The sequence below is a fragment of the Gordonia sp. PS3 genome (assembly GCF_041950545.1).
In the GTDB taxonomy this organism is placed as follows: Bacteria; Actinomycetota; Actinomycetes; order Mycobacteriales; family Mycobacteriaceae; genus Gordonia; species Gordonia sihwensis.
Map to the genome: position 1 here is coordinate 973,151 of NZ_CP169524.1, position 111,854 is coordinate 1,085,004.

Annotated in this window: 108 protein-coding genes, 4 tRNA genes, 1 other RNA gene, 1 pseudogene and 1 riboswitch (2 of these 115 running past the window's edge); of the genes and pseudogenes, 70 read left to right on the forward strand and 44 right to left on the reverse strand. The window is 68.6% G+C overall.

Annotated features, from left to right (window positions below; translation table 11 throughout):
• On the forward strand, positions 1-1,485 hold the final stretch of the coding sequence (locus tag ACE11G_RS04425) for a UPF0182 family protein (RefSeq protein ID WP_156479471.1). Its footprint begins 1,506 nt before the window's first position; 1,485 of the gene's 2,991 nt are visible here — the last part of the coding sequence; the start codon falls outside the window, past its left edge; the stop codon is at positions 1,483-1,485.
• Positions 1,486-1,566: 81 nt separating this feature from the next.
• On the opposite strand, the gene ACE11G_RS04430 is transcribed toward ACE11G_RS04425, so the two are convergent.
• The gene (locus ACE11G_RS04430; protein ID WP_006895498.1) at positions 1,567-1,857 is read right to left on the reverse strand and encodes a hypothetical protein; all 291 of its coding nucleotides are present in this window, start codon (positions 1,855-1,857) and stop codon (positions 1,567-1,569) included.
• Positions 1,858-2,072: 215 nt separating this feature from the next.
• On the opposite strand from ACE11G_RS04430, the gene ACE11G_RS04435 reads away from it, so the two are divergent.
• The 4 genes from ACE11G_RS04435 (at position 2,073) to ACE11G_RS04450 (ending at position 4,418) form a co-directional block, all read left to right on the forward strand.
• On the forward strand, positions 2,073-3,320 hold the full coding sequence (locus tag ACE11G_RS04435) for an MCE family protein (RefSeq protein WP_375003801.1): 1,248 nt from the start codon (positions 2,073-2,075) through the stop codon (positions 3,318-3,320).
• An 86-nt stretch (positions 3,321-3,406) separates the two neighbouring features.
• Positions 3,407-3,480, forward strand: a tRNA-Met gene (locus ACE11G_RS04440).
• 218 nt (positions 3,481-3,698) lie between these two features.
• Positions 3,699-3,772 (forward strand) — tRNA-Met (locus tag ACE11G_RS04445).
• 70 nt (positions 3,773-3,842) lie between these two features.
• Complete coding sequence (locus ACE11G_RS04450; RefSeq protein WP_006895496.1) at positions 3,843-4,418, forward strand: TetR/AcrR family transcriptional regulator; 576 nt, start codon at positions 3,843-3,845, stop codon at positions 4,416-4,418.
• Positions 4,419-4,440: 22 nt separating this feature from the next.
• Here the strand turns inward: ACE11G_RS04450 and ACE11G_RS04455 are convergent, their stop codons facing one another.
• Together ACE11G_RS04455 and ACE11G_RS04460 are read right to left on the reverse strand one after the other, a co-directional pair.
• Positions 4,441-5,271, reverse strand: a complete 831-nt coding sequence (locus ACE11G_RS04455) for a cytochrome c biogenesis CcdA family protein (protein ID WP_222111172.1) — start codon at positions 5,269-5,271, stop codon at positions 4,441-4,443.
• A gap of 15 nt (positions 5,272-5,286) precedes the next feature.
• Positions 5,287-5,994, reverse strand: coding sequence for a DsbA family protein (locus ACE11G_RS04460; protein ID WP_045538995.1), 708 nt, complete (start codon positions 5,992-5,994; stop codon positions 5,287-5,289).
• 83 nt (positions 5,995-6,077) lie between these two features.
• On the opposite strand from ACE11G_RS04460, the gene ACE11G_RS04465 reads away from it, so the two are divergent.
• Positions 6,078-6,512, forward strand: coding sequence for a hypothetical protein (locus ACE11G_RS04465; protein WP_006895491.1), 435 nt, complete (start codon positions 6,078-6,080; stop codon positions 6,510-6,512).
• A gap of 37 nt (positions 6,513-6,549) precedes the next feature.
• On the opposite strand, the gene ACE11G_RS04470 is transcribed toward ACE11G_RS04465, so the two are convergent.
• Both ACE11G_RS04470 and ACE11G_RS04475 read right to left on the reverse strand, forming a co-directional pair.
• Positions 6,550-7,917: an MBL fold metallo-hydrolase RNA specificity domain-containing protein gene (locus tag ACE11G_RS04470; protein ID WP_045538993.1), complete on the reverse strand. Its 1,368-nt coding sequence runs from the start codon at positions 7,915-7,917 to the stop codon at positions 6,550-6,552.
• Positions 7,918-8,059: 142 nt separating this feature from the next.
• Positions 8,060-8,383 carry a transglycosylase family protein gene (locus tag ACE11G_RS04475; protein WP_006895487.1) on the reverse strand — a complete coding sequence of 108 codons (324 nt, stop codon included), beginning with the start codon at positions 8,381-8,383 and terminating at the stop codon, positions 8,060-8,062.
• 266 nt (positions 8,384-8,649) lie between these two features.
• On the opposite strand from ACE11G_RS04475, the gene ACE11G_RS04480 reads away from it, so the two are divergent.
• Complete coding sequence (locus ACE11G_RS04480; protein WP_375003805.1) at positions 8,650-10,527, forward strand: propionyl-CoA synthetase; 1,878 nt, start codon at positions 8,650-8,652, stop codon at positions 10,525-10,527.
• Here the strand turns inward: ACE11G_RS04480 and ACE11G_RS04485 are convergent, their stop codons facing one another.
• From ACE11G_RS04485 to ACE11G_RS04505, 5 genes are all read right to left on the reverse strand, one after another.
• A complete protein-coding gene (locus ACE11G_RS04485; RefSeq protein ID WP_222111169.1) occupies positions 10,528-12,246 on the reverse strand; it encodes a lipase family protein in 1,719 nt (572 codons plus the stop codon). It lies immediately after the preceding gene.
• A gap of 54 nt (positions 12,247-12,300) precedes the next feature.
• A complete protein-coding gene (locus tag ACE11G_RS04490) occupies positions 12,301-12,924 on the reverse strand; it encodes a TetR/AcrR family transcriptional regulator (protein ID WP_375003808.1) in 624 nt (207 codons plus the stop codon).
• A gap of 37 nt (positions 12,925-12,961) precedes the next feature.
• On the reverse strand, positions 12,962-14,359 hold the full coding sequence (locus ACE11G_RS04495; protein WP_375003810.1) for a lipase family protein: 1,398 nt from the start codon (positions 14,357-14,359) through the stop codon (positions 12,962-12,964).
• A gap of 404 nt (positions 14,360-14,763) precedes the next feature.
• Positions 14,764-15,984 carry an acyl-CoA dehydrogenase family protein gene (locus ACE11G_RS04500; RefSeq protein ID WP_006898279.1) on the reverse strand — a complete coding sequence of 407 codons (1,221 nt, stop codon included), beginning with the start codon at positions 15,982-15,984 and terminating at the stop codon, positions 14,764-14,766.
• Positions 15,985-16,013: 29 nt separating this feature from the next.
• Positions 16,014-17,381, reverse strand: coding sequence for an acyl-CoA dehydrogenase family protein (locus tag ACE11G_RS04505; protein WP_375003812.1), 1,368 nt, complete (start codon positions 17,379-17,381; stop codon positions 16,014-16,016).
• Positions 17,382-17,499: 118 nt separating this feature from the next.
• On the opposite strand from ACE11G_RS04505, the gene ACE11G_RS04510 reads away from it, so the two are divergent.
• Positions 17,500-18,159, forward strand: a complete 660-nt coding sequence (locus ACE11G_RS04510; RefSeq protein WP_375003814.1) for an MBL fold metallo-hydrolase — start codon at positions 17,500-17,502, stop codon at positions 18,157-18,159.
• Between the two features lie 32 nt (positions 18,160-18,191).
• Here the strand turns inward: ACE11G_RS04510 and ACE11G_RS04515 are convergent, their stop codons facing one another.
• Together ACE11G_RS04515 and hisN are read right to left on the reverse strand one after the other, a co-directional pair.
• Positions 18,192-18,545: a VOC family protein gene (locus ACE11G_RS04515; RefSeq protein ID WP_006898282.1), complete on the reverse strand. Its 354-nt coding sequence runs from the start codon at positions 18,543-18,545 to the stop codon at positions 18,192-18,194.
• 114 nt (positions 18,546-18,659) lie between these two features.
• Positions 18,660-19,460, reverse strand: a complete 801-nt coding sequence (gene hisN, locus ACE11G_RS04520; RefSeq protein ID WP_375003816.1) for a histidinol-phosphatase — start codon at positions 19,458-19,460, stop codon at positions 18,660-18,662.
• An 87-nt stretch (positions 19,461-19,547) separates the two neighbouring features.
• Between hisN and ACE11G_RS04525 the strand changes: the two genes are divergently transcribed.
• From ACE11G_RS04525 to ACE11G_RS04575, 11 genes are all read left to right on the forward strand, one after another.
• Positions 19,548-19,907 carry a hypothetical protein gene (locus ACE11G_RS04525; RefSeq protein ID WP_051999706.1) on the forward strand — a complete coding sequence of 120 codons (360 nt, stop codon included), beginning with the start codon at positions 19,548-19,550 and terminating at the stop codon, positions 19,905-19,907.
• Between the two features lie 42 nt (positions 19,908-19,949).
• Entirely contained in the window at positions 19,950-21,062 is a 1,113-nt protein-coding gene (prfB, locus tag ACE11G_RS04530) for a peptide chain release factor 2 (RefSeq protein WP_006898285.1), read from the forward strand.
• A 25-nt stretch (positions 21,063-21,087) separates the two neighbouring features.
• On the forward strand, positions 21,088-22,017 hold the full coding sequence (locus ACE11G_RS04535) for a mechanosensitive ion channel family protein (protein ID WP_045538593.1): 930 nt from the start codon (positions 21,088-21,090) through the stop codon (positions 22,015-22,017).
• Complete coding sequence (locus tag ACE11G_RS04540) at positions 22,007-22,510, forward strand: hypothetical protein (RefSeq protein ID WP_375003819.1); 504 nt, start codon at positions 22,007-22,009, stop codon at positions 22,508-22,510. The genes ACE11G_RS04535 and ACE11G_RS04540 overlap by 11 nt, the downstream gene beginning before the upstream one ends.
• Positions 22,511-22,538: 28 nt before the next feature.
• A complete protein-coding gene (gene ftsE / locus ACE11G_RS04545) occupies positions 22,539-23,225 on the forward strand; it encodes a cell division ATP-binding protein FtsE (protein ID WP_006898288.1) in 687 nt (228 codons plus the stop codon).
• A gap of 38 nt (positions 23,226-23,263) precedes the next feature.
• Positions 23,264-24,169 carry a permease-like cell division protein FtsX gene (ftsX, locus tag ACE11G_RS04550; RefSeq protein ID WP_006898289.1) on the forward strand — a complete coding sequence of 302 codons (906 nt, stop codon included), beginning with the start codon at positions 23,264-23,266 and terminating at the stop codon, positions 24,167-24,169.
• Positions 24,170-24,198: 29 nt separating this feature from the next.
• Positions 24,199-24,672, forward strand: coding sequence for an SsrA-binding protein SmpB (smpB, locus tag ACE11G_RS04555; RefSeq protein ID WP_006898290.1), 474 nt, complete (start codon positions 24,199-24,201; stop codon positions 24,670-24,672).
• A gap of 3 nt (positions 24,673-24,675) precedes the next feature.
• Positions 24,676-25,431 (forward strand): hypothetical protein, encoded by a 756-nt coding sequence (locus tag ACE11G_RS04560; protein WP_375003822.1) that lies wholly within the window; start codon positions 24,676-24,678, stop codon positions 25,429-25,431.
• 95 nt (positions 25,432-25,526) lie between these two features.
• Positions 25,527-25,899, forward strand: a transfer-messenger RNA (tmRNA) gene (gene ssrA, locus ACE11G_RS04565).
• Positions 25,900-26,185: 286 nt separating this feature from the next.
• Complete coding sequence (locus tag ACE11G_RS04570) at positions 26,186-26,503, forward strand: hypothetical protein (RefSeq protein WP_375003824.1); 318 nt, start codon at positions 26,186-26,188, stop codon at positions 26,501-26,503.
• Positions 26,504-26,609: 106 nt separating this feature from the next.
• Positions 26,610-28,346 carry a penicillin-binding transpeptidase domain-containing protein gene (locus tag ACE11G_RS04575; protein WP_375003826.1) on the forward strand — a complete coding sequence of 579 codons (1,737 nt, stop codon included), beginning with the start codon at positions 26,610-26,612 and terminating at the stop codon, positions 28,344-28,346.
• A 195-nt stretch (positions 28,347-28,541) separates the two neighbouring features.
• On the opposite strand, the gene ACE11G_RS04580 is transcribed toward ACE11G_RS04575, so the two are convergent.
• Together ACE11G_RS04580 and ACE11G_RS04585 are read right to left on the reverse strand one after the other, a co-directional pair.
• Positions 28,542-29,564 carry a S9 family peptidase gene (locus tag ACE11G_RS04580; RefSeq protein ID WP_101841539.1) on the reverse strand — a complete coding sequence of 341 codons (1,023 nt, stop codon included), beginning with the start codon at positions 29,562-29,564 and terminating at the stop codon, positions 28,542-28,544.
• Between the two features lie 95 nt (positions 29,565-29,659).
• Positions 29,660-31,306 (reverse strand): long-chain fatty acid--CoA ligase, encoded by a 1,647-nt coding sequence (locus tag ACE11G_RS04585; protein ID WP_006898295.1) that lies wholly within the window; start codon positions 31,304-31,306, stop codon positions 29,660-29,662.
• A gap of 148 nt (positions 31,307-31,454) precedes the next feature.
• Here ACE11G_RS04585 and ACE11G_RS04590 point away from each other — a divergent pair, with 148 nt between their 5' ends.
• Positions 31,455-32,033, forward strand: a complete 579-nt coding sequence (locus tag ACE11G_RS04590) for a QsdR family transcriptional regulator (RefSeq protein WP_006898296.1) — start codon at positions 31,455-31,457, stop codon at positions 32,031-32,033.
• 19 nt (positions 32,034-32,052) lie between these two features.
• Positions 32,053-32,820: an SDR family NAD(P)-dependent oxidoreductase gene (locus ACE11G_RS04595; protein ID WP_278124590.1), complete on the forward strand. Its 768-nt coding sequence runs from the start codon at positions 32,053-32,055 to the stop codon at positions 32,818-32,820.
• Between the two features lie 33 nt (positions 32,821-32,853).
• On the opposite strand, the gene ACE11G_RS04600 is transcribed toward ACE11G_RS04595, so the two are convergent.
• Both ACE11G_RS04600 and ACE11G_RS04605 read right to left on the reverse strand, forming a co-directional pair.
• Complete coding sequence (locus tag ACE11G_RS04600) at positions 32,854-33,210, reverse strand: DUF488 domain-containing protein (RefSeq protein ID WP_006898299.1); 357 nt, start codon at positions 33,208-33,210, stop codon at positions 32,854-32,856.
• A 33-nt stretch (positions 33,211-33,243) separates the two neighbouring features.
• Positions 33,244-33,903, reverse strand: coding sequence for an alpha/beta hydrolase (locus ACE11G_RS04605; RefSeq protein WP_278124586.1), 660 nt, complete (start codon positions 33,901-33,903; stop codon positions 33,244-33,246).
• 42 nt (positions 33,904-33,945) lie between these two features.
• Here ACE11G_RS04605 and pgm point away from each other — a divergent pair, with 42 nt between their 5' ends.
• The 4 genes from pgm (at position 33,946) to ACE11G_RS04625 (ending at position 37,452) form a co-directional block, all read left to right on the forward strand.
• A complete protein-coding gene (gene pgm / locus ACE11G_RS04610; protein WP_278124584.1) occupies positions 33,946-35,586 on the forward strand; it encodes a phosphoglucomutase (alpha-D-glucose-1,6-bisphosphate-dependent) in 1,641 nt (546 codons plus the stop codon).
• A 30-nt stretch (positions 35,587-35,616) separates the two neighbouring features.
• Positions 35,617-36,345 (forward strand): thioredoxin domain-containing protein, encoded by a 729-nt coding sequence (locus ACE11G_RS04615; RefSeq protein WP_278124582.1) that lies wholly within the window; start codon positions 35,617-35,619, stop codon positions 36,343-36,345.
• A gap of 110 nt (positions 36,346-36,455) precedes the next feature.
• A tRNA-Ala gene (locus ACE11G_RS04620) sits at positions 36,456-36,528 on the forward strand.
• Between the two features lie 561 nt (positions 36,529-37,089).
• On the forward strand, positions 37,090-37,452 hold the full coding sequence (locus ACE11G_RS04625; RefSeq protein ID WP_278124580.1) for a hypothetical protein: 363 nt from the start codon (positions 37,090-37,092) through the stop codon (positions 37,450-37,452).
• 569 nt (positions 37,453-38,021) lie between these two features.
• Here ACE11G_RS04625 and ACE11G_RS04630 read toward each other — a convergent pair.
• Positions 38,022-38,474: an anthrone oxygenase family protein gene (locus ACE11G_RS04630; protein WP_278124578.1), complete on the reverse strand. Its 453-nt coding sequence runs from the start codon at positions 38,472-38,474 to the stop codon at positions 38,022-38,024.
• Positions 38,475-38,560: 86 nt separating this feature from the next.
• On the opposite strand from ACE11G_RS04630, the gene ACE11G_RS04635 reads away from it, so the two are divergent.
• The 3 genes from ACE11G_RS04635 (at position 38,561) to ACE11G_RS04645 (ending at position 41,397) form a co-directional block, all read left to right on the forward strand.
• Complete coding sequence (locus tag ACE11G_RS04635) at positions 38,561-39,130, forward strand: TetR/AcrR family transcriptional regulator (protein ID WP_278124575.1); 570 nt, start codon at positions 38,561-38,563, stop codon at positions 39,128-39,130.
• A 26-nt stretch (positions 39,131-39,156) separates the two neighbouring features.
• Complete coding sequence (locus ACE11G_RS04640) at positions 39,157-40,443, forward strand: glutaminase (protein WP_006898275.1); 1,287 nt, start codon at positions 39,157-39,159, stop codon at positions 40,441-40,443.
• Positions 40,444-40,548: 105 nt separating this feature from the next.
• On the forward strand, positions 40,549-41,397 hold the full coding sequence (locus ACE11G_RS04645; protein WP_278124573.1) for a 3-hydroxybutyryl-CoA dehydrogenase: 849 nt from the start codon (positions 40,549-40,551) through the stop codon (positions 41,395-41,397).
• Between the two features lie 98 nt (positions 41,398-41,495).
• Here the strand turns inward: ACE11G_RS04645 and ACE11G_RS04650 are convergent, their stop codons facing one another.
• Positions 41,496-42,209: a TetR/AcrR family transcriptional regulator gene (locus ACE11G_RS04650; protein ID WP_278124571.1), complete on the reverse strand. Its 714-nt coding sequence runs from the start codon at positions 42,207-42,209 to the stop codon at positions 41,496-41,498.
• 90 nt (positions 42,210-42,299) lie between these two features.
• On the opposite strand from ACE11G_RS04650, the gene ACE11G_RS04655 reads away from it, so the two are divergent.
• On the forward strand, positions 42,300-43,769 hold the full coding sequence (locus tag ACE11G_RS04655) for an MFS transporter (RefSeq protein ID WP_062367795.1): 1,470 nt from the start codon (positions 42,300-42,302) through the stop codon (positions 43,767-43,769).
• 43 nt (positions 43,770-43,812) lie between these two features.
• The gene (locus ACE11G_RS04660) at positions 43,813-45,456 is read left to right on the forward strand and encodes an ABC-F family ATP-binding cassette domain-containing protein (RefSeq protein WP_222111158.1); all 1,644 of its coding nucleotides are present in this window, start codon (positions 43,813-43,815) and stop codon (positions 45,454-45,456) included.
• A gap of 89 nt (positions 45,457-45,545) precedes the next feature.
• Here the strand turns inward: ACE11G_RS04660 and ACE11G_RS04665 are convergent, their stop codons facing one another.
• On the reverse strand, positions 45,546-45,854 hold the full coding sequence (locus ACE11G_RS04665; RefSeq protein ID WP_006898265.1) for a thiamine-binding protein: 309 nt from the start codon (positions 45,852-45,854) through the stop codon (positions 45,546-45,548).
• Positions 45,855-45,939: 85 nt separating this feature from the next.
• On the opposite strand from ACE11G_RS04665, the gene ACE11G_RS04670 reads away from it, so the two are divergent.
• From ACE11G_RS04670 to ACE11G_RS04710, 9 genes are all read left to right on the forward strand, one after another.
• Entirely contained in the window at positions 45,940-46,287 is a 348-nt protein-coding gene (locus ACE11G_RS04670) for a hypothetical protein (RefSeq protein WP_006898264.1), read from the forward strand.
• Positions 46,288-46,329: 42 nt separating this feature from the next.
• Positions 46,330-46,932: a histidine phosphatase family protein gene (locus ACE11G_RS04675; protein ID WP_375003833.1), complete on the forward strand. Its 603-nt coding sequence runs from the start codon at positions 46,330-46,332 to the stop codon at positions 46,930-46,932.
• A gap of 121 nt (positions 46,933-47,053) precedes the next feature.
• On the forward strand, positions 47,054-48,610 hold the full coding sequence (locus ACE11G_RS04680) for a long-chain fatty acid--CoA ligase (protein WP_375003835.1): 1,557 nt from the start codon (positions 47,054-47,056) through the stop codon (positions 48,608-48,610).
• A gap of 103 nt (positions 48,611-48,713) precedes the next feature.
• A complete protein-coding gene (locus ACE11G_RS04685) occupies positions 48,714-49,757 on the forward strand; it encodes an NAD(P)/FAD-dependent oxidoreductase (RefSeq protein ID WP_375003837.1) in 1,044 nt (347 codons plus the stop codon).
• On the forward strand, positions 49,754-50,635 hold the full coding sequence (locus ACE11G_RS04690) for an RNA polymerase sigma-70 factor (protein WP_375004091.1): 882 nt from the start codon (positions 49,754-49,756) through the stop codon (positions 50,633-50,635). Before ACE11G_RS04685 ends, ACE11G_RS04690 begins: the two co-directional genes overlap by 4 nt.
• 45 nt (positions 50,636-50,680) lie before the next feature.
• Positions 50,681-51,499, forward strand: a complete 819-nt coding sequence (locus tag ACE11G_RS04695; RefSeq protein WP_375003839.1) for a DUF1542 domain-containing protein — start codon at positions 50,681-50,683, stop codon at positions 51,497-51,499.
• Between the two features lie 80 nt (positions 51,500-51,579).
• A complete protein-coding gene (locus ACE11G_RS04700) occupies positions 51,580-52,404 on the forward strand; it encodes a Cof-type HAD-IIB family hydrolase (protein ID WP_062367789.1) in 825 nt (274 codons plus the stop codon).
• Entirely contained in the window at positions 52,401-53,126 is a 726-nt protein-coding gene (locus ACE11G_RS04705; RefSeq protein WP_039868185.1) for a YoaK family protein, read from the forward strand. Before ACE11G_RS04700 ends, ACE11G_RS04705 begins: the two co-directional genes overlap by 4 nt.
• A gap of 10 nt (positions 53,127-53,136) precedes the next feature.
• On the forward strand, positions 53,137-54,072 hold the full coding sequence (locus tag ACE11G_RS04710; RefSeq protein WP_039868202.1) for a hypothetical protein: 936 nt from the start codon (positions 53,137-53,139) through the stop codon (positions 54,070-54,072).
• A gap of 14 nt (positions 54,073-54,086) precedes the next feature.
• Here the strand turns inward: ACE11G_RS04710 and ACE11G_RS04715 are convergent, their stop codons facing one another.
• From ACE11G_RS04715 to ACE11G_RS04730, 4 genes are all read right to left on the reverse strand, one after another.
• Positions 54,087-54,854 (reverse strand): amino acid ABC transporter ATP-binding protein, encoded by a 768-nt coding sequence (locus tag ACE11G_RS04715; protein ID WP_045538324.1) that lies wholly within the window; start codon positions 54,852-54,854, stop codon positions 54,087-54,089.
• Complete coding sequence (locus tag ACE11G_RS04720; RefSeq protein WP_222111724.1) at positions 54,851-56,596, reverse strand: ABC transporter substrate-binding protein/permease; 1,746 nt, start codon at positions 56,594-56,596, stop codon at positions 54,851-54,853. Before ACE11G_RS04720 ends, ACE11G_RS04715 begins: the two co-directional genes overlap by 4 nt.
• A 164-nt stretch (positions 56,597-56,760) precedes the next feature.
• Positions 56,761-57,096: an Lsr2 family protein gene (locus tag ACE11G_RS04725; protein ID WP_006898253.1), complete on the reverse strand. Its 336-nt coding sequence runs from the start codon at positions 57,094-57,096 to the stop codon at positions 56,761-56,763.
• Between the two features lie 87 nt (positions 57,097-57,183).
• Positions 57,184-57,951 carry a hypothetical protein gene (locus ACE11G_RS04730; RefSeq protein ID WP_006898252.1) on the reverse strand — a complete coding sequence of 256 codons (768 nt, stop codon included), beginning with the start codon at positions 57,949-57,951 and terminating at the stop codon, positions 57,184-57,186.
• 1 nt (position 57,952) lies between these two features.
• Here ACE11G_RS04730 and ACE11G_RS04735 point away from each other — a divergent pair, with 1 nt between their 5' ends.
• The 5 genes from ACE11G_RS04735 to ACE11G_RS04755 all read left to right on the forward strand — a co-directional run bounded on the left by ACE11G_RS04735 (position 57,953) and on the right by ACE11G_RS04755 (position 62,667).
• Complete coding sequence (locus tag ACE11G_RS04735) at positions 57,953-58,810, forward strand: rhodanese-related sulfurtransferase (protein ID WP_045538322.1); 858 nt, start codon at positions 57,953-57,955, stop codon at positions 58,808-58,810.
• Positions 58,807-59,883, forward strand: coding sequence for a CobW family GTP-binding protein (locus ACE11G_RS04740; protein WP_375003844.1), 1,077 nt, complete (start codon positions 58,807-58,809; stop codon positions 59,881-59,883). Before ACE11G_RS04735 ends, ACE11G_RS04740 begins: the two co-directional genes overlap by 4 nt.
• Positions 59,884-60,031: 148 nt before the next feature.
• Positions 60,032-61,111 carry an N-acetylmuramoyl-L-alanine amidase gene (locus ACE11G_RS04745; RefSeq protein WP_375003846.1) on the forward strand — a complete coding sequence of 360 codons (1,080 nt, stop codon included), beginning with the start codon at positions 60,032-60,034 and terminating at the stop codon, positions 61,109-61,111.
• Between the two features lie 21 nt (positions 61,112-61,132).
• The gene (locus tag ACE11G_RS04750; RefSeq protein WP_045538316.1) at positions 61,133-62,110 is read left to right on the forward strand and encodes an SDR family oxidoreductase; all 978 of its coding nucleotides are present in this window, start codon (positions 61,133-61,135) and stop codon (positions 62,108-62,110) included.
• Positions 62,107-62,667: a nucleosidase gene (locus ACE11G_RS04755; protein WP_006898247.1), complete on the forward strand. Its 561-nt coding sequence runs from the start codon at positions 62,107-62,109 to the stop codon at positions 62,665-62,667. Before ACE11G_RS04750 ends, ACE11G_RS04755 begins: the two co-directional genes overlap by 4 nt.
• A 37-nt stretch (positions 62,668-62,704) precedes the next feature.
• On the opposite strand, the gene ACE11G_RS04760 is transcribed toward ACE11G_RS04755, so the two are convergent.
• From ACE11G_RS04760 to ACE11G_RS04770, 3 genes are all read right to left on the reverse strand, one after another.
• Complete coding sequence (locus ACE11G_RS04760) at positions 62,705-63,835, reverse strand: DUF6542 domain-containing protein (RefSeq protein ID WP_375003849.1); 1,131 nt, start codon at positions 63,833-63,835, stop codon at positions 62,705-62,707.
• A 91-nt stretch (positions 63,836-63,926) separates the two neighbouring features.
• Positions 63,927-65,006 carry a DNA recombination protein RmuC gene (locus ACE11G_RS04765; protein WP_006895774.1) on the reverse strand — a complete coding sequence of 360 codons (1,080 nt, stop codon included), beginning with the start codon at positions 65,004-65,006 and terminating at the stop codon, positions 63,927-63,929.
• 121 nt (positions 65,007-65,127) lie between these two features.
• Positions 65,128-65,658 carry a methylated-DNA--[protein]-cysteine S-methyltransferase gene (locus ACE11G_RS04770; RefSeq protein ID WP_006895775.1) on the reverse strand — a complete coding sequence of 177 codons (531 nt, stop codon included), beginning with the start codon at positions 65,656-65,658 and terminating at the stop codon, positions 65,128-65,130.
• Positions 65,659-65,837: 179 nt separating this feature from the next.
• Between ACE11G_RS04770 and ACE11G_RS04775 the strand changes: the two genes are divergently transcribed.
• The 5 genes from ACE11G_RS04775 (at position 65,838) to ACE11G_RS04795 (ending at position 70,598) form a co-directional block, all read left to right on the forward strand.
• The gene (locus ACE11G_RS04775) at positions 65,838-67,124 is read left to right on the forward strand and encodes an AI-2E family transporter (protein WP_006895777.1); all 1,287 of its coding nucleotides are present in this window, start codon (positions 65,838-65,840) and stop codon (positions 67,122-67,124) included.
• 6 nt (positions 67,125-67,130) lie between these two features.
• On the forward strand, positions 67,131-68,210 hold the full coding sequence (gene ychF, locus ACE11G_RS04780; protein WP_006895779.1) for a redox-regulated ATPase YchF: 1,080 nt from the start codon (positions 67,131-67,133) through the stop codon (positions 68,208-68,210).
• Between the two features lie 225 nt (positions 68,211-68,435).
• Positions 68,436-69,437, forward strand: a complete 1,002-nt coding sequence (locus ACE11G_RS04785; RefSeq protein WP_375003852.1) for a zinc-binding alcohol dehydrogenase family protein — start codon at positions 68,436-68,438, stop codon at positions 69,435-69,437.
• A 65-nt stretch (positions 69,438-69,502) separates the two neighbouring features.
• Positions 69,503-69,781 carry a putative quinol monooxygenase gene (locus ACE11G_RS04790; RefSeq protein WP_006895782.1) on the forward strand — a complete coding sequence of 93 codons (279 nt, stop codon included), beginning with the start codon at positions 69,503-69,505 and terminating at the stop codon, positions 69,779-69,781.
• 94 nt (positions 69,782-69,875) lie between these two features.
• Positions 69,876-70,598 (forward strand): class I SAM-dependent methyltransferase, encoded by a 723-nt coding sequence (locus ACE11G_RS04795; RefSeq protein WP_375003854.1) that lies wholly within the window; start codon positions 69,876-69,878, stop codon positions 70,596-70,598.
• Between the two features lie 22 nt (positions 70,599-70,620).
• On the opposite strand, the gene arr is transcribed toward ACE11G_RS04795, so the two are convergent.
• Together arr and ACE11G_RS04805 are read right to left on the reverse strand one after the other, a co-directional pair.
• On the reverse strand, positions 70,621-71,031 hold the full coding sequence (arr, locus tag ACE11G_RS04800) for an NAD(+)--rifampin ADP-ribosyltransferase (RefSeq protein ID WP_006895785.1): 411 nt from the start codon (positions 71,029-71,031) through the stop codon (positions 70,621-70,623).
• Positions 71,032-71,098: 67 nt separating this feature from the next.
• Positions 71,099-71,878 carry an alpha/beta fold hydrolase gene (locus ACE11G_RS04805; RefSeq protein ID WP_006895786.1) on the reverse strand — a complete coding sequence of 260 codons (780 nt, stop codon included), beginning with the start codon at positions 71,876-71,878 and terminating at the stop codon, positions 71,099-71,101.
• Between the two features lie 51 nt (positions 71,879-71,929).
• On the opposite strand from ACE11G_RS04805, the gene ACE11G_RS04810 reads away from it, so the two are divergent.
• Complete coding sequence (locus ACE11G_RS04810; protein ID WP_375003857.1) at positions 71,930-73,678, forward strand: GNAT family N-acetyltransferase; 1,749 nt, start codon at positions 71,930-71,932, stop codon at positions 73,676-73,678.
• A 14-nt stretch (positions 73,679-73,692) separates the two neighbouring features.
• Here ACE11G_RS04810 and ACE11G_RS04815 read toward each other — a convergent pair whose 3' ends face one another.
• Positions 73,693-74,118 carry a VOC family protein gene (locus tag ACE11G_RS04815; protein ID WP_045539704.1) on the reverse strand — a complete coding sequence of 142 codons (426 nt, stop codon included), beginning with the start codon at positions 74,116-74,118 and terminating at the stop codon, positions 73,693-73,695.
• A 95-nt stretch (positions 74,119-74,213) separates the two neighbouring features.
• Here ACE11G_RS04815 and ACE11G_RS04820 point away from each other — a divergent pair, with 95 nt between their 5' ends.
• Together ACE11G_RS04820 and ACE11G_RS04825 are read left to right on the forward strand one after the other, a co-directional pair.
• Positions 74,214-75,182, forward strand: a complete 969-nt coding sequence (locus ACE11G_RS04820; protein WP_039867145.1) for an arabinofuranosidase — start codon at positions 74,214-74,216, stop codon at positions 75,180-75,182.
• 1 nt (position 75,183) lies between these two features.
• Entirely contained in the window at positions 75,184-76,023 is an 840-nt protein-coding gene (locus tag ACE11G_RS04825; protein WP_308128725.1) for an alpha/beta hydrolase, read from the forward strand.
• Positions 76,024-76,041: 18 nt separating this feature from the next.
• Here ACE11G_RS04825 and ACE11G_RS04830 read toward each other — a convergent pair whose 3' ends face one another.
• Positions 76,042-76,671, reverse strand: coding sequence for a DUF2461 domain-containing protein (locus ACE11G_RS04830; RefSeq protein WP_375003859.1), 630 nt, complete (start codon positions 76,669-76,671; stop codon positions 76,042-76,044).
• A gap of 104 nt (positions 76,672-76,775) precedes the next feature.
• Between ACE11G_RS04830 and ACE11G_RS04835 the strand changes: the two genes are divergently transcribed.
• From ACE11G_RS04835 to nrfD, 4 genes are read left to right on the forward strand one after another with little or no spacing between them, the layout of a single operon-like run.
• Positions 76,776-78,197, forward strand: a complete 1,422-nt coding sequence (locus ACE11G_RS04835) for an amino acid permease (protein ID WP_006895794.1) — start codon at positions 76,776-76,778, stop codon at positions 78,195-78,197.
• A gap of 60 nt (positions 78,198-78,257) precedes the next feature.
• Positions 78,258-81,422 (forward strand): formate dehydrogenase-N subunit alpha, encoded by a 3,165-nt coding sequence (fdnG, locus tag ACE11G_RS04840; protein WP_197462944.1) that lies wholly within the window; start codon positions 78,258-78,260, stop codon positions 81,420-81,422.
• Positions 81,422-82,444: a 4Fe-4S dicluster domain-containing protein gene (locus ACE11G_RS04845; RefSeq protein ID WP_222111734.1), complete on the forward strand. Its 1,023-nt coding sequence runs from the start codon at positions 81,422-81,424 to the stop codon at positions 82,442-82,444. Before fdnG ends, ACE11G_RS04845 begins: the two co-directional genes overlap by 1 nt.
• Positions 82,441-83,529, forward strand: a complete 1,089-nt coding sequence (gene nrfD / locus ACE11G_RS04850; protein ID WP_222111735.1) for an NrfD/PsrC family molybdoenzyme membrane anchor subunit — start codon at positions 82,441-82,443, stop codon at positions 83,527-83,529. The genes ACE11G_RS04845 and nrfD overlap by 4 nt, the downstream gene beginning before the upstream one ends.
• Here the strand turns inward: nrfD and selD are convergent.
• Complete coding sequence (selD, locus tag ACE11G_RS04855) at positions 83,516-84,505, reverse strand: selenide, water dikinase SelD (protein ID WP_222111736.1); 990 nt, start codon at positions 84,503-84,505, stop codon at positions 83,516-83,518. The genes nrfD and selD overlap by 14 nt on opposite strands.
• A gap of 32 nt (positions 84,506-84,537) precedes the next feature.
• Here selD and ACE11G_RS04860 point away from each other — a divergent pair.
• The 3 genes from ACE11G_RS04860 to selB all read left to right on the forward strand — a co-directional run bounded on the left by ACE11G_RS04860 (position 84,538) and on the right by selB (position 87,802).
• Positions 84,538-84,633 (forward strand) — tRNA-Sec (locus ACE11G_RS04860).
• A gap of 29 nt (positions 84,634-84,662) precedes the next feature.
• A complete protein-coding gene (gene selA, locus ACE11G_RS04865) occupies positions 84,663-85,979 on the forward strand; it encodes an L-seryl-tRNA(Sec) selenium transferase (protein ID WP_222111737.1) in 1,317 nt (438 codons plus the stop codon).
• 5 nt (positions 85,980-85,984) lie between these two features.
• Positions 85,985-87,802, forward strand: coding sequence for a selenocysteine-specific translation elongation factor (gene selB, locus ACE11G_RS04870; RefSeq protein ID WP_278124519.1), 1,818 nt, complete (start codon positions 85,985-85,987; stop codon positions 87,800-87,802).
• 93 nt (positions 87,803-87,895) lie between these two features.
• On the opposite strand, the gene ACE11G_RS04875 is transcribed toward selB, so the two are convergent.
• Both ACE11G_RS04875 and ACE11G_RS04880 read right to left on the reverse strand, forming a co-directional pair.
• Positions 87,896-88,696, reverse strand: a complete 801-nt coding sequence (locus tag ACE11G_RS04875) for an ABC transporter permease subunit (protein WP_006895802.1) — start codon at positions 88,694-88,696, stop codon at positions 87,896-87,898.
• The gene (locus ACE11G_RS04880; RefSeq protein ID WP_045538289.1) at positions 88,693-89,607 is read right to left on the reverse strand and encodes an ABC transporter ATP-binding protein; all 915 of its coding nucleotides are present in this window, start codon (positions 89,605-89,607) and stop codon (positions 88,693-88,695) included. The genes ACE11G_RS04875 and ACE11G_RS04880 overlap by 4 nt, the downstream gene beginning before the upstream one ends.
• A gap of 76 nt (positions 89,608-89,683) precedes the next feature.
• Here ACE11G_RS04880 and ACE11G_RS04885 point away from each other — a divergent pair.
• From ACE11G_RS04885 to ACE11G_RS04895, 3 genes and pseudogenes are all read left to right on the forward strand, one after another.
• Positions 89,684-90,899: pseudogene (locus ACE11G_RS04885) on the forward strand (sensor histidine kinase).
• Entirely contained in the window at positions 90,896-91,549 is a 654-nt protein-coding gene (locus ACE11G_RS04890; RefSeq protein WP_039867204.1) for a response regulator transcription factor, read from the forward strand. Before ACE11G_RS04885 ends, ACE11G_RS04890 begins: the two are co-directional and overlap by 4 nt.
• 24 nt (positions 91,550-91,573) lie before the next feature.
• Positions 91,574-92,032: a peroxiredoxin gene (locus ACE11G_RS04895; protein WP_062367766.1), complete on the forward strand. Its 459-nt coding sequence runs from the start codon at positions 91,574-91,576 to the stop codon at positions 92,030-92,032.
• A 13-nt stretch (positions 92,033-92,045) separates the two neighbouring features.
• Here the strand turns inward: ACE11G_RS04895 and ACE11G_RS04900 are convergent, their stop codons facing one another.
• Complete coding sequence (locus ACE11G_RS04900) at positions 92,046-92,438, reverse strand: DoxX family protein (RefSeq protein ID WP_372452519.1); 393 nt, start codon at positions 92,436-92,438, stop codon at positions 92,046-92,048.
• 50 nt (positions 92,439-92,488) lie between these two features.
• On the opposite strand from ACE11G_RS04900, the gene ACE11G_RS04905 reads away from it, so the two are divergent.
• Entirely contained in the window at positions 92,489-93,262 is a 774-nt protein-coding gene (locus ACE11G_RS04905; protein WP_052692412.1) for an enoyl-CoA hydratase, read from the forward strand.
• 13 nt (positions 93,263-93,275) lie between these two features.
• Here the strand turns inward: ACE11G_RS04905 and ACE11G_RS04910 are convergent, their stop codons facing one another.
• The gene (locus ACE11G_RS04910) at positions 93,276-93,836 is read right to left on the reverse strand and encodes a hypothetical protein (protein ID WP_045538293.1); all 561 of its coding nucleotides are present in this window, start codon (positions 93,834-93,836) and stop codon (positions 93,276-93,278) included.
• A gap of 111 nt (positions 93,837-93,947) precedes the next feature.
• Between ACE11G_RS04910 and ACE11G_RS04915 the strand changes: the two genes are divergently transcribed.
• The 3 genes from ACE11G_RS04915 to ACE11G_RS04925 all read left to right on the forward strand — a co-directional run bounded on the left by ACE11G_RS04915 (position 93,948) and on the right by ACE11G_RS04925 (position 97,261).
• On the forward strand, positions 93,948-95,066 hold the full coding sequence (locus tag ACE11G_RS04915) for a sensor histidine kinase (protein WP_375003866.1): 1,119 nt from the start codon (positions 93,948-93,950) through the stop codon (positions 95,064-95,066).
• Positions 95,027-95,704, forward strand: coding sequence for a response regulator transcription factor (locus tag ACE11G_RS04920; protein WP_062367764.1), 678 nt, complete (start codon positions 95,027-95,029; stop codon positions 95,702-95,704). The genes ACE11G_RS04915 and ACE11G_RS04920 overlap by 40 nt, the downstream gene beginning before the upstream one ends.
• Before the next feature lie 96 nt (positions 95,705-95,800).
• Positions 95,801-97,261: a DUF222 domain-containing protein gene (locus ACE11G_RS04925; RefSeq protein ID WP_375003868.1), complete on the forward strand. Its 1,461-nt coding sequence runs from the start codon at positions 95,801-95,803 to the stop codon at positions 97,259-97,261.
• A gap of 40 nt (positions 97,262-97,301) precedes the next feature.
• Here ACE11G_RS04925 and ACE11G_RS04930 read toward each other — a convergent pair whose 3' ends face one another.
• The 6 genes from ACE11G_RS04930 to ACE11G_RS04955 all read right to left on the reverse strand — a co-directional run bounded on the left by ACE11G_RS04930 (position 97,302) and on the right by ACE11G_RS04955 (position 104,426).
• A complete protein-coding gene (locus ACE11G_RS04930; RefSeq protein WP_045538303.1) occupies positions 97,302-97,616 on the reverse strand; it encodes a multidrug efflux SMR transporter in 315 nt (104 codons plus the stop codon).
• A 10-nt stretch (positions 97,617-97,626) separates the two neighbouring features.
• Positions 97,627-97,692, reverse strand: a riboswitch (guanidine-III (ykkC-III) riboswitch).
• Positions 97,693-97,790: 98 nt separating this feature from the next.
• Entirely contained in the window at positions 97,791-98,306 is a 516-nt protein-coding gene (locus tag ACE11G_RS04935; protein WP_006895814.1) for a MarR family transcriptional regulator, read from the reverse strand.
• Between the two features lie 37 nt (positions 98,307-98,343).
• Positions 98,344-99,213 (reverse strand): 3-hydroxyisobutyrate dehydrogenase, encoded by an 870-nt coding sequence (mmsB, locus tag ACE11G_RS04940; RefSeq protein WP_006895815.1) that lies wholly within the window; start codon positions 99,211-99,213, stop codon positions 98,344-98,346.
• A complete protein-coding gene (locus ACE11G_RS04945; RefSeq protein ID WP_006895816.1) occupies positions 99,210-100,385 on the reverse strand; it encodes an acyl-CoA dehydrogenase family protein in 1,176 nt (391 codons plus the stop codon). Before ACE11G_RS04945 ends, mmsB begins: the two co-directional genes overlap by 4 nt.
• Before the next feature lie 42 nt (positions 100,386-100,427).
• Positions 100,428-101,951, reverse strand: coding sequence for a CoA-acylating methylmalonate-semialdehyde dehydrogenase (locus ACE11G_RS04950; protein WP_006895817.1), 1,524 nt, complete (start codon positions 101,949-101,951; stop codon positions 100,428-100,430).
• A 114-nt stretch (positions 101,952-102,065) separates the two neighbouring features.
• Positions 102,066-104,426, reverse strand: a complete 2,361-nt coding sequence (locus tag ACE11G_RS04955; RefSeq protein ID WP_375004093.1) for an acetyl-CoA acetyltransferase — start codon at positions 104,424-104,426, stop codon at positions 102,066-102,068.
• 153 nt (positions 104,427-104,579) lie between these two features.
• On the opposite strand from ACE11G_RS04955, the gene ACE11G_RS04960 reads away from it, so the two are divergent.
• Both ACE11G_RS04960 and ACE11G_RS04965 read left to right on the forward strand, forming a co-directional pair.
• The gene (locus ACE11G_RS04960; protein WP_006895819.1) at positions 104,580-105,917 is read left to right on the forward strand and encodes a hypothetical protein; all 1,338 of its coding nucleotides are present in this window, start codon (positions 104,580-104,582) and stop codon (positions 105,915-105,917) included.
• A 9-nt stretch (positions 105,918-105,926) separates the two neighbouring features.
• Complete coding sequence (locus ACE11G_RS04965; RefSeq protein ID WP_039867151.1) at positions 105,927-107,300, forward strand: NAD-dependent succinate-semialdehyde dehydrogenase; 1,374 nt, start codon at positions 105,927-105,929, stop codon at positions 107,298-107,300.
• Between the two features lies 1 nt (position 107,301).
• On the opposite strand, the gene ACE11G_RS04970 is transcribed toward ACE11G_RS04965, so the two are convergent.
• Together ACE11G_RS04970 and ACE11G_RS04975 are read right to left on the reverse strand one after the other, a co-directional pair.
• Complete coding sequence (locus ACE11G_RS04970) at positions 107,302-108,228, reverse strand: hypothetical protein (RefSeq protein WP_045540711.1); 927 nt, start codon at positions 108,226-108,228, stop codon at positions 107,302-107,304.
• 21 nt (positions 108,229-108,249) lie between these two features.
• Positions 108,250-108,813 carry an HhH-GPD-type base excision DNA repair protein gene (locus ACE11G_RS04975; RefSeq protein WP_039867210.1) on the reverse strand — a complete coding sequence of 188 codons (564 nt, stop codon included), beginning with the start codon at positions 108,811-108,813 and terminating at the stop codon, positions 108,250-108,252.
• 124 nt (positions 108,814-108,937) lie between these two features.
• On the opposite strand from ACE11G_RS04975, the gene ACE11G_RS04980 reads away from it, so the two are divergent.
• Both ACE11G_RS04980 and ACE11G_RS04985 read left to right on the forward strand, forming a co-directional pair.
• Positions 108,938-109,471: a hypothetical protein gene (locus ACE11G_RS04980; protein ID WP_231875700.1), complete on the forward strand. Its 534-nt coding sequence runs from the start codon at positions 108,938-108,940 to the stop codon at positions 109,469-109,471.
• Positions 109,468-110,889 (forward strand): sugar porter family MFS transporter, encoded by a 1,422-nt coding sequence (locus ACE11G_RS04985; protein ID WP_375003873.1) that lies wholly within the window; start codon positions 109,468-109,470, stop codon positions 110,887-110,889. The genes ACE11G_RS04980 and ACE11G_RS04985 overlap by 4 nt, the downstream gene beginning before the upstream one ends.
• 1 nt (position 110,890) lies before the next feature.
• Here ACE11G_RS04985 and ACE11G_RS04990 read toward each other — a convergent pair whose 3' ends face one another.
• Positions 110,891-111,854, reverse strand: partial view of a S9 family peptidase gene (locus ACE11G_RS04990; protein ID WP_062367012.1) — the 3' portion only. Its footprint extends 194 nt past the window's final position; 964 of the gene's 1,158 nt are visible here — the last part of the coding sequence; its start codon lies beyond the right edge, outside the window; the stop codon is at positions 110,891-110,893.

Genomic DNA, 111,854 nt, shown 5'->3' on the forward strand with positions numbered 1-111,854 from the left:
GGCGAGATGATCGCGAAGGTGAACCCCGACTACGCCATCGTGGGTACGGGCGGCTCGGACGAGGGCCGCGAGTACGACGGAGACAACGAGAATTACCGCTACCGCGCCGATTCCGGCGTTCCCCTCAGCAACTGGGGTACGCGTCTGCTGTACGCGCTCAAGTACGGCGAGCGGAACTTCATCCTGTCCAGCGCGGTCGGCGACCAGTCGCGGATCCTGTACGACCGCGATCCGCGCGACCGGGTCAAGAAGGTGGCGCCGTGGCTGACCACCGACTCCAAGACCTACCCTGCGGTCATGGCCGACGGCTCGATCAAGTGGATCGTCGACGGCTACACGACCCTCGACAACTATCCCTACGCGCAGCGCATGGCCTTGCAGGCGGCGACGGCCGACTCCCGTCAGTCCGACGCCGGGCCGACCGGGCGCGCTCAGCCCGACCGCGAGGTCTCGTATGTGCGCAACTCGGTGAAGGCAACCGTCGACGCCTACACCGGCAAGGTCGAGCTGTACCAGTCCGATGACACCGATCCGGTGCTCAAGACATGGATGAAGGCGTTCCCCGGCACGGTCAAGCCCAAGTCGGAACTCGACAAGCGGCCCGACCTGCGCGCCCACCTCCGTTACCCGGAGGACATCTTCAAGCTGCAGCGCGAGCTGCTCACGAAGTACCACGTCAACGACGGCACCACGTTCTTCAAGTCGAGCAACTTCTGGACCGTTCCCGCGGACCCGACCGTCGACAAGAGCACCGCTCCGCAGCCGCCGTACTACTTCACCGCGTCGGCGCCGGGCAACGAGGCGCTCTCGCAGTTCCAGCTGACATCGGTGATGACCGCGCTCGCGCGGCCGAACCTCGCGGCGTACATGACGGCGGCATCCGACCCGGACGGATACGGCAAGATCACGGTCAAGACGTTGCCGACCACGACCCAGTCGGTGGGTCCGCAGCAGGCGACCGAGGCGATGAAGAACAGCCCGTCGAGCACCCGTGACCGTCAGCTCGTGGAGAACTCCAGCCTGGTGACCTACGGAAACCTGCTCGCACTGCCTGTCGGCGACAACGGAATCCTCTACGTGCAGCCGATGTACAACCAGGCCAAGACCGGGGACTCGGCGATCCCGAAGCTCTACCGCGTGCTCACGTACTACAACGCGGCGGCGGGCAAGGAGAAGGCGAACGCCGGCTATGCGCCGACCGTGGCCGAGGCACTCCGCCAGGTCGGCATCGATCCGAGTGCGGCGACGGAGCCGGAGATCGAGGGAGGGTCGAGCACGCCTGCGCCGCAGAAGCCCGCGCCGAACACCCAGCAGCCGTCGAGTAGCGGCGGCGACGACGCCGCGCGCGACGCGGTGGTGAAGGAGCTCGGCGAGGCGCTCGAGGAGATGCGCAAGGCGCAGTCGAGCGGCGACTTCAAGGCCTACGGCGACGCCCTCGACCGGCTCAACAAGGCCGTCAATCAGTACGAGGCCCTCGGCAACTGAGCCGCGCACATTCGCAAGAATGCCGGCCGATCGGGAATCCGATCGGCCGGCATTCTGCTCGGCAGGGCCCCGCGTCCAGGATCAGGGACGCACTTTGGCCAGATAGCGGGCGATCTCGTCGGGTGTGTTGTCGGGCATCACCGGCGAGTGATGCAGCCGCCTGACGAGGAAGGTGAAGATCATCGCGGAGAAGATCAGGCAGCCGAGTGCGAGCACTCCGTAGGTGATGTTGGTGGGCTTGTTGTCGGGGAGGTCGGCCAAGGTGATGACCCACAGTGCTGAGAAGGCGCCGCCGACCATCAACAGGACGAAGGCCACCAGGCCCATCCAGTGGTTTCCGTGGCCGCTCCTTCTGATCGAGTGATTCGCCATGACTGATCCTCCTAGCTCGTCTGATGATGAATGCCCTGGTAGAGCACCCTCTATCTACCCTCACCATAGCTCAGGAGGTGACAAATATCACATGAAGAATCTGGCTAGCTCGTTTGTCACATACGGTGTCCAGGAGTCGTCGTTGCAGGTGCAACCGACTTACGCTCGGCAGGTCGGATCGTCGGGATTCCGTCAGTCGTGTAGGAAGGTCGCGAATGCCACCCCTGAGCCGTCTGGTGAAACTGCAGCTGGTCGTCGTGATTCTGCTGGGTGTCGGTGCGTCGATCTTCGCGGGCATCCGGTTCGCGCGAATGGACCAGGCGCTCGGACTCAGCGGCTATCGCGTGGTGGTGCACATGCCCGACAGCGGTGGCATCTTCCCCGAAGCCGAGGTGACATATCGCGGGGTCCCCGCCGGTCGCGTCAGCGATATGCGCATCGTCCCCGGTGGCGTCGATGTGGAGCTGACCCTCGATTCCGGCCGGTCGTCGATTCCGGCGTCGTCGGTGGCGGTGGTCGCCAACCGGTCCGCGATCGGGGAGCAGTTCCTCGACCTCCAGCCGCCGTCGGGCGCCGGTCCGTATCTGCGCGACGGCTCGGAGATCTCTGAGGTCGAACTGCCTCCGGCGGTGCAGGACGTCGTCTCGTCGGCCATCGACCTCACCAAGACGATTCCGGTCGATTCGCTCCAATCCGTCGTCCGTGAACTCGGCAGGGCGTTCAACGGCAAGGGGGAGGATCTGTCGAGACTGGTCGATTCGCTGGACACCCTGTCGAAGGACGGACTCAAGAGTCTCGACGACACGATCGGCCTCATCAAGAACTCGAACGTCGTGCTCAAGACTCAGGACGAGCAGTCCGACGAGATCCTCGAATGGTCGCGCGGACTCGACAAGGTGTCGGCGCAGCTGGTCTCGTCCGATCCGGCTGTGCGGCGCATTCTGACCGACGGGCCCCGTGCGGCCTCTGCGCTGTCGGAGTTTCTCGACGAGAACGGGGCCGACACCACCAAGCTGATCGGGCAGCTCGGCGGCACGGTCCACGAGAGCGCGCCGGCGTCCTACGTCACCGGCATGACCTTCGCGATGCTGTCGAGCCTGTCGGCCAGCAGTCACGCCACATCCTCGCCCGACGGATCGATCCGTTTCGGCATCGTCCTGGAGACCGGCAACCCGCCGAGCTGTACTCGCGGCTACGAGTCGACGCAGGCGATGATCGCGCGGATCAAGCGTGAGAAGCCCGACTTCGACATCAACTACGACGACTTCCCGTTCAACACCGAGGTCGGGTGCACCGTGCCCGCCGGAAATCCGACCTCCGTGCGTGGCGCCGCGCGGGCACCGCTCGCGAATCCGAACATCGCGCAGCCGTGGGACGGCAACGCCAAGAAGGACCCCGACAAGCTCAATCTCAACCCGCTCGCCACCCAGCTGGCGGCGCTGATGGGCGTGCATCCGCGCTGAGCCGAGCCCTTCCGGTGGCGTGGATCACCTTGGGATTTCATCGATTTGCCTTCGCTGACGCGGCGTGTGTAACGTAGTCGATGCAACGCGGGGTGGAGCAGCTCGGTAGCTCGCTGGGCTCATAACCCAGAGGTCGTAGGTTCAAATCCTGCCCCCGCTACTAGAAGGAAGACCCGCACCGTCACGGTGCGGGTCTTCTTGCATCCCGGGTGCGGCCACGGTAGTCGGGCTTCAACCCTTCAGCCCCTTCAACCCCTCGACTCGACTCCGCCGCGGGGGCGGGTGGTCGAGGCGGTCTCGGGGATCGGGTACAGTGGACGAGTACGAGTTCGACGGCCAGGATTCAGCATCATCGTCCTGGAAATCGGATCTTACCGACGCGGGGTGGAGCAGCTCGGTAGCTCGCTGGGCTCATAACCCAGAGGTCGTAGGTTCAAATCCTGCCCCCGCTACCGAACCGAGGAGACCCGCACCGTGAAGGTGCGGGTCTCCTCGCATTTCACGCGGCATTAGGCTGGACGCATGCACAGTCTCGGTTCCACCCTTCCTCGCCGCGGTCTCAACGCGCGACAACTGGAGACGGTGGGAAGGCTTCTCGACGCGGGCCTGTCGCTGCTCGAGGAGTCGGCCTACGAGGATCTGACGCTTCGGCTCATCGCCGCCGGAGCGAATGTCTCGCCGGCGACCGCGTACACCTACTTCTCGTCGAAGGACCACCTGTTCGCGTCCCTGTTTTGGCGGCAGGTGGCGCAGGCCCCGGAGCCGGAGCTGTCGGGCGAGGCCGCCGACCGCCTGCACCAGACCGTCCGGTACATCGCCGACGTGGTCGGAGCGTCGCCCACGGTCGCCGAGGCGGCCACCAAGAGTCTGCTCGCCGTCGATCCGGACGTGGCGCGGATCCGCGTCGAGATCGGCACCCACTGGTACGGACTGTTCACGCGCGCCCTGGGCGAGGATGTGGACCCGGCGGTCTTGCGAACACTCATGTTCACCTTCTCCGGTGCTCTGCTGGAGGCGGGGATGGGCGTCATCACCTATGACGACCTGTTCGACCAATTGGATTCGGCGGTGACGGTGATCGCCCGCGGCAACGTCTGACCGCGGCCGCGACGCATGCGGTTCAGTCGGGTTGCCGCTGCCCCCGCCACCACCACACCACGACCGACGTCACGACGGCGATGATGAGCGCGATGTCGACGTCCGGGCGGGCGAGTGCCTCGGCGGCGGTCTGGAGCCGGTCGGCGACGCCGGAGCCGGCCTCGGGATCGGCCAGCCCGACGAAGCCGTCGGTGATCCAGTACGCGCAGCCCGCCGCGATGAGCAGCAGGCCGGTGAGCACCGAAGTGCTGTGCCACGACCGGCCGAGGAAGGTGAACTCGCGACCGCGCAGCAGCGCGCGGCCGCGTTCGCCGAACCGCTGCCACACGAGAGCGATCGTGAACATCGGCGCGACGATGCCGGCTCCGTAGACCGCCAACAGGACGCCGGCGCCCGCGATCGCCCCCTGAGCCGCGGCCAGCGTGAGGACGGCGCCGAGGATCGGGCCGGTGCAGAATCCGGCGGCACCGGAGGCCGCACCGAGAAGCAGGCTGCGGACCAGGCCGGTCCGGCGTTGCGCGGCACCCCGCAATCCCTCGATTCCGGGCACCCGGCCGGCGATGTCGAACCCCCGGCCGAACATCGCCAGCAGGCCGAACGCCACGAGCACCGCGGAGGTGAGGGCGACCACCGCCGAACGATGCTCGGCGAACAACCGACCCAGCGCACCGACGCCGATCCCGACGGGTACCAACGTCGCGACGAGGCCGAGGTAGAAGACCAGCGAATGGATCACCAGCCGCGGCCCGGAACCGGCGGTCGATGCGAAGAAGGCGGGCAGGAGCAGAGCACTGCACGGGCTCAGCAGACTGAGCGCGCCGCCGACGAAGGCGGCTGCGAGTCCCACATTCATGGCTGCACGGTCACCTCAGCGTCCGGCGGCGTCGAGTTCGCTCCGCAGCTTGTCGGTGAAGACCTTCGTCGGCTGCGCCCCGAGGATCGGCTGGCCGCCGAGGATGAAGGCGGGCGTGGAATAAGTGCCCGCGGTGAAGCCGTCACTCGCCTTGTTCCGTACCGCCGACAAGACGGTGCGCGACTCGTAGTCGGTGCGGAAGCGGCCGGTGTCGAGCCTCAACTCGCCGGCGAGGGCGAGCAGTGCGTCGTCGGAGAGCGCGCTCTTCGGGCGCGGCCGGCCGTCGGCGAACAGAGCGGCATGGAACTCGCGCAGATGCCCCTGGAGCGCCGCGGAGTAGGCGGCGCGGGCGGCGCGTTCGGACTCATCGCCGAAGATGTTCATGTCCCGGAGTTCGATGCGCAGATCGCCGGCGTCGGCATAGGGCAGGAGTGCCGGGAGCGTGTCGTGCGACCACTTCGCGCAGTACGGGCACTGGTAGTCGGTGAAGACCACGAGACCGACGGGTGCGTCGACCGGACCGAAGGTCATCGGATCGGTCGGATCACGGTCCTCCCATTCCGAGCGGACCGGCGTCGATGCGGCACTGCCTGCCCGGTCGGCGGAGCCGTCGACCCCGTGCGAGGAACGGATCACCACGAAGGCGATCGCGGCGATGCCCGCCAGCACCGCGACGATCGGCACCAGCCGCGACCGGCGGAGCGATGTGCGGTCAGGGGCCATGCGTGCACCATAGCAACGACGCGGGGGCTCGGCGCCGGGAGACGGGGCGCGGCCGGGCCCGGGCGATCTGCGAGACTTGTGCGATGAATCTGACTCTCACCGCTCAGGTGGCGCTGATCGCCGCGGGTGTCATCTTTCTGTGGGCGCTGTTGCTCGGCGTGTGGAAGTACGCCGCCATCATGCGGAGCGAGACCGGACAGGCACACGTGTACGTCGACATCGCTCACCGCGCCGCACTCATGTACTCCTTCGCCACCGCCTTGCTGGCTGCGTTCGCGCAGTTCAGCGCGTGGTCGACGGCGGTCAACATGGTCGCGCTGATCGTCGTCCTCGTCTTCTTCGTCGGTGCGATCGCGTCCTACTGCCTGCACGGACTGCGACGCGACACCACCAACCAGTTCCACCCGGCGTCGCCGTCGCTGACCGCGTCGATGGTCGCGCTGATCATCGGCGAGGTGGGCGGCAGCGCGGTGATTCTCGCGGGCTTCATCGTCGAGCAGGCCGGCACCTGGGGCTGAGTGTCCCGAGTGGCGTTCCGGTGCGATCGGCGGCGCGTCAGATCAGATCGAACGTCTGGTTCTGGTGTCCGACGGTGGTCCGCCAGCCGAGATCGTGGTCGATCCGATGCCGCATCGACTCCGTGGCGTTGGGTTCGCCGTGAACCAGGAACGTCCGGCGCGGCGCCTCGTCGAAGCCACGCATCCATCGGATGAGCTCGTCGGAGTCGGCGTGCGCCGAGAGCATGTGCAGGTTCTCCACCCGAGCGTGCACCGGCAGCCACTCGCCGTACAGCTTGAGGAAGCGTGCCCCGTCGGCCAGCGACCGCCCGCGGGTGCCGACCGCCTGATAGCCGACCAGGACCACCGTGTTCTGTGAGCCGCCGACGAATGCGGCCAGATGGTGCAGGACGCGGCCGCCGGTCGCCATCCCGCTCGCGGAGAGAATGACCTTCGGGCCGTGGTCGGCGGAGATCTGTTTGGAACGTTCGGGGTCGCGGACGTACTCGGCGATCGCGAACATCTCGTCGACGTGTGCCGCGTCGAGCCGATGCGCCGCCGGATGCGAGCGCATCAGTTCGCCTGCGTTGATCGCCATCGGGCTGTCGACGTAGACCGGCACCCGGGGCAGCAGCCCGTCCCGCTGCAGAGTCCAGAGGTGATAGAGGATCGTCTGCGTCCGACCGACCGCGAACGCGGGGATCACGACGGTGCCGCCGCGGTCGACTGTCTCGGTGATGATGCGCAGTAGTTCGGCGGCCGGGTCCGCGTGGTCTCGCACGCGATCGCCGTAGGTGGACTCGCACACGAGGTAGTCGGCCCGGGGTACCGGCTCGGGATTGAACATCAGGGGGTCGTCGTACCGGCCGAGGTCGCCGCTGAACGCGACGGTGACGCCGCCCCACTCCACCTCGACGGTGGCGGCGCCGAGGATGTGGCCGGCGCCGCGGAACAGCGCTCGGACCTCGCGGGTGGGGGAGAACGACTTGTCCGTGGCGCGCGTGTGGAACTGGGCTATGGTCTGTTCGACGTCGGTGACGTCGTAGAGCGGCCGTGCCGGGGAGTGCCGCGTGGCCCGGTGCTTGTTGGCCAGCATCGCGTCGCGTTCCTGCAGATGGGCGGAGTCGCGGAGGATGATGTCGGCCACGTCGCGCGTGGCGGGGGTCGAATAGATCGGACCGCGGAAGCCGTCGCGGATCAGGCGCGGCAGGTATCCCGTGTGGTCGAGATGAGCGTGGGTGACGATCACCGCATCGAGTGCCTGCGGATCCACCGGCAGCGAGCGCCAGTTGGTCTCGCGCAGGTTCTTGATGCCCTGGAAGAGCCCGCAGTCGACGAGGATCATCCTCCCGTCGCGCTCGAGGAGATGCTTGGAACCGGTGACGGTTCCCGCCGCTCCGAGGCTGGTGAACGAGAGCGTCGACATCCGGTGGCCTCCTCTGATCGCCTTCACCCGAGCCTAGGCCGTGCCGGCCGCGTGGGTCGGGCGACACCGCGAGGCCGGTCGCTGCGACAGCGACCGGCCTCGTCGGAGAGCGCGGTTCCCCGGTTGAGGGGTGCGGGCGTACTTAGAGGTACGCGCCGCAGACCGGCCAGGCGCCGGGGCCCTGGGTGGCGAGCACGTTCTCCGCGACGCGGATCTGCTCCTCGCGGGACGCGTTGTTCGCGCTGCCGGTGCCGCCGTTGGCCTCCCAGGTGGACTGCGAGAACTGCAGACCGCCGTAGTAGCCGTTGCCGGTGTTGATCGACCAGTCGCCGCCGCTCTCGCACTGAGCGACCGCGTCCCAGTTGTGGCCGGTGTCGGCCGAGGCGACGCCGGCGGCCAGGGTCAGCGGGGCGATGGTCAGGGCGCCGGCGATCGCGGCGCGGGTTGCGAGCTTGGTAAGGCTCATCAGGCATTCCTCCTTGGGCGCAGCCCTCGAAAACGGGCTGCGTTCGTGGACGGAAGAGACGCTACGTCGTGAAAAACGTGAGGTCACACCGCGAAGCTGTGGTCGGAGACACAATCCGCTTGCTCTTGCAAGCGTGTAATTCTCAGCAAGATCCCAGGTGGGAGCGAGGATTCCGCTGTTATCTTTCCGTGATAAATCCGAGACCAAGTGTGACCGAGTCCACGCTGCAGAAGTGACTCCGGTCACCGGATTGCTACCGTTGTCCAATGGCCACCTACGCAGAAGTCTTCGCCCGCAGCATCGACGATCCCGACGGATTCTGGCTCGACGCGGCGGCGGGCATCGACTGGATCAGTCCGCCGACCAAGGCTCTCGACGATTCCCAGCCGCCGATCTACCGATGGTTCCCCGATGCCACGCTCAATACCTCGGCGAACGCGCTCGACCGTCATGTCTCGGCGGGCCGCGGCGATCGTGACGCGCTCGTCTGGGACTCCGCAATGGTGGGCGAGAAGCGGACGTACACCTATGCCGAACTGCTCGCCGAGGTGTCCCGCTTCGCGGGAGTGCTCGCCGCGCAGGGCGTGGCCAAGGGCGATCGCGTCATCGTCTACATGCCGATGATCCCGGAGGCCGCGATCGCGATGCTCGCCTGCGCGCGGATCGGAGCCGTGCACTCAGTGGTGTTCGGCGGGTTCGCTGCACCGGAGTTGGCCACGCGCATCGACGACGCCGAACCGGTCGCGATCGTCACCGCGTCGGGTGGACTGGAGCCGGGCCGAACCGTCGAGTATCTGCCGATGGTGCGGGATGCGCTGGCGATCGCGGCGTCGGCGCCGGAGACGGTGATCGTGAAGGACCGGCCGCAGGTGGCCGGATCGGCGGGGGACTACGGGTGGCTCGACTGGGACCAGCAGATGGCGACCGCGCGCCCGGCCGACGCCGTCGAGGTGGCCGCGACCGACCCGCTCTACATCCTGTACACCTCGGGAACCACGGGGAAGCCCAAGGGCGTGGTGCGCGACAACGGCGGTCACGCGGTGGCGCTGCACTGGTCGATGCGCAACGTGTACGGGGTGTCGCCCGACGACGTGTGGTGGACGGCCTCCGACGTCGGCTGGGTGGTGGGCCACTCGTACATCGTCTACGGTCCGCTGCTGCTCGGAGCGACGACGGTGATGTATGAGGGCAAGCCGGTCGGGACACCTGACGCGGGGGCGTTCTGGCGCGTCATCTCCGAACACGGAGCGTCGGCGCTGTTCACCGCTCCGACGGCGATCCGCGCGATCCGCAAGGCCGATCCCGAGGCCGCTGAACTGGCCCAGTACGACATGTCGCGGTTCAAGACCCTCTTCGCGGCGGGCGAGCGACTCGATCCCGACACGTTCGAATGGGCCTCGGAGAAGCTCGGTGTCCCGGTGGTGGACCACTGGTGGCAGACCGAGACCGGCTGGGCGATAGTGGCCAATCTGCGTGGACTCGAACCCATGCCGCTCAAGCCCGGGACTGCCACGGTCCCGGTCCCCGGGTACGACGTGCAGGTCGTCGACGCCGATGGCCGCCGTCTCGGACCCAACGCCGAGGGCAACATCGTCGTGAAGCTGCCGATGCCGCCCGGCACGCTCGCGGGGCTGTGGGGCGACGAGGAGCGGTTCCGTTCCTCATACCTCAAGGCGTTCCCCGGCTACTACCTGACCGGCGACTCCGGCTACATCGATGAGAACGGGTACGTCTACGTGCTGGGACGATCGGATGACGTCATCAATGTCGCCGGGCACCGGCTCTCCACCGGGAGCATCGAAGCGGTGGTCGCCGCGCATCCGGCCGTCGCGGAGTGCGCGGTGGTCGGCATTCACGACGACCTCAAGGGACAGCGGCCGAGCGGATACGTGGTGCTCAAGGCCGGTGCCGACATCGACGAGGACCGTCTCCGCGCCGAACTGGTGCAGATGGTCCGCGACGAGATCGGCGCCGTCGCCACCTTCCGCGACGTCACGGTCGTCCAGGCCCTGCCGAAGACCCGGTCGGGCAAGATCCTGCGTAAGACCATGCGGCAGATCGTGGACGGTGAGGAGTACGCGGTGCCCTCGACCATCGAGGACCTCTCAGTGCTCGAGGCCCTGGTGGATCAACTCGGGCACTGATCACGCCGGATGCGGTGCCGGGCAGTTCGGTGTCGGCGCCGCACCCGCGAAACGGTCCTGCGTCCAGGCGATGAGCGACCCGACGGCGGGCGAGTCGTCGTCGATGAGCGTCATGTGCCCGAGCCCCGGGTAGGCGCGGTATTCGAGATCGCTGCCCGCGGCGCATTGGTCGGTGACGTACTCGTTCTGCGGCGCCGGAGCGATCACCTCGTCCGACAGTCCCTGGGCGATGAGCGTGGGCCGCGGCAGCCGCGCGCTCGGCGTGTTCTCGGCGAGTCGTGCGCCCAGCGGACCGGACGTCGGGGTGCGCGTGTAGAAGTCGTGGCCGAGAATGAGCGCCTCGGCGAGCGAGACGGGCATCGTGGGCGACCACAGACAGCGCGCCGCCATTCCGCGCATCGGGAGGCGGGCCTGCGTCTTGATGTAGTCGGCGTAGCGGACGTCCGGGTAGGTGCGGGTGTACGCGTCCATCACATAGGACGCCAGCAACGCGCCGCCCGCCATCGTCTCCAGCCCGGAGGCGAGAGCCCGCAGATTCGATGCCGGTGCGAGCGCCGCGGTGGCGATCACGCCGGCGTCGGGTGCGTACGACGGAGCCAGCAGTTCGGTCCACAGTGCAGCGTGTCCGCCCTGGGAATGGCCCCACACCACCGTCGACCGAGTCAATGACGCCCCGGGCAGAGCGCGGGCGGCCCGGATCGAGTCCAGTACCGAGCGCGCCTCACCCCGGCCGATCACATACGGCGACGGTCCCGGAGTGCCCATCCCGATGTAGTCGGCGGCCACCAGCGCCCAGCCCCGCCCGACCACTTCGTTCAGGCCCGGCAGGTGTGCCAGCGGTGTCGAGGTCATCGACGGGGCGCAGTTCTCGGCGACGCCGGACGTCCCGTGGGCCCACGCGATCAGCGAGTGCGGACCGGGACCGTCCGGAACGACGACGAGACCGCTCGCCAGTGCGGGCCGGTCGCCGCGCAGGGTGGAGTAGAGGATGCGCCACGCGTGAGCGCCCGGCGGGATGCCCGCGGCGGTCGGCTCCGACTTCAACAGGGTCCCCGGCCGCACGCCGGCGGGAAGCTCGGCTCGATAGAACGCGCCGGGTTCCTCAGCGGTGCCGCGGACGACGAATGTCGCGATCACCAGCGGCACGGCGACGATCGTCGCGACCGCTGCCGCGGCCGTCCGCAGCGCGATTCTCGCGGTCCGCTCCCGGCCGGGTTCGGCCGCGGCGGTCCGGCCGCGGATGCCGGCGAGCAGCTCGGCCGCACCGCGCCACACCAGCGCCAGCCCGACGGCCTCGACGACGATGAAGATGCTCACACCCGGCCACGACACGGCGAGCACAGCGGTGGCGATACCGGCTGCGCCGAACAGCACGTCGGCGAACCACGCGGGGCCGCGGCGCGCGGCGCGCACCCATCGGCCCACGCCCCACACCGCGAGTGCGATCGCCGCGGCCACCGCGATACCGAAGATCGACAGACTCCGCCAGATCAGCAGCACGGTACCGACCAGCGGCAGCAGGACTGCGACGGCGAGCCGGAGCGGTTCCCGGCGAGTCTGGGATTCGATGAGGTCGACGAGTCCGGCCACGATCAAGCCGATCGCCAGTGCGGCGGCGGTCCACGGCACGCTCGCGAACGGGCGGAGCACCAGCAGGACGCCGACGGCGATGGATGCCAGAGCGAGGAGCAGGCGCCCGGCTCTGGCGGCAGTGGTCATCTCATCAGCGTAGGAGGCACTGTGCGGCGCGGAGAGGTTTCGACGCGAGCCCGCTCAGCCCAGAACACCGGGTCGGAGCAGCGTGCGCATCACCCGGAGGGTGTCCTCGGTGGTCAGGTCGGCTGATCGCACCTGCTCGACGATCACGGCGTTCACCGCGCCGATGAAGCCGGTCCACAGCAGCGGGTCGGGCCTCGCGGTGAGCAATCCGCGCTCGGCGCCCGCCGCGCTGATCGCGTCGAGCGAGGCACCCCACCGGGTCCGGCGCTCGGCGCGGTGTTCCTCGAACTCCGCGCTCACACCCACTGCCTCGACGAAGCAGATTCGGGTGAGCCGAGGGGCCGCGCCGAAGAATTCGACGAATGCCCGGATCCCCGCGTCGAACACCGCCTCGATCTCCGCGGCGGTCTCGAGTGACCGTTCGACGGCTTCGATGACGGCCGTGCTCGCCGCGTCCTCGGTCTCGTCGTAGACCGTGCGGAGCAGATGCTCGCGGTCGCCGAACTCCTCGTAGAACTGTCGGGATGACAGAGCGGCGTGCCGACAGACCGCTGACACGGACGTCGCCGCGTAGCCGTCGGTGCCGAACAGCGCGATCGCCGAATCACAGAAGCGTCGACGCCGATCGCGGCGACGGTCGTGCATCGACTGGCCGCGATAGAGCCTGGGTTCGGTCACCGGTCCAGGCTAGCGGTCGAGCCCGGACCGGATGCCGCTAGCGCTCCGCGCCCAGAGGTTTGCCGAACAGTGCCGCCAGCCCGGCGCCCACCGCTGCCGAGAACGTCGGCCACCATCGCGGCCGCGACGTCATGGTGAGGTCGTCACTGGTCCGGCAACCCTTTGCGGCCGGCTTGCCGTCGAGCCGATCCTTCAGCCACAACAGTGCCAGCGGCGCACCGGAGACCTCGGCGATGAGATGTTCCGACAGGTGGTCGCGGGTGTAGGTCACCCGAGCACCCGGGCGGCGGCAGTACTGACCGACGAGCCGATCCACCTGGCCCACGGGGATGATCTCGTCGAGGGCGGAGTTCCACATGTACATGGGCATGTCGGGCAGGCTCTTGCCCATCCGGGTGTCGTCGAAGACCCGACGCACGGCGGGTGCCCGCAGCGCGCCGCCCGGTGCGCGGATGAACCCGATGTTGTTCAGGAACGGGAAGGTCGCCGCCTGATACTGCACGCAGAGGGGACCCTTGAGTGCCAGCACCGCCCGGCCGAGCGGGTCGAGGTGGGAGTTCATGAAGGTGCGGAAGTAGTCGTACTCGCGGGTGAGTCCGACCACCGCGCCGAGCACGAGGCCGCTGGTCACGTTGTTCTGCGCGGCTTTGAGGACCACCTCGAGATCCGCGGGGACTCCCCCTTCTGCGGCGCCCACGATGTTCAGTTCGGGGGCGTACGTCTTCTTGAGTTCAGCGGTGTGCCCGGTGACGATGGCGCCGCCGGAATAGCCGTACAGGCCGATGGGTGAGGCATCGGTGATCGACGACGGCGCGAATCGCTTGGCGGCACGGAGACTGTCGAGGGTGATGCGGGCACCGAGTGGACCGGCGCCGTAAGCGTGGTTGGGGCCTTCGTGGTCGGGAAGCACCACCGCGTACCCCTGGTTCAGAAAGCCCTGGGCGATGAGCAGTTCGGCGGGAGCGACCACCTGACCCAGAAGGGGACCGGCGTTGAGGTGCTGGACGGCGTACGACGTCGCGCAGTAGCTGGCGGTCGAATCCTCGGCGATCTGCATGGAGACGACCTTGCGCGGGCCGGTCGTGGTGCCGCGCGGCTTGAGGATCGTGGTGACCGCGGGGATCGCCCGGCCGCGGGTGTCGGTGGACCGGAAGGTGAGCTGCCACGCGTCCACGTTGATGGGAGCGACTCCGAAGTTCGCGGGGGTGATCCGCCGGGCACGCAAGATCTCACCCGGAGCGGCGGCGGCGACTTCCCGGGCCGGAGGTCGGTAGAAGGCGGGGTCGAGCTCTTGTGGCAGTGGAACGAGCGGCGCCTGCGTCACGGCCGGGTCGGCGTGGGCGGGCGCGACCGGTGTCACCGCCGCTGTCGCAACGACGGCCACGGCGCTCAGCGCAGCGGCGAGGAATGTGCGTGTTCTCAATTCGACCCCCATGTGAAACGTTCTTATTTCAAAAGTTTCGCTGAGAGTACACGGGGGTTGCCCAGATCACAATGGATCGTCGGGAAGTGGGAGGTCACCGGGGCGGGTGAGGGGGTCGGTGGGCGGTCTCGATGCGCGTCGTCACTTCGTTCCTCCGCTTACTCGACGGACCTGCAGGGTGGGGCTTACTCGACGGACCTGCAGGGTGGTGCTTACTCGACGAGCCGGCGGGGTGGTGCCTAGTCGAGGGGCCGGCGGGGTGGTGCCTAGTCGAGGGGCCGGCGAGGTCGCGGGGGCGGCCTGGGGACGGGTCAGGGGCGGGGGATTCGCTCGGAGCCCTCGATGAGGACGCCGCGGCGTGAATCCCCCGCCCCTGATCGTGCGACGGGAATGCAGAGCCTACGGGCTCGGCCTGATCACTTCAGTTCGGCACTGCTCTTCCCGAGAATGCGCCGGGCGATGATCAGCTGCTGAATCTGCTGCGTTCCCTCGAAGATGTCGAGGATCTTCGAGTCGCGCGCCCACTTCTCGAGCAGGGTGCGCTCGGAGTAGCCGTAGGTGGACGCGAGTTCGACGGCCTTGTTGGTGACGTCGGTGCCGGTGCGGCCCGCCTTGGCCTTCGACATCGACGCCTCCAGCGAGTTCGGCATCTTGTTGTCGGCCATCCACGCCGCCCGGATCGCGAGCAGGTATGCGGCCTCGTAGTCGGACTCCATGCGGATGAACTCCGCCACCGCGGCTGGCTGGTCGGCGGCCGGACGGTCGTAGTCGATTTCGAGGCCGGCCTCCTCGAGGAGCTTGCGGAGTTCCTCGAGTGCGGCGCGCGCGACGCCGACAGCCATCGCGGCGACCATCGGCCGCGTGTTGTCGAAGGTCTGCATGACCCCGCCGAAGCCCTTCTTGACGTCCACCTCCGGCGAACCGAGCAGGTTGGTGGCGGGGATCCGGCAGTCCTCGAAGCGGATCACGGCGGTGTCGGACGCGCGAATGCCGAGCTTGTGTTCGAGCCGGACGATGGTGACGCCCGGGTTGTCCCGAGGGACGACGAAGCTCTTGATGGCCGCGCGCCCAAGGCTGCGGTCCACCGAGGCCCACACCACGATGTGGGTGGCGCGCGAACCCGCGGTCACGAAGATCTTCTCGCCGTTGATGACGTACTCGTCGCCGTCGCGCGTCGCGGTGGTGGTCACCGCGGCCGAGTCGGAACCGAAGCTCGGCTCGGTGATGGCCATCGACGCCCAGACCTCGCCGCCGAAGCTCTCGATCTGTTCGTCGGTGGCGACAGCGGCGATGGCCGCGTTGCCCAGTCCCTGATACGGGATCGAGAGCATGAGCCCCACGTCGCCGTACGACGCCCACATGGCGTTGAGGACCGACTGCATGTTGCCGCCGTTGGCGTTGTAGCCCTCCGGTCGCTGCTTGTTGGCGTCGCCGCGACCACCCGCGGCGCCCGCACCGGCCTGGCCGGCGGCGGCGAGACCGTTGTAGAGGTTCGCCAGAGTGTCCAGCTCCACCGGGTACTCGTGCTCGGCGAGGTCGTACTTGCGCGAGATGGGCCGGAAGATCTCCAGCGCCGCATCGCGCGCCTGCTCCACCGTGGGCTGCAGCTTCTTGGGCAGTTCGAGATTGATTGCCATGATGTCGACTCCTGAAACTCGTCTCGCCGTCAGAGAACGACGATGCCCTCGCCGATGCCCGCACCGCGCAGGTCGCGGTACCACCGCTCCACCGGGTGCTCCTTGGTGAAGCCGTGGCCGCCGAGCAGCTGCACGCCGTCGAGGCCGATCTGAAGGCCCTTGTCGATGGTGAGCTTGCGCGCCAGCGCCGCCTCGCGGGCGAACGACAGGCCCTGCTCCGCACGCGAGGCGCCGCGGAGGGTCACCAGTCGCAGGCCGTCGAGTTCGGTCGCCATGTTCGCGACCATGAACGCCACCGCCTGGCGGTTCGAGATCGGCTCGCCGAAGGCCTCGCGCTCGTTGACGTAGGGGATCACGTAGTCGAGCATCGCCTTCGCGGTGCCTGCGGCCAGTGCCGACCAGCCCAGGCGCGACAGGCGCACCACGTCGCGGTACGCGGCCGCCGCGTCGTCTCCCTCGACCTCGCCGAGGAGAGCCGTGGCGGGAACGGCCACGTCGTCGAGCAGCAGCCGGCCCATTCCGGCTGCGCGCAGGCCCATGCCCGGATCGGCTTCGATCACCAGACCCTGGCTGTCGGACTCGACGATGAACAGGGCCGGACGGCCGTCGAGCTGCGCGCCGACGATGAACAGTTCCGCGCTGCCTGCCGCGGGGACGAACGACTTCACGCCGGAGAGGCGGAACCCGCTCGGCACGCGCTTGGCCTTGGTCTGCAGGTCGAAGGCGTCGAACAGCGGGCGCGGCTCGGCGATGACGACCGCGGACGACGGTACGTTCTCGCCCGCGAAGTCGGGAAGGTAGGTGCGCTGCTGGCCGTCGCTGCCGAAGTTGGTCAGGGTGGTCGCGACGCCGCTCGGCGCCAGAAGGGGGAGGGCCAGTCCCATGTCGCCGTACGCCATGGCCTCGGCGACGAGCGCGTTGGTGACCACACCGCGTTCGGTGGCGGCTCCGTCGAAGGCCTCCGGAACGTTGATCATCGTGATGCCGAGCTCCGCCGAGCGCTTCAGGATGTCCTCGGGAGTGGTGGCGGCGTTGTCGGAGTCGTATGCCGCCGGCCGCAGGATCTCGGTGGAGAAGTCGCGGACGGTCTCCGCGATCATCTCCTGCTCTTCGTCGGGGTTGAGGTTGAAGAATCCCTTCGACGAGGTGGCCGGACGCTCCGGCTTTCCGCTGCTCGCGACCTGGGTGAACGCGCGGTTGGCCGCTCCGAGGGTCTTGAATCCGGTCTTGGTGGCGTGGAAGGCCACCCGGTTGATCGGCTCGCGCAGGTGGTACTTCTCGGCGATGTCGGAGCCCGTGATGGTCGTGAGCAGGCGCATGGCCGCACCGATCGGAGTGCGCTTGTGCGGCTGCGCGCCGACGGACGAGGTGTCGCGGGGTTCGGTGTTCGTGGTCATTTCCTCACCAGATTCTCGAAGCGGATTGTCGCGATGGAGTTCTTACTCCGTAGTAAGGAGTTACCTTACTCCTCGGTAAGAAGGTTGTCACGCCTCCGGCACGACTATCGTCGGAGCCATGCGCATCACCCATTTCGGCCACTCCTGCGTACTGCTCGAGATCGATCGCACCCGGGTGCTCTTCGACCCCGGAAACCTCTCGTCGGGATTCGAGACGCTGACCGGGCTGGACGCGATTCTCATCACCCATCAGCACCCCGACCATGCGGATCCGGCGCGGCTGCCCGCGCTGGTCGACGCCAATCCGCAGGCGGTCCGTTACGCCGACCCGCAGACCGCGGCCCAACTGAACGAGAAGCGGGACGCCGGCCAGTGGTCGGTGATGGCGGCGGGGGAGCAGATGCGAATCGGTGCGCTGACCGTCCGCGGCACCGGCGGCAGACACGCAGTGATCCACCCGGATCTGCCGGTGGTCGACAACATCGCGTACGTGGTGGACGCCGCCGACCGTCCCGGCGCCTTCATGCACCCCGGCGACAGCCTGTACATCCCGTTCGAGCGGATCGACGTTCTGGCCCTGCCCGCGGCCGCGCCGTGGCTCAAGCTCAGCGAGCCCGTCGACTACCTGCGCGCGGTCGCGCCGCGGCGGGCCTTCCCGATCCACCAGGCCGTCCTGTCCGATGCCGGCCGTGCCATTCACAATGCGCGGATCGACGAGATGAGGCCGACGGGCACCGAGTTCTCCGTGCTGGAGTCCGGGGTGCCCGTCGAACTGTGACCGCCGCCGCGGTCTGAATCACCGCCGCGTGGTCACTGTTTCGGCAACGGACTGTAGAAGACCAGCCCGTTGCCCTTGTTGTCGTAGACCACCGCACGCCGCTCGTGCGCGTCGTTGTACGCCTGGGTGACGATGCCGCCGCCGCTCGCTTCGACGGCTTTCGCGGCCGCGTCGACGTCGTCGGTCTTGATGCCGACCACCACCTGACCGTGGATCGGGTGGTCGACGGCCGTCGCGAGTGCGACGGTGACTCCGCCGCCGTCGAGGGCGGCGAAGTGTGCGCCGTCGCGGAACTTCAGAGCCATTCCCAGCGTCTCGCTGTAGAACTTGATCGATTCGTCGAGATCGTCGGTCGACAGGACGATCATCTTCACTTCGTTGCTCATGGCGCCTCCGCATTCAGTTCTCGGAGCGGGATGTCGCTCCATCGCGGAGGCTACCGGCGACTTCCTTGTGCCGCAGGAGTATTCCGGCGCGAATGCGGAGTCACGCGCGGAGGATCACGTCCCCAGGGCTGCCAGAGTCTCCCGCTGCAGCAGACCGTTCGTGGCCACGGCGCTTCCGCCGCCCGGGCCGGGCCTGCCGCCCAGATCGGTGAACTCGCCGCCCGCCTCGCGTACCAGGACATCGAGTGCCGCGAGATCCCACAGGGAGACCTCCGGTTCGGCGGCGATGTCCACTGCGCCCTCGGCGACGAGGCAGTAGTTGAAGAAGTCGCCGTAGCCGCGCACGCGCCAGACGCTGTCGGTGAGCGCGATGAATCGGTCGCGGATGCCGCGGTCGGCCCAGCCGGACAGGCTGGAGAAGGCCAACGACGCCGAGCCGAGGTCGTCGACCTTCGACACCGAGATCGGCCTGGGCTCGCCGCCGTCGAGCGACGCGAAGGCGCCGCCGCCCGCCGCCGCCCACCAGCGCCGGTTCAACGCAGGCGCACTCACCACGCCGACCGACGGCACGCCGTCCACGAGCAGGGCGATGAGCGTGGCCCAGACGGGAACGCCGCGGACGAAGTTCTTGGTGCCGTCGATCGGATCCACCACCCATTGCCGCCCGGTGAGCAGCGGGTCGCCGCCGAACTCCTCGCCGAGCACGGCGTCGGCGGGTCGGGTCTGGGCGATGCGGTCGCGGATCATCCGTTCGCACGCGAGGTCGGCGTCCGACACCGGGGTGAGATCGGGCTTCGAGTCGACGTGCAGATCGAGGGCGCCGAAGCGGGAGAGCGTGAGGTCGTCGGCTGCATCGGCCAGATCGAGTGCCAGCTGAAGATCTGCGCCGTGACCGGCGTCCGAGAGGGTAGCCACGGCATCCGAGGCTAGCACCGGCGGCCGATGCGTCCGGCCGTGCGACATCCGTCTCTCCCCGATGCCGTCCGGCGGTACTCTCAGGCCATGCCTGTGTGGATCAGCGTCGTGTTCATCCTGATCGTCGCGACGTCGCTCGTCGCGATGCTGATGCAGCGCCGTGGGCGCCGGATGTTCGGAGGCGGCGTCGACGCGGCCTCCGGCTATGTGGAGGGCACGCTCACGGTGACCGGGCTCGGCAGGCAGAACGAGCCCGACAAGAACGGGAGCCGGTACTGCACCATCAGCGGCACCATCATCGGCCCGCAGATCGCTCCCACCGAGGTGTACGGCACTCAGGTGCTCGGCGCCGACGACGTCGCGCCGACGGTGGGCGCGTCGATGCCCGTGGTGTACCGGCCCGGCAAGGTCGACTCCACGTGGCGGTTCGGGGTGCTCGGCGACTGACCGCGGTCGGGCGTCCGCGGCCAGAGGGTAACCTGGTTCCTCGTGCACCCCGATGTCTCCGCTGATCTCGAATCGCTCGACGCCACCCTGACGACCGTCGAGAAGGTGATGGACCTCGACGAGCTCCGTCGCCGAATCGACGAGCTCGAGATGCAGGCTTCCGACCCCGACCTGTGGAACGACCAGGAGCACGCGCAGAGCGTCACCTCCGAGCTCTCGCACGCGCAGTCCGAACTCCGCCGGGTCAGCGAGCTCCGGTCGCGCCTCGACGATCTCCCGGTGCTGTACGAGCTCGCGGAGGCGGAGGAGGGCGACTCGGCCGTCGCGGCTCTCGAGGACGCGGAGACCGAGCGAGCGGACCTGCGCCGCGACATCGAGGCCATGGAGGTCAAGACCATGCTCGCGGGCGAGTACGACCCCCGCGAGGCGCTGGTGAACATCCGCTCCGGTGCGGGCGGAGTGGATGCGGCGGACTGGGCGCAGATGCTGATGCGCATGTACATCCGGTGGGCCGAGCAGCACGGGCATCCGGTCGAGGTGTACGACACCTCGTACGCGGAGGAAGCGGGCCTCAAGTCCGCGACCTTCGCCGTCAAGGCGCCGTACATGTACGGAACGCTGTCGGTGGAGCAGGGCACCCACCGCCTGGTGCGGATCAGTCCGTTCGACAACCAGGGCCGCAGGCAGACCTCGTTCGCCGAGGTCGAGGTGTTGCCGGTGGTCGAGACCACCGACCACATCGACATCGACGAGAACGACGTGCGGGTGGACGTGTACCGCTCGTCCGGCCCGGGCGGACAGTCGGTCAACACCACCGACTCCGCGGTGCGGCTGACGCACGTCCCGACGGGCATCGTCGTGACATGTCAGAATGAGAAGAGCCAACTGCAGAACAAGGTCGCCGCGATGCGCGTGCTGCAGGCCAAACTCCTCGAACGCAAGCGTCTGGAGGAGCGTGCGCAGATGGACGCGCTCAAGAGCGACACCGGCGCCAGCTGGGGCAATCAGATGCGCTCGTACGTGCTTCACCCCTACCAGATGGTGAAGGACCTGCGAACGAACGTGGAAAGCAACAACCCGTCTGCGGTGCTCGACGGTGATCTCGATCAGTTCATCGAAGCGGGCATCCGCTGGCGGATGAACGAAGGCGAGTGATCGTATCGATTCCGTTCCCACCTACCTGGTAGATCGGCTCGGGCTGCCGAGCTGGCTGCAGTCCTGGGAGAAGTGGCTCGCAGTCGACTTCGTCGGCATCCTGCTCTGGATCATCGGCGGGATCCTGGTCATCCGGTTCTTCCGATGGGGTGCTGGCCGGTACAGCAAGCGGGTGCTGCGGCAGTTCGAGTCCAGCGACGACATCGTGCAGTCCGAGGACATGAAGCACCGTCGGGCACTGGTGGACGTCGTGACCTGGACGTTGGTAGCGCTCACCGTTGCCGCGGTCACGATGCACATCCTGGGGATGTGGGTCGCGAAGAGCAGCCTCGTGGGGCTGAGCGCGGTGGTCGGTGCGGCGCTGGGCTTCGGCGCGCAGCGCGTGGTGCAGGATCTGCTGGCCGGCTTCTTCATCATCGCCGAGCATCAGTACGGCTACGGCGATGTCGTCAACCTCTCGGTGACCGGCGGCCTCGAAGCCGAGGGCACCGTCGAGGATGTGACGCTCCGCGTCACCCGACTCCGGAACACGGACGGCGAACTGCTCATCGTGCCGAACGGTCAGATGATCAAGGCCGCGAACCTGTCGAAGGACTGGGCACGGTCGGTGGTCGACGTGCCGGTGCCGCTCGACGCCGACATCAACGAGGTCAACACGGTCCTGCGCGAGGTGGGACAGACCTTCTACGACAACCCGCGGTGGAACCGGTTGCTGCTCGACGCGCCGACCCCGCTGGGCATCACCAACCTCGAACTCGACTCGGCGACCGTCCGGATGGTGGCGCGGACGCTTCCCGGCCAGCAGTTCGAGATCGGCCGCGCGCTGCGCGGCGACATCATCTACGGCCTCGCGCGCCACGGGATCTTCGTCCAATCGGTGCAGCAGCAGTCGGCGGTCAAGACCGCCGGGGACGAGGCCGCCCAGACCGGAGGCGGGGTGAGCGATGAGCACTGAGGAACGGACGGCCGACACCGCCGCTCACACGACCGTCGCCGAGGCCGCCGCAGCTCCCGAGCCGTCGGCGATCGTGAAACTCGCGCGGCGCATGCGGCACGTCTATCACACGCGCATTCGGACGACCACCGTCGTCCTGATCCTCGTATGGTTCGCGCTGCTCGGCTTCTACGGGTTCAGTTCCGAGCACTACGCCACCGAGCCGAGGGTCCCGCAGGGCACGCAGGTGCAACAGCCTGTCGAGCCGACGACGTCGCAGCCCAGCTACACCTCGCAGACCCCCACGTCCTCGACCGTCGAGTCGTCGACCGAACCGACGCAGACCGAGACTCCCACCACGGAGACCGGACGGGGCATCGAGGGCACCGGCCGTCAGACCGGGCGGGCCACGCCGAGCACGCCGGCCGGGGAGCAACAGCAGCAGCAACTGCCGCAGGCGCCGAATGGAACCGTGCAGCCGACCTCCCAGCCCGGAGCCAGTGCGGGCGAGTAGTCCTGACCGGTCAGTACACTTGGCTACCGTGATCAAGCTGACGAATGTGACGATGCAGTACGCAGCGTCTTCTCGCCCCGCGCTGGACGATCTGTCGCTGGAGGTCGAGAAGGGGGAATTCGCCTTCCTGATCGGTCCGTCGGGTTCCGGTAAGTCGACCTTCTTCCGGCTGCTGCTCAAGGAGGACAAGCCGACGTCCGGCGACGTGTACGTGGGGGATTTCCACGTGAACAAGCTCCGCAGCCGGGAGGTCCCGAAGCTCCGTCAGTCCATCGGCTGCGTCTTTCAGGACTTCCGCCTGCTGCAGCAGAAGACGGTGGCCGACAACGTGGCCTTCGCGCTCGAAGTGATCGGCAAGCCCGCGTCCACGATCCGGGAGGCGGTGCCCGAGACCCTGGAGTACGTGGGTCTGTCGGGCAAGTCGGACCGGATGCCGCACGAGCTGTCCGGTGGTGAGATGCAACGGGTGGCGATCGCGCGAGCCATCGTCAATCGTCCGGCCCTGCTCCTGGCCGACGAGCCCACCGGAAACCTCGACCCGGAGACCAGCGAGGAGATCGTCGAGGTTCTCGACCGTGTCAATCGCGGCGGCACCACCGTCGTCATGGCCACTCACGACCGCCACATCGTCGACGCGATGCGGCGCCGCGTGGTGGAGTTCGACAACGGGACCCTGGTGCGCAACGACGAGCACGGCGTCTACGGCATCGGCTGACACTTGACCTTCCACAGGCGGGAAACCAAAGGCATCACATGCGCTTGAACTTCATCTTCGGCGAGGTCTTCAACGGCTTCCGCCGCAACATCACCATGACCGTCGCGATGGTGCTCACCACGGCGATCACCCTCGGCATGCTCGGCGGCGGTCTGCTCGTGATCCAGATGGCCAACAAGAGCCAGAAGATCTTCCTCGACCGCGTCGAGATGCAGTTCTTCATCAACGACGCGGTCACCGCGAAGGATCCGAACTGCCTCGAGGCTCCGTGCACCACACTGCGCACCGACCTGGAGTCGGAGCCGGGAGTGGCGTCGGTGACGTTCATCAGCCAGGAGCAGGCGTACAAGACGGCCAAGGAGTCGTGGGAGAAGGACTCGCCCGAGCTGGCCGACTTCATCCGCAAGGAGGCGTACCAGGGAGCGCTGCGCGTGCGGATGGCCGATCCCGACCGCTTCGGCGCGGTGCTCGACAAGTACTCGCGGGCCGAAGGCGTCGACGGAGTCCTCGATCAACGTGACCTGGTCAAACGTATCTTCAGCGTGCTCGACGGGGCGCGCAACGCGGCCTTCGCCATCGCCGCGGTCCTGGCCGTCGCCGCGATCCTGCTGATCGTCAACACCGTGCAGATCGCGGCCTATACGAGACGGACGGAGGTGTCGATCATGCGGTTGGTCGGCGCCACCAGGTGGTACACCCAGCTGCCCTTCCTGCTGGAGGCGGTGATCGCCGCGGTGGTCGGAGCGCTGCTCGCCATCGGCGGGCTGTTCCTGGCGAAGATATTCTTCTTCGACAAAGCGCTCGAAGACCTCTACGGTGTGAACATCCTGGCGCGCATCACGTCGGCGGACGTGTGGTTCGTGTCGCCGTGGCTGCTGTTGTCGGGCATCGTGCTCGCCGGCGTCACCGCGTACGGCACCTTGCGCGTCTATGTCCGTGAATGACGACTACATGAAGAATTCGGAGGTCTGCCGTGCCCAGGGATAAGGGTAAGTCGGTGATCGCGACGAACCGGAAGGCTCGGCACAACTACACGATTCTCGAGACCTTCGAGGCGGGGATGGTTCTCCAGGGGACCGAGGTCAAGGCGCTGCGCGAGGGCAAGGCGTCACTGGTCGACGCCTTCGCGACGATCGACGACGGCGAGGTATGGCTCAACGCCGTGCACATCGCCGAATACGGCAGCGGCACCTGGACCAACCACGCCCCCCGGCGCAAGCGCAAATTGCTGATGCACCGCCGTGAGATCGACGGGCTCATCGGCAAGCTGCGCGACGGAAATCTGACGCTGGTCCCGCTGTCGATGTACTTCTCCGACGGTTACGCAAAGGTGGAGCTGGCGCTCGCCAAGGGCAAGCAGGCGCACGACAAGCGCCGCGACATCGCCGAGCGGACCGCCAAACGCGAGGTGGAGCGGACTCTCGGCCGGCGCGTCAAGGGAATGTAGCGGTTGGCGGTTCCGCGCAGACTCTCCGGCATCGCGCTGACGCTTGTGGTCGCGGCGCTCACGGCCGCGGGCTGCGCCGACCGGGCACCGCAGGCGCAAGCGGTTCCCGAGGTGGGCTGGCTCGTCGCCGACCATTCGTGCGCGCCCGATCGGGTGCGGGCTCAAGCCGACGCTGTGGTGCGCAGCGGTCTACGCGACGTGGGGTTCCGCGAGTTGTTCATCGATTGCAATGACGAGGACCGCGCCCGGATCGACGCCGACTCGGGCGTTCGCGCCGATCTGGCCTCGCTCGGACTGCACGTGCATCCGCTCCCGTCCGCGCAGCGACGCACGGCCGTCGACGCCGCGTCCGCTACTCCGTCCGGGCTCCGGACGGAGGTGACGCGGCGGGTGATGAGGGCCGAGCCCCTGGTGGTGACCGGAGACCTGCCCGCCGTGCCCCGTGGCACGGTCGAGATGCTCCGGAACCCGGAGATCGGTGAGTTGGTCCGCGATCGCCGTGCGGCACCGGGCGCCGAGGTGAACGGCGATCCCGAGACGTACTCGCGGGCGATCGGGGAGCGGGGACTGCTGGTGTCGTTCACCAACACCGGACCCGTCGGCCGCGACATGTCGATCCCGATCGCCGATCTCGGCCTGGCCGGCGACGACGTGGTTCCGGCGCGTGAGGTCTGGTCCGGACGCCGCATCAAGGCCGAGGACGGGGAACTCACCATTCGGGTAGGAGCGGGCGACGCGGCACTGCTGCGGATCGGCTGAGCGACCCGAATGACGTCGCGACGAATACCGGGATGATTCTGTCGTCTCCGTTGGTTATGATTAGGTGTCCGCCAAAATCTGGAGGGCACCCCCTCGGGGCCGATCGGTTTCGACTACGTGCATCGAGGTGGGGGAAGCGTGTCGGTGCAGGCTAGAGACCACCGTAAGCGTCGCAGCAACCAATTAAGCGCCGATTCCAATCAGCGCGACTACGCTCTCGCTGCCTGATCAGCGAGGCTAGTCTGTCGGCCCGGTTCTAAGTTCCCGGAACCGGATGCCGGCATCAGCTAGGGAACTCACTGTCGCCGCCGGTCGCGGGCGTCGGCAGGACATCCAACAGCGACTGGGATCGTCATCCCGGCTTGTTCGCGAGACCGGGAGATCCGAGTAGAGACACAGCGGACTGCACACGGAGAAGCCCCACTGAAGTGACGGAGGACCCGGGTTCAATTCCCGGCGGCTCCACGAGGTAAGGCCCCCGGTCGTCACCGACCGGGGGCCTTACTCATATCCGGCAGCTCATATCCGGCAGATCGCTAGGCTGCGTTGATGCAGATCACGAAGTGGATCGGGACCGCGAGCTGGTGGGTATTCGTCGTCGCTCGTCTCGTGGGAGAGATGGGAGAGCCGGTCGCGGGGACATCGCGCGATTTCGTCGGCTTCCCTGCGGGTCGGCGGTGGATGGACCGCGTACACGCCGCTCACCGATGCGATCGCGACGAGGAACGTCGACACCGCCGCACCGAATGCGCTGATGCTGATCTCGCTGATCGCACTGGCAGTCACGGTGGCTGCGGGAGTGGTGCAGGCCGTGCTCAGTCGCCGTCTGCTCGTCGGCGTGATCGCGGTCGCGGCGCCGGTCGTCGGAGGTGTACTGGTCCTGTGGGCTCTCTACCACCGGACTGGGGCCGCAGGCGCAGTGCAACTCTCGTCGCTGTCGGTATTCGCCCTGATACTGACCGCCGCGGCTGTTCGCGGTCTCGGTACACAGCTCGGCGGGTATGGGAATCGGACTGGGGCCGCGGCACCGGTCGGACGAGGAGCGGACTCGACCGGCGGAGGATCCGCCTGACGGGGACGTCGTGTTCTTGCAGGTCGGCGACGGTGTGGTCGAGAAGACAGTGCCGGTGGCTGCTCGTGAGTTGCTCTGCCGGGCCGTGTCTCGGTTGACTGGAGAGATGCGCAGAATCGCCGTGGGCGTCGTCCTCATCCTGCTCGTCGCGCTCGCCACAGCGTGCGGAAGTGACCCGTCGCCGGCTCAGCGGCTGGCGGACGCGCTGAACAGCCGCGACATGACCGCCGCCGCCTCGGTGACCGACGATCCGGCGTCGGCCGAGAAGGCGTTCACAGCCAGCTTCGACGGGATGGGCGAGGCCAAGGTCCACGTGAGTGTCGGCGGCGAGGACGACGACGAACTGAACTGGTCGTGGTCGCTGCCGCACGGCCGGACCGTCGACTACTCCACATCGGTCGCGGAGACGGGCGGCAAAGTCCGCTGGACGCCGCAGCTGATTCATCGAGACCTCAAGCCCGGCGCTCGTCTGCTCTACAGCGATGACAAGACCTACGACGTCCCGGTCGTCGACCGGTCCGGTCGCGACCTCCTCACCTGGCAGGAGGTCACGGTGGTCTCGCTCGCCCCGGATCGGTCCGGGTCTGCGGAGGCACTCGCCGCGCGACTGCGGCCGGTGGCGCCGACGGTCACCGCAGCATCCGTTCGCGCAGACGTCAAAGGAAAGAAGGAACCGACCACGATCGTGACACTGCGCGCCGCGGACGCGAAAAAGGCCGGGGACCTCGCTTCCATTCCCGGCGTCACAGTCCGCAAGGAGGGACGCCTGCTCACCGCTTCGAAGGACCTGCGCTCTCCCGCGGTCGCCGGCCTCGAGGAGCAGTGGCGGAAATCGATCGACGCGGCGGCCGGCGCCACCGTGGCGATCGCCGACGCCGAGGGGAACCCGATCGGGCGCGTGAAGACATTCGACGGCCGGACTCCCGAGCGGGTGGAGACCACTCTCGACGTCGCCCTCCAGCGTGCGGCGAATGCCGCGGTCGCCACTTCGCGTCGCCCGACGATGCTGGTCGCGATCCGGCCGTCGACCGGAGGGATCCTGGCGGTGGCGCAGAACGAGGGAGCCGACCGGCAGGGGCCGGTGGCGTTGAGCGGTCTGTACCCGCCGGGCTCCACGTTCAAGACGGTCACCACGCTGGCCGCACTCGATGCCGGCGTCACGAAGCCCGATGCGATACTGCCGTGTCCCGGAAAGAAGCGGATCGGCGATCGCGTCATTCCGAACGAGAACGAGTTCGATCTCGGTGCCGTGCCGCTGCACACCGCGTTCTCGCGCTCGTGCAATACGACGATGGCGGCGCTGTCGGCCGAGTTGTCCGATACCGCGCTCACCGACACCGCGCGCTCGCTCGGGCTCGGCGTCGACTACACGATCCCCGGGCTCACCACCGTGACAGGCGCGGTCCCCGCAGCGAAGACCACTGCGGCGAAGGTCGAGAACGGGATCGGGCAGGGCACGGTCACCGCCTCGCCGTTCGGCATGGCGCTCGCGGAAGCGAGCCTCGCCGCGCGTCACACCGTCACGCCCACGTTGATCCAGGGACGCGCCACCGGGGAGAGTGCGCGGCCGTCGGAGATCTCGGCGTCGGCGGCCGCCGCACTCCGGACGATGATGCGCGAAACCGTCAGTTCCGGCACGGCGACCGCCTTGCGCGACATTCCGGGGCTCGGAGGCAAGACGGGGACGGCCGAGTACGGCGACAACACCCACTCGCACGGCTGGTTCGCCGGCATCGACGGCGACCTCGCCTTCGCGACCCTCGTCGTCGGCGGTGACAGCTCGGCGCCCGCGGTGCAGGTGAGCGGCGAGTTCCTGCGGGCGGCGAAAGCGGATCTGCCCTGACCCGGAGAAGCGAAGTGCCCCGCCGTGGGCGGGGCACTTCGTCGAATCGGAGGGGCGCTTACTGAACGCCGGAGAAGACGGTCTTCAGAAGCTCGAACACGTGAGGATGCTCAACGATTGCCGTCCACAGTGCTGCGTCCATAGGTATCTCGCCTTTCTAAGGGGATTCGAGGCTTACATCCCCACTTTACGTGGTCATTGCGAATGCCGTTTCGCGAAGACGCGCAGCGCGTCCAAATAGCCCGGTGCGTACACCGAAGACGGCGCGAACCTGGTGCGTGCCGCGACACGGAAATCGTCTCGGTACTCGATTCCCTCCCGCGTGATGCTGTGAGTGGCGTCGTCGAACCGCTTCACGGTCAGCAGATCCGGCCGGACGGTGCGGCGGTAGACGGACTCGGTCTCGTCCACGTCGACGGTGCGGTCGTCGCCCCCGAGCACCAATAGGAGCGGAACTGCGATGCCCGGCAGGGACGCCGTCGCATCCGACCGGAGGTTGCGTTCGGCGAAGCCCCACTGCGCGGGGGTCATCGGCTCCGGATCGATCCCGGAACGCCGGTACGCGGCGTACCCGGCACCCTCTTCCAACAGGCGCACCCGCTGGGCCCGGCGTGCCAGTTCCGCCGACGCCTCCGGAGCCGGGGCGCCGTGTGCGGACAAGTCGGACCGCAGCGCGAACTCGTGCTGCCGGAGCCAGTTGACCGCCGGCCCCACCAGGACGGCGAATCGCACGTCATTGCGCGCCGCGAGCACCTCGGGCACCACCCATCCGGCCTGTCCGTCGCCCCAGACGCCGATGCGGGTGGTATCGATGTCGGGGCGCGTGTAGGCCCACGAGACAGCGGCCTCGACCTCCGTCTCACGGTCGTGCATCGATTGGTCGAGCCAGTCTCCGGGCGCGCCGCCGACCCCCGGTTTGTCCCACGACAGCGTTGCGAATCCGGCCTTCGCGTACGCGTCCCAGAGCGGCTTGTAGGTGTCGTCGCGACTGGCGTTCGCCGGCCCGTCACCGTGGACGAACACCACGAGCCCGTGCGGTCCCTCGCTGTTGACAGGCGTCGCGAGCACCGCGTGCAGTTCGCCGCGGGGACCTTCGATCGTGACCCGTTCCTCGTGGATCGCGAAATCGCCCGCCACCAGGATCCACACGGTACCGCCGAGGACGAGCGCTGCGATCGTGCCGAGCGCCGCCAACGCCAGCTTCTTCCTGCGGCTCACTCAGGCGAGTCTAGACGGAGGTCGCCGCGCACTCGAAGGCCCGACCGTCGCGTGGACGGTCGGGCCTTCGAGAGCGGGTGGCCTGCGGGCGGCGTCTACGCGTCGGGTTCGCCGAGCACCGTGTAGTCGCCGTCGGCGTAGTGCTGACGGACGCGCTTCTTGTCGAACTTGCCGACCGAGGTCTTGGGCACCTCGGTGACGAACGACCACCGCTCGGGGATCTGCCAGCGCGGGATGCGGTCCTCGAGGAACTTACGGTGCGCCTCCACGTCGGCGTCCGCCTCATCGCGGACCACCGCGAGCACGAACGGCCGCTCGTCCCACTTGGCGTCCGGGACGCCGATGACGGTCGCTTCCACGACCGCCGGATTCGACGCGATCACGTTCTCCAGTTCCACCGACGAGATCCACTCGCCTCCGGTCTTGATGATGTCCTTGGCGCGGTCGACGATCGTCATGTACCCGTCGGGTGTGATGGTCGCGACGTCGCCGGTGCGCAGCCAGCCGTCGTCGAACTTCGACGGATCGGCGACGTTGCCGTCGGGCTGGTAGTACGAGCCGGTGATCCACGGGCCGGACACCTCCAGTTCACCGCGAGCCTCGCCGTCCCAGGGCTGCTCCTGGCCGTCGTCGCCGACGATCCGTGCGGCGACCGGAGCGGGGAAGCGGCCCTGGGTGACCCGATAGGCGAAGGCGGCGTCCTCGTCCTCGACGCCGGCCGGGGGCCGGGAGATGGTCCCCAGCGGGGAGGTCTCGGTCATGCCCCAGGCGTGCACGATCTTGACGCCGTAACCGTCGAACTTGGTGATCATCGACGGCGGGACCGCCGCACCGCCGACGACCACCTCGCGCAGGTGGGTGATGTCCTGCGGCTTCGCATCGAGCAGTGCCGACACACCCTGCCAGATGGTCGGCACCGCGGCGGCGAGCGTCGGGCGGGTCTCGGCCATCATCGCCAGCAGCGGCTCCGGCTGCAGGAAGCGGTCGGGCATCACCAGGGTCGCGCCGGCCATCATCGCCGCGTACGGCAGCCCCCACGACATGACGTGGAACATCGGGACGATCGCGAGCATCGTGTCGTGATTCGACAGACCCATGCCGCTCGTCGACGTCCCGAGGAGCGAATGCAGGTAGATGCTGCGGTGCGAGTAGACGACTCCCTTCGGGTCGCCGGTGGTACCCGAGGTGTAACACATGACGGCGGCGTCGGTTTCGTCGAGCTTCGGCCAGTCGTAGGTCGTCGGCTCGCCGGCGATCAAATCGTCGTAGGCGTGCACGGTGACGCCTTCGGGTGCGGTCAGCGACTCGACGGGGCCGTTCGCCACGACGACGTGCTTCACATTGGGTGTGCCGGTCAGATACTGCGACAGCATCGGCGCGACGGACGCGTCGACGAAGATCACCTTGTCGTCGGCGTGATTGATGATGAATACGGCCTGCTCGGGCGAGAGTCGCAGGTTCAGGGTGTGCAGAACGGCGCCCATCGACGGCACGCCCGCGTACAGCGCCTGATGCTCGGTGTTGTTCCACATGAAGGTCGCGACCCGATCGCCCCTGGCGACGCCCAGCTTGGTCAGCGCGTTGGCGATCTGTGCGCCCTGGTCGCCGATGTCGGCGAACGAGGCCTCACGGGTGCCCTCTCCGGTCCAGGTGATCACCTTCGCCTCGGGGAACACTCGACGGCTGTACTCGACCAACCCCGAGATCAACAGATCTCCGTGCTGCATCGTCGTCTGGACCATGTGCTGTCTCCTTCACGCTGTTCGCACGCGCAGTGCCACCGGAATGTCGATGATGTGAATCGGTTCACTCTCGTGATCGATTGTTCCCCGAACTACAGTCAAATTATGCATCATTTCGTTCGAATGATGCAGAGGCGGGAGATTGACGGTGATCGATCCGGAGGTCGTCCTCGACGCGGCGCGTGAGGTCTTCATCGCGGACGGCGGGATCGAGGTCGGGGAACTGGCTCAGACGGTGGGTGTGAACCGGACCACACTCTACCGTCGATGGGGTGGGCGCGACGGCTTGTTGGCCGAGGTCATCTGGTCGATCACCGAGCCGACGATCGCCGCCGCCGCGCGGCGAGCACCTGGCCGCGGAGCGGAGAAGATCGCGAGAACGATGGGGGAGTTCGCCGCCATCGTCAACGGCTCGGTGCATTTCGGAACGTTTCTGCGACGTGAGCCCGAGCGGGCGCTCCGACTGATGACCACGCACGCCGGTGGCGTCCAGCCGCGCATCGTCGGCAAGATCCGCGAACTGGTGCAGGCGGAGATCGATGCGGGGGAGATGTCCTCGCCGCTGCCGATCGACGATCTGGCACTCATCCTCGTCCGCATCACCGAGACGTTCGTCTACACCAACCTCATCACCGGTCGCGAGCCGGACGCGGCGAAGGCGTCGCAGGCCTGTGCCGCCATTCTCGGCGTCGGGCTGCTATCCGACGACCCGAACGAAATCACCTGAGAGCAAGGAGATCACAGCCATGTCGACAATCCTCGACACCTTCCGTCTCGACGGCAGGGTCGCCCTCGTGACCGGCGCGTCCAGCGGACTCGGCGTAGGCTTCGCGAAGGCGCTCGCCGACGTCGGCGCCGACGTGGTCCTGGCCGCGCGGCGCGCGGACCGCCTCGCCGACACCGGGGCCGCGATCGAGGGCATGGGACGGCGTGCGCTCGCCGTCACCACCGACGTCTCCGACCCCGAGCAGTGCACCGCCGCGGTCGACGCGGCGATGGCCGAGTTCGGGCGCGTCGATGTGCTCGTCAACAATGCCGGCGTCGGCTGGTCCGCGCCGGCGCTGCGCGAGAAGCCCGAGGACTTCCGCCGGGTGATGGAGATCAACGTCAACGGCTCGTACTGGATGGCCCAGGCGTGTGCCCGGGTGATGCGGCCGGGCAGTTCGATCGTCAACCTCGCGAGCGTGCTGGGACTCACCTCGGTTCTGATGCCGCAGGCCGCGTACTCGGCCAGCAAGTCCGCGGTCATCGGTCTCACCCGGGACCTCGCGCAACAGTGGACTCCCCGCAAGGGCATCCGGGTGAACGCGCTGGCGCCGGGCTACTTCGAGTCGGAGATGACCGGCGAGTTCGCCGAGGGCGTCCTGGACGAGTACGTGGTTCCGCGCACGCTGTTCGGCCGGATCGGGAATCCGGGGGAACTCGACTCCGCGCTGGTCTTCCTCGCGTCGGACGCCAGCAGTTACATCTCGGGTCTCACGCTGCCCGTGGACGGTGGGATGCTGACGAACTGACGATCCGGGCCGACTCGGCGGGCCAGCGCTCGCTCAGCGGACGCCGTGGTCGGCGAGCGCCGCGACGATCGTCGGGACGTGACTGGTGGACGGGTCCTTGGTGGCCGTCGCGAGCTCCAGGTCGCCGTCGGTTCCGAGGCGCACCAGTTCGGCGAGCGCGTCGGCCTGCGGTCCCGGCTCGTCCAATTCCGCTCGATAGCGTGCGGAGAACGCGTCGTACTCGTCGGGGTGCGCGTGATACCACTTGCGCAGATCGTTCGACGGGGCCACCTCTTTGAGCCAGCGGCCGATGCGAGGGTCGTCCTTGTGCACTCCGCGCGGCCACAGTCGGTCGACGAAGACGCGGTGGTCGTCGGGGTCGTCGTAGACGCGGGCGATGGAGACGGTCACGTGGGTGTCCTTTCGCCGGTGGTGATTCCGACGTTACGCCGTCGTGCCCGCGACCGAGCGACGGTCGGCGGCCAGTGCGTCGGCGACGAACCGCAGGGCGCTGCCCTGCCAGAGCCCGATGTGGTCGAGCATCGGATGGCCGCCGTCCGGCACCGCGAGGTATTCGGCGTCGAGTCCGCGGGCCGCGAGCTCGGCGATGCCTTTCGCGGTGCGCCGGGCCCGCGTGACGGTGTCGGCCTCGCCGTGCACGGCGCGAACCCGTGCGCCGGGCTGGATCTGCCGCCAGTCGGCGAACTGCCACCACGGCGCGAGGGCGAGGATGTCGGTGACCCGCTCGTCGTCGCCCAACTGCGCGGCGATCCGGCCGCCCATCGAATGGCCGATGACGGCGATCGGGACGCCCGGGTAGTCGGCCGCGAGACGGTCGAGAGCGGCCCGGGCGTGGGGCATCGGGCTGGCCTGTCCGCCATTCCAGCCGTAGACCCGGTACTGCACCTGACGGACGCGGACCCGCGTGCCGAAGCGCATCTGGATCGACGCGGTGAACGGGTACATCCGCAGAGCCGAGCCCTGAACTCGGGAGAAGGGCCGGTAGCTGAAATCGGTTCCGCCGGGGAGCACGAGAACGGCCAGTTCCGGATCGCGGACGGCGGCGCGCACCGGTGTCAACAGCATGTTCGCCAACTGCAGCATTCGCCCAGACTATCCGGAGAAACCGGTGGCAGAATCGACGGCATGGCACACCCGAGAGCAGGAACGCCCGCGACCGCAGACGACCTCATCGACGTGGCAGCCGTCGAACGCGCCTACTACGACATCACCCCCGATCCCGCGAACCCCGACCAGCGAGTGGTCTTCGGCACGTCCGGGCATCGCGGATCGAGTCTGGACGGCGCGTTCAACGAGGCGCACGTGCTGGCGATGACGCAGGCCATCGTCGAACACCGGCGGAAGGCGGGTGTCACGGGGCCGGTGTTCATCGGCTTCGACACGCACGCGCTGTCGATGCCCGCGTGGCGGTCGGCGCTGGAGGTGCTCGTCGGCAACGAGGTCACCGTGTTCACCGCCGACGGTGACGAGTTCACGCCGACGCCCGCGGTGTCGCGCGCCATCCTGCGGTTCAACTCGGAGGAACTCGGGGCGGTGGCCGACGGGATCGTCGTCACGCCGTCGCACAACCCGCCCGCCGACGGCGGATTCAAGTACAACCCGCCCAGCGGCGGACCGGCCGACACCGACATCACCTCGGCGATCGCGGCCCGGGCGAACGAACTGCTGGCGGACGGGCTGTCGGGCGTCCGGCGGGTGCCCTTCGAGCGAGCGCGGCGGTCGGAGCGGGTGATCGACTACCCCTTCCTGGGCGAGTACGTCACGGCGCTTGACGAGGTGGTCGACATGGACGCGATCCGCGCCGCCGACGTCCGGATCGGCGCCGACCCACTCGGTGGGGCATCGGTGGCCTACTGGGGCGAGATCAAGGACTACTACCGTCTCGACTCGATGACCGTGGTGAACCCGAAGACCGACCCGGCGTTCGGTTTCATGACGCTCGACACCGACGGAAAGATCCGGATGGACTGCAGCTCGCCCAATGCGATGGCCTCGCTGATCGCGGCGCGAGAGTCGTACGACATCGCCACCGGCAACGACGCGGACGCCGACCGGCACGGCATCGTCACCGCCGACGCCGGGCTGATGAACCCGAACCACTACCTGGCGGTGGCGATCGACTACCTGTTCACTCACCGTGAGGAGTGGAGCGAGGCGGCGGCCGTGGGCAAGACCCTCGTCTCGTCGTCCCTGATCGATCGGGTGGCCGCGGGTCTGGGTCGCACACTCGTCGAGGTGCCTGTCGGATTCAAGTACTTCGTCGACGGTCTGCTCGACGGCACCATCGCGTTCGGCGGTGAGGAGAGTGCCGGCGCCTCGTTTCTGACGGTGGCCGCCCGCCCGTGGTCGACGGACAAGGACGGCATCATCATGGATCTGCTCGCCTGCGAGATCCTGGCCGTCACCGGGCGCACTCCATCGGAGCGGTACCGCGAACTGGCCGAGGAGTACGGTGAGTCCGCTTACGCGCGCATCGATGCGCCGGCCGATCGAGAGCAGAAGGCGCGGCTGGCGGCGCTGTCGGCGGACCAGGTGCACGCCGACGCCCTGGCCGGCGAGCCGATCACCGCGATCCTCACCGAGGCGCCTGGCAACGGCGCGCCGATCGGGGGACTCAAGGTGACCACGGAGAACTCCTGGTTCGCGGCGCGTCCGTCGGGGACCGAGGACGTGTACAAGATCTACGCGGAGTCGTTCCGCGGCGCCGACCATCTCGCCGAGGTGCAGTCGGAGGCGCAGTCGCTGGTCGATTCGGTGCTCGGCTGATCCTGGACGGGTCCCGCTAAGGTCGACATCGTGACGAACGGTGACAAGCCCCGCGAGAACCCCGACTACCAGCCGCAGTCCGCCGGCCCGTCGTCGTATCTGTTCATCGGGATCGGACTGCTGGTGGTCGCAGCGCTGGTGATCGGCGGCTTCATCTGGATGACGCACAAGACGTATCCGCCGGTCGACGACAAGGTCCTCGCCGAGAACGCCTCGTTCATCGTCGGAGAGAAGACGGCTCCGGAGACCATCGACGTGTTCGAGGACTTCCACTGCGAGCACTGCAAGAAGTTCGAGCAGCAGTCGGGCGCCGCGATCCAGCAGGCCGTCGTCGACGGCAGGATTCGCGTGCGCTATCACATGCTGAACTTCCTCGACAAGGATTCCGGGTCGGGCGACTACTCCTCGCGGTCGGCCGGTGCGGTCCTGTGCGTCGCGCACAACGACGGCCGCGACGTCTTCTGGAAGCTGCACTCGCAGCTGTTCGAGAAGTCGGGAGACGACCTGACGAATCAGCAGATCGCCGACCTCGCCGCCGCCGACGGCGCCGGTGCGGCGACGCGCGACTGCATCGCCTCCGGACGACTGGTCGACGAGGCGCGGGCGATGTCGGACGCGTCGAAGCAACAGCTGAGCAACTCCACCGAGGGGCAGGTCGCCACCCCGACTGTCTTGCTGGCCGGCAAGCAGGTGGAGAACATCATGGACGGCACCGCATGGCTTGACAAGATCATCGCGGGCCAGAAGCCCACCGGGTAGCGTCGGCCGGCAAGTGCCGCCGACCAGCCGATTTGGCCGGGTGATGCGCGTGCGGTAACTTAGCTAGCGCACTCGGAGAGGCAAACGATCCGGTGCGCACAAGTGAACACGGGGCTATGGCGCAGCTGGTAGCGCACCACACTGGCAGTGTGGGGGTCAGGGGTTCGAGTCCCCTTAGCTCCACCGTAGGAAACCCGCTCTGACCTCGGTCAGAGTGGGTTTCGTCGTTGGTGGGGTCGTTGCCTACCCCGCCGGATTGCCTAGCTATCGCCTACGGCCTTGGAAGATATCTCGGCGGCCTGGTGCCGGTCGTCGGACACCCGCCGTGGGCGGCGATGGTCATTCGATCGCTGTGGCCGTGTCAGACGACGACTGGAGACTACCGAACAGGACCGACGATCTACCCTCGACGGCACGCAACGCGGGCCCCTCTGCCTCGGCGTGGTCGAGAAGTCGGGTCACCGCCTTTGCGAGGCCGGACGGATCGCCGGTCCGGGATGGCAGTGTAGTCGCCCTCCGATCTTGTGGAGCTAAGGGGACTCGAATCCCTGATCCCCACACGCCAGTTTGAAAGACATTGTGCGCGGGTGGCTTTCGCGTCGCTCGGAGTCTCATCTACCGGGACTTGCACGTCCTCGGGCGTCGGCGCGTGGCCTGCCGCCGCAGGACACGGTTAGGACGCACTAACGGCTGTTCTACGTACTGCCCCATGGCAGCGGCCGGCGGCGGATAGTGTCGTGAGCCGTGGGTGATTCAATGTTGAGCGGGACTGAGGCAGTCGAAATTGCCAGCGAGCTACCAGGGGTCCGTGCATGGGTGTCGCCTATCACCATCACTCCCCTCGGGTTGGGCTTCAGCATCTACGCGAAAACGGACGTTCGCGGCGTTCGCTACGAGGTGTCGGCGTCGACTGAACTCGCGGGCGAAACAGTATGGATCGGCGGCAGCAACTCGGCCTCGACCAAGTTCTCTATGACACAGCTGTGGTGGAAAGTCGACCCGGACCAGGTCCAGTGGCCGCTGGCGATCCGAATTTTTGAGGCTGACGGCCACGACCCGGCAGACCGGCGGCACATCGAGACGTTAACCGCCGCCCGCCAACCCTGACCGATGACGAACGGACGCGCCGATTGCTCGGCGGGTCAAGTCAGCTCCCGCCGACCCGCTCGCAAGATCCGCGAGGTAGGCGTCGGCACGCGCACCGCTCAGGGCCCGCAGCGACCTCAGGGCGTCGAGAGCGTGACCTACGCCGACTACTCGCACGAGGGCCTGACCGGGCCGTTTTCGGAGCCGCGACCAGATGAGCGGTTCAGGATTCAGGTCAAGTATCAATCTGACCCGATATCAACTGCCGCACCGGACTCTGAAGTCGATCTGTCACCAGCGAGTACGCGATGTTTGTCCTCATGACGCCTGCGATCCCTCGCTGATCGAGCGCACGCCCTCGAATCGAAGACTCGGGCCGAGCGGGCGGGACTGCCACATAATGCGCGCAGTCACCACCTCCATCGGATGGTGGCCGACCAGACTCAGCCGACGAACGAGATCGAACAGGTTCGTTCGACCCGGAAGAAGATCCGTCGTCAGGTGATCGAGACGGTGACGAGGCAACCGCTGCGCTTCCGTCTCGCCGAGGAGGCGTGTCGCTCTCCAACTGGACGGTGAGTGATCGCTCCTCAACCGACGGTCGCCGCGACGGCGACCAAGACGAACGCCGCGACGATGACCGCGAGCCTGACGTAGTGGAAGCTGTCCCAGCGGCGGGTCTGCTCCCGCCAGTCGTCGGGGTGGTTGTCCGGGGTCCAGCCCGCGGAGCGGTTGTTGATGGGAACGAGAAGCGTGATCGACAGGATCACGCTCAGTGCGAGCAGCACGGCCGCGGTCAGCGCGAGTGCCGCCGCCGACGTACCCCAGGAGGCGGCCGCGAGAGCGGCGGCGAGGATGAGCGATCCGAAGTACCAGAACGGCATCACTCGTCCGAGCATGCGGGCGCCGTGCGCGCGGGCGGCCATCGAGGCGTCGGCGGGCAGGGCGAGCGTGATCGGGTTGATGACGAAGGCGACGGAGAATTCGACCCCGACCATGACGCCGATGACGATGGTGGCGAGAACTGCGAGTACAGGGGACATGCCGACTCCAAAATCTAGCGACACTAGAATTTCTAGTAATGCTAGGGTAGGCCTCGTCGGGCCGGAGAGCAATAGGCGGAGCGGATATGGCTGAGCGGATGTCGCGTCAGGAACGGTACGAACAGCGGCGCCGCGCGATCCTGGACGCGGCCCGCGAGAGAGCCGACGCCGACGGTTGGGCGGCTGTCACCACGCGGCACCTCGCCGACGCGATCGGCTACACCCAGCCAGTGCTCTACGGTCACTTCCCGGGCGGGAAGGCGGAGATCATGCTGGCAGTGGCGCTCGAGGGCTTCGTCGAGCTGACCCGGCGGTGCCGTACCGCTCTCGACGAGGGCGGCGACCGCGGCGCGGTCGAACCCGTGGCCGAGGCCTATCTGAAGTTCAGCCGTGACCATCCCGCGGTCTACGAAGCGATGTTTCAGCAGGCCATCGACGCCGAGTTCGCCAGTGCCGACTCGCCGGCGGACCTGCGGGCGGGATTCGAGGTGCTGGCGGAGACGATCGGCGACGACGAGGGCGGCGCGGCCACCGAGGTCTTCTGGGGTGCGCTGCACGGAATCACGGTCCTGGAGCGCGCCGGCCGCATGAGGCCCGAACATCGCGCGCAGCGGATCGCGGAGTTGAGCAGCCGTTACGCCGTGCGGCGGCGCTGACCGCCGCGTCGACGTACGCTGCGCATGTGCGCTCTCCGATTCCCGACTATCTCGCCGAAGCTCTCGGTTCTGTCGAGTTCGACCAGTCCGGCGCCACAGCCGACTACATCCCCGAACTGGCCGACGCCGACCCCGACCGGCTGGCCGTGTCGTTCTGCACCGAGGACGGCCGCCGCTACTCGCAGGGCGACGCCGACGTCGAGTTCAGCATTCAGTCCATCTCCAAACCGTTCGTGTACGCGCTCGCCCTGGCCGATCGGGGATTCGACGAGGTCCTCGCGAAAGTGGGAGTGGAGCCTACCGGCGACGCCTTCAACGAACTCTCGCTCGAACCCGGCACCGGCCGCCCGCTGAACCCGATGATCAACGCCGGCGCCATCACCGTGCACACTCTCGTCGGACCGCCGGGCGCGACGCCGGAAGCGCGCAACGAGCGGATCGTGGACGGGCTCAGTGCCTTCGCCGGACGTCGCCTGCGTGTGGACCAGCGGGTGTACGAGTCGGAGATCTCATGCGCCTACCGCAACCGGGCGCTGGCGAACATGTTGCGCGCCAACGAGATCATCGATGAGGGGCCGCTGGTGGCCGTCGCCGGATACACGCGGCAGTGTTCGTTGTTGGTCACCGTCGAGGATCTGGCGATGATGGCGGCGACGCTGGCCAACAGGGGCGTCAATCCGGTGACGGGTGCGCCGGTGGTGCCGGCCGCGGTGGTGCGCCAGACGTTGAGCGTCATGGCCACGTGCGGAATGTACGACGGCGCAGGCGACTGGATGACCCGCGTCGGGATCCCGGCGAAGAGCGGCGTCTCGGGTGGTCTGATCGGCGCACTTCCCGGTCAGGCCGGCATCGCGACCTTCTCTCCTCGGCTCGACCGGCACGGCAACAGCGTGCGCGGCGTCGATCTGTTCCGGCGCTTCACATCCGATATGGGAATGCACCTGATGGAGGTGCCGCCCGCGGGCCCGTCGGTGGTGCGCAGTCGCCGCGAGTTCGGTCACGGACCGTCGGGTGTCGAGGTGGTGTCGCTGCAGGGGGAGATCCGGTTCGCCGGCGCCGAACGCATCGTCCGGGAGTTGGCGGACGCGCCGCCGACGCGCAAGCGGGTCGCGATCAACCTCATGCGGGTCAGTTCGGTCGGCGACGTGGGACGCCGCATGATCCTGGAGGCGGTCCGCCGACTGACTCTCGACGGCCACGACGTCTACCTGATCGATCCCGACCGCGTGTTGCCCGATCCCGACCCCGGCGAGGGCGGCCGGGTAACCGTGGTGAGCGGCCGCGACGACATCCGGCGCCTGATGAGCAAGTGAGGCCGATCCGGACCCCTGCTCGTCCCGTCGCGGCAGGCAACTACGCTGTGCGTCGACAGTATTGTTCCGGCCGTCGTCGCGGCGGCCCTGCGGTTTGGAGTACTTGTGAATCTCATCGGCGTTATCGGCGGCGGAACCATGGGAGCTGGCATCGCTGAGGTGTGCGCGAAGGCCGGCAGCGACGTGCTGGTGCTCGAGACGAAGCAGGAGTTCGCCGATGCGGCGGCGGAGCGCATCGCGAAGTCGATCGGGCGCGGTGTCGCCAAGGGCAAGATCTCGCAGGAGGACGCCGACGCGGCCATCGCACGCGTGAAGGTGACCCTCGACGTCGACGAGTTCGCCGACCGCGAACTGGTCATCGAAGCGGCACCCGAGGTCGAGTCGATCAAGCACGACATCTTCGCCAAGCTCGACGCCGTGGTGAAGCCGGAGGCCATCCTCGCCACCAACACCTCGTCGATCCCGATCATCAAGATCGCCGCCGCCACCAGCCGTCCCGAGCGCGTCGTCGGCGTCCACTTCTTCAACCCGGTCCCGGTGATGCCGCTGGTGGAGATCATCTCCGCGCTCACCACCGCGCCGGAGACCGCCGCCGCGGTCACCGACTACGCCAATAACGTGCTCGGCAAGACCACCGTGCAGGCCGGCGACCGCTCGGGCTTCATCGTCAACGCGCTGCTGATCCCGTACCTGTGCCAGGCGATCCGGATGTACGACTCGGGCTACGCCAGCGCCGAGGACATCGACGCCGCGATGAAGGGCGGGTGCGGTTACCCGATGGGCCCGTTGACCCTCTGCGACACCGTCGGCCTCGACATCTGCCTGGCCGCCGCCGAGTCGCTGTACGCGGAGTTCGCCGAGCCGCACTTCGCGCCGCCGGCACTGCTGCGCCGCATGGTCGACGCGGGCCGTCTCGGCCGCAAGAGTGGCCGCGGCTTCTACGACTACAGCTAGCCGATACCCGCACGGAACCCCTCGGCCGGAATCCCGGCCGAGGGGTTTCGTCGTATCCGGGCAGCTTTGGCGCCCGACAGTCTCTGCGCCAGACCGTCTCAGCGACCGTCCGCCTGCAACCGGAGTCCGGACAGCAGCAGGTCGAGGCCGGCGCGGAACTGCTCGGCGTCGTCGTGCACGGCGAACTCGTCGACGGTGTAGTGGATGAACGGATACCGATCGGGGTCGAGGGATCGCCACTGGTCGGCGAAGTGCTCGATGTACTCCGAGCGGCTCATCGTGCCGTCGAGCACGGCCGCAGGCGGCTGCTGTCCGAGGTCGGTGGCCGTTCCGATGACGAATCCGAGAACGGCCGAGACACCGTGGAAGGTCTCTCGCGGACTGAGGCCCAGCCGCATCACATGACGGCCGAGCCGCTCGTACATCTGCAGTCCGTTGGGCTGGGTGCCGGTGTCGCGCATCAGGTATCCACCCAGCCAGGGCCGGTCGACCACGGTGTCGAACAGCGCGACTGCCACCGCCCGGAGGTCGGCGATCGGATCGTCGGTGTCGTCGAAGTCATTGGTCCGGATGAGCACCTCGCCGAGCACGTGGTCGGCGGCCCGGTCGAGCAGTTCCTCCTTGCTCGAGACGTACCAGTAGATGCTTGCGACGCCGCCGCCCAGGCGTGCCGCGAGCGCGCGGAAGGTCAGCGCGGACTCGCCCGACTCGTCGAGCAGTGCTACGGCCTCTCCGATCACCGTGTCCATCGAATGGGAAGCGCGGCGGCGACCTGCTCGTCGCTGCGGGCGGTCGTGCTCGGGAACAGTCATGAATCCTCCTCCCTTGCATCTTATCGAACGCCGTTCTATTGTATCGAACAAGGTTCGATAACCGAACATCGTTCGATAAGGAGGTGTCTCATGACTGACGTCGCCGAGACCTCGCGCTCCGGGACCGCACGATCCCGGACCTACACATCCGTCCGTGCCGCCTGGATGCCGATGGCCGCCCTGTGCCTTGCGTTCTTCGTCGAGATGGTCGACAACACGTTGCTCTCGATCGCACTGCCGACCATCGGGCGTGATCTGGGCAGCGGCACCACCGCACTCCAATGGGTCACGGGCGCCTATTCGCTGACCTTCGGGGGTCTGCTGCTGACCGCCGGATCGATGGCCGACAAACTGGGGCGACGACGGGTTCTGCTCGTCGGGCTCGCCGCCTTCGGCGTGATCAGCCTCGGAGTTCTCGCCGTCTCCTCGACGGGCGAACTGATCGCCCTTCGCGCGCTGCTCGGCGTCGCCGCTGCCGCGATGGCCCCGATCACCAACTCGCTGGTCTTCCGCCTCTTCGACGACGCGGCGCTCCGCATGCGCGCGATGACGCTGATGATCGTCGTCGGCATGAGCGGCTTCATCCTCGGTCCGGTGCTGGGCGGAACGGCGCTGGCACACGTCGGCTGGGAATGGCTTCTCCTGGTCAACGCCCCGATCGCGCTGATCGCGTGGATCGGTGTCCGGCTCGGGGTCCCCGCCGACGATCCGCAGGATCTCACCGGAGATCGTCTCGATCTGCCGGGCGCGGCCCTGAGCATTCTCGCGATCGGTCTCGGGTGCTACACCCTCACCGCGGGTGTGGAGCACGGCTGGACGTCCGGCCCGGTATGGGCGTCGGCGGTCGGGGCGGCGGTCGCCCTCGGCGCCTTCGTGTGGCATGAGCGCCGCACCCCCGAACCGATGCTCGACCTCGGCGTCTTCGCCGACGGCACCGTGCGGGGAGCGGCGATCGCGCAGGTGGGTACGTCGATCGCGATGGCCGGTGTGATGTTCGGCCTGATTCTGCACTTCCAGTACGCGTACGGGTGGAGTCCGATGCGGGCGGGACTGGCGAACCTGCCCCTCATCATCACGATGATTCTCGCGACCCCGCTCTCGGAGTACCTGGCGAAGAGATTCGGTCATCGGATCGCGTGTGTGATCGGCGCCGGATTCCTCGCGGGCTCGCTCGCCGGACTCGCGTGGGCCGTCGACCACGGTTACCCGGCGATCGCCGTCTTCATGGTGACGCTGACGATCGGTCTGCGGACGGTGATGACGATCTGCGCGGTGGCGCTGGTCGGAGCGATGCCGAGCAACCGGACGTCGATCGGCACCGCGCTCAACGACAGCGCGCAGGAGATCGGCACCAGCGTGGGCACCGCGGTGATCGGCACGATGATCGCCGCGCTGGTCACGACCAGTCTGCCGCCGGGCGTGTGGGGCAGCGACCTCGTCGCCTCGTTCTTCCGCGGCGAGCGCATCGCATTCGCGGTGCTCGCGGTGGTGGTCGGGGTGGTCTCCGTGTGGGGTGCGTCGGCGTTGACCGATTCGCGAGCCACCGACGAGCACCCGTGAGCCGCCCCGTCGAGCGCGCGCCCGCGGATGCGACGATGGACCGATGACCGCAACGCTCGTCGCCAAGGACGTCTCCGGTGGGTACGCCCATCGGGTGCTGTTCGATCATCTCGACCTCACGGTGGCGCCCGGCGATGTGGTCGGGGTGGTCGGCGCCAACGGTGCCGGGAAGACGACGCTGCTCCGCATCCTCGCCGGTGATCTCGCACCGCTGGAGGGAACGGTGGTGCGGGCGCCGTCGGACGCCTTCGTGGGCTGGTTGCCTCAGGAGCATGAGCGGGTGCCGGGCGAGACGGTGGGCCAATACGTGGCCCGACGGACCGGTTGCGCGGCGGCGACGGCCGCGATGGACGCGGCCGCGGCGGCGCTGGCCGACGGGACCGGGGACGAGGCCTACTCCGCGGCCCTGGATCACTGGCTCGCGACCGGAGCTGCGGATCTCGACGAACGCCTGCCCGCGGTGCTCGCCGAGCTGGGATGCGACACGACCGCCGGCGCACCCGAGTCGGCGCTGATGACCGGTCTCTCCGGAGGTCAGGCCGCGCGCGTGGGCTTGGCGGCGTTGCTGTGCTCCCGCTTCGACATCGTCCTTCTCGACGAGCCCACCAACGATCTCGACCTCGACGGCCTGGCCCGGCTGGAAGAGGTCGTCGCCGGCATGCGCGGCGGCGTGGTCCTTGTGAGCCACGACCGGGAGTTCCTGTCGAGAAGTGTGACCCGCGTCCTGGAACTCGACCTGGCACAGCACACGAACACCGTCTTCGGCGGTGGATACGAGAGCTACCTGGAGGAACGGGAAGTGGCGCGCCGGCACCGACGCGAGGCCTACGAGGAATACGCCGAGAAGAAGGCCGACCTCGTGGCACGGGCTCGGACGCAGCGGGAGTGGTCGAGCCAGGGCGTGCGGAACGCGATGCGCAAGAATCCCGACAACGACAAGGTGCGTCGCAAGGCGGCCACTGACTCGAGTGAGAAGCAGGCGCAGAAGGTACGGCAGATGGAGAGCCGGATCGCGCGCCTCGAAGAGGTCGTCGAGCCGCGCAAGGAGTGGGTTCTCGAGTACTCCATCGGAGCGGCGCCGCGGTCGAGTTCGGTGGTGTCCACTCTCAACGACGCCGTCGTCCGGCAGGGCGAGTTCGTCTTGGGGCCGGTGTCACTGCAGGTGAACGCCGGTGAGCGCATCGGCATCACCGGTCCCAACGGTGCAGGGAAATCGACGCTGCTGGGGTTGATCCTGGGGCGCATCGAGCCGGACTCCGGCACCGCCGCCCTGGGCGCGAATGTCGCCATCGGTGAGGTCGACCAAGCGCGTGCGCAGTTCTCCGGACCGGAGCTGCTCGCGGACCGCTTCGAGGAACTGGTCCCGGAGTCCACGACCGAGGAGGTGCGGACGCTGCTGGCGAAGTTCGGACTGCGCGCCGATCACGTGGGGCGTCCGACCGCCGACCTCTCGCCCGGCGAGCGCACCCGGGCGGCGCTCGCGTTGCTGCAGGTCCGCGGCGTCAACGTGCTGGTGCTCGACGAGCCGACCAACCACCTCGATCTGGCCGCGATCGAGCAACTCGAATCAGCGCTCGACAGCTACGACGGCGCACTGCTGGTCGTGACCCACGACCGCCGGATGCTGGAGAACGTCCACGTCGACCGCCGTTGGGACGTCCAGGACGGTCGCGTCCGCGAACTCTGACGGACGTGCTGCGGAGATCAGTCGTGAGAGCCTCGCCCGAGGGCGATCTTCCCTCGACGGCCCGCGACGCGCATGATCTCAGCAGTGGCTCAGGGCTCCGCGCGCAGACGCTGCTCGATCCTCTCCACCTTCTCGGTGAGCTGACCGGAGAATCCTTCGCGCATGTCCGCTTTCAGCACCAGACTCACGCGCGGACTGTGCGCGGCCACGGCCTCGCAGGCCGCTTTGATGACGGCCATGCACTCGTCCCAGTCTCCTTCGACGGTGGTGAACATAGAGGTCGTCTCGTTGGGAAGGCCGGAGGCGCGTACCACCCGGACCGCCTCCGCGACGGCCGCGCTGACCGATCCGTCGGGGTCGTCACTGGTTCCGGGAGCGATCGAGAAAGCGAAGAGCATGGCCTCAGGCTACGCGCCCGCCCGGGCTCGGAGCGCCCGTCGAATACCACTGTCCACGGCGGGGGAGTCGTGGACAATCGGGAGCATGAGCTACACGTTGGCGTTCTGGTCGGGAGGCGATTCCGCGGACTGCGGCGAGACCTACAACAGGTTGAACAGCGGTGAGAGGGTCGCGGGCGTCCGCCCCGTCGACGCCGCGGCCGTCGAGAGCGCCATCGGAGACCTCGACCGTTGGTCTCGCAATCAGAACATGCTCTACCCGCCGGGAGGGACCGCCGCGGACGGACCGGCCTTCGACGTCTTCATGGACGATCAACTCGTGGTCTTCACCGGCTACGGCGTCGAACCGCACGACATCAACGTGGTGATCGACGTGATGCGCTCGCTCGGCTTCCGGCTGTACGACCCGCAGACCCTGGAGCGGTTCGAGTAACTCGGGACGCGTCCGGCCGACGCGATCGGTACGGTACGAGCGGTGAACACCTGCACCCGTCACCCCCGCATCCTGTTGATCCGCCACGGGGAGACCGAGTGGTCACGGACGGGCAGGCACACCGGGCGCACCGATATCGGATTGACGCAGACGGGAGAGGTGCAGGCGAGCGCGCTGGCGGGCATCGCCGAGCGTCTCGGGTTGGAGGATCCGTACGTCGTCTCCTCGCCGCGCCGCCGCGCCCGGCGCACGGCGGAACTGGCCGAGTTGGCGCCCGACGAGGTCGGCGAGGACTTCGCCGAATGGGATTACGGCGACTATGAGGGGATCACGCGGTCGCAGATCCGCGCGGAATACGAGCCGGACTGGTCGATCTGGACGCACGGAGCGCCCGGAGGTGAGTCGGTCCAGGAGATGACGCAGCGCGTCGATCGGGCAGTGCGGTACGTCGAGGCCGAACTGGTCCGCCGTGACGTGGTGGTTGTTTCGCACGGGCACTTCTCCCGGTCGTTCATCTGCCGCTATCTCGGCTGGCCGATCGTCTACGGCGCGGCCGTCGACCTGCGCCCGGCGGGATCGGCACTGCTCGCGGATGTGGAGGGCGAACGACGCATCGAGTTGCTCACGGGCCCGGCCGGCGCGTGACTCGGGCGACCCGCACCGACGGGCACAAAAACAAGCGCTTGTGACTTTTTCTTCATGAGGTTACGGTGATCCACATCACGCACCACCGCGGCGGCGCCGCGCGAATCGATGGGATCGTCACATGGACAACGGCATCGGCAACTGGCCCACCCTGCACCGGGTGCGGCATCCACACCGCGTCGCACTGATCGACGCGACGACCGGCGCCGAGTACACCTTCGAAGAACTGGATCTCCGGACCAACGCGCTGGCCGACGCCTTGCGCTCGCGCGGCATCGGCCGAGGAGACCGGGTCGCCCTCCTCACTCTCAACAGCACCCACATGCTCGAGGTGGTCTTTGCCGTCGCCAAACTCGGTGCGGTGGCCGTACCGATCAACTGGCGCCTGCAGGCCCCCGAAGTGCAGTACATCCTCAACGACTCCGGTGCCCGCCTCCTGTTCGTCTCACCCCAGACTGCGGCTCTGGCCCGTGCCGCGGCCGAGGGAACCGAGGTGTCCGGCATCGTCGAGATCCCGTCGGGCGAGCAGCGTGCCGCCGGCGAGCCCTCGGAGTACGAGGCACTCATCGCCGAGGGCAGCGACGAGCGGGTGCCGGTCGACGTCGCCGCCGACGACCTGTCGATGCTCATGTACACCTCGGGGACCACCGGCTTTCCGAAGGGAGCGATGCTCACCCACGCCAATCACCACTGGAACGGCATCAACAACCTCACCGCCGGCGACGGCGTCGGACCGCGCGATGTCAACATCGCCTCGGCGCCCCTGTTCCACATCGGTGCGCTGGGTGTCATCACACTGCCGTTGCTCTACATCGGGGGAACCACCGTGGTGCTGGAGACCTTCACTCCCGACGCGTGGCTCGACGCGGTCGCGAAGCATCGGGTCAGCGTGGCGTTCGCGGTGCCCGCGATGTGGGCCGCGATCGATGCCTCGCCGGCTGTCGAGACCGCGGATCTGAGCTCACTGCGGTTCGGCATCTCCGGTGGTGCGCCGTGCCCGGTGGTGCTGATCGAGAGTCTCACGCGGCACGGCGTTCGGCTCTGCGAGGGTTTCGGGCTCACCGAGACCTCTCCGAACGTCTGCGTTCTGGAGGTCGACGAGGCCGTCGCGTACGCGGGATCGGTCGGCAAGCCGGTGCTCCATGTGGAGATGAAGGTGGCCGACGGTGAGGGAGACGAGGTGCCGCCGGGCGTGATCGGCGAGCTTCTGGTTCGCGGTCCCAACGTCTTCGTCGGCTATTGGAACAAGCCCGAGGCCACGGCCGAGGCGCTGCAGGACGGCTGGTTCCACACCGGCGATCTCGCCACCTGCGACGAGGCGGGGTACTACCGGATCGTCGACCGGAAGAAGGACATGATCGTCACCGGCGGAGAGAACGTCTACGCCTCGGAGGTGGAGCAGACGATGTACCGGCATCCGGCCGTCGCGGAGGTCGCGGTGATCGGCCTGCCCGACGAGAAATGGGGCGAGTCGGTGACCGCGGTGGTCGCCGCCAAACCGGGGTCGGAGGTTTCCGAAGCGGAGCTGATCGCCTGGACCCGCGAGCGGATCGCCCACTTCAAGAGCCCGCGGGCGGTGCACTTCGTCGACGTGCTGCCGCGCACAGCCACCGGAAAGGTGCTCAAGCGTAAACTGCGTCTGCGCTGGAGCGGCGACGAATCCGCGGTGCGGCGGTGACCGGAGACGCCGATCTCCACGATCACTGGCGGAGCGTGTCACGGGTGGCGGCCCCGCGGTGTCCCATGGGTGTCTGATCGAGAACAACACCTGGGAGGTCGTCATGAAGATCGTGATCGTGGGAGCGGGGTACGCGGGGACGATGGCCGCGAACCGGTTGGCGCGACGGGCGCGCGGCGCTGAGATCGTCGTCGTCAATCCGCGCCCGGAGTTCGTGGAACGCATCCGACTGCACCAGGTGGTCGCGGGCAGCGGGACCGCGGCCCGCCCGTTGGCCGAGATGCTCGACGATTCGGTGACGACTCGGATCGCGGCGGTGACGAAGATCGCGGACGGTTCGGTGGCCCTGAGTGACGGCGGCGCGCTGGAGTTCGACCGTCTCGTCTATGCGGTCGGCGGTGCACCGAGCGCTCCGGAGGGAGCCGTGGACGTCGGCGCGCACGAGTCGGCTGCCGTAGCCGCCGAACGACTCCGCTCCCTGCCGGACGGAGCCTCGGTGGACGTCGTCGGAGGTGGGCTGACGGGGGTGGAGACCGCGACGGAGATCGCAGCTCGGCGCCGCGACGTGCGGATCCGGCTCTTCAGCGATGCGCCGATCGCCCGATCGCTGGGCGCGAAGGCCCGAGCGCAGGTCGCCGAGGTGCTCGCCGGGCACGGCGTCGAGGTGGTCCGACAGCGGTGGTCGGGCGGACGGGACGCGGCGCTGACGGTGTGGGCCAACGCGAGCCGGGTGGGCGAACTGGCTCTCCAGAGCGGGCTGGAGGTGAACGACGCCGGCCGTGTGATGGTGGACGATCATCTGCGCAGTGTGAGCGATCCGCGGGTGATCGCGGTCGGCGACGGAGCGGCGGTTCCGGGATCGCGCATGAGTTGCCAGGCGGCGATTCCGCAGGGGGCGTACGCCGCGGATCTGATCGCAGCCGACTTCACGGGCCGGTCGCACAAGCCCTATTCCGTCGCGTTCGTGGCGCAGTGCGTGTCGCTGGGCCGCTCCGACGGCGTGGTCCAGAGGGTGCACCGCGACGACAGTCCGGCGAGCCTCTGGCTACGCGGGCGCACGGCCGCGGCGATCAAGGAGCAGGTGTGCCGCAGCACCGTGCACACCGTCCGCGCCGGACGGTACTCGTGGAAGCCGGGCGCGGCATGAGCGCCGCCGAGCCACCCGGAGTCGCGGAGTTCACCCAGCACCGTCCCCTGCTGTTCTCGATCGCTTACGAGATCCTCGGGTCCGTCGCCGACGCGGAGGACGTACTGTCCGAGAGCTGGCTGCGCTGGCAGGAAGGCGACCGGTCGGAGGTCGAGAACCCGCGCGCGTACCTGGCGCGGATCGTGACCCGACAGGCGCTGAACGCCGCGCGGGCGTCGTCGCGACGACGCGAGACATACGTCGGTCCGTGGCTGCCGGAACCGCTCGAGTCGACTGCCGAGGACTCCGGACTCGACCACGTCCTGTCCGGGGAAGCCGTCACGACCGCGATGCTCCTCGTCCTCGAGTCGCTCACTCCCGACGAGCGCGCGGTCTTCGTGTTGCGCGAGGTCTTCGACTTCGGGTACGGCGAGATCGCCGACGCGATTGGAAAGTCACAGCCCACGGTCCGGCAGATCGCGCATCGCGCACGAAACCACGTCCGTGCCCGTCGCCCCGCCGCGGTCGCCGACCCCGAGGATGCGCGGGCGGTGGCCGAGCGGTTTCTGACCGCGGCCGCCACCGGCAATCTCCAGGAACTCATGGACACGCTCTCTCCCGGTGTGGTGTACATGGGCGACGGTGGGGGCGTCGTGGCGGCGGCGCGCCGGCCGATCGAGGGTGCGGCCCGGGTGGCGCGGATGGCGGCCGGACTCTTCGCCAAGGCACCGACCCTGGGTGAGGTGGGGATGCGGATGACGGTCGTGAACGGCATGCCGTCGTTGGTGGTGACGATCGACGGGGATCTCGACAGCGTGGTCTCGGTCGAAGTGACGGGAGAGAAGGTGACGGCGGTGTACGCGGTGCGGAATCCGGTCAAACTCGACGGGCTCCGCTGACTCGCGTCGTCGCCGCCCGCCCGCGCGATCCGTACGCTGGAGAGGGTGTTAGAGATCCTCTTCATCCTCGTCATCGCGCTGATCGCCGTCGGAGTGTTTTCGATGATGCGCAACCGCACCGCCACTGCCCAATCCGGACGAGTCTCTCTCGACGACGCCAAGGCCGATGCGCGGCAGGCGATCGAACGACTCGGCGGCCAGGTGTACTCGCTCGACCCGGGCGACGACCCGGCTGCCAAGCAGGCACTCGCCGACGCGGGCGAGCGGTTCACCGCGGCCGGCTCGCAGATCGAGCAGGCGTCCAGTCCCGCTCAGGCCGGACTCGCCAAGCAGACCGCTGTGGAAGGCCTGTACTACATTCGCGCGGCCCGCACCGCGCTGAAACTCGATCCGGGTCCCCCGATCCCCGAACTCGAGGGTCAGCGCGCGGCCGGATCGGTGACCGAGGAGCGGTCGGTGGAGTTCGACGGCCGCACCGTCGAGGCGTCGCCGAAGCCGTCCAGCCAGACGCCCAACTACTATCCGGGCGGTCGCGTGGCGGGACGCCCGGTGCCCGCGGGCTGGTACTCCGAGCCGTGGTGGCGTCCGGCGCTCATCGGCGGTGCGTGGGGCGTGGGATCGGCGCTGCTGTTCAGCTCCTTGTTCTCCGGAATGGCGGGTGTCCCGCACGGGGTCGCCGACGCCGATATGGCCGGCGGCGACTACTCCGACGGCGGCGGCGACAGCGGGGACAGCGGCGGGGACGGCGGCGGCGATTACGGGGACGGCGGCGGCGACCTCGGCGACGGCGGCGGTTTCGACGGCGGCTTCGGTGGTTTCGACGGCGGGGACTTCGGTGATTTCGGGGGCGGCGACTTCTTCTGACCGGCAGGTGATCGCCGGTCGGCGCACCGCGTCGGGCCGCTGGTGCCTGAGGGCGGTGCCGTCGGCATTACCATCGAGACATGCTTGATGGGCTTCGGTCAGCGGACATCCGAATGGTCGTCGCCGACATGGACGGAACGCTGCTCGACGACGCCGGCCGGGTTCCCGACGCCTTCTGGCCTATCCTCGACGAGTTGACCGCGCGCGGTATCGCGTTCGTCCCGGCGAGCGGTCGGCAGTACTACACCCTCGAGGAGATCTTCGCCCCGCACCGCGGCACGCTCTCGTACGTCGCCGAGAACGGCAGCATGGTGATGCACGACGGCAGGCTGTTGACGTCGTCGACCATCGATCCCGCGCTGGTCGCCACGGTCATCGACACCGTCCGCGAGGCCGATCGGCACGGGCGCGACCTCCGACTGCTCGTGCACCGGACCGACGGAGCCTTCATCGAGTCCGACGACGCCGAGTTCGTCGTTCACGCTCGCCGGTACTGCGTCCGGCTGGAGCATGTGGTCGATCAGTCCCAGATCGACGGCGATGTGGTCAAGCTCGCGATCTACGACTTCGCCGACGCCGAGTCGAGCGCCGCGGAACTGTTCGCTCCACTGGTCGGCGACCACAAGCTCGCGGTGTCGGGGAGCCACTGGATCGACATCACCGCACCGGGGACGCACAAGGCCACCGGTGTCCGGGAACTGCAGGCTCTTCTCGGCGTGGGCCCCGAGCACACGGTCGTCTTCGGCGACTACCTGAACGATCTCGAGATGCTCGACGCCGCACGGTGGTCGTTCGCGATGGCCAATTCGCACCCCGACGTGCTCGAACGTGCGCGGTTCCGGGCTCCCAGCAACGTCGACGCAGGCGTGGTCACTGTGCTCCGACAGATGCTGGCCGGACGGTGAGGTCCGCGCATCGGCGGGAGATCGCGCTCGCGGTGACGCTCTCCGGTATCGCCGGTTACCTCGACGCGGTCGGCTTCCTGGAACTCAAGGGATCGTTCGTGTCGTTCATGAGCGGCAACACCACCGAGCTCGCCACGCAACTCGGCACCGGGCGCCTCGGCGGCGCGGGCACCGTGGCGTCGATCCTCGCCATGTTCTTCTGCGGTGCCGTGATCGGCGCGATCGCCGCGCGGTTCTGGGATGGCCGGACCACCGTTCTCCTCACCACCACCGTTCTGCTGGCGGCGAGCGCCCTGGCCTGCGTGTTCGTGGCTCCGTCGTCCGCCTTCGCGATCGGACTGCCCGCGGCGATGGGTGCGATGAACTCCACCTTCCTGAGGAAGGGCGAGGTGAGCATCGGCCTGACCTACATGACGGGGACGCTCGTGAAGGCCGGACAACAACTCGTCGAGGCGTTCACCGGCGGTCCCCGCATGCTGTGGCTCCGGAACCTGTCCCTGTGGTTCGCGCTCGCCGTCGGCGGAATGATCGGAGCGGCCACCCATAATCTGACCGGGCCGACCTCGGCCGTGTGGATCTCCGTCGCGGCGATGCTCGTCGTCACAGCCGCGACCGTCGCGGTGCGGCGACGGACCGGGAGGTTCGGAGTGCCGAGTGCCGGGCGCGCGGCGCGCGAGACCCACGTCGTGCACGATCCGCCGAGCCCGGATGAGGTTTCGTAGCATGAGTGGCATGTCATCGGACGCCGCAGACCTCGCCGCGAGACTTCTCGACGCTCACGTCGATTACGAGCGCCGCCGGCTCACCGACCCCGTGGCGTTCGCGGCGCTGGTGGAGGAGGAGATCACGGCGTTCCTCGACGCCGCAGACCAGCTGCCGCTCGAAGAGGCCGTCTCCCGCGATCTGGTCAAGGCCGTCGCACGCAAGTACGCGATCGCATTCCCGGTCGACGGCGCCATCCCCGGTCTCGTCGGCACCGTCGCCTCACGGATCTACGAGTACTCGACTGGTGACGACACCCGGCTCGGTGACGTCCTTGAGAGGCGCCGTTACGAGGAACTGGCGGCCGGCGTCGCCGAGTTGGGTCTGTCGCGGCGGATGCTCAAGCGCGTCCTCGACAGTCCGGCGACCGAGGATGCGTGCGTGGAGGCGATCCAACGGGCGGTCGACTCCTCCCGGATGCCCGGCCCGGTGGCGACCGTCGTCGATTCGATGGTCGAGCGAATCGCGAGGCGCTGCGCCCGCACGGTGCTCGCAGCCAACCGCGCCGAAGCCGATCATCTCGTGCTCGACGCCGCTCGCGAGGTATGGCTGGCCGGCGCCGATCAGAGCGTCGGTGATGTGCGCGACGTGCTGAGCAGTTCGGATGTCGAAGACGCAGTGGTGCTGGTCTTCGAGTTCTGGCGCACGTTCCGCGAGACGCCGTTCTTCCGAGCGATTCTCGACGAGGGCGTCGACGAGGTCTTCGACACGTACGGCACCACCTCGCTGTCGGATCTGCTCGACGAGTTGGGCGTGGGGCGCGACGACCTGGTGGAGGAGGCGATGCGGTTCGGTCCGCCCGTCATCGCACGGATCGACGCCGACGGGTTCGTCGAGGCGGCTCTGCGCCGCCGGTTGAGCCCGTTCTACACCTCTGCGGAGTTCGCAGCGCTGGTCGGCCGCTGAGGCAGCGTCCCGCGTCAGAGGATCTGCGACAGGAACGTCTTCAGGCGGTCGCTGCGCGCATCGGTGAAGATCTGTTCCGGTGCCCCGGTCTCCACCACCATTCCCTCGTCCATGAACACGACGTGGTCGGAGACGTCGCGGGCATAGCCCATCTCGTGCGTCACCACGATCATCGTCATGCCTTGTTCGGACAGATCGGTCATCAACGCGAGCACACCCTTGACCAGCTCCGGGTCCAAGGCGCTGGTGGCCTCGTCGAAGAACATGATCTGCGGATGCATGGCCAGCGCACGGGCGATGGCCACGCGCTGCTGCTGTCCGCCCGAGAGGGTCGAGGGCCGCGCGTCGGCCTTGTGCGCCAATCCCACCGACTCGAGTTGGGCGATGGCGAGCGCCCGCGCCTCGTCCTTGTCGAGGCCGAGCAGTTTGCGCGGACCGAGTTCCACATTCTGCGCCACGGTGCGGTGCGGGAACAGATTGAACTGCTGGAACACCATGCCGATCCGGCGGCGCAGTTGATCCGGGTCGTCCTTCAGGACGCTGCGGCCGTCGATCAAGATATCGCCCTGTTGCGGCTCGTGGAGCCGGTTGAGAACGCGCAGGAGCGTGGACTTGCCCGATCCGGACGGACCGATGACCGTGGTGGTGGTACCGGCCTCCACATGGATGTCCACGCCGCGCAGGACGTGGTTGTCGCCGAAGCTCAGGTGCAGGTCCTGCCCGGTCAGGGAGACCGCGGCACCGCGATCGACGAGGGGATGCGAGTTCGCCACGATGCTCACGCCTTTCCAGTGCGCAGACGGTTGTCGATGTAGTTGACGAGGTGGGTCAGCGGCACCGTCATCACGAGATACAGCAGGCCTGCGGCCAGCAGCGGGGTGAGGTTGCCGCTGTTGGCGTTGAAGTCCTTGCCGACGGCGAACAGTTCCCGCTGCGTCAGCGTCAGACCCAGGAAGTAGATCAGCGACGAGTCCTTGATGAGCACGATGAACTGGTTGACCAGAGCCGGAAGGACGCGTCGGACGCCCTGGGGGATCACTACCAGTCGCATGGATCGGCGGTAGGAGAAGCCGAGCGCCCGCGCGGCCTCCATCTGACCCGATTCCACGCTCTGGATGCCGGATCGGAAGATCTCGCCGATATAGGCGGCGGCGAGCAGGGCGAGGGCCACCGAGCCGAGCCAGAAGGGATTGCCGCCGGTCAGGTTCTTCACCACCGGCCCGAATCCCAGGCCGACCATCAGAATGACGACGACGGCGGGCAGGCCGCGGAAGATATCGGTGTAGACGCGGGCCGGCCAACGCAGCCACCGGCTGCGCGACATCCCGGCCATCGCCAGGAGCATGCCGCCGACGGTGCCCAGGATTCCCGACGTGATCGCGATCTTCAGGGTGTTCGGCAGACCGGTCTTGATCAGTTCGGGCAGTGCCTTGGTGAACTGTTCACCGCTGAAGAAGGTCTCGCGCAGTTGCTGCCACGTGCTCTTCGGCGCGGCGTCGGCGGCGTCGGCTTTCGGCTTGCCCTCATTCGCCTTCGCGATCGCTTCGAAGTCGGGCAGCACCGGCTTCGGCGCGGCCTTGGAGCCCGGCTTCCAGCCGTCCGGAAGCGGTCGCGGCGCCCAATCGCTGTACAGGCGAGCCCAGGTGCCGTCCGCGATGATCGCGTCGAGCCCGCTGTTCAGCGCGTCGACGAGCGGTTGATTGCCCTTGGCGACGGCCCACGCGGTGAAGTTATTGATGCTGAAGGTGTTCTCCAGGATCTTCATTCCGTCTGCGGCCTGAACGGTGCCCTCGGCCTGCTGGCTCGGGGCCACCCATGCGTCGATCTGACCGGATTTCAGGTTTGCGTATGCGGTCGCATAGTCCGGGAACTTCACCGCGCTCAGCTTGAGGGTGTTCGTGACGTAGTCGTCCTGAACCGTGCCCTGAACGACGCCGATCCGGGTGCTCGGGTTGAGATCGCCGAAGCTCTGCACCCGGCCGTTCGCCGGGCCGGCCAGAGCGAAGTAGCCGAAGTCGTAACCGTTGGTGAAGTCGACGGTCTGGCGACGTTCGTCAGTGGTGGTGATCGACGACGATCCCACGTCGTACCGGTGCCCGGCGACCTGGGCGAGCAGGCCGGAGAACTCCGTGCCGATGAATTCCACTTTGAGACCGAGCTTGGCGGCGATCGCCTTGAGCATCTCGTTGTCCATGCCCGTGTACTGCTGCTGCGAATTCACACAGATACTGGGCGGCGCATCCGACAGCGTGCCGACCACCAGGGTTCCGGGCTTGATGAGGCCGAGCCTGGAGGTGTCGATCTCGTCGAGCGGCCGAGTCGACTCGGTGGTGAACCGGTCGGGGGCCGCAGCGGCGCTGGCGAGATTCGTCGGTGCGGCGGAGGCGCTCTCCACGCCGGGAGGTGAGCAGAGTCCGGAATCGTCGCTGGACGCCGAACTGGAGCAGGATGCCAGCAGCGCCACCAGCAGAGCGACGGCCAGCAGCGGCAGCCAGCGCCGGCGGGCTGCGGAAAGCAGAGTCATGATTGGACAGGGTAATCCGGCGCGCTGCTGATTCCGCAATTAAAACCACGGGGTGAGAAAACTCGGCCGCGGTGTAACGGACGGATCGGACGCCGATCGCAAAACGCCCCGGACCGGTCAGTGAGACCTGGTCCGGGGCGCTGTGGCCGACGCGTCGGCGAGTGTCAGTTCGCTGCTTCGTACGCCGCGATGATGTCTGCCGGAATGCGGCCGCGATCACTGACCGTGTAACCGTTGTCGGACGCCCACTGGCGGATCACGCGGGTGTTGGTGCGGCCACGTGCGGCGGTCGGCGCGGCGCGGCGAGCGGCGGCGCGACCGCCGGTGACACGAGATGCGGCGATGTACGTGGCGACGTGGTTGCGGAACTCTTCGGCATGCTCGGGGGAGGTGTCGAACTCGTAGTTCTTACCGTCCAGACTCCAGTGGACGGTTTCGTACTCGTCGAGTTCTGCGCCGTCGATATCGTCGACGATCTGGATCACGGTCTTCTTGGCCATCTGTGGTCCTCCGGTTGATTCGAGCCCGCCGCGCATGTCCTCACCCGAGTGCGCAGCGGCGTTTATCTGCGCTCAGCGTACACGTATTCAACGGGTCGGGACCACTGGTGAGGAATTGCGATTATCGACCGTCGGGCTATCGGCGTCGGAATCCAATCCGAGCAGTGATGCGGGGGCGCGTTCATCCGCCCTAATCGCACTGTATCCATTAGCGGTAATCGCGAAGCCGGTGCCGGAACTGGACTCTACGCAGTAGAGGTCGTCGGAATCGGTGAGACAGGCGAAACGGTCGACATTGATCGCACGACCGGAGCCGAGGATGCGTGACCGGAACAACACCGGATAACTGTTAGCGCACGCGCCTGCTTTCGGTCCGTTGGCGTCGAGCACCACGTAATCGGCCTGCCAATCGCACTCGGCGGTGGCGTCGGCGGCGCGTTTGGCGCCCCGGACGTGCTCGCCGACGCACACCAGAGCATCGGCGCCGTTGTTGCCGGTGGAGCATCTCACGCCGCGGTCCGGCGTCGAGAAATGAAAACCGGAGACATCGGACGTCCGGCCGTCGGCCGAGGTGGCGCCGACCTGGAATCCGGAATTGCTGGCTCGAGGCGCCGCCTTGATGACGCGTTCATAGCTCCACGGAGCCTCCGTTCGGCGGATGCCGACCGTGCGGGACGCGGATGTCGGCGAGAGTGAAGGCGCCGGCGATTCGGTGCTCGGCGCATTCGTGCCCGGGATCACGATCTTGCTGGGTGATGCGTCCGTGCTCAGCAGCGAACACGACGTCAGGACCGAGACGCCGAGGCATACCAGGGCGACGAGGGGCAGGCGTGTTCGAGGTCCGTACCCTTGCACTGTGGCGACTCCCAAGATCGTGTTGTTCTACGTCTTCGCTCCGCTGCCGGACCCGGAGGCGATCCGACTCTGGCAACAGAGCGTCTGCGAGGCCTCCGGACTGCGCGGCAGGATCATCGTGTCATCTCACGGCATCAACGCAACAGTGGGAGGTGACATCCGCGACGTCAAACGTTATGTCCGTGCCACCCGGAGCTATCCCGCATTCAAAGACGCCGACATCAAATGGTCGGACGGAACAGGCGATGATTTCCCGCGCCTGAGCGTGAAGGTGCGCCCGGAGATAGTGACCTTCGGCGCCGCCGAAGAACTGCGTCTGGACGATCACGGTGTGGTCGGCACCGGTGTGCGTCTGGCGCCGGAACAGTTGCACGAGCTCGTCGACCGGCGCGGTGACGAAGTGGTCTTCCTGGACGGCCGTAACAAGATCGAGGCGCAGATCGGCCGATTCCGGGATGCGGTGGTCCCCGACGTCACCACCACGCGGGATTTCCTTCCGCTTCTGGAAAGCGGTGCGCTCGATCATCTCAAAGGCCGGCCGGTCGTCACATATTGCACCGGCGGTGTCCGCTGCGAGGTGCTCAGCGCATTGATGAAAGCTCGTGGATTCGACGAGGTGTATCAGCTCGACGGGGGAATTGTCCGCTACGGAGAACAGTACGGCGACAGCGGTCTGTGGGAGGGCTCACTCTACGTTTTCGACAAACGCATGAGAATCGACTTCAGTCCGGAAGCGGCGGTGATAGGGAAGTGCCTTCGCTGCGGTACTCCGACGAGCGATGTCGCCAATCTGCCGGACGGCGACGGTCGCGATCTGGCAGTGCTCTGCGCCGACTGCCGCGGTGAACAGACGACGTGACCGCATCCGCCGCACCGGTCGTGGTGCTCGCGGGATTCCTCGGCGCGGGCAAGACCACGCTCCTCAACCATGTTCTCCGGCACGCGGGTGGCCGGCGGATCGGAGTTCTCGTCAACGACTTCGGGTCCATCAACATCGACGCTCTTCTGGTCTCCGGACAGTCGGGCGGCACGCTCAGCCTTGAGAACGGATGTATGTGCTGCACTACCGATGCGTCGGATTTCGCCGAGACACTCGCCGGCCTGACCGCCCCGGGAAACGGCATCGACGCGGTCTTGATCGAGGCCAGCGGAATCGCCGAACCCAAGGCACTGATCCGGATGGTGCTGTCGGCGCGAAGCTCCACCGTGGCGTACGGCGGCCTCGTCTACGTCGTCGACGCCGCTCACTACGACGACACGATCGCCGAACACCCGCAACTCGGTGAGCATCTCGCGATCGCTGATCTGGTGGTCTGCAATAAGATCGATCTGCTCGCCGGCCAGGACGCCGTGCAATCGCTGATCGCGCAGCTTCGAATGATCAACTCCACCGCTCCGATCCTGCCGGTGGCGGACGCGGCGGTGGACCCGGAACTCTTCTTCGAGCCCGCTGCGGAGATGGCCCGAGACGACGGTCCTCGTCAGTTGAGCTTCGATGAACTGCTCCTCGCCGACGACCACGACCACCCCGACGACCACGACCACCCCGACGGCCACGACCACGGTCACGATCATCTGCACGCCGGTTTCGAGTCAGCGGCGCTCGAGACGTCCGCGCCGGTGGATCCTCGGCGCCTCGCGCAGTTCCTCGAACGCCCGCCCGCCGGCGCTTACCGGATCAAGGGAACGGTGCTGGTCGATCTCGACGGACACCGCGACACCGCCTACACGGTTCAGGCTGTCGGAGGCTTCGTCCGAGTCGACGCCGGCTCGTGGCGCGGACGGACGCCGGGTACGTCACTCGTCGTCATCGGGGCGGGGCTCGATGCGGCGGCCACCCGCGAAGCACTCGACGAACTCGTCGCGCCCGCCGATCCCGACGATGTGAACGGAATCCTGCATCTGACGCGTCATCTGGTCACAGCAACCTAACGATTCCCGGTGAGATCCGAGCCTGCGTTTGCCGTCTAGCCTCAAGCACTGGTTCACTGTTACCAAAGTTGTCTGTGTGACAGATGGTGTTTGGATCCTCGGAAGGAGAGTGGTGTGTGCGCCCCGTGCCCGCACACCCAACCCGCCCATGAATGCTGTACGTTTCCGCCGGCGTGCGCTGATCGCGTCGTCCGTCCTCGCGTCGTCTGTCCTCGTCGGAGGACTGCTGACGGTCGCGCCCACCGAAGCGGCGCCCAAGACCGCGTCGCCCAAGAGTGGTGAACTGGCGGGCAAGACGGTGTTTCTCGACCCGGGACACCAGGGATCGGCGGCGGGCCACGATCTGGCGAAGCAGGTGCCGGACGGGCGCGGCGGCAAGAAGGACTGCCAGACCACGGGCGCCACCGCGGTCACCGGCAAGGCCGAGCACACGATCAACTGGGACGTCTCCCAGCTGGTGAAGGCCGCACTCGAGAGCAAGGGTGCCCGCGTGGTGATGAGTCGCAACGACGACACCGGCTGGGGCGGTTGCGTCGACGAGCGGGCGGAGGCCGCGAGCCGGTCGGGCGCCGCGCTGGCAGTGAGCATCCACGCGGACTCGACGAGCGCCGGTGCCGATTCCAGCAAGACCGGCTTCCACATGATCGTGCCGACGCTGCCGATCCCGGACAAGACCGTCGACTCGGTGCAGTCGGGCGAGGGCCGCAAGGCGTCGAACACCCTGCGTGACGCTATGAAGAAGGCCGGCTTCGCCCCGGCCAACTACCTGGGCGCTGTCGACGGAATCGTGACGCGGCCGGACATCGCCGCGGTCAATCTCACGCGCGTGCCGGCGGCCTTCATCGAGATGGGCAATCTGTCCGATCCGGCAGAGGCGGCCGTCCTGTCGTCCCCGCAGGGTGCCACCAAGTACGCGGTCGCGATCACCGAGGGCATCTCGGCCTACCTCGACGGACACGCGGCCGCGGCCAATCCGACCGCACCGGCTCCGGACCCCGGTGCCCAGCCGAGTGCACCGGCAGCTGAGAGTCCGTCTGAAGGCACCGACCTGTCGGGGCTGAGCGGAGTGGAGGCGATCGGTCCGCTGATCGACAAGCTCGCCAAGGCCAAGAGCCCGCAGGAGGCGCAGCGCATTCTGATGACCGACGGCCAGGACGTCTCGGCCAACGTGCTCAAAGCGATCCTCGCGGTGGTCTACGCGGTGTTCGGCGGCAAGCTCCCGATCTGACGAGTGGACTAAGGTTGTGTCATGGGTCTCATGACATCGCTGAAACTTCCCAGCCTGCAGACCGTCCGGGAGCTGTTCGTGGTGCCGACTCCCGTGCCCTCGCTTCATGATCGCAAAGTGCTGATCACCGGCGCCGCCAGCGGCATCGGCCGCGCCACCGCGCTGGCGGCCGCCGACGCCGGGGCGCAGCTGGTGCTCACCGACATTCAGGCCGACGCTCTCGACGCGGTGGTCGCGGAGATTCTCGATCGACGGGGCACCGTGCTCTACCACCGTGCAGGCGACGTCTCCGACTACGAGTGGGTGGCAGCGTTCGCGCGGGGCGTCGACGCGGAGGTCGGCGTGATGGACGTCGTCATGAACGTGGCGGGCGTGTCGGCGTGGGGGACGGTCGAGCGCTTGGAACACCGCCATTGGAAGAAGATGGTGGACGTCAATCTGATGGGCCCCATCCACATCATCGAGTCGTTCGTGCCTCAGATGGTCCGCCGCGGCACCGGCGGTCACCTGGTGAACGTGTCGTCGGCCGCCGGGCTGCTGGCACTGCCGTGGCACGCCGCCTACAGCGCCAGCAAGTTCGGTATCCGGGGCGTGTCGGAGGTACTGCGATTCGATCTCCGTCGCCACAACATCGGCGTCTCGCTGGTGTGCCCGGGCGGTGTGGCGACTCCCTTGGTCGAGACCGTCGACATCGTCGGTCTCGATCGCGGCAACACCGCCATCCAGCGCGAGATCGCGGGTTTCCACAAGATCGCGGTCACGCCTGAGAAGGCGGCATCGGCGATCCTCCGCGGAGTCACCCGCAACAAGTTCATGGTCTACACCTCGTTCGACATCCGGTTCGGCTACTGGTGGGCGCGGAAGTTCGCGCTTCCCTACGAGGTGGTGATGCGCATCGCGAACAACCGATTCGACTACTTGGCGCGCCTCAGCGACCTCGCCTCCGCGGCAGGTGCCGCGGACCGGACCGGAACCGCGGCGTCGCGGCGCGCTGAGTGAGCGCGCCGGACGGGGTGCTGGTGGTCTCGGCCACCCGCGCCGAGGCCGCGCATGTGCCGCCGGGGGCCGATCTGCTCATCACCGGTATCGGGAAGGTTCGCGCGGCCAGCAAGGTGACGCACCGGCTGGCTGTCGGTGACTACCGCCGGGTGATCAACATCGGCACCGCGGGGGCGCTGCGCGACGGGCGCACCGGACTCTTCACACCTTCGCGAGTCATCGAGCACGACATCAGTGCCGCGGATCTCGCCGCAATGGGCTATCACACGGTTGACGAATGGGACGTGGCGGGCGGCGACGGCAGCGTGCTGGCTACCGGGGACACATTCGTGAACGATCCGCTGCACCGGGACCGGCTCGCGTTGCGGGCCGATCTCGTCGACATGGAGGGCGCGGCGATCGCTCACGTCTGCGCCGAGTACGGACTGCCTCTCCGCGTGGTCAAGGTCGTCACCGACAATGCCGACGACTCGGCGTTCGACTGGCCGCGGGCCATCGCGGCCGCGGCACGCGACCTCGGCGACTGGCTCGACGGAAGTCGGTTCGGCGAGATCTGAGGTCTCGACGCCCGGCCGGCTCGGGGCCGGTATCGACTCAGCGCTCGTCGGCGCCGGCCGTCAGGTCCTCGATCTGGCTCTTGTCCCGCAGCTGGCCCGCGGTGCGACGCGGACGGCCTTTGGGATCGCGCGGCGGGATGGTCTGCGGCGCGGCGCGGCGACGGGGTGCGTCGGCGGCTGCCGGCGAGGCGGCCGGAGCCGGTCGGAGCCGGGGCGCCGGGCGAGTCGGGGACGGAGCGGGGCTCTGCGCCGCTGCCGGCCGTCGCTGAGCGGCCGCGGGATCGGCGGAGGGCTTGGCGGCGGGCCGGGCGCCGGCAGCGCGCTGGGGCGCGGGCTTGGCCGGTGCGGCCTTCGACGCAGCAGCGGTTCGGGGGGCTGCGGGGGAAGTGGCTGCACGCTTGGTGGCCGCGTCCTTCGCGTTCGCGGAGCCCTTCGGGGCCGCCGCCGCGGCGGGCACCCGCTTGGTCGCGGCAGTTCTGCTCCTGGTCTCGCGCGTCGCTGCGTCCTTGGGCTGTGTGCCGGCCGCCGCGTCTCTCGTGGCCGTGCGTTTCGTCGCAGAGGTGCCTGCCGCACCGGTTCGCCGCGTTGCGGATGCCTTGGCCTGAGCGCCGGCCGCCGCCGGAGTGGCGGCGCGCTTGGGGGAGCCGGTCTTGCCCGAGGACCCGGAGCGGGGTGCGGTCTTCTTCGCGGGGGCGGCCCGCCGACCGGACTCGGCGGTGGTCGGACGCGACTTCCCGGTGAACTTGCCGAACACGGCCAGGCCCTGGGGGCGAGCCAGGAGCAATCGCGCCACCACAACGGCCAGGGTCAGGACGAAGGCCAGTAGGATCCATGGAAAGCTCGTCGCGATCGGCAGGATCACCTTCAGGACGATGTCCCGCATGCCCTGCGCGCTGTCGGAACTCAGGGTGTAGAGGGTGACGATGCCGACCACGAACGCGACCAGCGGCGGTTGTGCCGCCGCGGTGAACAGTGCTCGTTGCCGCACGCACAGTGCGGCCAGAACGCACCCGAGCAGGTAGCACACCTTGAACGCCCGGCCCAGTGACGATGACGTATCGGCGCTGATGACGGCGCCGAGAGTCGTGGCTCCGACGGCGATCAGAACGGCGCCCCACCAGGGCACACCCCGGATGGTGGGCAGGACGGACCGCTCGTCGGCGGGCACGGCAGAGCCGGCTAGCAAGCGCGAAAACACAACTAAACGGTACCGTTAACTCCGCCGATCGCCGTGATCCGAAGCCGTGAGTTTCCTGAATCTATCGGCTCGGTGATATTGATCTCACCACCGAATCGACGGGGCTGATCCCGTCGCTGACCCGCACCGACGGGTTGGCGGTACCCGAGAGGGCTTCCAGATCTGCGAGCTTGCGGGCGGTGACTCCGAGGCGACTGTCGATGGCTCCGACCGTCGAGTTGTACGACTCCACGGCCCGGCGCAGGGACGCACCGGTCTTCTCCAGGTGGCCGAGCACTTGGTCTATCCGCTGGTACAGCTGGCGACCGAGAGCATGAATGGTCTCGGCGTCCTCGGCGAGCGCATACTGACGCCAGCCCAGGGCGACGGTTCGCAGCAGGGCGATCAGGGTGCTGGGCGTAGCGAGCACCACGTCACGGGAGAACGCGTAGTCGAGGAGACCCGGGTCGCCGCGCAGCGCGGATTCGAGAACCCCGTCGCCGGGCAGGAACAGAACGACGAATTCCGGCGACACGGGTTGTGCGGACCAGTACGACTTCGCGGACAGTACGTTCACGTGAGCCCGCACGGCCTGCGCGTGCCGGGCGATGACCTCGCGGTTGTCGGGGACTGCGCCGGAGGTCGATTCCAGGTACGCGTGCAGCGGCACTTTGGCGTCCACCACGATCCGTCGTCCACCGGCGAGTTGAACCACCAGGTCGGGTCGCACGGCCCGGTCGGCGTCCGACTGCCCCTGTACCTGCGTCGCGAAATCGCAGTGCCGCGACATCCCGGACAGTTCGACGATTCTTTCGAGTTGGATCTCGCCCCAGCGGCCGCGAACGTGCGGTGCGTGGAGTGCACTGGCCAACTGGCTGGTCTGCTGGTGCAGTCGCTGCGAGGTCGCGTGCACTCCGCGCATCTGTTCGGCGAGGCCGGCGTAGGCGTGGGCACGTCCGGCCTCGCTCCGCCGCAGTTCCTCCGACAGCCGTCCGAGTGTCTCGCGCAGCGGACCCACCACGAGGTCGACCTCCGCGCCCAGCGACGGCCCGGGACGTTCGCCGCCGGAGTGATGTCCGCCCGTCGCCGTACCGCGGGCGAACCACCCGAGGAGTGCGCCGACGATGAGACAGAGCGGGCCGATGATCGCTGCTGGTGTCATGCCGCCATCTTGGCGCGAGCCTCTGACATCGATCCCGGGCATCAATCCTGGCCTGGCAGCTCCCCGCCGGCTCGAGGCGCACGGGCTACTGGTCGTCCGAACCGCGGCGTCGGTGGCCGGCTCAGTCTTCGAGGTCGGGCGGCGGCTCCTCACGAGCGAGAAGGTTCCGCTTGAGATCGAGCCCGTAGCGAAACCCGCCGAGACCGCCGCTCGCCCTGGTGACGCGGTGGCAGGGAACGAACAGGGCGGCAGCGTTGCGCACACAGCATTGAGCGGCGCCGCGGACCGCTGCCGGACGCCCCGCGCGTTCGGCGAGCTGACCGTAGGTGACCGGGTATCCCGCCGGCACCAGCCGCAATGCCGACCACGCCGCGGCGATGAACGGGCCCGCGATCTGACGCACCGCGACACCGGACGGAGCGGCGAAGTCGCCGTCGTAGTAAGCGGTCACGGCGTCGGCGACCGGGCCCGCCGGGCGCCGGCTGAGCTGACCACCGCGCAATGCGGGAGCGATGAGCCCGGCGAGATACTCGGCCGACTCGGTCCAGCCGGCGGCGTGCACGGTGTCCGCGTCGTCGTACAGGACGGTGAACGGGCCGTCGGCGGTGGCGACGGTGGTCCAGCCGAGGGCTGGGGCGGTTGGCATGGTCATCGGACCTCCCGGTGTCGGCCGGCGAGGTGATGGACTCGCCGGGATCAGACTGACGTCTACTGAATTGGACGCACCGCACCGTGGTTCGGTTCCATTCCCGTCTCCCGGCGCGTACGACAGTCGGACGACCCCTCGCGCGGCGAACCGCGGATGTCGGAGGCGTATGTGAAGATTGGCGCGTGAGCGACCGAAACGACGAATCTTCGCCGGAACCCGACACCGGGACGAGCGACCGCGCCGACGCAGCCGCCGCGGAGCCGACCCCGGAGCGATTGCTGAACCCGGTCACCGGCAAGCCCTATCCGACGCGCGGCAGGGTGTTCCTGACGGGCCTGCGGTCCTCGTCCATCGTGTCCTTGCAGATGCTGCTGGTGATGGTGTTCCTGTTCGCGCTGCTGTGGGTGATGTCCAAGCTCTGGGTGATCCTGCTGCCGGTGATCCTCGGTATCGTCGTCGCGACGGTGCTGTGGCCGCCTGTCCGATGGCTGCTCTCGAAGCGGGTGCCGCCCGCGGCGGCGACCCTCGTGGTGCTGCTGGCGGCGATCGCGGTCATCGGCGGCGTCATCGGCGGCATCGTGCCGTCAGTCATCGACCAGGCGCCGCAGCTGGCCGATCGCGCCGTCGACGGTGTGCATCGGGTTCAGGAGTGGATCCAGGGTCCGCCGCTCAACGTCGGCGACGATCAGATCAATGCTCTCGTCAACGAGATCACCAGCAAGCTGCAGAAGAGCGCGACCACGATCGCCTCGGGTGTGTTCAGCGGAGTCGGCGTCGCGACCTCGGTGCTGGTGACGCTGTTCACGACCGTGGTCCTGGTGTTCTTCTTCCTCAAGGACGGGCCCAAATTCCTGCCGTGGCTCAACCGCACGATGGGGGCCGAGGGGGCCGTTCACATCAGCGAGATCCTGCGGCGGATGTGGGAGACGCTGGGCGGCTTCATCCGAACCCAGGCCATCGTCAGCTTCGTGGATGCGGCCCTGATCGGCATCGGTCTGGTGGTGCTCGACGTGCCGCTCGCGGGAGTGCTGATCGTCATCACGTTCATGGGCGGATTCATCCCGATCGTGGGTGCCTTCGTCGCCGGTGCGCTCGCGGTGCTGATCGCGCTCGTGTCGAACGGGCTCACCTCTGCCCTGATCGTGCTCGGAATCATCCTGGCGGTGCAGCAGTTGGAGGGCAATGTCCTCTCGCCGTGGCTGCAGGCCAAGTCGATGAACCTGCACGCGGTCATCGTGCTGCTGTCGGTGACGTTGGGCGGCAGTCTCTTCGGCATCACCGGAGCGTTCCTCGCGGTGCCCGCGGCGTCGTGTCTCGCCGTCGCCCTGAGGTACATCCTCGAACAGATCGGCAGAGCCGCGGGCGATGAGATAGCCGCTGAGGACGAGGCGGCCCGGGCGGCGCAGCAGGAGTCCCGCAAGCGCAGGCGCGGGCCGGGTAGGTCGGGCGCGCAGACGCAGATAGACTGACCTCCCGTGAGTCTTACCCTCGGAATCGTCGGCCTGCCCAATGTCGGAAAGTCGACGCTCTTCAACGCCCTGACCCGTAACGACGTGCTCGCCGCGAACTACCCGTTCGCCACCATCGAGCCGAACGTCGGCGTCGTGGAACTGCCCGACGCGCGGCTCGACCGGCTCGCCGAGATCTTCGGCAGCGAACGGATCCTCCCCGCCGTCGTGTCGTTCGTCGACATCGCGGGAATCGTCAAGGGCGCATCGGAGGGCGAGGGCATGGGTAACCAGTTCCTCGCGAACATCCGCGAGGCCGACGCCATCTGCCAGGTGGTTCGCGTGTTCTCCGACGACGACGTGGTGCACGTCGACGGCCGCGTCGATCCGCGCGCCGACATCGAGGTCATCGAGACCGAACTGATCCTGGCGGACATGCAGACTCTCGAGAAGGCGATTCCGCGTCTCGAGAAGGAGGCGAAGAAGAACAAGGACCAGGCGGAGTCGCTCGACGCGGCCAAGAAGGCGCAGGCGGTTCTCGACAGCGGCAAGACGTTGTTCTCGGTGAAGGACTCGTTCGACCTGTCGTCGGTGCGCGAACTGCATCTGCTGACCGCCAAGCCGTTCCTCTACGTCTTCAACGCCGACGAGGCCGTTCTCACCGACGAGGCACGCAAGCAGGAACTCCGCGACGCCGTCGCACCGGCCGACTGCGTCTTTCTGGACGCCAAGGTCGAGAGCGAACTCCTCGAACTCGAGGAGGAGGACGCTCAGGAACTCCTCGACTCGATCGGGCAGGACGAGCCCGGTCTGCGTCAGCTCGCCCGCGCCGGTTTCCACACGCTCGGTCTGCAGACCTACCTCACCGCCGGTCCCAAGGAGGCTCGCGCCTGGACCATCCGCCAGGGCGACACCGCGCCCAAGGCCGCGGGCGTCATCCACACCGACTTCGAGAAGGGCTTCATCAAGGCCGAGATCGTGTCGTTCACCGACCTCGACGCCGCCGGCTCGATGAACGCGGCCAAGGCCGCGGGCAAGGTCCGCATGGAGGGCAAGGACTACGTGATGGCCGACGGCGACGTAGTGGAGTTCCGGTTTAACGTCTAGCGATAATGACGGGCAGTCCGGTTCGCTGGTGACACCCTCGGGTCACCAGCGCCGATCTCGGCTGGGGCGACCCACCCACGCAGGCACTCGTTCCCGACACCGTCCTTCCAACTCAAGAGGACGCGGCATCAAGCCCGGGGCGCTGCACCTTCTGTGCGGCTTGCCCGGGCCCTCGACCACTATGAACATGGTTGAGGACGTCTACGCCGAGTGACGATCCGAGTGATGAACGGAGAGCAGATGACCGAGACGATGCGTGCCCTTGTGTCCGGACGCGGACCCGAGTGGCTTCTCGCCGATGCGGCGCTTCCCGAGCCCGGTCCGGGCCAGGTGCTCATTCGCAACCGCGCCGCGGCGACCAACAACGCCGATCTCCCGATGCTGGCCGAGGCCGACCCCACCAGAGGCGGACACGGTCGTGAGTTCATCGCCGGATTCGAGTACGCGGGGGAGATCGCAGCTCTCGGAGAGGACGCCGGCGACTGGCAGGTCGGGGACCCGGTGATGGGCACCTTTCCGTCCGCGTTCACGGACTACCTGATCGCGGACCACCGCTTCGTGCTGCCCCGTCCCGAGGGGTTGGCCGCGGACATCGCCTGCGCGTTGCCGACAGCGCTCCTCACCGAGTTCGGTGCTCTCACTGTCGCCGGGTTCGTGCCGGGGCGAAGTGTTCTCATCACGGGCGCGACCACCGGCATCGGCCTGGTCGGCGTGCAGATGGCGAAGGTGCTCGGCGCTTCTCCGGTCGTCGCGACCACACGTACCTCCGGCAAGCGTGAACTTCTCGCCGGTCTCGGCGCGGATACGGTGATCGTCACCGGCGACGAAGACCTGACGCAGGCAACACTCGCCGCGACCGGCGGCAAGGGCGCCGACGTCGTCCTCGACCATGTCGCTGGCGAGACCTTCGCGCAATGCCTTCCCGCGACCGCCGAGGACGGTCACGTCGTCAACATCGGTCGCCTCGCAGGTCGCGCGTCCACGATCGACCTCGACGCGTTGTCCTACCGGCATCTGACCGTCCACGGCGTCTCGTTCGGGTTCTCCCGCGACTGGGAGACCGTGCCGATCCTCGAGAGTCTGAGCGCTGACGTGCTGCCCGCAGTCGCCCGCGGCGAGATCCAGCCCGTCATCGACTCCGTCGTGGACGTCGCCGACTTCCAGCAGGTCGCAGAACGGCTTCGTTCAGGGAAGGCGGTCGGCAAGGCCGTACTGGTCTTCGGCTAGATGTGGTGCCGCCCGATCACCTCGTCACGTGAGCAGCACTCGACCCGCAACGGAAGTCGTCCGGCATGACTGAGGTCGTCGTCAGCGGCAGGCTGATCTGCGGCGATGACGCGCAGACCGCGATCGTCGAGCGACTTCTGCCGCGACATGTCGAACTCACCCGGGCCGAACCCGGATGCGTCGCGTTCTCGGTGCTGCCGACGTCGGAGCCGGGCGTGTGGGCGGTCGACGAGACGTTCGTCGACGCGGCGGCGTTCCGAGCGCACCAGAGGCGGGTCGCGTCGAGCGAGTGGGGCCGGATGACCGCCGGAATCGAGCGCGTCTACACGATCCAGGGCAGCTGAGGCGGACCAGCCCCTCGACCGTCCTCGCGCCGTCCAGGGCCGTCGATCGGCGTGGCTGCTGGCATATCGGCCTTCTTCCTGGTAGTTAGTTGCGATGACAGAACAAGAATCGTCATTCAGCCGGACCGCACTCTTGGCGCAACCCGAGGCGCCCATCCTCGCCGCCGCGCGCCTGACCGCGTGCGCGCGATCTCGCTACGCGGAGACGGTGCTCGCCGAGACGGGAAACGACCAAGTCGTCGTGGTCGGCGCCGGTCTGGACGCCACTGCGCTGCGGCTCCCGACCGGCAGACACCGGGTGTGGGTGGTGGACCGTCCGGGAGTGCTGCAGTGGCGGACGCGGCTGTTCGCACAGGCCGACCTCGCGGACACCGCGACAAGCGTCGCCGCTGATCTCGCCGACGGTCTGCGAGTAGGCGATCTCGACAATGCAGGAGTCGACCTCACCCGCCCTGTCACCGTGCTCTGGCTCGGTGTCAGCATGTACCTCGCACCCGATGAGTGCCGCAGGTTCCTCGGCGACGTCAGCGCGCTGGCCGACGGATCCGCGCTCGTCTTCGACTACCACCTGAGCCGGGAACTGCGTGACGACGCCGGCCGCGACTACGCACGTGCGGTCGCGGCGATGGCGGGCGCGAGCGGTGAGCCGTGGCAATGCGCGGCGTCCCCGGACTCGGTCGCGCAATGGCTCACCGAGCACGGGTGGCGGGTGGAGGCCGATATCGACGAAGCGGACGCGACCGACGACGGCTTCTTCGACCGGCAGCAGTACTTGTCGCCGATGCGGCTGGTACGCCTCGTCCACGCGGTCCGGTGACGGTCCCTCGCGCCGCGCGACCTCAGTTGATGATCTCGCCGCCGCCGTGTTCGAGAGTCGCGGCCAGCCGCTCGCGCCAGGTTCGGAGCTCGTCCGACGTGAGACGCTTCCAATCGGTGACCTCGCCGACCACGCGAAGCGGGTGGACGCTGCGATACGACCGGGTGGGATTGCCGGGGAATTTCTTGTCGGTTACATTCGGATCGTTCTCGAAGTCGCCGGTCGGTTGCACGAGGTAGACCCGTGGTTCGCCGTCGCCGGCCGCGAGTTCGGCGGCGAGGCCGGCGCCGTCTTGCAGCGCGGTGAAGTAGATGTGGTTCATCACCACTTCGGGACGGTAGTTGGACCGGAACCCGGCGGTGAGGTGGTCTCCGATGTCGAGGTCGGCCTTCGTCCCGTGAAAGAACGGTCCCTCGTCCAGCACGTCGTTCACCGAGTCAGGCTACCCGATCCGGTGCTGCCCGACTCGGTGGCTGACGGTCCGCGCTCAGCGTGCCGCGTCACCGTCGCTCCGCGACCTGTCGGTGCAGCAGGCTCGGCCACAGTGCCATCTCTGCCGGTGTGCGTGCCACGGTCAGAGTCGCGTGCGGCAGCAGGTCGACGAGCGCCTCCGCAGTCGACAGCGGATGTCCGGCGTCGTCGGTCCACGCCAGAATCGAGGTCGGGACGTCGATCGCCGCGACGTGAGCGGGCGAGGGGAGGTCGCTGAGGGCGGCGCCGCGCAGAACGGACGGCAGCAGGTCTGTGGCGACGGCCGGCACCGTCTCGCGGGTGCCCGCGAGCGCCGGGGGCCGGGGTGCAGTGCGTCCCGCGTCGATGAACGCGTCGATCCCCTCCGTCTCGACGGTGTCGGCGGCTGCCCGATACATCTCGGCCATCGCGGGCCGGCTGTCCCACGCGGTCGGTGGGATCACCAGCGTGAGCCCGGAGAAACGACCGGGATCGAGGACGGCGGCGTGCAACAGAGTGCCGGTGCCCATCGACGGCCCGACACCGTGCACCCGCTCGCCGGGGAACCAGGAGTCGAGCAGCCGCAGCAGGTCGTCGGCCAGCACCGGCCATCGATGGTCGCGGGGCTCCGGCCGCCCGGTCGACCGACCGTGCGCCCGCGCGTCGTAGCGCAGGAGGCGAGTGCCGCTGAGGCCGCGGCCCAGGTCGAGCCCCAGCGTCCGGTCGCGTGAGCGACTCGATGTGAGGCCGTGCAGCTGGACCACCGGCCACCCGTGCTCATCACTGAACTCGACGTCGAGGTCGGCTCCCGGAACGGTGAACGTCGTCATGGCTCTCCTCTGGGATTGCGGCCGCCGCGATGAGGGGTAGCGTAGCCGCTCATGCGGCTCACCAACGTCGGCCACCTCCGTCTCCCGTTCGGGCGACTGTACGGCTACGACGTCGCCGTGTCCGCTCCGGGAGACGACCTGCCGCTCTCCTTCGACCAGCGCAGGCACGTCGGTGCCGGCGACCGTCCGGGATCGTGGATGGCGCTCTCGTTCGAACTCGCCGAGACGATTCCGCGCGACCGCCTCGCCGACGCCTGGCTGCGGGTCGTCGACAGGCACGGGACGCTCCGGACGGTCGTCGTCGACGGGGGCGAGGGACCGCGCCTGCGTGAGGTCCGCATCGGCGCGGGAGCGTGGATCGAGCATCCGGTGGCTCCCGGCCAAGCCGTCAACGACGCGCTCCGGTCGGTGCTCGACGCGCACTGCAGGCCCTACTCGCAACCGTCCCACCGCCTGTGCGTGCTGGAGAAGGCCGCGGGTCCCACCGTGGTCGTGGCCGCCGACCACGCGCATGTCGACATGTGGTCGATGCTGGTGGTGGCGCGCGACCTGCTCGCCGCACTGGCCGGCTCGCTCGACGGCGAGGTGCCCGCGTTCGTCGAGCACACTCGGGCGATGGCGAACCGGCCCGCGGCTCCGTCGGACGTCCGGACGCGATGGGCGCAGATCCTCGCCGCCGGCGGCGACGTGATGCCGCGCTTCCCGTTGCCGCTCGGCACGGCGGAACCGAGCGCCGAACGCGTGGAGGTCCGCGACGTGTTCGACGTCGACGACAGCGCCGCGTTCTCGGCGCAGGCTCGGGCCGACGGCGTGTCCACGCTCTCGGGCGCGGTGTCGGTGATGACGTCGGTGACGCGGGAACTGGCGGGAACGCCACTGCGCGCCGTGTTCCCCGTACACAGCCGCTACGACGCGGCCTGGCACGAGTCGGTCGGCTGGTTCATCACCAACTCCGTCATCGAATCGTGCGACCCCGCCCCGTCGGCCTGCGCCGAAGCCGTCCGCGAGGCGGTCCGCCTCGGATCCTGGCCGCTGCGAGAGATTCTGGAACCGTGGGGCGGTGACATGCCCGAGGCACCCGGAATGTTCGCGGTGTCGTGGCTCGACCTGCGCCGGCTGCCGGTTCGGATCGATTCGGCGCGGATCGACGCCCAGTACGTGGGCGCCGTGATCCGAACCGACGGTGTGATGCTGTGGTTCATCCTCGACGAGGCCGGCCTGCATCTGCGGTGCCGCTATCCGGACACCGCGGAGGCCAGGACCAACGTCGGCGGGTGGCTGGATCTGCTCGTCGCGCGCCTGCAGGAGAGGTCACGATCGTCCGCGGGCGACGTGCTGCGCGTGAGCGGTCGGACATTCCGCATTCAGCGGGCGCGACGGTCGGACGTCCCGGCGATCGTCGACCTGCTCTCCGACGACGAGATCGGGCGCGATCGCGAAGGCGCCGAACTGGAACGGTACGAAGCGGCGTTCGACGTCCTGGTCCGAGACCGTGCCCACTACCTCGCTGTGGTCCGGGACGAGCGGGATCGGACCGTCGCGACGATGCAACTGACGGTGATCGGCGGCCTCTCGCGCGGCGGCACCACGCGGCTGCAGATCGAGGGTCTCCGCGTCGCCGAATCGGAGCGCTCCCGCGGACTCGGGACTGCGATGCTCGACTGGGCGCACGCCCACGGTCGCGCGCACGGGGCGCACCTGGCCCAACTCGCCACCGATGAGGCGCGCATCCGTGCGCGTGCCTTCTACGCCCGGGCCGGTTACCGGGCCGAGCACGTCGGTCTCAAACGAGAGCTCTGAGCCGTCAGGGCCGGTCAGGTGAGGGCCTGCGCCAGGCCGACGAGGATGCCCTCGGGCCCGCGTATGTAACAGAGCCGGTAACTGTCCTCGAACCGGACGATCTCGGTGCTGATGATCTCGGCGCCGTGCGGACGCAGGCGCTCCAGCGTCTCGTCGAGATCGTCGACCGCGAACATCACGCGCAGGTAGCCGAGTGCATTCACCGGAGCCCTCCGGTGATCGGCGACGACGTCCGGTTCGATGAACCGCGACAGTTCGAGCCGACTGTGCCCGTCGGGGGTCGCCATCATCGCGATCTCCACCCGCTGCTCGACGAGACCGGTCACCCGGCCCGCCCAGGGACCCTCCACGACGGCCTGGCCGTCGAGCGACAGTCCGAGGGCGCTGAAGAACTCGATGGCCGCGCTGAGATCTTCGACGACGATGCCGACGTTATCCATCCTCACGGGCACGCACTCACTGTACCGAGATCCGTCCGCGATGTTGAGCCAACGAGCACCCGCCGCCGGCGACCGGAGGACATACTGCTTCAGTGATGTCAGTGAAGCGCACTCGTCTCCTCGCCGTGTCGGTCGTCGTGCTCGCAGCGGTCGGGCAGTTGCTGGCAGGCCCGGGCCGCAGCGATGCGGCGCCGACCGGCTGGAAGTACACGATGGTCGGGTTCAGCAACGGCACCGACCGAGCCATGGACGTGTACGGGTCCAGCGACGGCACACAGTTCACGCCGGTGCGGAAGGCGGCCTACCGTCCGCCGACCGGCCGGGTCCGCGACCCGAGCGTGTTCCGGAACACCGACGGCATGTACTACGTCACGTACACCACCGCAGACGGCGCGAACATCGGCTTCGCCCGCAGCCGTGATCGGGTGAACTGGACGCCGATCGGCAACTATCCGGTCCCGTTCTGCTGTGCACTGCTTCCCGGGACCGGCGACGGCACCGGGTCGATGAACATTCCGGGATCGTCGGGCTCGGCCGCGTTGAAGAGCGCCCCGTCACTGTCGCCCTTCACCACGAAGGCGTGGGCGCCCGAATGGTTCGTCGAAGGCGGGCGGGTCCACGTCGTCCTGTCGATGTCCACCGGCGGCGGCTTCGTGCCCTACGTCATGACCGCTTTGGAGCCGTCTCTGCGTCTGTGGAGCATGCCCGTGCCGATCGCCGGCATCGGCGCCGACCACATCGACACCACCATCGTGAAGGTCGGGGCCACCTACCACGCCTTCACCAAGAACGAGACGCACAAGTACGTGCAGCACGCGGTGTCGTCGAAGCTCGCCGGGCCGTACCGGTTCGTGGCACCCGGCGATTGGGGTTCATTCGTCGAGGGACCCGCGGTGACGCAGTTGCCGAACGGCGCCTGGCGCATCTATCTCGACGCGTACAAGGCGGGGAAGTACGTCTACTCCGACAGCACCGACGGAATGCGCACGTGGTCGCCCGTCAGAGAGCTCCCCGGCTTGTCCGGCTCGGTCCGGCACTTCGGTGTGATGCGCGAGCGGGGCTGACGTGCCGACAGCCCGGGTGAACGGGATCGAGCTCGGTTTCGAGGAGTTCGGGCGGCGGACCGACCCACTGGTGCTCCTGGCGGGCGGGACGACGATGCTGTCGTGGCCGGATCCGCTCTGCGAGCGTCTGGCCGCAGGTGGTCGTCGCGTGGTGCGCTACGACCTCCGTGACTGCGGCGAGTCGACCCTGCGCGACCCCGAGGCCCCCGATTACGACCTTCGCGATCTCGCAGGCGACGCAGCAGCGCTCGTGCGGGCGCTCGGAGCGGACAACGCGCACATGGGTGGGCTGGGTGTCGGTGGCATGGTCGCCCAGGTCGCGGCACTCGACTTCCCGAATGTGTTCACCGCGCTCACCCTCGTCGGCACCAGGGCAGTCGCGCCGGGTCCGGTCGACGACGATCTGCCCGATCACGACGCGAACGTGATGGCGGCGCTGTTCTCGCGACCGAGCCCGGACTGGGCCGATCGCACGGCCGTCGTAGCGCATGCAGCCGAGAGCGCGTCGCTCCTTCACAACGACCCGGATCAGGCAGGCCGTCTCGCCGGTCGGATCTGGGATCGAACGCCGTCGAAGGCTCCTGCCGTGCACATGGCGAACCAGCGCGCCACCGTCTTCGCCCGGCTCGACTGTGCACCGCGCTGGCGTGAGCACCTCGGCGAGATCCGGATGCCGACGCTCGTCGTCCACGGCCGGCTCGATCCGTTCTTCCCGGTGGGCAACGGTCGAGCCCTGGCCGCGGAGATACCCGGCGCACGGCTGCTCATCCTGGACGACATGGGTACCGGACTGCCCGAGCAGGCGAGCGGCGAGGTCGCTGCCGCGATGCTCGATCTCTGAACCCCGGCCGGCCGTCGGTCAGCCGACGCGCCGGACCAGCCAGTCGACCAGCGGCCTCGTCTGACGCCAGTCCTTCCGAACCCGGTCGACCAGCGCGGGGGAGTGGATCACCTCGTCGAAACCGTAGTCACGGCTCACGGTCAACGACCGGTACCGCAACAGGTCGATCCGCGGGTGGTCGGCGCTCCAGCCGCGCGGAGAGGTCTTGACACGGTCGCCGCCCACCTCCCACCCCTTGCGTTCCAGGGTGCCGACGATCTTCTCGAGCTCGGCTCCGTGGAGGTCGTCGTCGATGGCGCGGCGAATGGCGGCCAGAGTGTCGGCGTCGGCGTGATAGAAGCCGGCGGCCACGCGCACTCCCGGGGCCGAGATCTTGACGTAGTAGCCGGTCGCGGGTCCGACCGCCACGAACGCGCCCTGATGGGTCTTGTACGGGGTCTTGTCCTTCGAGAACCGGACGTCCCGATACGGGCGGAACACCTTCGCCGGACCGAACTCGTCGGCGAGTTCGTCGGTCAGCGCGACCATCGGCGCGGCGACGCCGGACTGGTAGACGTCGCGGTGTGCTTCCCAGAACACTTTGCTGTTGTCGATCTCGAGATCGTCGTAGAAGTCGAGCGCAGCCTCGGGGAATCCGGTGAAGCTCATGGGTCGAGCCTACCGAGGACCCTGCGGCTGTCCGATTGTGACGAGGGTCAATGGACGTCGTAAATTGTCCCCCTGAACGGTGTGACGCTGGAAGGGGTGACCGAATGACGGTGGCGAGCGAAGAACGCGCTCCCGACGAGGGCTATCAGCGCGGACTGACCGCGAGTACGGTCCAGATGATCGCCATCGGCGGTGCCATCGGCACGGGCCTGTTCTACGGCTCGGGCGGAGCGATCGAGAAGGCCGGGCCGGCGCTGCTGCTCGCCTACGCGCTCGCGGGCCTCGCGATCTTCATCGTGATGCGCGCACTCGGCGAACTGCTGATCTACCGGCCGGTGTCCGGCGGCATCAGCGAGTACGCCGACGAATTCCTCGGGCGGTTCGCCGGCTTCAGCCAGGGCTGGACGTACTGGGCGGTGTGGACCACCACCTGCATGGCCGAGATCACCGTGGCGGGTAAGTACGTCAACTACTGGTGGCCGGCGATCCCCGGCTGGGTGACCGCGCTGACGGTTCTCGTCATCCTGTTCGGCGCGAACCTGATCTCGGTCGGCCTGTTCGGCCGTGCCGAGTTCTGGTTCTCGGCGATCAAGGTGACGGCGATCCTCGGCATGATCATCGTCGGCATCGGAGTCCTGTTGCCGATCGCCGGCTTCGGTCCGGCCGAGGGCCCCTCGGTGACCAACCTCTGGAACGACGGCGGGTTCTTCGCCACCGGTTTCACCAATGCGCTGCTGAGCCTGCAGATCGTCATGTTCGCCTACGTCGGTGTGGAACTGGTCGGCGTCACCGCGGGTGAGGCGGAGAACCCGAGGGTCACGCTGCGCAAGGCCATCAACTCGGTGCCCTTCCGCATCGGCATCTTCTACGTCGGTGCGATCCTGGTGATCCTGTCGGTCCGCGGATGGCGGAACTTCCACGCCGGAGAGAGCCCGTTCGTCGCGGTGTTCCAGTACATCGGCCTGCCCGGCGCGGCCGGTCTGGTCAACTTCATCCTGTTGACCGCGGCGCTCTCGTCCTGCAACTCCGGCATCTACTCCACCGGCCGCATGCTCCGTTCGCTGGCACAGCGCGGCGACGCGCCGCACGGTCTCGACCGCTTGTCGAGCCGGAAGGTGCCGGTGGCCGGAATCGTGCTCAGTGCCCTGGTGATGGTCCTCGGCGTGGTCGTGAACGCGATCGATCCCGATCACGCGTTCTCGTACATCACCTCGGTCTCGACCGTCGGGATCATCGTCGTGTGGTCCACCATCCTGATCTGCCAGATGCGGTTCCGGGCGAAGGTCAAGAGCGGGGAACTGCCCGAATCCGATTACCGGGTGCCCGGAGCGCCCTACACGACGTGGGCGGCACTGGCGTTCCTGGCGTTGGTCTTCGTTCTGCTGTTCTTCACCGAGGACGGACGGATCGCCCTGATCGTCGGCGCCGTCTGGTTCGCCTGCGTGGTGATCGGCTACGTGTTCTGGTCGCGGATGCCGCTGCGGGAAGAGCCCGTCGAGACCGAGAGCCGCGTCGAGCGACGATGACGGCCGATTTCCGGATCGATCCGGCCGGCCCGAGCGCGCCGACGCGATAGGGTTGGGGACGTGTCCAGGTTCAGTCCCCTCGAGTGGCCGGTGTTCCGGCAACTGCGGTCGGGTGACGTGCTGGGCCGAGGCCCCGCGGTGGAGTCGCCGCGCACCAAGGCGATGCAGTCACGCACCGCCACGGCGGACCGGATGGCGCAGAGCGTCTGCCCGTTCTGTGCGGTCGGGTGCGGTCAGCGGGTGTACGTCAAGGATGAGCGGGTCATCGCCATCGAGGGCGATCCGGATTCCCCGATCTCGCGCGGGCGACTCTGTCCGAAGGGGGCGTCGAGCGAGCAGTTGGTGAACAACCCGCTCCGGCAGACCACGGTCCGCTACCGCGCCCCGTACGCCACGCAGTGGCAGGACCTGGATCGGGACACCGCGATCGACATGATCGCCGACCGCTTCCTCGAAGCCCGTCGCAGGCACTGGCAGGACGTCGACGAGCACGGAAACCCCTTGCGCCGCACCATGGGTGTGGCCTCACTCGGCGGGGCGACGCTAGACAACGAAGAGAATTACCTGATCAAGAAGCTCTTCACCGCCGCAGGCGCGATTCAGATCGAGAATCAGGCGCGGATATGACACTCCGCCACGGTTCCCGGTCTGGGAGCCTCGTTCGGCCGCGGTGGTGCCACCCAGTTCTTGCAGGACATGGCCAATGCCGACTGCATCGTGCTCATGGGCGGCAACATGGCGGAAGCGCATCCCGTCGGATTCCAATGGGTCACTGAGGCGAAGGCGCGCGGTGCCCGCGTGATCCACGTCGATCCGCGTTTCACCCGCACGTCGGCGGTGGTCGACAAGCACATCTCGATCCGGGCGGGATCGGACATCGTGCTGCTGGGTGCGCTGATCAACTACATGATCACCCGCGAGCGCTACTTCCACGAGTACGTCGTCGCGTACACCAACGCGGCGACTCTGGTGAGCGAGGACTACCGGGACACCGACGACCTGGACGGTCTCTTCTCCGGCTTCGACGAGGAGTCCGGCACCTACGATCGCGCCACCTGGCAGTACACCGGCGGGCGGGACGAGACGCTGCAGGATCCGCGCACCGTGTTCCAGATCCTGAAGCGGCACTACTCCCGCTACACCCCGGAGATGGTGACGCAGATGTGCGGCATCGCCGAAGCGGAGTTCGAGTACCTCGCACGGTCGCTGGCCGACAACTCGGGTCCCGAACGCACCGGATGCTTCGGCTACGCGACCGGGTGGACTCAGCACACGATGGGTGCCCAGGTGATCCGCACGGCTGCCATTCTGCAGTTGCTTCTCGGCAACGTCGGACGTCCCGGTGGCGGAATCATGGCGTTGCGCGGTCACGCGAGCATCCAGGGCTCCACGGACATTCCGACGCTGTTCGATCTGCTTCCCGGCTACCTGCCGATGCCGTCCGCGGGCAAGCACAATACGTTCGACGACTACCTCGCGACGGTGCGGCCGGCGTCCGGCAAGGGATTCTGGGCGTATGCCGAGGACTACGCGGTGAGTCTGCTCAAGGCGTGGTGGGGTGAGGCGGCGACCGCCGAGAACGACTGGTGCTTCGACTATCTGCCGCGGCTCACCGGACCGGCGGGCACATACCAGACCGTGGTGGAGATGCTGGAGGGCAATGTCGACGGTTACTTCATCGTCGGTCAGAACCCCGCCGTCGGATCGGCCAACAGCCGTCAACAGCGGATGGCGATGTCCAAGCTCAAGTGGCTGGTGGTGCGTGATCTGAACATGATCGAGAGCGCCACCTGGTGGAAGGAGGGGCCCGAGATCGACTCGGGTGAGCTGAAGACCGAGGGCATCGCCACCGAGGTCTTCTTCCTGCCGGCCGCCACCCACGTCGAGAAGGCCGGCTCGTTCACTCAGACGCAGCGCATGGTGCAGTGGCGCCACCAGGCGGTGGCCCCACCCGGCGACGCGCAGAGCGAACTCGACTTCTATTACGAACTCGGCAGGCGCATCCGGGAACGCGTGGCCGACTCGACCGACCCGCGCGACCGTCCCCTCCAGGATCTGACCTGGGACTACCGCCGCAACGAACACGGTGACGTGGACCCGGAGGCGGTGCTCGCCGAGATCAACGGCCGTCATCTGACGGGGCCGAACGCCGGCGAACCGATCGACTCCTACACGGAGTTGCGTTCCGACGGCTCCACGATCTCCGGGTGCTGGATCTACGCGGGCGTCTACGCCGGCGGGGTCAACAGGGCCGCGCGGCGCACGCCCGGCGGCGGTGGCGGTGTGACGCAGTCCGACTGGGGCTGGGTGTGGCCGTCCGACCGCCGCATCCTCTACAACCGGGCGTCGGCCGACCCGCAGGGCCGGCCGTGGAGCGAACGTAAGAAGTACGTCTGGTGGGACGCCGACGCCGGACGGTGGACCGGATCGGACGTTCCGGACTTCCCGATCGACCGCGCGCCTGGGACGGTGCCGCCGGAGGGTGCGATCGGTGCCGACGCCATCGGCGGCGACGACGCGTTCATCATGCAGGCGGACGGGAAGGGCTGGCTGTTCGCGCCGAACGGTCTGGTCGACGGTCCGATGCCGACGCACTACGAGTCGCAGGAGTCGCCGGTCCGCAACGCCCTGTATCCGCAGCAGCAGTCGCCGGCCAGGGTGATGCTCCCCCGCGAGGACAATCTCGACGCGCCGAGTGCCGGCGACCCGGGCGCCGGCGTCTACCCGTACGTCTTCACGACGTACCGGCTCACCGAGCACCACACGGCGGGCGGCATGAGTCGATGGTCGCCGTACCTCTCCGAACTCCAGCCGGAGATGTTCTGCGAGGTCTCTCCGGAACTGGCCGCCGAATGCGGGCTGACCGCGCAGGGATGGGCGACGATCGTCTCGCCGCGCGGTGTGATCGAGGCCCGGGTGCTGGTCACCGACCGGATGCGGCCGCTGGAGATCAACGGCCGCGTGGTGCACCAGGTGGGTCTGCCGTATCACTGGGGTGTGGGCAACGACGCGGTGGTCAGCGGTGACGCCGCCAACGACCTCGTCGGTGTCACGATGGATCCGAACGTCTTCATTCAGGAGTCGAAGGTGGGTTCGTGTGCGGTCATCGCGGGGCGTCGTCCGCGCGGTGCCGCCGCCGATGCGCTGGTGCGCGACTACCAGCGACGGTCCGGGGTCACCGTCGAGACGGACAACAGCCGTCTCACACCGCGAGAGGAGCAGTGATGGGCCAGCTGACCGGACCGACCGATCCGAGCGCCGATGCGCACTGGCATCCTCACGAGGACCGGCGCGGCTTCTTCACCGACACCTCGATCTGCATCGGCTGCAAAGCCTGCGAGGTGGCGTGCAAGGAGTGGAACGGCAACCCGAGAGACGGCGACCTCGAGTTCACCGGAATGTCGTACGACAACTCCGTGTCTCTCGGTGCCAGCACGTGGCGGCATGTCGCCTTCGTCGAGCAGGACGCGGACCGCATCGCCACGGCACGAGCCTCGGGCGCTGGGCTGGCGGACCTGGGTATGCCGCAGGTCCGCGGTGCCGACCCCCTCGACCCGCCGGCGCCGAGTTCGCCGTCACCGGACACGACGCCGCCGGACACGCCGGAATTCCGATGGCTGATGTCCTCAGACGTCTGCAAGCACTGCACGCACGCCGGTTGCCTCGACGTGTGCCCCACCGGCGCGATGATGCGGACGGAGTTCGGCACCGTGGTGGTGCAGGCCGACATCTGCAACGGCTGCGGCACCTGCGTGGCCGGCTGCCCCTTCGGGGTGGTGGAGCGCCGCAGCGACGGCACGGTGGCGCCGACCGTCCGCGAGGGCGACCGCAAGGGTGAGCAGCCCGAGATCCCGAATCGGGGCGTCGCACAGAAGTGCACGCTGTGCTACGACCGCCTGCGAGACGACCAGACGCCCGCCTGTGCACAGACGTGCCCCACCACGTCGATCTCCTTCGGCCGGCGCACGGACATGGTGGAGCGGGCGCACGAGCGAGTGGCGCAACTGCACGCCGAGGGCATGACCGAGGCGCGGCTGTACGGCGCCAACGAGGACGACGGCGTCGGCGGCACCGGGTCGGTGTTCCTGCTGCTCGACGAGCCGGAGGTGTACGGACTGCCGCCCGATCCCCGCGTGTGCACCGCCGATCTGCCCCGGATGTACCGGCGCGCCGGTGCGGCGGTGGCCGGGATGGTGGGCGCCGCCGTGCTGTCGTTCCTCGGCTCGCGAAGGGACCGGCGAGCGTGACGAGTTCCGAATACGGCCAGTTCCGTCCGCCGCGTCCGCAGCGGGGGAGGCGTCGCGGGGGCGGCGGTCGCCGCGGCGACGAGTTGATGGTGCCGCAGGCGCAGGTGGAGCATCTCGATGAGAACGGCTACTACGGGCACCCCGTCGTCAAGGCGCCGCCCTGGGAGACGCCCGTCGGTGCGTATCTGGTGCTCGGCGGGATCGCCGGCGGCTCCGGACTGCTCGCCGCGGGTGCTCAGCTCACCGGACGGAAGGTGTTGCGCCGCAATGCGCGACTGGCGGGGCTCGGCGCCGCGGGGGCCGGAGCTCTGGCGCTCGTCGCCGATCTAGGCCGGCCGGAGCGGTTCCTGCACATGATGAGGACCTTCAAGGTCACCTCGCCGATGAGCGTCGGCTCATGGATTCTGATGGGGTACAGCGGGATGATCGGGGTGGCCGCCGCGTCGGAGGTCGACGCTCTGACGGGTGATCGGCTGCCGCTCGGCCGGCTCCGACCGCTGCTCCGGGCACTCGAGGGCCCGGCGGGACTGGGGGCGGCCGCGATGGGTGCCCCGCTGGCCGCGTACACCGCGGTCCTGCTCGGCGACACCGCGATGCCGACGTGGAATGCGATGCACCGGGATCTTCCCTTCGTGTTCGTCAGTTCCGCGAGCTTGGCCGCGGGCGGTCTCGCACTGATCACCACGCCCGCAGCGGAAGCGGGACCGGCCCGCAATCTGGCCGTTCTCGGTGTGATCGGCGACGTCGCGGCGACGCGGCTGATGGAGCAGCGGATGGACCCGGTGGCCGCCGAACCCCTCCACCACGGCGGGCCGGGGAAGCTGATGCGCTGGGCCGAGCGGCTCGCGGTGGCCGGCGGCGTGGGCGCGCTGATCGCGGGCGGTCGGCAGGGCCGGGGCCGGCGGGCGCTGGCAGCGGCGGCCGGTGGAGCGCTGGTCGCGGCGTCCACGTGCACGCGGTTCGGCGTCTTTCATGCGGGCCTGGAGTCGGCGCGCGATCCGCGCTACACGATCGAACCGCAGAAGCGCAGGCTCGCGGCCCGCCGTGCGGCGGGGGTGACGGGAGACTCGATCACCGGACTGTGATGCCCGGCGCTCCGCCGGCCACGGTGTGCCCGATCACCGGATGGCCGGGCACTTCACCGACCACCAGCAGACCGCCGGAGGTCTGGGCGTCGGCCAACAGCAGCAGATCGTCTTCGCTCACCCCGGCGCCCGCGCCGAGGTGCGGGCGCACCCAGTCCAGGTTGCGTCGCGTCCCGCCGGAGACGTAGCCGTCGCGGAGGGCTTCGAGAGCGCCGTCGAGTACCGGCACCGCCGAGGCCTCCACCACGGCGCTCACGCCGGACGCGCGGCACATCTTGTAGAGGTGGCCCAGCAGACCGAAGCCCGTGACGTCGGTGGCGGCCTGGACGCCGTTCGCCACGGCGGCGTCGGCCGCGTCGCGGTTGAGTGCGGTCATCGACGCGATCGCGTTGGGAAACACCTCGCCGGTCCGCTTGTGCCGATTGTTCAGCAAGCCGACGCCGAGGGGTTTGGTCAGCGTGAGGGGGAGCCCCGGCTCGGCGGCGTCGTTGCGCAGGAGACGGTCGGGGTCGGCGACGCCGGTGACCGCCATGCCGTACTTGGGCTCGGGGTCGTCGATGGTGTGACCGCCGATCACCGGGCATCCGGCCTGGGCGCCGACGTCGAGCCCGCCGCGCAGCACCTCCGTCAGCAGTTCCATCGGCAGCACCTCGCGAGGCCAGCCGACTAGGTTGACGGCCACCACCGGCCGCCCGCCCATCGCGTAGACGTCCGACAGGGCGTTGGCCGCGGCGATCGCGCCCCAGTCGTAGGCGGAGTCGACGACGGGAGTGAAGAAGTCGGCGGTGGACAGCACCGCCAGACCGTCGGCGACGCGGACCGCGGCGGCGTCGTCGCCGTCGTCGAGACCCACCAGCACATCGGGAGATCGCTGTCCGACGAGGCCGCGCACCGCGTCCTCCAACTCGCCCGCCGGGATCTTGCAGGCGCACCCTCCGCCGTGGGCGTAGTCGGTCAGTCGCTTAACCTGAGTCACACGGCCGAGCGTAGACGGCTATGTTGGTCTGCGGAGGCGTCTGGGTTCCTGGTGGGCCCCCCGGTCTTCAAAACCGGTGAGGTCGAGTATCTCGGTCTGGCGGGTTCGATTCCCGTCCGTCTCCGCCAACTCTCTCGTCGAGTGACCAGGAGACTGAGTGAATCAGGTTGCGCCGCAGCACGACCCGCGCAGATTGATTCCGCGCACGGATGCTCTGCTGGCGTTGCCGGAGGTAGCGGCGGCTCGTCGGCGCCTGTCGGCGGACACAGTCGTCGAGCGTGTCCGCGCGATACAGGAGAGGGCACGCCGAGGTGAGTTGCCGCCGCAGAAAGTGGCTGCCGCGGTGATCGCCGACCTCACCCGAGCGCGGGCTTCGGCGCAGACGCCGGTACTCAACGCCACCGGCGTCGTGGTCCACACCAATCTCGGGCGCGCCCCCCTCAGCCGGGCCGCGGTGTCGGCGATGGTCGATGCCGCCGGCTACGTCGATGTGGAACTGGACCTGGAATCGGGGGTCCGAGGCAAACGGGGCGCCCGGACCCGCTCCGCGTTGCTCGCCGCGTGCCCGGCGGCCGGTGACGCACTGGCGGTGAACAACGGCGCGGCGGCACTGGTGCTCGCGACCACGGCGCTGGCCGCCGGCCGTGAAGTCGTCGTCTCCCGCGGTGAACTGATCGAGATCGGAGCCGGGTTCCGGCTGCCCGACCTGATCGCGTCGACCGGGGCCCGGCTCCGCGAAGTCGGCACCACCAATCGCACGCATCTCTCCGACTACGCCGACGCGATCGGTCCGGACACCGGGTGTCTGCTCAAGGTTCACCCCAGCAACTTCACGGTGTCCGGATTCACCTCGGCCGCGCCGGTGAGCGAGCTGGCGCAGGTGGCGCGGGACCGGGGCGTGCCGCTCGTCGTGGACGTCGGCTCCGGACTGCTGGCGCCGGATCGGACATTGCCCGACGAACCGGATGCGGCGACGATGCTGAACGACGGTGCGGATCTGGTGACCGCGAGCGGCGACAAACTGCTCGGCGGGCCGCAGGCCGGCCTGGTCCTGGGGCGGGCAGATCTGGTGCAGCGGCTGTCGCGGCATCCGCTGGCGCGTGCGGTGCGAATCGACAAGCTGGCGCTGGCCGCGCTCGAAGCGACGGTCGCCGGACCCACCGCGCCGGTGGTCGAATACCTGCACGCCGATCCGGAGCGTCTGCGGGCGCGAGCGCAGGCGCTGGCGGCGGCCGTGGACGGGACCGTCGTCGAGCACGACGGCCGCGTGGGCGGCGGCGGTGCTCCGGGAGTTCCGCTGCCCGGCTACGCGGTCCGGCTGCCGGAGTCGATAGCCGCGCGGCTGCGGACCGGGACGCCGTCGGTGCTGCCGCGCGTGCACGACGGGTTCACACTGATCGACCTGCGCTGCGTTCCTGAGGCGGACGACTCGCGGCTCGCCGAGGCCGTCCGCGCCGCCATGCGGGCGGACTGACCCCAGTGTTCGTCGTCGCAACCGCGGGACACGTCGACCACGGCAAGTCGACTGTCGTGAAAGCGCTGACCGGGATGGAGCCGGACCGCTGGGAACTGGAGCGGCGGCGCGGTCTCACGATCGACCTGGGTTTCGTCTGGACCGTGCTCCCCTCGGGTCGGGAGGTGGGCTTCGTCGACGTGCCGGGCCACGAGCGGTTCCTGACGAACATGCTCGCCGGGCTGGGACCGGCCCCCGCCGTGTGCTTCGTGGTCGCCGCAGACGAGGGGTGGCGCGAACAGTCCTCAGATCACCGTGATGCGCTTGCCGCGCTCGGCGTCGACCGCGGACTGATCGTGGTGACCCGGACCGATCGGGCGTCGGCGGACCGGATCGCCGAGGTCACCGCGCAGGCGCGGCACGAATTGGCGAACACCGGACTCGCCGACGCCGAGGCGGTCGCCGTCTCGGCCCGTGACGGCACCGGGCTCGACGATCTGCGCGGCGCGCTGGACCGGATGCTCTCGGCACTGCCGCAGCCGCGGTCCGGACGAGTACGGCTGTGGGTCGATCGTGCATTCACCGTCACCGGCTCGGGCACCGTGGTCACCGGGACACTCGAGGCCGGGGCACTCGCTTCGGGCGAGCGTCTGGACCTGTTCGGCAGAGACGGTCGTCGTGAAGTGACCGTCCGCGGACTCCAGTCGCACGGCAGGCCGCTCGACGCCGCGCGGCCGGTGAGCCGTACCGCGGTGAACCTCCGCGGCGTCGCCCACGATGCGATTCACCGCGGCGACGCACTGCTCACTCCGGGCGCCTGGCCGGTGACGACTCTCGTCGACGTCTGCCGTGTGGGGCCGGGGATGGGCCCGCGGGAACTTCCGGAGTGGCTCACAGCGCACATCGGCACGGTGGCGGTGCCGGTGCGCGTGCGCCCGCTCGACGGCGACCACCTTCGCCTCACCCTGGCGAGGGGACTCCCGCTCCAGCGGGACGACCGCCTGGCGCTGCGCGATCCCGGCGCGGGACGGATCCTCGGCGGCGTGCGGGTACTGGACGTCGATCCGCCCGAACTCGTCCGGCGCGGCGACGCGCGGCGGCGGGCGGGAGCGCTCGCCGGTCTGGCACAGGACGCCGCCGCCCTCGCCGAGGTGCAGCGGCGGGGCGCGGTCCGACGTACCCGACTCGACGACCTCGGCCTGGAGACCGGGGTGGTGCCCGACGGGGTCGAGGCGGTGGGCGAGTGGTGGGTGACGACGCGGCTGATGCATCACTGGCAGATGCGACTGCGTAGCGCGGTCACGGAACTGCATGACCGCGACCCGTTGGCGGCGGGACTGTCGTACGGCGCGGCGCGGGATCTGCTCTCGTTACCCGACCCGGCGCTGCTCGGCGCTGTGGTCGACGGGGCCGGCGTGGCGGCCCGCGGCGGTCTGCTGTCGCTTCCGGAGCGCAGGTCCGATCTCGGCCCCGCCGAAGCGGGAGTCTGCGCACTCGAGAAGCGTCTCGCGGCCGATCCGTTCGCGGCTCCGGAGGCCGACGACCTGGCGGCTCTGGGGCTGGGCGTGCGCGAACTCGCCGCCGCCGACCGCGCCGGGAGGCTTCTCCGGCTCGGCGACGGGCTGGTATTGCTGCCCACCGCGCCGGCGCGGGCGATGCGCGAACTGGCCCGGCTGCCGCAGCCTTTCACCACCTCGCAGGCGCGGCAGGCACTGCGCACCTCGCGCCGTGTCGCGATCCCGCTGCTCGAGAACCTCGATGCGCGCGGCTGGACGCGGCGGATCGACGCCGGTCATCGCGAAGTCGTGCGCCCGTCCGGCCGACAGGCGGCGGAGACGGGGTGACAGCAGAAAGATGACTGGCGCACCCGGGGAGAGGTTTCGGGTGCGCCAGTCGGCATTGCGTTCAGCTCTTCCAGGTCAGGTGACCGCCTGAGGTCACTTGACCTCCGAACGCAAGATTCGGTAGATGCCCAGGGTGATGGGGATGCCGATCCAGATGGCGTGAGCCACCAGGAAGTGTGCCCATTCGGCTCCCGTCGGCCAGGAGTCGGACATCAGCGGGCCGGACGATGTGCTCGTGCTGATCCAGTCGCCCACATGGTGGTCGCGCAGCGCCGGAACCAGTTCCAGAACCAGGCCGATGGCGTTGGGCAGGACGAAGTAGGCGACGATCGCGGCCGGTGTGTTCAGGAACAGCGCGGCGAAACCGAAGCCGAGGAGCAGACCCGTGATCTGGAGGATCACCGCGCCGGTCAGCCCGGCGGCCGGGAACGACCACGAACCGTTCGGGTCGCCGTATGCGGCCCCGACGATCACATTGCCGATGGCGCCGACGATCAGGGCGAAGGCGACCGCGGCCAGTGCGGCGACGAGCGAGGCCACCAGCTTGGCGACCACGATCCGTTCACGTCGCGGTTCCATGGTGAAGGTGATCAGGGCGCCGCGCTGGCTCCACTCGGAGGTCACCAGCAGAATCGCCATCACCGGCAGCAGGAAGCCAGTCGGGGTGTTCATGATGCCGAAGAAGTCGGCGAAGCCGGCGCCGTCACCGTTGTCGGTGGAGTTGCCGGTGGTGATCAGCATGACCACCATGATCACGACCGAGATGAGACCCATCGACGCGATCAGCCAGAAGCCGGCGCGGGTGTCGACGAGCTTGCGCAGTTCGACGCGGATCAGGCGGCTGAGCGGGATCGGCTTGGCCGTCTGATCGACGGCCGCATACGTGGTGGTCATCGGAAGACTCCCTGGTTGACGGGCTGCTCACGCTGGGTCTGCTGCGTGAGCTGCAAGAACATCGCCTCCAAGCCGGTGTTGTCGCCCGGCCGCAGCTCCACGAGGTGGATCTGGGCGTCGAGCGCCACCCGGCCGACGACGGTCGGTTCGGCTTCCACGTGGAAGCCGCCGTCGGCAGCGGGGTGCGCGACCACCTGGGCCGCGGCCAACGCGCGCCCGAGCGCGGCGTCGTCGACGGCCTTGACTCGGGTGCCGGTGCCCGCGAGCAACTGCTCCTTGGTGCCCTGCGCCACGATGCGGCCCTGCCCGATGACGATGAGATCGTCGGCGATGATCTCGATCTCGTGGAGCAGGTGGCTCGACAGCAGGACGGTGCCGCCGCGGTCGGCGTAGTTGCGCAGCAGGGTGCGCATCCAGTGGATTCCCGCGGGATCGAGGCCGTTGACCGGCTCGTCGAGGATGAGTATCCGCGGATCGCCCAGCAGGGCGTTGGCGATGCCGAGCCGCTGGCGCATGCCGAGCGAGTAGTTGCGGACCCGGCGCCCCGCCTCCTGCGGCGTGAGGCTCACCAGGTTCAGGACCTCGTCGATGCGGCTGCGGTCGAGGCCCATGGTCATCGCGGACAGGCGCAGGATCTCGGCACCGGTCCGGCCTGCGTGCTGGGCGGATGCGTCGAGCAGGACTCCGACCTGAGTCGCCGGATTGTGGATGTCGCGGTACTCGACGCCGGCGATGGTCGCAGATCCGGCCGTGGCCGGAGTGAGTCCGGCGATGATCCGCATGGTGGTCGACTTGCCCGCGCCGTTGGGCCCGAGGAAGCCGGTGACACGGCCGGGCTTGCAAGCGAACGAGACGTCGTCGACGGCGACGTAGTCGCCATATCTCTTCGTGAGGTGCTCGACGGTGATCATGACTGACGATTCTGCTCTGAACCGGCGGCGGGCACATCAGTCCGCCGACTGATTCCGGGTCAGCCGAAAGTAGGGTATGACCCTGACCCGGCGCACTAGGGAGCACCGCGGGCGGCGGGATACGGTGACACACGTGCACCCCGACGACTATCAGCCACAGCTCACGTGGCGCAGCCATGCGTGGCGGCTCGCGGTGGTGCTCGCCGTCTCCGGACTGGTCTGGGGCACGCGGGCCGGCTACCAGTGGCAGTACGCGAGGTGGTGGTTCGCGGCTGATCTGCTCCTCGGCGTGCTGTCGTTGATCGCGGTGCACTGGCGTCGGAGGTATCCGGTCGCGGTGGCGATGGCGACCAACGTGGCTTCGACGGTGTCCGCGTCGGCGGCCGGACCGTCGATGCTGGCGCTGGTCTCGCTGTCGACCCGGCGACGGTGGCGGGAGATCGTTCCGGTCGCGGCGGTCGCGATGGTGTGTTCGCTGTTCTCGCAGCTGTGGCATCCACCCGACGAACCCGAGCCGACCGTCATCGACTACTTCGTCGTCGCGGTGATCCTGCTGCTCACGATCGCGTGGGGCCTGTACCTCGGATCGCGGCGTGAACTTCTCGCCTCGTGGCGGTCTCGGGCCAAACTGGCCGAGGCGGAACAGGAGGCCAGGGTCCGGCATGCGAGGGCCACCGAGCGCGGCCGGATCGCGCGAGATGCACGACGTGCTCGCTCACCGGATCTCCACCGTGCACATGTACGCCGGAGCGCTGGCATTTCGCGACGACCTGCCGGCCGATCAGGTCCGCGATGCGGCGCGGACCATCGAGCAGATGTCGGCGACGGCGCTGACCGAGTTGCGCGAGGTGCTCGGTGTGCTCCGCGACGATCCCGGTGACGCGTCGCCCGAGCAGCCTCAGCCCGGAGCAGCCGACATCCCCGAGCTCATCGACGAGAACCGCGGGCACGGAATGAATCTCGCCTTCGACTGCGACGCCGACCTGGCGGCGATCCCCGACGGGGTGGGGCGCACGCTCTACCGCTGTGTGCAGGAGGGTGTCACCAATGCGCGCAAGCACGCTCCGGCGACAGCGGTCGCGATCGGCCTCGACGGTGCACCCGACCGCGGTGTCGACCTGGTGGTGAGCAACCCGCTGCCCATCGGCGACCACAAGTCGAGAGTGCCGGAGTCCGGCTTCGGACTCGTCGGTCTCGCCGAGCGGGTGGAGCTTCGCGGCGGGCGGCAGTCGGCGCATCTGACGGCCGACGGCCGGTTCGTCCTGCGGGTGTGGCTACCGTGGCAGACATGACGTCTCGATTGATGATCGTCGACGACGATCCGCTGGTCCGGTCCGGGCTCCGGCTGCTGGTCGGCGGCGACCCCGGTCTGGAGGTGATCGCCGAGGCAGGAGACGGCCGAGAGGCACTGGCCCGGTACGCGGCCGATCCGGTCGATCTGCTGTTGATGGATCTGCGAATGCCGGTGATGGACGGTATCGACGCGACCGCCGCGTTCAAGGCGGCACCGAATCCGCCCGCCGTCATCGTGCTCACCACCTTCGACGCCGACGAGTACGTGGTCCGAGCGCTGGCCGTCGGCGCCGACGGGTTCCTGTTGAAGGACACGCCGCCGGCGGAGATCATCACGGCGATCGGACGGGTGCTGGCTGGGGAGCCGGCGCTGAGCCCGTCGGTCACTGCGGCGCTCATCAAGCAGGTCGTCGACGGCCGGGACGGAAATCGGGAGTCCACGGCCCGGGAGGCGGTGGACGCGCTGACCGGTCGTGAGCGAGAGGTGGCCGTCTGTCTGGCTCGGGGCGCGTCGAACGCCGAGATCGCCTCGGAGCTGTACATGTCGGTGGCGACGGTCAAGGCCCACATCTCCCGGATCTTCACCAAACTCGACGCCGCCAACCGGGTGCAGGTCGCGATCCGGATCCACGACGCCGGACTCACCTGAGCCGACGGAGTAGGGTCGGGGACCATGAACATCGGGGACACCGCACCGGATTTCGAGCTGCCCGACCAGAACGGTCGACGGCGACGGCTCTCCGAACTGCTGGCCGACGGGCCGGTCGCGCTGTTCTTCTATCCGGCGGCGTTCACCCCGGGCTGCACCAAGGAGGCGTGCCATTTCCGGGACCTCGCAGCGGAGTTCGCTGCCGCGGGAGTGCAGCGGATCGGGATCAGCCGGGATGACGTCGCGAAGCAGAAGAGCTGGACCGACGAGCACACCCTCGACTACCCGTTGCTGGCGGACGTCGACGGCGCCGTCGCCTCCGCATACGGTGTCCGGCGTGGATCGCTGCTGGTGAAGGTCGGCATGCCGACCAAGCGGGTCACGTTCGCAATCGGCTCCGACGGAGTCATCGCCGACGTGATCGCGTCGGAGATCAACATGAACGTGCACGCCGACCGCGTGCTCAAGGCCCTGGCGCGGTAGCCGATCAGGGCGGTTACCGGCGCTCGGCTCGGGGACCCGGGCGTTCGGCCGGGCGGGGACCTGTGGCGGCGAGCGCCGCGTAGAAGAGAAGCAACGACGACGCGGCGGCGAAGTTCAGCCGGAGGTCGCGGGCCCGGACGTGTGCTCCGACCGCGAGGCAGAAGTACACCGTCAGCATGACCGCCGTGAAGCGGGCCAGCATCGGGAACCTCGGGGCCGCGGCGAGTCCCGCCGCCGACGCGGCCTTGACCACCGGAAACACCCACCGTTGGTCCGCGGGATAGCCCACGTCGTCCAGACATCGCGCGACGTAGGGGATCGGGCCGAGGCAGATGATCGCATCGGCGGACTGGCCCGCGGCGGCGAGCCGATACACGAGGGGATCCCGGAGCAGATCGGTCGGCACGTTCATGTCAACCGATCGTACGGTCGGCGGGGATGGACGACAATGGTGAGATGACTGATTCCGCTGTGTCCTCGTCCGTCTCCGACGGCGTCGGTGTCCTCACCCTCGACGACCCCGACCGCCGAAACCCCTTGTCACTGGCCACCATGCGGGCTGCCACCGAAGTCCTGCGCACTTTCGGCGAGAACCCGGAGGTGCGGGTGATCGTGATCAAGGCGCACGGTCCGGCGTTCTCCGCCGGCCACGACCTGTCGGAGATGGTCGAGCGCACGGTCGACGACGAGCGGGAGATCTTCGCGGCCTGCACCGACCTGATGACGGCGGTCCACGACGTTCGCCAGCCGGTGATCGCCCAGGTCCAGGGAATGGCGCTCGCAGCGGGCTGCCAGTTGGTCGCCACCTGCGATCTCGCGGTGGCCGCCGACAGTGCACGGTTCTCCACGCCTGGCGTCCGCATCGGGCTCTTCTGTTCCACTCCGATGGTCGCGCTCAGCCGTGCCGTCGGGCGCAAGCGCGCCATGCACATGCTGCTGACCGGCGACATGGTCGATGCCGCGACCGCCGTCGAATGGGGCCTGGTCAACACCGCCGTGCCCGCCGCCGATCTGGAGAGCACCGTCGCGGAGCTGGCCGGGCGGATCGGCCGATTCAGCGGCGACACCCTCGCCATCGGTAAGCGGGCCTTCTACGACCAGATCGATCGCACCGAGCCGGAGGCGTACGCCGCGATGACCGAGGTGATGGCGACCAACGCCGTCACCTGTGATGCCCAGGAGGGTATCTCTGCGTTCCTGGGCAAGAGGGATCCGGTGTGGCGGTCGTAGACGGCGCCACCGTTCAGCCGGACGACGCTCCTCGCGCGGACCCCGCGTACCACACCGGGCCGGTGAGCAGCCAGATCGCGGTGATGACGCCGAGAGTCTTGAACAGACTGAACAATTCGTCGCGCTGGCCGGCGTCGGCGACCGTGAAACCGAGGACGAGCACCACCGCTCCGGCGATCGCGGCGGCGGCGAGCCACCGGCCGAACTCGGCCCACTCGTGCCGGAGCCGTACCGGTCCCCGCTTGGGCACCGGGACGGGTGCCGGGCCGTCGGCGTACCGGTGCGCGAACCTGACATCGGCCCACCGGATCAGCCGCGGTCCGAAGACGACGGTCACGCCCAAGTAGATCGGCGCCAGCCGGTGGGCCAACCCGACGTCGCCGCCGGAGTGGAGGTCGAGTGCCACGGCCGCGAGGAGCGCGACGTCGAGCCCCGGGACGGCCGCCAGTACCAGTGTCGAGAGGCGCTGCGCGCGGACCAGGTAGCGCAACGACAGTCCGCCGGCGACGAGTACCCAGAAGCCGACTTCACAGCCGGCGATGGTCAGCAGTACCGGGTCGGTCAGATCGTTCATGCGTTCAGCATCGGGCGGATCGCCCGAAGGCACATCCCTCATCCGGCTCGTCGGCGTCATCCCTTCGGCGGACCCGAAGCCCCGCGACGTGTGCTGTAGTGATGTCTGATGATGTCGATTCCCAGATTCTCGTCGACGACGGTGTCGGCTCTCGGCACACTGGTCGTCGGTCTGCTGCTGTGGGTCAGTGGGGCGTTCACGCTGATCCAGGGCTGGGGCGGGCATTCGGCTCCGGTCAAGATCGCGATCCTGGTGGCGGCGTTCGTCGTTCAACTCGCGGCGCCTCGCCGACCGTCGGCGGCGCTCGCGATCATGGTGGTTCTCATCGCGCTCGACCTTCCGTCGGGTGCGTCCCTTCCGCTCTGGATCTCCTTCACCGACGTCATCTTCGCGGTCATGACGGTCGGGTCCGCGCGGTTGCGCAGGTTCGTCGGTGTCGCCTGCTTCGCGGTGACGGTCGCGGGTGCGGTGGCTGTGGCGCTCGCGGCGGATCCGCGGGCCGGTGTGCTGGTGGGCCTGCTCGGAGTGGCCTTCCTCGTCTCGCCGCTGGGCTACGCGCAGTCGGTGCACGCCACCATCCGGGCGGCGCGGGCCGAACAGTCGGCCGCCGCAGCCGAGCACGCCGCGGCGCTGGCGGAGGAACGTCGCCGGGTGTCGCGGGAACTGCACGACACGGTGGCGGGCCACGTGTCGGCGATCGCGATCCTGGCCGAGGCCGCACGTGAGGCACCGGACCCGAAGCCGGTGATCGCCTCGATGCGCTCCAACAGCCTGGCGGCGCTGTCGGAGCTGCGGGAGATGATCGACGTGCTCGCCGCCGACGGCGATGACACTCCGACTGTCCGCTGGTCGTCACTCGCTCCGTTCGTGACGGCGGCGGAGGCGGTCGGCTCGGCCGTCGAGGTGCACGGCGACACCGAAGGTCTTCCGCTCGCGATCGAGACGGTGTTGACCCGGATCGCGGGTGAGGCGCTGGCGAACGCGACGCGCCACGAGCCGGGACAGCCCGTCGCGGTGCAACTGGTCTCAGCCGGAGACCTCGTCGAGATGACGGTCAGCAACGGTCTCACGGACGGACGTGCGATGGCGCGCGGCGAAGGCGACGGATCGGGAGGAAATGGGTTGCGCAACATGATGATTCGCGCCGAGAGCATCGGCGGGTCCGCGACCGCCGGTGTGGAGGGTCGACGATGGGTGGTCCGCGTGCGGGTGCCGGTGGTGCGGGCGTGAGCCGGACGCGAGTGGTCCTGGCCGACGATCACGCCGCGGTCCGAGAAGGCCTGCGGCTGGTGTTGGAGTCGTCGGGAGAGATCAGCGTGGTGGGCGAGGCGTCGAACGGTGCCGATGCCGTCGACGCGGCCGAGAGGCTGCGGCCGGACGTGGTGGTGATGGACGTCCGCATGCCGGGGACGGACGGAATCGCCGCCACCGCCGAAGTCATGGCGCGTACCGACGCGGCCGTCCTCGTCCTGACGACCTTCGACATCGACGAATACGTGCTCGGCTCACTGGCGGCCGGAGCGAGCGGGTTTCTGCTGAAGTCGGCGTCCGGCGCGGAACTCGTCGACGGTGTCCGACGTGTCGCGCAGGGCGACGCGGTGCTCGATCCCGCGGTGACCCGGGTGGTGGTGGACGCGATGCGATCACGTCCCGCCGAGCCCGCTCCGGATCTGAGTGACCTCACCGAGCGGGAGATCGAAGTCCTCGGCGGTCTCGGCGCCGGACTGTCGAATGCGCAGATCGCCCGCCGCCTGATGATCGGGGAGGCGACGGTGAAGACCCACGTCTCGCGGGTGCTGATGAAGCTGGGCGTGCAGTCGCGGGTGCAGGCCGCTGTGCTGGCGGCACGATCGGGCATCGAGTTGTGAGGCGGCGGCTTTGTCAGAGGGCGGCGGTATGATTCGAACATAGAAGCACAGCAGGAGTGTTCTCGGGCACTGTGCAGGTGGAGGGGGGTGGGTTCGATGGTCGCGTCAGAAGTGCTGCCGGACGATCCGGCCGCCCTCGCCCGCCTGTTGGAAGCTGCGGCGACCAAGTTCGCGTCCCTGCCACTGTCCGCGGTCCCAGAAGACACCCTGCTGGAAACCGTCGAGACATTGGAACGTACTCATCGTCGTCTCGACGGTGTGGACGCCGCGGTGTTGGTGGAGGTCTCCGACCGGGCCGTGTATCGCAAGGCGGGGTATTTGTCGGTGCATCAGTATTTGGCGCAGGGGTTGCGGCTCGGTGACGGTGCCGCCCGCCGCCGACGTGTCAGTGCCGCCGGGATCGGACGGTTCACCGACCTGCAAGGCCAGACCCGCGAACCGGTACTGCCGGCGACTGCTGTCGCGGTGGGCGAGGGTGCGATCGGTGCCGACCACGTCCGCGAGATCGACGCCGTCATGGACAAGATCCCCACCGCCATCGACGCCGGCACCCGCGCACGCGCCGAGGCGCAGCTGGCGTGGGTCGCCCGCGAGTTGAGTCCGGCCGGTGTCCGCACCGCCGGCATCCGACTGCTGGCGCACCTGGATCCGGACGGGACCGTCACCGACGAACGCGACCGCAAACGCCTGCGCGGGTTCGCTGTGCTGCCGCAGGATCTGCGGTTGATGAGCAAAGTCCGCGGGTATTTGACTCCGGCGTTGCGGGCGGAGATGGAGGCGGCGTTGCCGTCGTGGGCGGCGCCGGGGATGAACAATCCCGACGACCCGGATTCCCCGTCGGGGACCGTGGAGTCGGCGGACCCGGCCGCTCTGGCGGCCGCGGTGGAGCGTGATACTCGCACGCCGGGGCAGCGCACCCATGATGGTCTGCAGGCGCTGCTGCGCGCCTCCCGCACTGGTGTTGGGGGTGGTCGGCGGTCGGGTGATCTGGTCGTCACTGTCACCGACCACGAGTTGGCCGAGCGGGCGGGGGTGGCGTTGACCGCGACCGGGACTCGGGTGCCGGTGGCGGAGTTGATCGAGGTCGCCGCCGCCGCGACTCCGCACCTGGCCGTCTTCTCCGCCCACACCGGACAAGCCCTCTACCTCGGTCGGGGACGGCGGCTGGCGTCGCGGGCGCAGCGGTTGATGCTCTTCGCCCGCGACCGCGGCTGCACCGCCCCCGGCTGCGACGCCCCGTTCTCCCGGACGCAGGCCCATCATTTCCCGGACTGGGCCGACGGCGGGCCCACCGACATCGACCACCTCGGGGCGGCGTGCGGGCGTCACAATCGCTCCGTCGGCCCCCGCCGCGGGCAATGGCAGACGATGATCCTGATCGACGGTCCCCACGCCGGCCGCGTCGCCTGGCGACCCAGCGGCGGGAGAACGCGGCCCGGGTGGCGGATCAACCAAATCCACCACGCCGAACTGTTACCGGGCCACGAACCGCAGCCGCCGCCCGACCCCAGCGAATCTCGCATCGAGAACTACCTCGACACACTCCTGGCCGCCTGACCGGACACACCCGGCCGGGAGCACGGAAGTGCGGTGGCCGTCAGCTGACGAGCTTCAGCCCGATGACGCCTCCGACGATGGCGATGATGCACACGATCTTCGCGATGCTCGCGGTTTCGGTGCCGGTGATCATGCCGAAGACGACGGCTCCGGTGGCGCCGATCCCGACCCATATCGCATACGACGTTCCGGTCGGCAGTTCGCGCATCGCGTAGGCGAGGCCGCCCATGCTGATGACGAGTGCGACGAAGAAGACGATGGTGGGGATGAGGCGGTGAAGACCTTCCGACCGTCCCAGGGCGGTGGCCCACACCGCTTCGAAGACGCCGGAGAGGATCAGAACGAGCCAGTGCATGAGTGCTCCTCGTCCACCGTCTTGTCGCAGACCGGGTACGGCGGGCTCGTCCGGGCGCCCCGCCACGGGGCGTCGCCACGAAGGCTACCCACCCGGTCGCACGACGGCCAGACGCCGATGACGGATGGAGACCACGACCACACCGAACGGCGTCCCGTCCGAAAACGCGAGTGTCTAGAAATCTCCGTTGTCACGCCGAAGCGACCGGATCGACTCCACCAACTGACGCGCCTGGGCGCTGGTCATTCCGACATGGGAGAAGACGCCGTTGTTCAGCACTGCCGTCGCCTTTTCGACCAACTCCCGGCCGTCATCGGTGATCGACACGAGTGTGGTGCGGCCGTCGCTCGGGTGCGGTATCCGCTTCACCAGCCCGGCGTCGGCGAGGCGTGCGATCGCGTGGGTGGCCGAGGAGACGTGCACCTGAAGCCGGTCGCTCGCCTTGGAGATCGGCAGTTCGCCGTGCCGGGTGAAGGCCAGCAGCCGCAACAGCTCGAAACGGGAGAAGGTGAGGCCGAACGGTTTGAGCTCCTGCTCGACGCGCGCGAGCATGATCTGGTGCGCGCGCATCACCGACGTGACGGCCTCCATGCCGTCGGCGATGTCGCCGCCCCAGCCTGCGTCTTCCCAGTTGCGGCGGGCCAGGGCGATCGGGTCGCGCTCGTTCGACTCATGATCCACCCCGGCCACACCACTCCCATCGTCTACGGCTGCGCCGAGCTCGAGATCAGCGCAGGGTTTCGATTATCGCACTGAAGTCGAGATCGCTGTGCTCGGCGGCGAAGGCGTCGTACAGTTCGGCCGCGTGTGAGCCGAGCGGTGCGGTGGCGCCGGTGGTCGACACGGCGTCCATCGCCAGGTGCAGATCCTTGTTCATCAGCGCAGTGGCGAACCCCGGCCGGAAGTCGTTGGCTGACGGTGCCGTCTCGACCGGCCCGGGCACCGGGCAGTTGGCCGAGAGTGCCCAGCAGTTGCCGGTGGCACCGGTCACCACGTCGTAGAGTGCCTGATCCGAGAGCCCGAGCTTCTCCGCCAGAGTGAACGCCTCACCGACCACGATCTGCTGCACGGCCAGGATCATGTTGTTGCACAGCTTGGCGGCCTGGCCGTTGCCCGGTCCGCCGCACGGCACCACCTTGCCCGCCATCGGCGCCAGGATCGGCTGCGCCGCGGCCAGTGCCGCGTCGTCGCCACCGACCATGAAGGCCAGGGTTCCGGCCGCCGCTCCCTTGACCCCGCCGGAGACGGGGGCGTCGAGCTGCATCATGCCCGCGGCGACGGCGAGATCGTGTACGGCACGCGCGTCCTCGACCGAGATGGTGGAACTGTCGATGAACAGCTGACCCGGCGTCGCGTGCGGCAGCACGGTGTCATACACCGCCCGCACCGCTGCGCCGCTGGGAAGCATGGTGATGACGACGTCGGTTCCGGCGACGGCCTCCTCCGCCGACTTCGCTGCGCGGACACCGTCGGCGACGGCCGCTTCCAGCAGTTCGGGGACGAGGTCGAAGCCGACCACCTCGTGTCCGCCCTTGACCAGGTTGGCGGCCATCGGTCCGCCCATGTGACCGAGTCCGAGGAAAGCGATCGTGCTCATCGGTTGCCCTTTCCGGCGGTGACCCGCTGCGCCTCGGCGCGACCGATCACCATCCGCATGATTTCGTTGGTTCCTTCAAGAATGCGATTCACCCGCAGGTCGCGGACGATCTTCTCGATACCCGTCTCGTGCAGGTATCCGTAGCCGCCGTGCAACTGCAGCGCCTGATCGGCGACGGTGAAGCAGCTCTCGGTGACGAATCGTTTCGCCATCGCGCACAACTCGACCTTGTCGGGATCGTCGGCGTCGAGTGCCTCGGCCGCCCGCCACAGGAGCAGTCGGGAGGCCTCCAGGGAGGTCGCCATCTCGGCGAGCGTCGCCGAGATGGTGGGTTCGGCGATCAGCGGCTTGCCGAAGGCCTCACGCTCGGTGGCGTAGACGAGCGCCTTGTCGTACGCGGCTTGCGCACCGCCCATCGAGCACGCGGCGATGTTCAGCCGCCCGCCGTTCAGGCCGTTCATCGCGATCGAGAATCCCGTGCCCTCGCCGTCCGGGCCGCCGAGCATCGCATCGGCGGAGACCCGGACGTCGTCGAAGATCACCTGGGCCGTGGGCTGGTTGTGCCAGCCCATCTTGGCCTCGGGCGGACCGAAGGACAGCCCCGGCGTGCCCTTCTCGACGACGAACGTGGAGATTCCGCGGGGGCCGGCGTCACCGGTGCGCGCCATCACCACGTAGACGTCCGAGACACCGCCGCCGGAGATGAACTGCTTGCTGCCGCGAAGCACGTATTCGTCGCCCTCGCGGCGGGCCGACGTCGACAGCGCCGCGGCATCCGACCCCGCGCCGGGCTCGGTGAGGCAGTAGCTCGCGATGTGCTCCATCGACGCCATCTTCGGAACCCAGCGCTTGCGCTGCTCCGTGGTGCCGTAGGTGTCGACCATCCACGTGCACATGTTGTGGATCGACAGGAACGCCGCGGTCACCGGATCGGCCTTCGCCAGTTCCTCGAAGATCCGCACACCGTCGATCCTCCGCAGACCGGAGCCGCCGACGTCCTCCTTGGTGTAGATCGCGGCCATCCCGAGCGAACCCGCCTCGCGCATCTCATCGACCGGGAAGTGCTCGGTGGCATCCCATTCGAGAGAGTGCGGGGCGAGCCGCTTGCGGGCGAAGTCGCGGGCCGCTTCGACGACGATCCGATCGTCGTCGGGCAATTTCGGATAGGGCATGTCGTTACCTGATACGCCTGTTCTCTCGTTCCGCGACGGGCCTCAGTGCATGGTCGGGATGGAGAACTCGGCGCCCTCCTTGATGCCCGACGGCCAACGTGAGGTGACGGTCTTGGTCTTGGTGTAGAACATGATCGACGCGGGGCCGTGCTGGTTGAGATCGCCGAAGCCGGAGCGCTTCCAGCCGCCGAAGGTGTGGTACGCGACCGGCACCGGGATCGGCACGTTGATGCCGACCATGCCGACCTCGACGCGCGAGGTGAAGTCGCGCGCGGTGTCGCCGTCGCGGGTGAAGATGGCCACGCCGTTGCCGTACTCGTGCTCGGTGGGCAGCGCCAGCGCCTCCTCGTAATCGTGCGCGCGGACGATGGTGAGCACCGGGCCGAAGATCTCGTCAGTGTAGATCGACATGTCCTTGGTGACGTGGTCGAAGAGGGTGGGGCCGAGGTAGTAACCGCCTCCGAGATCGGTGCCGTTGAACGAGGCCTCGGTGGCGCCCTTGCCGCGACCGTCGACGACGAGTTCGGCACCCGCGGCGACGCCCTGCTCGATGTAGTCCACCACGCGATCACGTGCGGCGGCGGTGATCAGCGGACCGTAATCGGCCTTGGGGTCGTGGCTGTGACCGACGCGCAGCGCTTCGACCCGCTCGACGAGCTTGGCGCGCAGAGCGTCCGCGGTCGCGTCTCCGATCGGGACGGCCACCGAGATCGCCATGCAGCGCTCGCCGGCCGAGCCGTAGCCGGCGCCGATGAGGGCGTCGACGACCTGATCGAGGTCGGCGTCCGGGGCGATGATCATGTGGTTCTTGGCGCCGCCGAAGCACTGGCTGCGCTTGCCGTTGGCGGCGGCCGTCTCGTAGATGTACTGCGCGATGTCCGACGACCCGACGAAGCCGACGGCCTTGACGTCGGGGTTCACGAGCAGTGCGTCCACGGCGGTCTTGTCGCCGTGCACCACCTGGAACACACCGTCGGGCAGGCCGGCTTCGGTGAACAGCTCGGCGAGGCGGACCGGAACGGACGGGTCGCGCTCCGAGGGCTTCAGGATGAAGGCGTTGCCGCAGGCCAGGGCGGGGCCGGCCTTCCAGAGCGGGATCATGGCGGGGAAGTTGAACGGGGTGATGCCGGCGACCACGCCGAGCGGCTGCCGCATCGAGTAGACGTCGATGCCGGTGCCCGCGCCCTCGGTGTACTCGCCCTTGAGGAGGTGGGGGATGCCGACCGAGAACTCGATCACCTCGAGTCCGCGCTGCACGTCGCCGCGGGCGTCGGCGACGGTCTTGCCGTGCTCGCTCGAGAGCAGCTCGGCGAGCTCGTCCATGTTCTGGTTCACCAGCTCGATGAACTTCATCATCACGCGGGCGCGGCGCTGTGGGTTCATGGCGGCCCACGTCTTCTGGGCCTCTTTGGCGGTGGCGACGGCGGCGTCGACTTCGGCGGCGGTGGCCAGCGGCACCGTGGCCTGAACCTGACCCGTGCTGGGGTCGTAGACGTCGGCGGTCGCGCCAGTCGCGGCGACGTGTGCGCCGTTCAGGTAGTGATCGATGGTCCGCAGTGCAGTCATGCGCCGTCCTTCCAGAGGCATCCGTTCGTGACGTGAACCACGATATACTTGGATATCCAAGTAATTCAAGAGGGAGCCGGACATCTGCAGGTCGGCGACGGTTTCAGCGGGTAGTCAGCATCCTCTCCACTGCGGTTCGCGCTTCTGCGCGAAGGCCGTGACACCCTCGCGGAGATCCTCCGAGACGAGGACGGTGTCGAGGACCGCGAGGCTCTCGTCCACGGCCCGGACCGTGTCCGGCTGCGATTCGGATCCGGCCATCGCCGCCAGGGAGGCGCGAACGGCGACCGGTGACGCGGCCAGGATCTCCTCGGCCACGGCGCGGGCGGCGGACATCACTTCACCGTGCGGTGCCACCCTCGAGACCAGGCCGTACGCCAGCGCCTCCGCGGCGTCGATGCGGCGTCCGGTGAGGATCATGTGGCGGGCGAGGGCGGGCGGGACGACGCGGGGGAGGCGGACCAGTCCGCCCGCCGCGGCGACCAGGCCGACCTTCACTTCGGGCAGGCCGAAGGAGGCCTCCTCGTCCGCGACGATCACGTGGCATGCCAGGGCGATCTCGAGCCCGCCGCCGAGAGCGAAACCGTTCACCGCGGCGATCACCGGCTTGGTCCGGTCGCGCCGCGCGGTGAGCCCGGCGAAGCCGTTGGCGGGCATCGCGAGGCCTCCTTGGGCGCCGGCGCTCAGATCGTTGCCTGCCGAGAACGCGGCCGAGCCGGCGCCGGTCAGGATCGCAACCCACAGATCGGGATCGGCGAAGTACGCGTCGAAGACGGAGTCCAGTTCCGCGTTCGCCGCCGGATTCAGCGCGTTGCGGACCTCGGGCCGGTTGATCGTCACCTCGAGCACCCGTCCCTCGCGCCGGACGAGCAGATGCTCGTACCGCTCGGCGAATCCGACCGCCGCGCGCGGATGGCGCGCATCGAGGACGTCGCGTGTGCGTGCCGCGTGGTTCTGGTTCGTCGACGCGCGGACGAAGATCGGCGTTCCGATGGGGTCGTCGTCGGCGCGCAGCAGATCGAGCAGGCCGGGGTCGTCCACGGCCGCGACGAACCGGGCGCCGTCGCCGAGCCGGCCGACCACGGTGGCTCCGGGGGCCTCGCCGTCGGGATCGATGACGACGAACGACTCGATCGTCGCCGGGCCGTTCGGATAGTGCGCCACCCGCACCGACGGTGCGGCGTCCAATTCGCGTTGCAGGTCGGCGGAGGTGCTCGGACGCCAGGGAGCGGGGACGGACGAGTACACGCCCACCGAGTACTTGCTCAAGACGCCGCCGTTGGCTGCGACCAGGCCGAACGAGCCGGGCTCGCGCCGCGCCCGCGACACGATCTCCGCGATGCCGTGCATCGAATAGTTGTTGCCGGGCCCGCCGAAGTAGGGGAGCCCGCCGGTGACGGTCAGTCCACGGGGGTCGTCGGGCGAGAGTCCGAGCTCGTCGATGACGTGCGAGACCGCGACCGGGAAGCAGCTGTACAGATCGAAGTGCGCGACGTCGTCGACATCGGTGCCCGCCAGGCGCAGTGCCTCCCGGACAGCGGCGATCGACGCGGGTCCGCGGGAGAGGTCCGGCCGGGTCAGGAGCGGCTTCTCCCGCAGGTCGGCGTGGCCGTGGACGAAGACCCAGCGGTCGGCGGGGATCCCCGCCGACCGGGCGGCCGCGACGGACATCAGTACCGCGGATGCGGCCTGGTTGACGTGGTCGCGAGCCACCATTCGGCGCGGGTAGGGGACCGAGACGCGGCGGTTGCGGTCGGTGACGGTCGCCAACTCCTCGGCGGTGAACTCCTCTCGGGCGGCGGCGAAGGGGTTCCGCGCCGCCACACGCGTCATCGGTGCGAACAGCTCGCCCATCGACCGCGCGTACTCGGCGGCGCCGAGTCCGAGACGGTGGCGCCGCGCGTTCTCGACGATCGAGTACTGGGAGATGGGGATGACGACCCCGTGCTTCACCTCGTCGATCGAGGTGAGGCCGCCGATCGAGTAGCCACGGTCCTCCAGTTGCCCGCCGACGGTCTCGCTGAAGTCCGGTGCGGTGCCCGAGCGCTGGGCGTGGCGGACCGTCGACATCACCTCGGCCCCGAACAACACCACCGCGTCGGCACGCCCGGCGGCGATCTCGGCGCCGAACTCGTTCACCAGATGCTGCGGGCTCTGCCCGCCGGTCACCTCTTCGACGGCCCTGCGCGGATCCATGCCGGTGCGGCGTGCCACCGCGCGCGGCATGTTGTCCGGCCGGCCGAAGGGCGACGACGACGCCGGGCTCGACCGCTCGAACGATCGGACCGCCACCACGGTGTCGACGAGGCGTGCCACGTCGTCGGCCCCGGTGTCGGCGAGCGCCGCGCTCACCGCGCGGGCCGCGAGGTCGGCCTCGGAGAGGCCCGCGTAGTCGGCGTCGTCGATGCGTTCGGCTGCCTGGCCGACCCCTACGATGACCGGTGTGGTGGGTGGAATGTCATCGAGGCGGTACACGCACTCCGGCCGGGACGCGGATGCGCCGGGAGTGGGCTGTGCGGGTGTGGGGGCACTGGACACGGGTGGAGCCTTTCCGGCGCCGCGGCCGCGACGCCTGACACTGCACCGCATTATGCCCACGTTGCCATCGAGCGATGGCGAGGAGGTCTCGTGAGCGCGTTGACGCCGCCCGACGCGGCGATGTACTGGCGATCGTTGACCACGGCGAACGATCAGTTCCTGTTGTATGCGTTCGACGCGCCGGACGACCCGTCGGCCGATCCGTTCGCCGAACTCGCGCCCCGCGCGTCCGAGATCGCAGACCTGCGTCTCGGCGTCGCCCGCGTGCCGTGGGATCTCGGGTATCCGCGCTGGCGCGCGTCGCGTCCCCGTCCCGAGCAGTTCTGCCGACACCCGGCCACCACGTGGACCGAATGCCTGGCCGCCCTGGGGCACCTCATGGCGAGCGGCGACCGCACCGCCGGGCCGCTGTGGCGGTTGCATCTATTCGAATCGCTCACGGATGTGCCCGACGCCGACGGCCCGGCCAACATCGTGGTGCTCCAGATCTCGCATGCGCTCGGTGGCGGGCGGCGGGTCTCGGCGATCGCACGACGGTTGCTGACGCAGGGTCGGCCCGACCGGGTGCGCAGCGGCGCGCCGCTTCCCTCCGCCGTGGCCTCCGCAGTGGCCGCCGCCGCGGGCGCCGCGGCCATCGTGCCGCGACTGGCGACCGGAACCGTCGCCGGTGCGGCCGCGTGGATGCTCCGATCCCGTTGCGGCACAGCGGAAACACCGGGCGCCGACGTGATCGAGCCGACCGTGCTCAATCGTCCGGATCCCGGCGCGGTGGAGCTGCGGACGGTGACGCTGCCGCGATCGTCGGTCCGGCGGCTGGGATCCTCGGTCACCGTCGGGGCACTGGTGGGGCTGGCCGAGGTGCTCGGGCGCTTCGGCGGGACGAGTCCTGACGGCCGGGTGGTCGCAGAGGTCGCCGTCTCCCGTGAACCGGCGACCCGAGAACCGGCGGCTCGGCGCCGGAACGACTTCTTCTCCGTCGGCGTCGATCTGCGCCCCGACCTCGATCGGCGTGCTCGATCCGGGGCGATCGCGAGCCAGCTCGACGCGGCGCGGCGGCGAGACCGTTCTGCGGTGGCCCGCGTCGACCGCTGGGCGGCCGACCGCGCTCCGTCGGTACTGGGATCGCTGGCCGTCCGGCTCTCGTCCGCGGCGCCGGTCCCGGAGCGGGTGGCGGGTGCGACCGTGGTCTCGTCGGTGAACCGCGGCGACGGCGACCTCCGGCTGGCGGGCGGTCGAGTGCTGTTCACCGCGGGGTTCCCGGCCTTGTCCGCGGTCCACGGACTCACCCACGGCGTGCACGGAATCGGTGCGACGGTGACCGTGTCGATCGCCGCTCGCGGAACCGCCGCGCGGACCGTCGACGAGTACGCCGCAGCGGTGCGCGCGGCCTTCGGAGGAAGCCCGGCGACGCCACCTTCGCACGCGTAGCATTCGCATATGACTGCTTATGTGACCCAGAACCCCGCCACCGGCGTCGTGGAGCGCGAGTTTCCGACGATCACCGACGACCAGATCGATCCGATCCTGGAACGCGCCGAGAAGGCATATCGCCAGTGGCGGCAGACCCCGATCGAGCAGCGCGTACAGATGCTTCGCGACACCGCCGCGGCGTACCGCGACCGGGCGTCCGAACTGGCCGCGGTCATCACGAAGGAGATGGGGAAGCCGACCAAGCAGGGTCTGGGTGAACTCGCACTGACGGCGATGATCTACGACTGGTACGCGGACAACGGCCCGGCTCTGCTGGAGACCGAGCAACTCGATCCGCAGGGAGCCGCGGAGTCGATCGTCACCCGCACGCCGATCGGCCCGATCCTCGGCATCATGCCGTGGAACTTCCCCTACTACCAGGTGGCCCGGTTCGTGGCTCCGAATCTGTTGCTGGGCAACACGATCATCCTCAAGCACGCCCCGATCTGCGCTGCGTCGTCGGAGCTGATGGAACAGATCGCGCACGCCGCCGGGGTTCCCGCCGACGCCTATATCAACGTCTTCGCGACCAACGAGCAGATCGCGACGATGATCGCCGATCGCCGGTTGCAGGGCGTCTCACTCACCGGATCGAGCCGCGCCGGGGCGGCGGTCGCGGAAGTCGCGGCGCGCAATCTCAAGAAGTCGGTGCTCGAACTCGGCGGATCGGACCCGTTCATCGTGCTCGACACCCCGGATGTCGCGGCGCTGGCCGCCGGCGCCGCAGCCATGCGGACGATGAACGCGGGCCAGGCGTGCAATTCGCCCAAGCGGTTCATCGTCGATGAGTCGATCTACGACGACTTCGTCACGAACCTGACGGCGGCGATCTCCGGGCTCGCGGTGGGCGATCCGGCCGAGGACGGGACCAAGGTGGGGCCGCTGTCGTCGGTCACCGCGCGTGACAACGTGGTCAAGCAGGTCTCGCAGGCGGTGGAGCAGGGCGCGACGCTGCACACCGGCGGAGAGGCCCTTGACGGGCCGGGCGCGTTCATGGCTCCCGCGGTCCTCACCGATGTGACGCCGGAGATGGACGCGTACCGCGAGGAGATCTTCGGCCCGGTGGCGGTGGTCTACAAGTTCTCGTCGGTCGACGAGGCCGTCGATCTGGCCAACGACGTCGAGTACGGACTCTCCGGTTCGGTGTGGAGCTCGGACGTCGAGGCCGCGCAGGCCGTGGCCGACCGGCTCGATGTCGGCATGGCGATGGTGAACGAGCACGGGACCTCGCTGCCCGGCCTGCCCTTCGGCGGCGTCAAGCAGTCGGGGTACGGCCGTGAACTCGGACAGTGGGGTCTCGGCGAGTTCGCCAACGTGCGGTTGCGCCGGACCGCGAAGTAGCTCAGGAGCGACCGGGGTACCGGCTGACGGCGTCGTCGGTCGGGTCCCCGGGAAGCTGCGGCCGCGTCGGTGTCTGCGGGGTCGCCGCGGTTCCGGCGCGGGTGAGGCGCTTGGGGAGCCGGTCGGCCAGCCCGCCGATCGGTGCCACGGACGCATTGAGCAGTTCCACGACCTCGTTGAGGTGGTCGACGGTCTCCTGCATCGCAGCGAGATTCGGCGGCAGCGAGGCGAGCGTCTCGGACAGCTCGGTGAACTTGTCGAGCGGTCCGCCCGGAGCGATCAGCTTCTCGAGGGCACCGTCGGCGCCGAGCAGTTGATCGAGCAGGCCTTCGTCGCCGGCGGCGCGGTCGAGCACGCCGCCGGGCTGGGACAGCTTCTCCAGCACACCGTCCGGAGCGGTCAGCTTGTCGACGATGCCGCCCTCGGATGTCAGCCGCTCGAGGATGCCCTCGTTCTCGGTGAACTGGTCGACCACGCCGCCTTCCCGGGTGAGCCGGTCGAGCGGTCCGTCCTTCGCGGCCAGCCGCATCAGGATCCCCTTCTCGTCCGTCATCTGGTCGAGCAGGCCACCGCGCTCGGTCAGCTTCTCGAGCAGACCGTCCGGAGCGGTGAGACGGTCGATCACGCCGCCCGGCTGGATCAAGCGGTCGAGGGGGCCGCCGTTGGCCAGAATCCGGCCGAAGGGGCGGTCGGGGCTCAGCAGATCGGCCACCTGGCTGAGGATCGCGAGCGGAGCCCGGACAGTGGCGATCTCGCTGTTCTCGTCGATTCCGAGCATCGAGTTCACCTCGGACTCGATGCTCTCGGCGGTGAGCCGCGCGACGTTGACGACCGACTCGACCGTGGAGAGTGCGATACCGGCCGTGGCGAAGCCGAGACGCAGTGGCAGCTTGACGGCCATCCGGACTTCGTTCGCGCTGCTATTCATGGTCGACGATTGTAGCGGTCGTCATTTCCTGGCAGCCGCCTTCGCGGCCTTCTTGAAGTCCCGAACCCGCTGGAGCGACTCCGGATCGGTGACATCGGCCACGGAACGGTATCCCTTGCGGCCGTAATCACCGGTCACCTTGGTCCACCCGCGCGGTTTCACGTCCAGTTGCTTGGCGAGCAGGGCCACGAAGATCTTGGCTTTCTGCTCGCCGAAACCGGGCAGCGCGCGGACACGCCCGAACAGTTCTTCGCCGGTACGGGCAGTGGTCCAGAGGGCGGCGGTGTCGCCGTCGTACTCGTCCACCACCGTTCGGGCGAGCTCCTGGATCCGGCCGGCCATCGACCGCCCGTAGCGGTGGATCGCGGGCGGAGTGGCGCACAACTCGGCGAAGGCCTCCGGGTCGGCGTGGGCGATCGCCACCGGATCGAGGGTGCCGAACCGCTCCAGGATCTTCGCCGGTCCGGCGAACGCCCGTTCCATCGGAAACTGCTGGTCGAGCAGCATGCCCGTCACGAGTGCGAAGGCGTCCGTGGAGAGGAGTGCGTCCGCGACCGGGTCCTGGGCGATCTGGAGGTCAGCCATGCCGCTCATACTAGTCGCCCGCGGTCATCGGCACGCCGGTCGTCGGCGAACTCCGAGACCCTCTCCGGCGGCGCCCCGGTCGAAGTCCCGGCGCTCGCGGCTCCCGGCTGGCACACTCCCAAGCATGCGTACTGCAGACTGCTCAGCCAGGAGATCGGTTCGGGGAGTACGGCGCCGGGGGAGGGCGGTCGCGGCGGCGGGCGCGAGCGCGGCGGTGCTGGCCGCCGGGTGCGTCGCCGTCCCGCAGGCGCACGCGTCGCCCTACGGCGCCGAGTACGTGCGGTCCATCCGGTGCGACAGCGCCAATCCGTGGCCCGGTGCGCGGCTGCGGATCGTGGTCGATGTGTACACGGGCGGCCCGTTCCCGACGGACGGACTGCCGGGGCCGGCCATCACGCTCTCGTCGAACAATCCGGGCGGGGTGGGTCCGGTGCTCGAGCTGACGATGCTCACGACTGTGACCTGGCGCAACCTGTCGACCGGACGGACCGGCACCGTGCGGGTGCCCACCCGCGCGCACACCGCCGACTGGGACGTCGTGCTCCACCCGGGTCGCGGCGCCGTGCGGTTCACCGTGCATCAGAAGATCGGGGCGATGGCCTTCAACCCGATGGTGAATCCGCAGTACTCGTCGTGCACCGGAACGGCAGTCGCATGACCGCGTCGGAGACCGGGCGCACAGACGTCCCGCTGATGCGAGTCCTCGGAGTCTCGACCGCCGCAGCGGTCGGCGGCTTCCTGTTCGGTTTCGACAGCTCGGTCGTCAACGGTGCGGTGGACGCGATCCAGGGCGAGTTCGGGCTGTCGGACCTGGTCACCGGCGTCGCGGTCGCCATCGCCCTGGTCGGTTGCGCGCTCGGGGCGTGGTTCGCGGGCGGACTCGCCGACCGGTGGGGCCGCAAGAAGGTGATGCTGCTCGGTTCGGCCTTGTTCATCGCCTCGTCGATCGGCGCCGGTCTCACTCAGACGGTGTGGGATCTGATGCTCTGGCGGCTCATCGGGGGTCTGGGCATCGGCATCGCGTCGGTGATCGCTCCCGCGTACATCGCCGAGATCGCGCCCGCCCGGTTCCGCGGCGCGCTCGGTTCGATGCAGCAGCTCGCGATCACGCTGGGCATCTTCGCGGCGCTGCTGTCGGACGCGGTGCTCGCCGACAGTGCCGGCGCCGCCGCCAACACCCTCTGGCTGGACATCGAGGCGTGGCGGTGGATGTTCCTGGTCGGTGTGGTGCCGGCCGTCGTCTACGGCGTGCTGTCGCTGACGATCCCGGAGTCGCCGCGCTATCTGGTGGTCCGCGGACGTGACGGCGAGGCCTCGCGGATTCTCGCTCACGTGACCGGGGAACCCGATCCGGACGGCCGGGTCGCGGAGATCCACCGCACTGTGAAGCTCGAGTCCGCGGCGTCGATACGCGACCTCGCCGGGCCGGCGTTCGGTCTCCACCCGCTGGTGTGGGTCGGTATCTGGCTCGCCGTGTTCCAGCAGTTCGTGGGCATCAACGCCATCTTCTACTACTCGACCACCCTGTGGCAGTCGGTCGGCTTCTCCGAGTCGGCGTCGTTCGTCACCTCGGTGATCACGGCGGTCATCAACGTGGTGATGACCTTTGTGGCGATCGGCTTCGTGGACCGGGTGGGACGCCGACTGCTGCTGCTCTTCGGCTCCGTGGGCATGTTCGTGGGGCTGGTGCTGGCATCGGTGGCCTTCACGCAGGTCTACGACGCCGTCGACGATTCGGGCGATACGGTCTCGCGGCTCCCGACGAGTTGGGGCGTGCTGGCACTGATCGGCGCGAATCTGTTCGTCATCGCCTTCGCCGCCAGCTGGGGACCGGTGATGTGGGTGATGCTCGGTGAGATGTTCCCCAACCGCTACCGAGCGGTGGCTCTCGGTCTGTGCACCGCGGTGAACTGGCTTTCCAACTTCACCATCTCGCTGCTGTTCCCGGCCGCGATGGGCTGGGTGGGCCCGGCCTTCGTCTACGGCTTCTTCGCGCTGTGCGCCGGGATCTCGTTCTTCTACGTGCGCGCGAAGGTGCCGGAGACGAAGGGCATGGAATTGGAGGAGATGGGCTGACTCAGAACAGTCCGCCGAGGAAATTGTCGACGGCGGCCTGCTCCTGACGCTTGCCCGCCGACTCGTCGCCGGTGAGATACGTGCTCATCTTGACCTTGTTGCTCGAGAGCTGCGCCTGGGTGACGTACCGCAGCGATGCGGGCACCACGACGCTCTCGTCCACCAGGCGCTGGCTCATGAGGATCGGGCGGTTGAAGCCGCGCGCCGGGATCGCGAGCGACTTGCGCAGCGATGATGCGAGTGCGGCGTTCGACGCGAGCGGCTTCGAGACCAGGTCGGCCAGCTGCGTGCCGCCGATCTCTTTGATCAGCGCCGAAGTGCACAGCTTCTGAGCCTTCTGGACCAGGGCTTCGCCGCGCGGGGTGAGGATCGTGCCCAGGTCCTCGGTGCTCTGAGAAGCCAGGGTGTAGAGGACGTCGGCCACCACGGCCGTCGGTACCGCCGAGGACGACGGACTCAGGCCGGCGACCACGTCGTCGTAGCCGGCCGGAATGCTGGTCGCGGCGGCGCCGCGGAAGTCGAGCTCACCGGTCTGCCACGCGGTCGCGTTGCGGGCCAGCGACGTGGCGGCTGCGGCGCCCTGCGTGGAGCCGACCACCGCCCACTTCGGCGACAGCGAGGACGAGCCCACGTCGGCTCCGGCACGGACCGCGTCGACGATGTTGTGCGCGGTCGCGTCGACGTCGGAGTACTGCGGTGAACCCGGCGCGCCGACGGCCGCGTAGTCGGGGGCGATGACGGCGTAGCCGCGACCGAGCAGATGGCTGAGCGTCGAGCGGTCGTCGGCATCGCGCTTGGCCGACGGGGCACATGAATCGTTCCAGCCGTCGGAGCCGTGGGCCCAGACGACGACCGGCCAGCCGGCCGCCGGCGCCTTGCCCCGGGGCTCGAGCAGCACAGCCGTGGACAGATGCAGACGCTCGTCGGCGCCGATGGACCAGTAGCTGTACTGCTGGCCGGCGGCG

Excerpts from the sequence above, each read along its gene's own strand:
- ACE11G_RS04700 (WP_062367789.1), top strand. The coding sequence starts at position 51,580 with ATGCTTGATGGGCTTCGGTCAGCGGACATCCGAATGGTCGTCGCCGAC.
- ACE11G_RS04965 (WP_039867151.1), top strand. The coding sequence starts at position 105,927 with ATGACTGCTTATGTGACCCAGAACCCCGCCACCGGCGTCGTGGAGCGC.
- ACE11G_RS04805 (WP_006895786.1), bottom strand. The coding sequence starts at position 71,878 with ATGACGACGTTCACCGTTCCGGGAGCCGACCTCGACGTCGAGTTCAGT.
- ACE11G_RS04835 (WP_006895794.1), top strand. The coding sequence starts at position 76,776 with ATGACGGTGGCGAGCGAAGAACGCGCTCCCGACGAGGGCTATCAGCGC.
- ACE11G_RS04450 (WP_006895496.1), top strand. The coding sequence starts at position 3,843 with ATGCACAGTCTCGGTTCCACCCTTCCTCGCCGCGGTCTCAACGCGCGA.
- ACE11G_RS04660 (WP_222111158.1), top strand. The coding sequence starts at position 43,813 with ATGACCGCAACGCTCGTCGCCAAGGACGTCTCCGGTGGGTACGCCCAT.
- ACE11G_RS04500 (WP_006898279.1), bottom strand. The coding sequence starts at position 15,984 with ATGGCAATCAATCTCGAACTGCCCAAGAAGCTGCAGCCCACGGTGGAG.
- ACE11G_RS04810 (WP_375003857.1), top strand. The coding sequence starts at position 71,930 with ATGCGGCTCACCAACGTCGGCCACCTCCGTCTCCCGTTCGGGCGACTG.
- ACE11G_RS04950 (WP_006895817.1), bottom strand. The coding sequence starts at position 101,951 with ATGACTGCACTGCGGACCATCGATCACTACCTGAACGGCGCACACGTC.
- ACE11G_RS04460 (WP_045538995.1), bottom strand. The coding sequence starts at position 5,994 with ATGGCCCCTGACCGCACATCGCTCCGCCGGTCGCGGCTGGTGCCGATC.
- ACE11G_RS04455 (WP_222111172.1), bottom strand. The coding sequence starts at position 5,271 with ATGAATGTGGGACTCGCAGCCGCCTTCGTCGGCGGCGCGCTCAGTCTG.
- ACE11G_RS04630 (WP_278124578.1), bottom strand. The coding sequence starts at position 38,474 with ATGTCCCCTGTACTCGCAGTTCTCGCCACCATCGTCATCGGCGTCATG.
- ACE11G_RS04655 (WP_062367795.1), top strand. The coding sequence starts at position 42,300 with ATGACTGACGTCGCCGAGACCTCGCGCTCCGGGACCGCACGATCCCGG.
- ACE11G_RS04480 (WP_375003805.1), top strand. The coding sequence starts at position 8,650 with ATGGCCACCTACGCAGAAGTCTTCGCCCGCAGCATCGACGATCCCGAC.
- ACE11G_RS04505 (WP_375003812.1), bottom strand. The coding sequence starts at position 17,381 with ATGACCACGAACACCGAACCCCGCGACACCTCGTCCGTCGGCGCGCAG.
- ACE11G_RS04665 (WP_006898265.1), bottom strand. The coding sequence starts at position 45,854 with ATGCTCTTCGCTTTCTCGATCGCTCCCGGAACCAGTGACGACCCCGAC.
- ACE11G_RS04585 (WP_006898295.1), bottom strand. The coding sequence starts at position 31,306 with ATGGTCCAGACGACGATGCAGCACGGAGATCTGTTGATCTCGGGGTTG.
- ACE11G_RS04725 (WP_006898253.1), bottom strand. The coding sequence starts at position 57,096 with ATGGCCAAGAAGACCGTGATCCAGATCGTCGACGATATCGACGGCGCA.
- ACE11G_RS04465 (WP_006895491.1), top strand. The coding sequence starts at position 6,078 with ATGAATCTGACTCTCACCGCTCAGGTGGCGCTGATCGCCGCGGGTGTC.
- ACE11G_RS04510 (WP_375003814.1), top strand. The coding sequence starts at position 17,500 with ATGCGCATCACCCATTTCGGCCACTCCTGCGTACTGCTCGAGATCGAT.
- ACE11G_RS04595 (WP_278124590.1), top strand. The coding sequence starts at position 32,053 with ATGTCGACAATCCTCGACACCTTCCGTCTCGACGGCAGGGTCGCCCTC.
- ACE11G_RS04750 (WP_045538316.1), top strand. The coding sequence starts at position 61,133 with ATGGGTCTCATGACATCGCTGAAACTTCCCAGCCTGCAGACCGTCCGG.
- ACE11G_RS04685 (WP_375003837.1), top strand. The coding sequence starts at position 48,714 with ATGAAGATCGTGATCGTGGGAGCGGGGTACGCGGGGACGATGGCCGCG.
- ACE11G_RS04475 (WP_006895487.1), bottom strand. The coding sequence starts at position 8,383 with ATGAGCCTTACCAAGCTCGCAACCCGCGCCGCGATCGCCGGCGCCCTG.
- ACE11G_RS04845 (WP_222111734.1), top strand. The coding sequence starts at position 81,422 with ATGGGCCAGCTGACCGGACCGACCGATCCGAGCGCCGATGCGCACTGG.
- ftsX (WP_006898289.1), top strand. The coding sequence starts at position 23,264 with ATGCGCTTGAACTTCATCTTCGGCGAGGTCTTCAACGGCTTCCGCCGC.
- ACE11G_RS04980 (WP_231875700.1), top strand. The coding sequence starts at position 108,938 with ATGCGTACTGCAGACTGCTCAGCCAGGAGATCGGTTCGGGGAGTACGG.
- ACE11G_RS04525 (WP_051999706.1), top strand. The coding sequence starts at position 19,548 with ATGCCTGTGTGGATCAGCGTCGTGTTCATCCTGATCGTCGCGACGTCG.
- ACE11G_RS04930 (WP_045538303.1), bottom strand. The coding sequence starts at position 97,616 with ATGCACTGGCTCGTTCTGATCCTCTCCGGCGTCTTCGAAGCGGTGTGG.
- ACE11G_RS04485 (WP_222111169.1), bottom strand. The coding sequence starts at position 12,246 with ATGACCACTGCCGCCAGAGCCGGGCGCCTGCTCCTCGCTCTGGCATCC.
- ACE11G_RS04765 (WP_006895774.1), bottom strand. The coding sequence starts at position 65,006 with ATGACACCAGCAGCGATCATCGGCCCGCTCTGTCTCATCGTCGGCGCA.
- ACE11G_RS04975 (WP_039867210.1), bottom strand. The coding sequence starts at position 108,813 with ATGGCTGACCTCCAGATCGCCCAGGACCCGGTCGCGGACGCACTCCTC.
- ACE11G_RS04670 (WP_006898264.1), top strand. The coding sequence starts at position 45,940 with ATGAGCTACACGTTGGCGTTCTGGTCGGGAGGCGATTCCGCGGACTGC.
- ACE11G_RS04470 (WP_045538993.1), bottom strand. The coding sequence starts at position 7,917 with ATGTCGACGCTCTCGTTCACCAGCCTCGGAGCGGCGGGAACCGTCACC.
- ACE11G_RS04920 (WP_062367764.1), top strand. The coding sequence starts at position 95,027 with ATGGGTGGTCCGCGTGCGGGTGCCGGTGGTGCGGGCGTGAGCCGGACG.
- ACE11G_RS04430 (WP_006895498.1), bottom strand. The coding sequence starts at position 1,857 with ATGGCGAATCACTCGATCAGAAGGAGCGGCCACGGAAACCACTGGATG.
- ACE11G_RS04815 (WP_045539704.1), bottom strand. The coding sequence starts at position 74,118 with ATGGATAACGTCGGCATCGTCGTCGAAGATCTCAGCGCGGCCATCGAG.
- ACE11G_RS04495 (WP_375003810.1), bottom strand. The coding sequence starts at position 14,359 with ATGGGGGTCGAATTGAGAACACGCACATTCCTCGCCGCTGCGCTGAGC.
- ACE11G_RS04875 (WP_006895802.1), bottom strand. The coding sequence starts at position 88,696 with ATGACCACCACGTATGCGGCCGTCGATCAGACGGCCAAGCCGATCCCG.
- ACE11G_RS04910 (WP_045538293.1), bottom strand. The coding sequence starts at position 93,836 with ATGAACGATCTGACCGACCCGGTACTGCTGACCATCGCCGGCTGTGAA.
- ACE11G_RS04890 (WP_039867204.1), top strand. The coding sequence starts at position 90,896 with ATGACGTCTCGATTGATGATCGTCGACGACGATCCGCTGGTCCGGTCC.
- ACE11G_RS04540 (WP_375003819.1), top strand. The coding sequence starts at position 22,007 with ATGAGCACTGAGGAACGGACGGCCGACACCGCCGCTCACACGACCGTC.
- ACE11G_RS04720 (WP_222111724.1), bottom strand. The coding sequence starts at position 56,596 with ATGACTCTGCTTTCCGCAGCCCGCCGGCGCTGGCTGCCGCTGCTGGCC.
- ACE11G_RS04435 (WP_375003801.1), top strand. The coding sequence starts at position 2,073 with ATGCCACCCCTGAGCCGTCTGGTGAAACTGCAGCTGGTCGTCGTGATT.
- ACE11G_RS04830 (WP_375003859.1), bottom strand. The coding sequence starts at position 76,671 with ATGAGCTTCACCGGATTCCCCGAGGCTGCGCTCGACTTCTACGACGAT.
- ACE11G_RS04820 (WP_039867145.1), top strand. The coding sequence starts at position 74,214 with ATGTCAGTGAAGCGCACTCGTCTCCTCGCCGTGTCGGTCGTCGTGCTC.
- ACE11G_RS04945 (WP_006895816.1), bottom strand. The coding sequence starts at position 100,385 with ATGCCCTATCCGAAATTGCCCGACGACGATCGGATCGTCGTCGAAGCG.
- ACE11G_RS04570 (WP_375003824.1), top strand. The coding sequence starts at position 26,186 with ATGCTGATCTCGCTGATCGCACTGGCAGTCACGGTGGCTGCGGGAGTG.
- ACE11G_RS04605 (WP_278124586.1), bottom strand. The coding sequence starts at position 33,903 with ATGCTGCAGTTGGCGAACATGCTGTTGACACCGGTGCGCGCCGCCGTC.
- pgm (WP_278124584.1), top strand. The coding sequence starts at position 33,946 with ATGGCACACCCGAGAGCAGGAACGCCCGCGACCGCAGACGACCTCATC.
- ACE11G_RS04635 (WP_278124575.1), top strand. The coding sequence starts at position 38,561 with ATGGCTGAGCGGATGTCGCGTCAGGAACGGTACGAACAGCGGCGCCGC.
- mmsB (WP_006895815.1), bottom strand. The coding sequence starts at position 99,213 with ATGAGCACGATCGCTTTCCTCGGACTCGGTCACATGGGCGGACCGATG.
- ACE11G_RS04745 (WP_375003846.1), top strand. The coding sequence starts at position 60,032 with ATGAATGCTGTACGTTTCCGCCGGCGTGCGCTGATCGCGTCGTCCGTC.
- ACE11G_RS04905 (WP_052692412.1), top strand. The coding sequence starts at position 92,489 with ATGACTGATTCCGCTGTGTCCTCGTCCGTCTCCGACGGCGTCGGTGTC.
- ACE11G_RS04985 (WP_375003873.1), top strand. The coding sequence starts at position 109,468 with ATGACCGCGTCGGAGACCGGGCGCACAGACGTCCCGCTGATGCGAGTC.
- ACE11G_RS04895 (WP_062367766.1), top strand. The coding sequence starts at position 91,574 with ATGAACATCGGGGACACCGCACCGGATTTCGAGCTGCCCGACCAGAAC.
- ACE11G_RS04915 (WP_375003866.1), top strand. The coding sequence starts at position 93,948 with ATGTCGATTCCCAGATTCTCGTCGACGACGGTGTCGGCTCTCGGCACA.
- ACE11G_RS04795 (WP_375003854.1), top strand. The coding sequence starts at position 69,876 with ATGACAGAACAAGAATCGTCATTCAGCCGGACCGCACTCTTGGCGCAA.
- ACE11G_RS04770 (WP_006895775.1), bottom strand. The coding sequence starts at position 65,658 with ATGACCATGCCAACCGCCCCAGCCCTCGGCTGGACCACCGTCGCCACC.
- ACE11G_RS04650 (WP_278124571.1), bottom strand. The coding sequence starts at position 42,209 with ATGACTGTTCCCGAGCACGACCGCCCGCAGCGACGAGCAGGTCGCCGC.
- ACE11G_RS04790 (WP_006895782.1), top strand. The coding sequence starts at position 69,503 with ATGACTGAGGTCGTCGTCAGCGGCAGGCTGATCTGCGGCGATGACGCG.
- ACE11G_RS04925 (WP_375003868.1), top strand. The coding sequence starts at position 95,801 with ATGGTCGCGTCAGAAGTGCTGCCGGACGATCCGGCCGCCCTCGCCCGC.
- ACE11G_RS04785 (WP_375003852.1), top strand. The coding sequence starts at position 68,436 with ATGAACGGAGAGCAGATGACCGAGACGATGCGTGCCCTTGTGTCCGGA.
- ACE11G_RS04880 (WP_045538289.1), bottom strand. The coding sequence starts at position 89,607 with ATGATCACCGTCGAGCACCTCACGAAGAGATATGGCGACTACGTCGCC.
- ACE11G_RS04710 (WP_039868202.1), top strand. The coding sequence starts at position 53,137 with ATGTCATCGGACGCCGCAGACCTCGCCGCGAGACTTCTCGACGCTCAC.
- ACE11G_RS04575 (WP_375003826.1), top strand. The coding sequence starts at position 26,610 with ATGCGCAGAATCGCCGTGGGCGTCGTCCTCATCCTGCTCGTCGCGCTC.
- ACE11G_RS04680 (WP_375003835.1), top strand. The coding sequence starts at position 47,054 with ATGGACAACGGCATCGGCAACTGGCCCACCCTGCACCGGGTGCGGCAT.
- ACE11G_RS04690 (WP_375004091.1), top strand. The coding sequence starts at position 49,754 with ATGAGCGCCGCCGAGCCACCCGGAGTCGCGGAGTTCACCCAGCACCGT.
- ACE11G_RS04970 (WP_045540711.1), bottom strand. The coding sequence starts at position 108,228 with ATGAATAGCAGCGCGAACGAAGTCCGGATGGCCGTCAAGCTGCCACTG.
- ACE11G_RS04515 (WP_006898282.1), bottom strand. The coding sequence starts at position 18,545 with ATGAGCAACGAAGTGAAGATGATCGTCCTGTCGACCGACGATCTCGAC.